Origin of the sequence: Kosakonia sp., assembly GCF_032052965.1 — a bacterium.
Classification (GTDB): Bacteria; Pseudomonadota; Gammaproteobacteria; order Enterobacterales; family Enterobacteriaceae; genus Kosakonia.
This window is the reverse complement of record NZ_DAMBVN010000002.1, coordinates 57672-173014: the sequence shown is the minus strand read 5'-3', so window position 1 is coordinate 173014 and position 115343 is coordinate 57672. Positions and strand designations below refer to the sequence as shown.

Below are 115343 nucleotides of genomic sequence, written 5' to 3'. Positions count from 1 at the left end.
CAAGATGATCCCATAACTTACCGGCAATCGTGGCCTGCACACTCAGATCCCACCACTGCTGATTAAAGGCGTAACGCGCCAGCTGTGCCTGCTCCTGCTGGTTACGGCTGGTCACCAGATTGGCCCATTCGCTGCGGGCAGTATTATCCAGCCCCCAGTACATTAGCTCCCGGACACGCGCCATTTCTGCACCCTGAACCAGCGCAGCATCAGGGTTGCCTGGCACTTTATCAATCTGCAACTGATACGCCTCACCCAGCCGCTGTGCTGCCGCCATCGGGTAGAAGCCACGCTGTTGCATCAACGCATGGAGGATCTCTTTCGCCTCGTTTTCACGCCCACGCTCCAGCAGCAAATCTGCCTGCCAGTAACGCCACTCATCTTTCTCTTTTGCTTCCATTGGCAAGCGGGAGAGCCACGTATTCAGACCGCGACGATCGCCATTGCCAATCGCCATACGCACCCGACGCTCCAGCAGCGAAATCGACTGCGAGCGCATGATTGCATCGTCGCGCCAGCGCGCCTGGTCGCTGGTGACATCGTTACCCATTAAACGCCAGGCGACAATATCGCGCAGCGTCTGGGTTTGTTCTTCATTTAATTGCTGTGCCTGCACCAGTGACGGGATCATCAGGCGGGCATTCTCTGCATCCTGGCGCGCCACGCTTTCAAAGGCTTCTGCCGCCATCTGCCGTGTAAAATCGGTTGCGCCCGTGCTGCGCGCAAAGTCCATGATCGTTGCAGGATCGTTAGCCAGCGAGATGATCGCCGCAGAGATAGTCTGATAATCCGATGGCATCTGCCCCGCCAGCAGCGTGACCAGTTTGGTATTGCCTGCTTTCATCGCCAGGCGAATACGTTCGAGAAACGCCAGCGGATCCTGTGTGCCAGACGCGCGCCAGGCCCCAAACAACTGATCGCAGGCATTTGGCTGACTTTTACCGGTCAACCATAATTCTTTGGCGCCAGCCCAGGCTTCTGTTGCCTGCCCGGTATTCCACTTTGCAAAGTAGTAGTTACACTGCGCTTCCGTGGTTGCCGGTTTTTCCGGGCTGAAGGCCAGCAGGCCGCGCCAATCCTGTCGGCGCGCCAGTTCATTCACAAAACGAGATTTCAAAGTGCGTGCTGGCGGTAAGGTGGGGTTTGCCTGCACAAAATTGCTAACAGTAAGCGCGGGCTGGTTCATGAGATCGTCGGTTATCTGACGGTACTCCAGATAGGGATAAAGCGGATAGGCTTTCAGGGTTGGCAGCAATTGCTGCACCACATCCATCTGGTTGTTGTCCCAGGCGGTTTTAATCTGCGCATAACGATTACGTTGTTCATCCAGTGAGTCTGCACGCGCCACATGATTGAGGGATAGCAAACAAACGCAGGCCGCCGTAAATCGCCAGGCGGCATGTTTAGCTTTCAGCACAGCTCTTTCCTCTTATTCTGTCTATTCTCTGCAGCGTCATGCCGCGTATCAGTTAATGCTAACCGGGCATCTCTTAACGCGCCATGTCCTGAACACTTTTTTACCTTTCTCAGGCGATTTAACACTCCGGGCGCTGCTGGCTGGGATTAAGCGTCGAAAACGGCTACACTCCGCTGTTGAATACTCCTTCTATTACGATAAAAGAGGCGAAGTCCAACGTGGCTCAATTCGTTTATACCATGCATCGTGTCGGCAAAGTTGTCCCGCCGAAACGTCATATTCTCAAAAATATCTCGCTAAGCTTCTTCCCGGGCGCAAAAATCGGCGTACTGGGTCTTAACGGTGCCGGTAAATCTACCCTGCTGCGCATCATGGCCGGCATCGATACAGATATCGAAGGTGAAGCCCGCCCGCAGCCTGGCATCAAGATTGGCTACCTGCCGCAGGAACCGCAACTGAACCCGGAACAGACCGTACGTGAGTCCGTAGAAGAAGCGGTGGCGGAAGTGGTTAACGCGCTGAAAGGTCTGGACGAAGTCTACGCGCAATATGCAGAGCCGGATGCCGATTTCGACAAGCTGGCGGCCCAGCAAGGTAAGTTTGAAGAGATTATCCAGGCGCACGACGGCCATAACCTGAATATGCAACTCGAACGCGCCGCAGATGCGCTCCGCCTGCCGGACTGGGATGCCAAAATCGCTAACCTCTCCGGGGGTGAACGTCGCCGTGTTGCACTGTGCCGCCTGCTGCTGGAAAAACCAGACATGCTGCTGCTCGACGAACCCACTAACCACCTGGATGCGGAATCCGTGGCCTGGCTGGAACGCTTCCTGCACGATTTCGAAGGCACCGTGGTGGCAATCACCCACGACCGTTACTTCCTCGACAACGTCGCCGGCTGGATCCTCGAACTGGACCGCGGCGAAGGTATCCCGTGGGAAGGCAACTACTCCTCCTGGCTGGAGCAGAAAGATCAGCGTCTGGCACAGGAAGCGTCTCAGGAAGCGGCACGTCGCAAGTCCATTGAGAAAGAGCTGGAATGGGTGCGTCAGGGTGCCAAAGGCCGTCAGTCGAAGGGCAAAGCCCGTCTGGCGCGCTTTGAAGAGCTTAACAACACTGAGTACCAGAAACGTAACGAAACCAACGAACTGTTTATTCCACCGGGACCTCGCCTGGGCGACAAAGTGGTGGAAGTCAGCAACCTCAGCAAATCCTATGGCGACCGCCAGTTGATTGATGGTCTGTCGTTCTCGGTGCCGAAAGGGGCGATTGTCGGCATTATCGGCCCTAACGGCGCGGGTAAATCAACCCTGTTCCGTATGATGTCGGGCCAGGAGCAGCCAGATGGCGGCACCATTACGCTGGGCGACACGGTGAAACTGGCGTCTGTGGATCAGTTCCGTGACGCGATGGACAACAGTAAAACCGTGTGGGAAGAAGTCTCCGGTGGGCTGGATATTATGCGTATCGGTAACACCGAAATGCCAAGCCGTGCTTATGTTGGCCGCTTCAACTTCAAAGGCACCGACCAGGGCAAACGCGTTGGCGAACTGTCCGGTGGTGAGCGCGGCCGTCTGCATCTGGCCAAACTGCTCCAGGTTGGCGGTAACATGTTGCTGCTCGATGAACCGACCAACGACCTGGATATCGAAACCCTGCGCGCGCTGGAAAACGCCCTGCTTGAGTTCCCGGGCTGTGCGATGGTTATCTCGCATGACCGTTGGTTCCTCGACCGCATCGCGACCCACATTCTGGATTACCAGGATGAAGGTAAAGTGGAATTCTTCGAAGGCAACTTTACCGAGTACGAAGAGTACAAGAAACGCACGCTCGGCGCGGACGCGCTGGAGCCGAAACGTATTAAGTACAAACGTATCGCTAAATAAACGCAAAAAGGCAACGCAAGTTGCCTTTTTTCATGTTTGCGCCTCTTCTTATGGAAGAGGGCAGCGTGACACCATCAGTGAATTACCCCTGCTCGCCCATCAACGCTTTCACCAGCTCAACACACTGAAGAAAACGCGAGTCGTAGTCCGCCTCTTCCACCCGCACAAACTCAATATTATTTTCCTGCAGCATCGATACCAGCATGTCCTGGAACTCTTTGCGATCCACCGAGCTCCCAAGGCTGCGTAAGCCATCGTTAACCCACGGCGTGTTATTCTCTAACAGGATCACCAGATCGAAGCGGTATTCGTCAATCAGCGCCTGCACAAAGGGGTGCTCGCGCCCTTCATACTTCTTACAGAACGCCTGCGTGGTCACGAAATCGGTGTCGATAAACGCCACTTTGTTAGCGTACTTCACGGCAAAATCGATGTATTGCGCATGGCCGAGCGCGATCTTGTCATAATCAGAATATTGCAGGGCTATCTCGTCGCCGCCGAGATGCGTAAACACATAATCGCGACCAAACTCCCAGGCGCTGGTCGTGTTGAAAATATTGGCGAGCTTATTCACCAGCGTCGATTTACCGCTGGATTCACCGCCAAGAATAGCCACCGTGCGCACAAAGAAAGGTTTTACTTCCGTAGGGATGTACTCCCAGTAACGGAAAGGGTTTTCTCGGATCAGCGAGCCGCTGATATTCATAAAGGTGCGTTTCGGGTCAACCAGCACCGCTTCGATGCCCAGATGCTGCAAATATTGCGGCGCATCCGCCTCTTCAGAGGTGTAGATCCAGTTTGGCGTAATGCCTTTTTCAGCCATAAACGCTTTAATGCCTTTACTCCAGACATCCCAGCCGTGCGGATACGGCTCCATACCTTCTTCATTAAAGGCGTGAATACGGATATTTTTCTGGTATTTAAAGGTTTGCAATAACCAGCGCAGGCGATCGCTTACTGTGGGCTGCTGCGACATTGCGCTGTCTTCAAACAGCGCACGATCGCGCGTTTCATCATAGCCGAGGATAATATGCAGCTCGTCAACCTGGCTGCATGCGCGCTGGATCAGGTAGATATGTCCGGTATGCAGTGGGTAAAACTTACCGAAAACCACGCCGATATTCTTTTCACGGCGGGGAAATTCGAGATCGAGGAAGCGGTGCAGCGCTTCAAGTTTTTGCGCGCTGGGGCTTTTGATCTTGGCATTAAGCAGCTGGCTCAAATAGCCCTTGGTCATGCCGCTGGCATCCGCCACCTGCTGTAAGGTGCAGCCTTTCTGACGGATCGCGGTTTTTAAGTAGTCAAATGACGACATTGTTGCCTCCTGCAAAAAATCACTAGCCAATTATAAGTCGTCAAAGACGTTTAGCGCATCCGCGAGCTTCTTCACACCGTATATCTGCATACCTTCCGGGACTTTTTTCGGCACATTCGCCGCCGGAACGATAGCGCGGCGGAAGCCATGCTTGGCAGCTTCTGAAATACGTTCCTGCCCACTGGGTACAGGGCGAATTTCACCGGCCAGTCCAACTTCGCCAAAGACCACCAGATCCTGCGGTAACGGCCTGTCACGCAGACTGGAAACCATCGCCAGCAACAGCGCGAGATCGGCGCTGGTTTCCGTGACTTTCACCCCACCGACAACGTTCACAAACACGTCCTGATCTGCCATCTGCAAACCGCCGTGGCGGTGCAACACTGCCAGGAGGATCGCCAGACGGTTTTGTTCCAGCCCCACAGCCACGCGGCGTGGATTTGCCATCATTGAGTGATCCACCAGCGCCTGAATTTCAACCAACAACGGGCGGGTACCTTCCCAGACCACCATCACCGAACTACCTGAAGTGATTTCATCGCCGCGACTGAGGAAAATTGCCGAGGGATTGCTGACTTCACGCAGCCCCTGCTCAGTCATGGCAAATACACCCAGTTCATTGACCGCGCCGAAACGGTTTTTATGGCTACGCAACGTGCGGAAACGCGAGTCGGCATCGCCATCTAATAGCACCGAGCAGTCAATACAGTGCTCCAGTACTTTCGGCCCGGCCAGCGAACCGTCTTTCGTGACATGCCCCACCATGACGATGGCCACACCTCGTGTTTTAGCAAACCTTGTCAGATAAGCGGCGGTTTCGCGCACCTGCGCCACGCTGCCAGGTGAAGACTGAATATCGGCCATATGCATCACCTGGATAGAGTCGATCACCATCAGCTTCGGCTGCTCTTCTTCCGCAATCATGCAGATCTGTTCGATACTGGTTTCCGACAACATGTTCAGATTCGCGGTCGGCAAACCAAGACGGTGCGCGCGCATCGCCACCTGTTGCAATGACTCTTCGCCGGTGACATACAGGGTTTTCATCTGCTCAGCCAGTTTACACAGCGTCTGCAGCAGTAGCGTTGATTTACCTGCGCCAGGGTTACCGCCGATAAGAATAGCGCTGCCCGGCACAACACCGCCGCCCAGCACACGGTCAAACTCTTTAAACCCGGTGGAGAACCGCGGCAGTTCTTCAAGACTGATGTCCGCCAGCTTCTGTACTTTCGAGACGCCCGCATTTCCGGCATAGCCAGAAAGACGCTCATTACGCGCGACGGTAGGCGAAGCGGCGACACGTATTTCAGTAATGGTGTTCCATGCGTGACAGGCGCTGCACTGCCCCTGCCAGCGCGGATAATCCGCGCCGCATTCATTACAAACAAACGCGCGTTTTGGAGCTTTCGCCACAATGACCTCTACTTCTTATTGATACTGCCGGAAAGAATACAAAATACGCCCATCAGATCGGCGTGGCGAATAGTGACTTCCGCCTTTTCATTCACTTTAGGTTTGGCATGAAACGCAATGCCCAGCCCTGCGGCTTTGATCATTGGTAAGTCGTTCGCGCCATCGCCAATTGCCACCGTCTGCGCAGCCGGGATTTCATGTTCCAGCGCCAGGCGTTGCAGCGTGTTGGCTTTATACTGCGCATCGACAATGTCACCCAGCACCTGGCCGGTAAACTTGCCGTCCATGATCTCGAGTTCATTTGCCACCGCGGCTGTCAGACGCAGTTTATCGCGCAGGTAGTCCGCAAAGAAGGTGAAACCGCCGGAGGCAATCGCCACCTTCCAGCCCAGCGTTTCCAGTTTCAGCACCAGTTGTACCAGGCCTGGCATTAACGGCAGGCTTTCCCGCACCTGCAGCAGGATATTCGCATCGGCACCTTTCAGTGTCGCCACGCGGCTACGCAGACTGGCGGTAAAATCCAGCTCGCCGCGCATGGCGCGCTCGGTGACTTCCGCCACCATCTCGCCGGTACCGGCAAGTTTAGCAATCTCATCAATGCACTCAATCTGGATCGCTGTAGAATCCATATCCATCACCAGCAGGCCTGGTGAGCGTAAGTGCGGGATTTTACCCAGCGGGGCGACGTCCATGCCTTCATCATGCGCCAGGCGTGAAGCACGCGGGGTTAATGACCCCGCCAGGCGGATCACCTGGTAGTCTTCTACGTCCCAGGCAGCAACAATCACCATCGCCGCCCCCAGCTTACGCTGATACGTAGTCAGACGCTGCTTATCGAGGTTACGCCCGTACAGGAGCCAGCCGCTGCGGCCGGCGTGGTAATCGAGAGGCATCACCTCATCGCCACTTAAAGAGAGCGGCAATCCTGGCCACTGAGAAACATCATCGGGCAGATCGCACCAGGTCAAACTGTTCGGCATTAAAGCTCCTGTAAAAACGTTCGCGCCAGAAAGCAGAGGAAGGGAAAATAACGCATGAGGCTACCTTGTAACCAGCGCTTCTGGCAACATTAAGCCTCAAATTTTCAACAGGTGGAATATGGCTCGCGCAAAACTTAAATTTCGGCTGCATCGCGCAGTGACCGTTCTCATCTGTCTGGCATTGCTGGTGGCGCTCATGCAGGGCGCGTCCTGGTTTAGTCAAAACCACCAGCGCCAGCGTAATCCGCAACTGGAAGAACTGGCACGAACGCTGGCGCGCCAGGTAACGTTGAACCTGGCACCGTTAATGCGTACCGAAACGCCGGATGAAAAACGCATCGACATTGTGCTGCGCCAGTTAACAGAAGAGAGCCGCATTCTTGATGCCGGCGTGTACGATGCGCAAGGCGATCTGATTGCCCGCTCAGGCGAAAGCATTGATGTGCGCGACCGTCTGGCGCTGGATGGCAAAAAAGCCGGTGGCTATTTTAATCAGCAAATCGTCGAACCCATTCAGGGCAAAAGCGGCCCGCTGGGATATTTGCGGCTAACGCTCGATACCCATACTCTGGCAACGGAAGCAAAGCAGGTGGATAACACCACCAATATTCTGCGCCTGATGTTGCTGTTATCGCTGGCGCTGGGTGTGATTCTGGCGCGCACCCTGTTGCAGGGTAAACGCACCCGCTGGCAGCAATCCCCTTTCCTGCTGACGGCCAATAAACCAGTGCCGGAAGAGGAAGAGCACGAAAAGAAAGAGTAACCCCGGCGCTCCCGGTAAGATAACTGAAGGTTACAGAAAGGAAATCTACTATGTCGACGCTTCGTCTGCTTATCTCTGACTCGTACGATCCCTGGTTTAATCTGGCGGTTGAGGAATGCATTTTCCGCCAGATGCCCGCCACCCAGCGCGTGCTGTTCTTGTGGCGTAATGCCGATACCGTTGTGATCGGGCGGGCACAGAATCCGTGGAAAGAGTGCAACACCCGGCGCATGGAGGAAGATAACGTGCGGCTGGCCCGCAGAAGCAGCGGCGGCGGCGCGGTATTCCACGATCTCGGTAATACCTGCTTTACCTTTATGGCCGGGAAACCGGAATACGACAAAACCATTTCGACGGCGATTGTCCTCAATGCGTTGAACGCACTGGGCGTGACCGCAGAAGCCTCCGGCCGTAATGATCTGGTGGTGAAAACAACGCAAGGCGATCGCAAAGTGTCCGGGTCGGCGTACCGCGAGACGAAAGATCGCGGTTTCCACCATGGCACACTGCTACTGAATGCCGATCTCAGCCGCCTGGCAGATTACCTCAATCCGGACCAGAAAAAACTGCAAGCCAAAGGCATTACCTCGGTGCGAGGGCGGGTCGCCAACCTGGTGGAGCTGCTGCCGGGAATGACTCACGAGCAGGTTTGCCAGGCTGTCACTGAGGCTTTTTTTGCTTACTACGGTGAGCGTGTCGACGCAGAGGTGATCTCGCCGGCCAACACACCGGATTTACCAAACTTCGCCGAAACCTTTGCCCGCCAGAGCAGTTGGGAGTGGAATTTTGGCCAGGCGCCTGCATTTAGCCACCTGCTGGATGAACGTTTTAGCTGGGGCGGCGTGGAGCTGCATTTCGATGTCGAGAAAGGGCATATCACCCGCACGCAAGTGTTTACCGATAGCCTGAACCCGGCACCGCTGGAAGCGCTGGCTGCTCGTTTACAGGGCTGTCTCTACCGGGCGGATATGCTGGCGCAGGCATGTGACGCGCTGCAGGTTGATTTTCCCGAACAAGAACAGGAGCTACGCCAGCTTTCCGCGTGGGTTGCCGGCGCGGTGCGTTAACGGTCTCAGACAGAGATGCCCTGCACGTAAACAGATCAATGAAGTGATAAAAAAGGGCAGAGAAACTGCCCTTTGAAGAGAGAATTACGCTTTGTCGCCCAGCAGGACAGATTCCAGCGCAATCTTGATCATGTCGTTGAACGTGGTCTGACGCTCCGCAGCGGTGGTCTGTTCATGGGTGCGGATATGGTCGGAAACGGTGCAAATAGTCAGCGCTTTCGCACCAAACTCTGCCGCCACGCCATAGATACCCGCCGCTTCCATTTCTACACCCAGCACGCCATATTTTTCCATCACGTCGAACATTTCACCGTCCGGGGAGTAGAACAGGTCGGCAGAGAACAGGTTGCCCACGCGCGCATCCACACCCAGCGCTTTTGCCGCGTCAACCGCGTTACGTACCATGTCAAAATCAGCAATCGCTGCAAAATCATGATCTTTGAAACGAATGCGATTCACTTTGGAATCGGTGCATGCGCCCATGCCAATCACGACATCACGCAGTTTCACATCCATACGCACAGCACCGCAGGAACCCACGCGGATGATTTTCTTCACGCCGAACTCGGTAATGAGCTCTTTGGTGTAAATAGAGCAGGACGGAATGCCCATACCGTGGCCCATTACAGAGATTTTGCGGCCTTTATAGGTACCGGTGTAACCCAGCATGCCGCGTACATTGTTTACTTCGCGGTAATCTTCGAGGAAAGTTTCAGCAATATGCTTCGCGCGCAGCGGGTCGCCGGGCATCAGCACTACGTCAGCGAAATCGCCCATTTCTGCATTAATGTGTGGGGTAGCCATCGTCTATTCCTTTATATCGTTGTCGTAAAACGGAAAGGGCGGGAAACTCCCGCCCAAAATCATCAGAACATGGCCTTGCCATATTCCATATCAGACACACCGAAGTATTTGGCGATTGTCTGGCCAATATCCGCGAACGTCTCACGGTGGCCCAACGAACCGGGTTTCACTTTTGGACCGTAAACCAGTACCGGAATATGCTCACGCGTATGGTCTGTGCCTTTCCAGGTCGGATCGCAGCCATGGTCAGCGGTGAGGATCAGAATGTCGTCTTCACCGACCAATTCCATCAACTCCGGCAGACGACGGTCAAACAGTTCCAGACCGCCCGCATAGCCCGCCACATCGCGGCGATGGCCCCATGATGAGTCAAAATCAACGAAGTTAGTAAAGACAATCGTCTTATCACCCGCTTCTTTCATCTCTTTCACGGTAGCGTCGAACAGTGCATCCAGCCCGGTGGCTTTCACCTTTTTGGTGATACCGCAGTTCGCATAGATATCGGCAATTTTACCGACAGAAACCACCTGCCCCGCTTTTTCATCCACCAGTTTTTGCAATACCGTGGCTGATGGCGGTTCAACGGCCAGATCATGGCGGTTGCCGGTACGCTGGAAGTTACCCGCTTTATCACCGACAAACGGGCGCGCAATGACACGACCGATGTTGTAACCCCCTTCGGTCAGCTCTTCACGGGCGATTTCGCACAACTCATACAGCTTATCCAGACCAAACGTCTCTTCATGGCAGGCAATCTGGAATACCGAATCCGCCGAGGTGTAGAAGATCGGCTTGCCGGTTTTCATATGCTCTTCGCCAAGCTGGTCGAGGATCACCGTACCAGAGGAGTGGCAGTTGCCGAGATAACCCGGCAGATTAGCGCGCGCCACCAGTTTATCCAACAGCGCCTGCGGGAAGCTGTTTTCGGTGTCGCTGAAGTAGCCCCAGTCAAATAACACCGGTACACCGGCAATTTCCCAGTGGCCTGACGGGGTATCTTTACCCGACGAGAGTTCATGCGCCCATGCGTAAGCGCCAATAATATCGGCGTTGGCGTCCATCCCGGCAGGGATGAAACCGGCCGCACCTTCATGCGCCTTCGCCAGACCCAGACGGGTCAGATTCGGTAAGTTCAGCGGACCGTGACGACCGGTATTTGCTTCACCTTTAGCACAGGCTTCTGCAATGTGGCCGAGGGTATCGGAACCCACGTCGCCAAAGCGCTCCGCGTCTTCCGTCGCGCCGATGCCGAACGAGTCGAGCACCATAATAAATGCACGTTTCATATGTTCTCCGTACCTTGTGCTTTGTAAAAAAGCGATCAGATCAGTATATCGCTATTCGGTGATGCGGCGATAGACTGTTGGTGTCTCTTTTGGTGCGTTGTCACCTACCACAATCGCGGCTTTTACCGCTTTTGCCGCATCCTGCCAGCTGGCTTCGTCTTTCGCATGGATCACCGCAAGCGGGCGTTGGCCATCAACACTGTCCCCCAGGCGCGCCATCCCGGTAAAACCGACGCTGTAATCAATGCTGTCTGTCGCCTGACGGCGGCCACCGCCCATTGATACCACCGCCATCCCCAGCGCACGGGTATCCATGGCGGTAATAAAGCCTTCCTGATCCGCATATACCGCTTTGCTCAGCGTCGCGGTCGGCAAATAGTGGTCGTAGTTTTCGACAAAATCCGTTGGGCCTTTTTGTGCCGCCACCATACGGCCAAAAATTTCCGCCGCCTTACCGTTATCCAGCACCGTCTGCAATTTTGCCCGCGCTTCATGGTCATCTTTCGCCAGCTTGCCGGAAATCAACATCTCAACACAGAGTGCCATGGTGACGTCCAACAAGCGCGGGTTACGGTATTCGCCCGTCAGGAATTGTACGGCTTCGCGCACTTCAACGGCGTTGCCCGCGCTGGATGCCAGCACCTGGTTCATATCTGTCAGCAATGCGGTGGTTCGTACACCTGCGCCATTGGCCACGCCAACGATCGCTTCAGCTAGCTGTTCAGAAAGGGCGTAGGTCGGCATAAATGCCCCGCTGCCCACTTTCACATCCATGACCAGCGCATCCAGCCCTTCCGCCAGTTTTTTGGCGAGGATCGATGCCGTTATCAGCGGGATGGAGTCCACCGTTGCGGTAATGTCGCGGGTGGCATAAAAACGTTTGTCTGCCGGTGCCAGCGAGTTGGTCTGGCCAATAATCGCCACACCCACCTCTTTAATAATCTCGCGGAAGCGACTGTCCTGCGGGAAAATGTCAAAACCAGGGATCGCTTCCAGTTTATCGAGCGTACCGCCTGTATGACCGAGTCCGCGCCCGGAAATCATAGGGATATAGCCACCGCAAGCCGCCACCATCGGGCCCAGCATTAACGAAGTCACATCGCCCACACCGCCAGTAGAGTGTTTATCGACTACCGGGCCGTTAAGATCGAGATGCTTCCAGTCCAGCACAGTGCCGGAATCCCGCATCGCCATGGTCAGCGAGACGCGCTCAGGCATGATCATATCGTGGAAGAAAATGGTCATTGCCAGCGCAGCTATTTGCCCTTCGGACACAGTGTTATCGCGAATTCCATTGATAAAAAAACGGATTTCTTCATCACTCAGTGCGAGACCATCGCGTTTTTTTCGAATAATTTCTTGAGCGAGAAACAAGGTAACCCCCTGAGGAAAGATACGGCCGGGCACCAGAACAGGCCCGGCGAAACATGGGTTAAGTCAGCCTGATAAGCAACACGCTATCAGACCATTATTAGTAGCTGCTCGCGCTCTTACCGTCGCCATGGCCCAGCGCTTTCAGCAGGCTCGCCAGCAGGCTGGACGCGCCAAAACGGTAGTGACGGGCATCGGCCCAGTCAGCACCTAATAATTCATCAGCAATAGCCAGGTACTGCTGTGCATCTTCCGCGCTGCGCACACCGCCTGCGGGTTTGAAGCCCACCGATTTTTCCACCCCCATATCACGGATCACTTCCAGCATGATGCGTGCGCTCTCTGGCGTCGCATTGACCGCCACTTTACCGGTCGAGGTTTTGATGAAATCCGCCCCTGCTTTGATGGCGATTTCAGACGCTTTACGGATCAGCGCCTCTTCTTTCAGTTCACCGGTTTCGATGATCACTTTCAGCAACACGCTGGCCGCAGCGCAGGCCTCTTTGCAGGCTTTTACCAGATCAAAACCTACCTGCTCGTTACCGGCAATCAGGGCGCGGTACGGGAAGACCACATCCACTTCATCGGCACCGTAAGCGATCGCCGCGCGGGTTTCCGCCAGCGCGATTTCAATGTCGTCGTTACCGTGCGGGAAGTTGGTTACCGTCGCAATACGTACATCCGGCGTACCCTGCGCGTTCAGCGTCTTACGTGCAATCGGAATAAAACGTGGATAAATACAGATTGCCGCCGTGTTGCCGACGGGCGTTTTCGCCTGATGGCACAGGGCGATGACTTTCTCGTTAGTGTCATCGTCGTTCAGGGTGGTCAGGTCCATCAGTTTTAATGCACGCAGGCTGCTTGCAGTTAAATCAGTCATAATCTCTCCGACGGCTCATTGCCGATTTCTTGTTCGGGTCTGTTACTATTCTAACATTAACCCACCGTTACACTTCGACACCCATCACAGTTAATGAAAACTTAATTCACGTTTGCAAAACCATAATGAGACATTTATCAAATTTTTAGCTTCAATCTGCCGGTAATCGCCCGGGGAGCCACGCGGATCAAAAAGGGAGGCGCCCCGTCCTGCATACACTCCTCTTCCCCGTAAGGAACAAGAGGAACAATGATGTCCATATCTGTTGATCCCTTTTTGCTGTCGCGCTGCCAGCAGATAGTCACCAGCCCGACGCTGACCCCGGAACAGAAGCGCCATTTTCTGGCGCTGGAGGCGGAAAACAGCCTGCCGTATCCGGCCCTGCCAGAAGCCGCGCGCGCCGCGCTTGATAAGGGCGCGGTCTGCGATATGTTCGAAGGCCATGCCCCGTACAAACCACGCTATGTCCTGCCGGATTACGCCAAATTTCTCGCGAATGGCTCCGCGTGGCTGGAGCTGGAAGGTGCCAGTGACCTGGATGATGCCTTGTCGATGCTGACCATCCTCTATCACCATGTGCCTTCCGTCACTGCAATGCCGGTCTACCTCGGACAACTGGATGCGTTGCTACAACCGTATGTTAGAATTTTAACACAAGAAGAAATCGATATCCGAATAAAACGTTTCTGGCGCTATCTCGACCGCACACTGCCCGATGCGTTTATGCATGCGAACATTGGCCCGTTTGATGGCCCTGTTACGCGTGCCATATTGCGAGCCGACGCAGAGTTGAAGCAGGTTGCGCCCAATCTCACCTTTATTTACGATCCGCAAATTACGCCAGATGATCTGCTGCTCGAAGTCGCGCGTAATATCTGCTCATGCAGTAAACCCCACATCGCTAACGGCCCGATGCATGATAATATTTTCACAAAAGGCGGCTATGGCATTGTCAGTTGTTACAACTCGCTGCCCCTCGGCGGGGGCGGCAGCACACTGGTGCGGCTTAATCTGAAAGTCATTGCTGAAGGCAGTGACTCGCTGGAGGATTTTTTCACGCACCAGTTACCGCATTACTGCCGCCAGCAAATGGCAGTTATCAATGCCCGCTGCGACTTCCTCTATCAAGAATCAGGTTTCTTTGAGCATAGCTTCCTGGTCCGGGAAGGTCTGATCGATGCCGATCGTTTTGTGCCCATGTTTGGCCTGTTCGGGCTGGCTGAAGCAGTAAATATTCTTTGTGATAAAGCCGGGTCCGGAGCACGCTACGGCAAAGATGAACAGGCAAATGCGATCGGCTACCGTATCAGCGAAGCCCTTGCAACATTCGTCGATAACACGCCAGTGAACTATGGCTGGCGGCAGCGCGCCATGCTGCATGCACAGTCGGGGATCAGTTCAGATATCGGCACAACGCCGGGCGCACGTCTGCCCTATGGCGATGAGCCGGATCCGATCACACATCTCCTTACCGTGGCACCGCATCACGCCTGGTACAGTGCCGGGATCAGCGATATTTTGACCCTCGACGAAACCATCAAACGCAACCCGCAGGCGCTGGTTCAGCTCTGCCTCGGGGCCTTTAAGGCTGGTATGCGAGAGTTTACCGCCAACATCGCGGGTAACGATCTTGTGCGGGTAACCGGTTATATGGTGCGTCTTTCGGATCTGGAGAAATTCCGTGCCGCGGGATCGCGCACCAATACCACCTGGCTCGGTGAAGAGGCAGCGCGCAACACCCACATTCTTGAGCGGCAACCCCGTGTGATAAGCCATGAACAGCAAATGCGCTTTCGTCAGTAAGCTCATTCCCTTTTCGTGCGTAGACGGTCCGGGAAGCAGACTGGCGCTGTTCTTACAGGGCTGCAATATGCGCTGCAAGAACTGCCATAACCCGTGGACCATTGGGCGTTGCAATCACTGTGGTGAATGTGTGCCCACTTGCCCGAATAAGGCATTAACGCTGACGGGCAGGCAGGTCATCTGGCAGGCGCATCATTGCCAGCAGTGTGATACCTGCCTGCATGTGTGCCCGCAACAAGCCACACCAATGGCACAGCCGATGTCAGTGGCAATGGTACTGGCACAGATCCGCAAAACAGCGCCCTTTATTGAAGGCATCACCGTCAGCGGCGGTGAAGCCACGCTGCAGTTACCCTTTTTGCACGCGCTGTTTACCGCCATACACGATGATCCACAACTTCGGCATCTGAGCTGCCTGGTGGACAGCAACGGTCTGCTCAGTGAAACCGGCTGGCGTAGATTGTTACCGGTTTGCCACGGCGCGATGATCGATCTGAAAGCCTGGACAAGTGAGCTGCATCGCTATCTTACCGGGCGGGACAACCGGCAGGTAAAAGAGAGCCTGCGTCTGCTGGCGGCGGAGCATAAACTGGCGGAGCTACGTTTATTGTTGATCCCTGAGCACAGCGATTATCTGGCACATATAGATGCGCTGGCGGCGTTCATTGGTGAGCTTGGGGAGGTGCCGGTGCGTCTGAATGCGTTCCATGCCCATGGCGTGTTCGGCGAGGCCCAAAACTGGCGTAGCGCCACGTCAGAAGACATTGAACCGCTGGCGGAGGCGCTGGAAGAGCGTGGAGTTAGAACCGTACTTCGACCAGCGCTATACCTGTAATGCAAACAACTGACGTGTGTTTGCCAGCAATGCCTCAGCAATGTCTTCTGCGGGTTCCGGGCGCAGTTCACACAGCGTTGTAAAGACGCGAGCGGCTTGTTCCGGCCGGTTGGGCTGACCCTGAAAACCGTTTAACGGCATATCCGGCGCGTCCGTTTCCAGTAACAGCGCGGAAAGCGGCAGCTGCGCCATTACATCACGGGTTTTACTCGCTCGGGGGTAAGTAATCGTGCCGCCCACGCCAATGCAGTAGCCCAGCTCAACAAAACGTTGTGCTTGCTGCAGGCTGCCGGCGAAACCGTGTACCACGCCTTTGCGCGGCAAATCATGCTTTTTCAGGTGCATCGCCAGTTTGTCGTGGGTTCGACGAGAGTGAAGGATGACCGGTAAGTCATAGCGCTTCGCCAGTTTCAGCTGCGCATCCAGTAACTGTTGCTGGCGTTCAAACTGCGGATCCTCACGGTAGAGATCGAGGCCGATCTCACCAATCGCGACCACGGCATCGGCTTGTGCGGCCAGGCACTCCTGGAGAATATCCAGACTTTCTCCGTTATGTTCCTCAATCACGATGGGATGCAAACCCAGCGCGGCATAAAGCGCAGCGTGCTGGCGGGCTAAATCACAAACGCGCTCAAAATAACGGGCCGCAATGGCCGGCACGATGATCTGCCCGACGCCCGCAGCAGCGGCACGGGCAATGCTGGCGGTTTCATCTCCGGAGAAGGGAGGGAAATCAAAATGACAATGGGTGTCGATAAAGCGAAAACTCACGCCGTATCCTCTTTATTGATTGGCAAATCGTTAGCCTGCGGCGCAATGACCAGCGGCGTATCCAGCGCATCGTTAGCCACCGGCGCAGGAGGCACAACCCGGGTTGCCAGAAGCGGCGGATGGCGTACCAGTGGCGGAGTTTGTGCCAGTAATTTACCCACTGTCGCCAGAAAATAACGCCCGCACAGTCGCCCAATTTTATAGTCATCACGCAGCGCGGGAACACGGCTCCCCAACGCCATACTGTTCAGTATCTTAGGAGGATAGATCTCAAAAATACGCAGCTTACCCGGCGGGGTTTCGATGAATTTTTGAATGGCTAAATAACTTTTTTCATGGTGCTGCACCAGGTTAACCAGCGGTTGCAGACTGCTCTCCCCCAGCCAGCGTTCCATGCGTTTAAACCACTGCGGCGTATAATACATTTGCGACGGTACCGTGCGGATCACCACAATGGTTTTTGCCCCGCGTTTAGCCGCTTCCTGCACCGGAATGGCATCGCTGACGCCGCCGTCCAGATAGTTGATACCCTCCAGTGAGACGCCCGGTCGGTAAAAACCGGGGATCGCACTCGAAGCCCGAATTAAGTCCAGCCAGGTTTGGTGCGTCGGCGCGAAATACTCTGCCGTGTAGTCATCCTGCCGGCAGGCGCACATGTAAAACGCTTTGCCGCCCTCAAAGGCGCGCGCAGCGGTGTCCATCGCCAGTGGCATTTTGCTTGCGGTTGATTCTACCAGCCAGTCAAGGTCTATCAGGTTGCCACCGCGGACAAACCGCACCGGGTCAAAAAAATCGCGCTGCGTCGTGTAACGCATAATCACTTTACGGGCATAACCGGGCTGGTTACAGACATAAGCTGACAGGTTTTGCGCGCCCGCAGAAGTTCCAAAATAGAGCTCGAAAGGGTTAAATTCTGCGCGCATAAATTCATCCAGCACCCCGGCGGTAAAAATGCCACGCTGGCCGCCACCTTCGCACACCAGCGCGAGGCGACCAGGCCGAAATGGTTTTAACGCCAGCGGCGCAATATTGCCGAGCGTTACGGGAATATACTGCCCCACGCTGCTTTCCTTTCAGAAACGTCATGCCTGACAAAGTAACGTAATTTATAGTCCGCTGAAACAGCAAAGCCAGTCACGAGGACTGGCTTTAATGTAACCGAAGTTTAAGCGTGTTATTCGCTATGGACGCCGACGACCCATAAACAGGCTCACCAGGAACAGGATAATACCGACGATGAAGACAATTTTCGCGGCGCCTGCTGCCGTGCCTGCCAGGCCACCAAAGCCCAGAGCGGCGGCAATTAACGCGATAACCAGAAATATAATGCCCCAACGAAACATAAGACTCTCCTTTACCATAGTTAATGTCGACCGCTTACGGTGAGCGCTCAGGATGCTCACCCGCGTGATTTTCCCGGTACGTGCTTGTCATATCCGGCAACAGCCGGGCAGTGACGTTTTCAGGATCTGTTACTTAACTTTGAGATCGTTTTTCACGCTCTTCACACCATCAATGGCTTTGGCGATGCTTTCAGCGCGTTCACTTTGAGCTTGTGAATCAACGGTACCCGACAACTGGACAACGCCGTCTGTGGTTTCCACTTTAACCTTACGGGAAGGGACCACATCGTCGGCCAGCAGTTTGGCTTTGATTTCACTGGTTGTGGCGGTGTCACCCGCGTAACCTTTTACTGACTGGGATTTTCCGTCACGTACATGCAGCTTGTCGCTGACGGACGCTACGCCCTCTACGCCTTTGGCGACAGAAACAGCCTGTTCAGCCTGCGCCTGGCTTTCTACAAAGCCGCTGAGCGTAACCACTTTCTTCTCGGTTTTGACGGAAATATCGGTGCTTTTAATGCTTTCATGATCCACCAGCGCCGCTTTTACCTTGGCGGTAATGGTGCTGTCATCCATGAAGCCACCGACTTTATTCATAGAACTATCGATTTTATCCCCTGCGCTGGACGCGGTGTTTTGCGCTTTGTCAGTGGTTGTCTCTGCTGCGAAAGCAGAACCACTCGCCAATACGGAACCCAACATTACAGCCAGCAGAGTTTTAGAAATCTTCAGTCTTGTCATAGTCATCGATGTCATTCCTATTGGTTTGCCCACAATTTGGGCTACAAGCAGCAACAATGGCTGCTCTACTGCGCGGTGATTGTCACCCAGTTCAGAAATCAATGGTTCCGGTCACAATACCGTCGCATCCCTTCTGATGCAGTTATTAATATCAACATGCAATGACAAAGGTGGATAAAAGACTATAAAACACGCAATGAACAGGACTTTTACCCACCCGATTTGTCATCACTTTGTTAAATATAGATCACAATCGCTAAAAAGCCTGGACAAGCGGTTAAAAAACGACCAATAAGCAGCAAAACGCGCGGTTTTAAGAACTTTCCGCAACAGGCTAATAAGACAGGAAAAGTGACGGAGCACGGCGTGTGCCGCGCTCCGGAGAAGGATTAATGCTCGCGGGTTTTGTGGAAGGTGACTTCAGGGTAACGTTCCTGGGTCAGGTTCAGGTTCACCATCGTCGGAGCGATATACGTCAGGTTGTCGCCGCCGTCGAGAGCCAGCTGAATTTCGTTCTTCCGCTTAAACTCTTCGAACTTTTTCACGTCTGTGCTCTCAACCCAACGCGCGGTAGCCACGTTTACGGATTCGTACACGGCTTCAACGTTGTACTCGCTTTTCAGACGCGCAACGACCACATCAAACTGCAGCACACCAACCGCCCCCACAATCAGATCGTTATTGGAGACAGGACGGAACACCTGTACGGCCCCCTCCTCTGAGAGCTGTACCAGACCTTTTAGCAGTTGCTTCTGCTTCAGCGGGTCGCGCAGACGAATGCGGCGGAACAGTTCCGGAGCAAAGTTGGGGATGCCGGTGAACTTCATCATTTCACCCTGAGTAAAGGTGTCGCCAATCTGGATAGTGCCGTGGTTGTGCAGACCGATGATATCGCCCGGATACGCTTCTTCAACGTGCGAACGGTCACCTGCCATAAACGTCAGCGCATCAGAAATCACCACGTCTTTACCGGTACGAACCTGGCGCAGTTTCATACCTTTTTCATAGCGGCCAGACACGACGCGCATAAATGCCACGCGGTCACGGTGCTTCGGATCCATGTTCGCCTGGATCTTAAACACAAAGCCGGTGAACTTCTCATCTGCGGCGGTCACTTCACGCGTATCGGTTTTCCGCGGCATCGGCGCAGGCGCCCACTCAACCAGGCCATCCAGCATATGATCGACACCAAAGTTACCCAATGCCGTACCAAAGAAGACTGGGGTGATTTCGCCGCTCAGAAACAACTCTTTGTCGAACTCATTGGACGCCCCCTGCACCAGCTCCAGCTCATCGCGTAACTGCTGCGCCAGGTCTTCACCAACAGCCTGGTCGAGCTCAGGGTTATTCAGCCCTTTAACGATACGCACGTCCTGAATGGTGTGACCTTTACCGGTCTGATAGAGGTAAGTTTCGTCTTTATAAAGGTGGTAAACGCCTTTAAAGAGTTTGCCGCAACCAATTGGCCAGGTGATCGGCGCGCAGGCGATTTTTAACTCATTTTCCACCTCATCCAGCAGCTCCATCGGATCGCGGATGTCACGGTCGAGTTTGTTCATAAAGGTGAGGATAGGCGTGTCGCGCAGGCGGGTCACTTCCATCAGTTTACGCGTCCTGTCTTCAACACCTTTTGCGGCATCAATCACCATCAGACAGCAGTCCACCGCCGTCAGGGTACGATAGGTATCTTCCGAGAAGTCTTCGTGCCCTGGGGTGTCCAGCAGGTTAACCAGACAGGTTTTATACGGAAACTGCATAACAGAGGTGGTAATGGAGATACCACGTTGCTTTTCCATCTCCATCCAGTCGGATTTGGCGTGCTGGTTGGAGCCACGGCCTTTTACGGTACCTGCGGTCTGGATCGCCTGTCCGAACAACAACACTTTCTCGGTGATGGTGGTTTTACCGGCATCGGGGTGCGAGATGATAGCGAACGTACGGCGCTTCGCCACCTCTTGATAATAAGGAGACAACGTCATAATGAAATCTTCTGTGTAATTGCGCGACCTGAGGCCGCGCGATGAAATACGAAAAATGCGGCTATTGTACTCAACGGCTGAGTGCAGACAATCAATGTTTACACAGGAGTAGCTCCAGTTCGTTTAGAGAGGCGACGGTCCAGGTTGGGGTGATCCCCGCCGGCAACGCACGTTGGTGCGCATTTAGCCAGCAGGTCGACAGCCCGGCGTTGATGCCGCCCAGAATGTCTGATTCCGCTGTATCGCCCACCATCAATACGCGCGCGCGATCCGGGTTTCCGGCTTGCTCAAGCGCATAATTAAAGATCCTCGGGTCCGGTTTGGCGACGCCAACCTGTTCAGAAATCACCAATAAATCAAAATAGTCGCGAAGCCCCGTACGTTCCAGACGGATTTGCTGCAAGGCGGTAAACCCGTTGGTAATAATGCCCAGTTTGGCTTTGCCTTTCAGGCTGTTCAATAATGAAACGGCCCCCGGTAACGGCGCGCAGATTTCCGCCATTGCGTTGAGAAAGGCCTCGTTCAGCGCGCCGGCAGGTACATTCAGGCGCTCGGACCAGCCCTGAAAACGCCGATGCTGCAACTGCAGCGCATTGATGGCACCGTTCTGGTAATCCACCCACAAAGGTTTGTTAACAGACTGATATTCTACAAAATCCTGATCGGTGAATGTTACGCTATAGTCAAGAAACATCCGTTGTAAGCCACCGAACGCGTCGAACGTAAACAGCGTTTCGTCAGCATCAAACAGTATCCAGTCCCATTTCATTACATCACCTTTCTTCAATTAGAGGGGGAGCGCCATGATGATCGCATCCTCACGCCCAGTAGCCGTGGGGTAATAATTGCGGCGGATCGTCGCCTCGTTAAAGCCCAGGCTTTCATACAATGCAATAGCTGCTGTGTTGGAGGCGCGTACTTCGAGCCACAGTGTCAACACGTTACGCGCTTCCAGTTCGCGGATCAGGTGTTCCAGCAATTGTCGGCCTAAACCTTTGCGTTGCCAGGCTGGATCTACAGCGATATTGAATAGCGTCGCCTCATCCATTACGACCTGGGTAATGGCAAACGCCGCCATTTCATCTCCGACCATCAGTCGATAGTTGAGGTAACGTTCACCCTGGTTGCTGGCCAGTGTTTTCTCGCTCCAGGGGAACGCGTGCGCACGGGTTTCAATATGATAGGCGCGATCTAAGTCAGTCGTGCTGAGGGAAGAAATCGTGTTCATGTTCGCAGATTTGTTGCCATAACGCGGCACGCGCCGCAGGATTGCCGCGTAATTCTTCATACGAGGCCGTTGAGACTTGCGCCCCTGCCAGCGTCAGCGGCTCATTAATGCCAAGCAGCCAGCTGTTACATTGACTCTCCGGAGGCAGCATGGCAACGCGATCCGGCGTTAACTGCAGAACCTGATCCGCCGTAACAGTCAACGCACGCAGTACGTCGCTCACCAGCGGCTCAGTAAGCGCGGGGAGCGTTGGCGCCACCATCACCAGCCGGATATGCGCAGGCAGCGAAATGGCAATCTCGCCCTGCAACACCGCCGGGCGGCGCAAAGTCCACTGGGTAATGCCCAGTTGCTGTAATTGCCAGTCGCGTCGGGAAGTCATAACAAAGCACTCCTGTATGTCAGGCGCGCAAATATAGCAAACTCGACGCCTGTTCGCCATTAAGACGCAGCCAACAAAGAGGCAGCGTGAAGGATAACGTGCTTATACACAAAATCATTCGCGCTGTATCGAGGCGGCAAGGATAAGGATCCCCGGGCGCTTACACCTGTAAGTGACCGGGGTCCGCAGACGCAGCCAACAAAGAGGCAGCGTGAAGGATAACGTGTATAATCGCCGCCAGTATTTAACGAGGAACTCCCCATGTCTGCTTTTACTCCGGCAAGTGAAGTCTTGCTGCGCCACAGTGACGATTTCGAACCCAGCCGCATTCTTTTTGCTGGCGACTTGCAGGATGACCTGCCTGCCCGTCTGGATACCGCTGAAAGCCGTGCCTGGACACAACAGTTTCACCAATGGCAAACCTTAAGCTCACTAATGGGTGAACACGCACGTTACAGCCTGGTGGCGGATAGCGACACTGTCGGTGACTGCGATACGCTGGTTTACTATTGGCCGAAAAACAAGCCGGAAGCGCTGTTTCAGTTAATGAATTTGCTTTCATTGCTGCCGACAGGCAGTGATATTTTTGTCGTGGGTGAAAACCGCAGTGGGGTTCGCAGCGCTGAACAGATGCTGGCGGAATATTGCACGTTGAATAAAGTCGACAGCGCCCGCCGCTGCGGTCTGTATCATGGCCGCCTGGATAAAAACCCCGCCTTCGATCCGAACGGTTTTTGGGGCGAGTATGCATTGGGCAATCTGACCATTAAAACTTTGCCGGGTGTTTTCAGCCGCGACGGTCTGGACGTTGGCAGCCAGTTGTTGCTGTCGACGTTAACGCCACACACTAAAGGTAAAGTGCTGGATGTCGGTTGCGGTGCAGGCGTGCTGGCAGCAGTACTGGCAAGCCATTCACCCAAAGTTCGCCTGACGCTGTGTGATGTTTCCGCCCCGGCGGTCGAAGCCAGTCGCGCAACGCTAGCCGCCAATGGTTTTGAAGGCGACGTGTTTGCCAGCAACGTCTTCTCTGAAGTGAGCGGCCGCTTCGATATGATTATTTCGAACCCGCCATTCCATGATGGTTTGCAGACCAGTATGGAAGCTGCGCAGACCCTGATCCGCGGTGCCGTGCGCCACCTGAACAGCGGTGGTGAACTGCGTATCGTTGCTAACGCCTTCCTGCCCTATCCGGATGTGCTGGATCAGACCTTTGGCTTCCACGAGGTGATCGCGCAAACGGGTCGCTTTAAAGTCTACCGTACGGTCATGACGCGTCAGGCGTTGAAATAACCGCCTTACCCGGCAGGCGTAGCTTGCCGGGTGCCCCTTCTCTCGCGTAGCGAGCGCCCATTTTTACAGCAATCAACTGCAGTTGCTGTAATTAACTGTTGACGAAAAGCGTAAAACATCTAGAATGCGCCTCCGTGGTAACGATACTTCAATAGTGTCGATGGTATGCGAAGGTGGCGGAATTGGTAGACGCGCTAGCTTCAGGTGTTAGTGTCCTTACGGACGTGGGGGTTCAAGTCCCCCCCCTCGCACCATAATCCACGCAGATATCGCTCGCACTGTGCGAAGGTGGCGGAATTGGTAGACGCGCTAGCTTCAGGTGTTAGTGTTCTTACGGACGTGGGGGTTCAAGTCCCCCCCCTCGCACCAACGAGGCGATATCTAAAAAGTAAGATGACTGTGCGAAGGTGGCGGAATTGGTAGACGCGCTAGCTTCAGGTGTTAGTGTCCTTACGGACGTGGGGGTTCAAGTCCCCCCCCTCGCACCAGATATCTTATAACCTTCCTGTATTAATCCTCCAGTTACATGATCATCTTCACGTTCAACAACATCAGCATCATTCCACCGACCAGTGCAACACCCGACGGCAACAGCACAAAGTGCCGTAAGCGATTGTGGTAGAGCATTACCGGCGTCAGCAGCAGCCCCAAAACGATCACTCCCCGCCAGGCATTAATCGACAGATCCGCAAGCGCCAAAACGGCAACAATAAAGCCAGGTAACACAATTCCCCATCCACTCCCCAGCGCGCGTTGCAACATGGTTTCATCTCTCATATCGATAATGATAACCAATATCATATGATATGTTTTCTCATTTGTCAGCCAGAGACCTTAAACCAGTATGAAGATTACTCATCTTCTGATGACAGACATTCAGTAAGGTGATAAATTAAGCGACACTTAAATGAAAATCCAAATCACTAATTTTTCGCGATAACTGTTTCATCGCGTTACCTTTTCCCTTTTAGACAATCAGCTCGCTGTTATATTGCGGATAAATAACGATTTTTAGGTATGACATTACAAACCTGGCAATCTCTCTGTAACAAGAAATATCGATTGTCCCTACGACTGTTTCTTTTACTCAACGCGATCTCAGCTCTGTTTTCTGCAGCTCTGCCGCTCAACAATGTGCGCACCTTTACGCTCCCGGTATGCCTTATTTTTGCGATCAGCGTCATTCTGCCGATGTGGCACCGACGTTATCCAAAAACGAAAATTAATATCACCTTCACATCACTGATATTCGGCAGCCTGTGGGCATGGCATGTGATCACTAAAGTAAGATTAATAAACGATAATGCTGACGCGTATCTGCTGATCGCGCTACTCAGTGTTCTGTTTATTGGCACTATTGCGTTTTCAAATAATGTCCTTGCGTTTATTGTTCACTCTTCACCCGTGTTCATCAGTTGCCTGTGGCTGAGCGGCAGCGAAACAGAGCTCCGCCTGATCTACTCCTTCGCTCTTCCCGTCTTAGGGATTTCTATTCAGCATGCCATTCAGAAACGTAACGATAATTTTGCCCAGGGGTTGATGAACCGTCTGGTGCAGGAACGGAAAACACTGAACGATCTGAGCATGCTGGATCCGCTGACCGGCGTTTATAACCGGCGTGGATTGCAGAATAAAATCGATAATTTGCTGGCGGTGGATGACAGCCCCCGCTATGTGCTGCTACTGGATATCGATCACTTCAAAGCTTATAACGATCACTACGGCCATATGATGGGCGATCAGGCCCTGATCCGTGTGTCCGCCGCTTTGCGTGATGCGGTGGGTTCGCGGGATATTGTCGCGCGTTTTGGCGGCGAAGAATTCATGATCCTGATTAACAATGTCGACCAGGAACAGGCTCGTCTTATCGCCGAGCGTATACGTCGCCAGGTCTATGATTTAAAAATTCCCCATATGTTTAATGAAAGCGTGGCGACCAATGTAACGGTCAGCATTGGTATTGCTCCTCTATTGGAAAATGACATTGAGGCCTCGCTCGCTCGCGCGGATAAGGCCTTGTACGAAGCAAAAAATTTGGGTCGCAATAACATCCTGGTGAGTAAAGAGTTACAGCCCGCCTGAGCGAACTTTACGATAAAAATGTTGCTATCGATTCTACCTCTGGATAGGATTGGCAATAATTATCATTTAGATTTCGCAATTAGCCGGCGCCATGACTTATCGTACCGCAACGCTTACAGAAAACATTATCTGGCGAGGTAGCCTCATTGATGAGCGCGATTCGCTGGCTAATGCCATGCGGGAAACGATTACCAGCACGCGTGCGCACCTGCTTGATTTTATTCGTCTGAATGAGTCCTCGCCGTATTCGGCGTTGACGCTCAGAGAGTGGTCTCGCCACAGCGAGCTGCAAACCCTTATCGCCACCTACTCTGATCATATCTACCGTAACCAGCCCACCCAGCCGCGCGAAAACAAACCGCTGCTTTCGTTATGGGCACAGTGGTATCTTGGGCTGATGGTACCGCCATTACTGCTGGCGCTACTGACGCAGAAAACGGCTATTGACCTCTCGCCTGAGCTGTTTCATGTTGAGTTTCATGAAACTGGCCGCGCCGCCTGTTTCTGGATTGATGTTCAGCCAGACCGTGCATTAACCTCGCAGAACGATGCCTGCCGCATTGGCGCGCTGACGACCCAGGCAATGCTTCCGGTGGTACAGGCGCTGGAAGCCACTGGCGAGATCAACGGTAAGCTTATCTGGAGCAATACGGGGTATCTGATCAACTGGTATTTAGGAGAGATGCTCCCCCTGTTGGGTGAAACGCGCGTAGCCGCGCTGCGCCAGATATGCTTCTTTGAAAAGCAGCTCGCCGACGGAAGCGACAACCCGCTTTGGCGCAGCGTGGTACTGCGCGACGGTGCACTGGTTCGCCGCACCTGTTGTCAGCGTTACCGCCTGCCTGATGTTCAGCAATGTGGTGACTGCACGCTAAAATAATCCGGGGCGCAACGTACGCCCCGGGGAATGGTGCTGATTGTTTTACGCGGTTTGTTTCTCTTCTTCTGCGCGCTGGGCCTCTTCTGCTTCCTGCTCCAGGAGTTGTTTTTCGTATACCTTGAAGAACGGGTAATAAATAATTGCGGAGATGCAGGCGAGAAGCACGACCAGGATAGCCGCACGGAAATCCCAGCCTAAAGCCCATGCACCGCCAATAGGTGCTGGCGCTGTCCACGGTACGACCGAAATGACCCGGCCAATTAAATCCAGTTTCATTGCCGCCCAGGCAATAATCGCATTAAGCGTGGGTGCAAGCAGGAAAGGAATAAAGAACACCGGATTCATGACAATGGGCGTCCCGAAGATCACCGGCTCGTTAATGTTGAACATACTGGGCACCACACTCAGACGACCAATCGATCGCAAGTGCACAGAGCGGCTACGCAAATAGCAAAGCACCAGCCCCATTGTCGCCCCGGATCCGCCAATTACAATAAAGAACGTCCAGAATGCTTCCATAAAGATATGAGGCAACGGTGCGCCCTGCGCCAGTGCGCTCTGGTTCAAGCCAAGGTTGGTTAACCAGAACATTTGCAGCATGCCAGAAACAATCGCAGCGCCGTGAATACCGGCAAACCACAGTAAGTGGCCGATAATCACTGCCAGCAGGATCGCAGGCAACGAATCCGCTGCGGACACCAGAGGCTTAAACAGTGCCATAATTGCCTGTGGGATCAACATGTTAAATTGCGTCTGGATAAACAGACTCAGTGGGTAAAGCGTTAACACCACCACTAACACAGGGATCAGTAAATCAAAAGAGTTCTTAATCATTGGCGGCACCTGATCGGGCAGGCGGATGCCAATGTTATGCGCCTTCAGAAAACGCATCATTTCCACGCAGTAAATCGCTACCAGAATCGCGGTGAAAATCCCCGTTCCGCCGAGGCTGTCGACCGGTAATGTGCCGCTGGTCTTTGGTGCAGCTACCAGCAAAAAAGCCATTAACGACAGCATGGCGCACATGAAAGGATCCAGTTGATGCGACTTCACGTAGTGCTTACCGAGGTTGTAAGCGATCGCCGCGCAAATATAGATAGACATAATGCCCATCGTCATGTCGAAAGGCGTAAGAATGCGGCCCTCGTACTGCTTCGCCAGATCTAACCACCCCCGGGCGAATCCCCAGGTGGTATCCGGCGAAAAAGGCGGATAAGCAAAAACCAGCAAGAACGAGCCTACGATCATGAACGGCATTGCCGAAATAAAACCGTCACGAATGGCCATAACATGGCGCTGAGATGAAATTCGCCCGGCAATCGGGCTGACATAGTTTTCTATAAACCGGAAAATAAGGTTAAACGCAGCATGGTTGGCAGACATAGCAGATCTCCTGTCAGACTAACAAATTAAGCGCACCAGCGAATGTTCTGCCGTGCAGCAATCCCTTTTTTCTGTTTGAAACCGCGCGGGTTTTTCAACCAGCTTTACAACGAAGCAGGATATGTTCATGGACGGCTCTTTTTTAATTATCTGGGCAGAGGAAAGTGACAAAATCAGTATTAACCCGGCATCGGGACACTGCAACCGGTTACTGTAACCGGTTTCCGCGATTGTGAAGGCGATCCAGGATCTGATTGTAAGTCGTTTGTTACATCAGAATATTTACAGCGATAACAGCCTTGTGACAGATTAATGGCGGTCTTATGCAGGAGAACATCATGAGTTTGCAGTCTGTGCGGCAATTCTTTGCCGACAATGCCCCCGATATCGACATTATTGAACTGAGTCAGAGTACAGCAACCGTCGCACTGGCAGCAGCCGCGCACCACGTCGAACCTGGGCAAATAGCCAAGACTCTGTCGCTGAAGGTAAAAAATGAAGTCATTCTGGTCGTTGCCAAAGGTGATGCGCGCCTCGACAACAAGAAACTGAAAACGACCTTTGGTGCAAAAGCACGGATGCTCAGCAGTGATGAAGTGGTCACTATTACTGGTCACCCTGTCGGCGGCGTCTGCCCGTTTGGCCTGGAGAACCCGCTGGCGGTCTATTGCGATGTGTCATTAAAACAGTACCCGGAAGTACTTCCGGCTGCAGGAGCCATTCATAGCGCCGTGCGGATTTCTCCGGAAAGAATGGCTCAGTTAACCCGGGCAAAATGGATAGATGTTTGCCAATAATCCTTCGCGCCAGGTGTAAAACCTGGCGCTGTTAACTCACCTACGTTAATTTGGATACTGCCCTGACAATGGCATCCAGGCCAGCATATCCGCTGCATGGAGCAGATTAAGGTCCGATGTTACACCCAGCTTATTCATCGCATTAAATTTATGCGCCCGGATAGTTTTAACGTTGCGATCCAACTGTGAAGCAATTTCCGCCAGGGAATAGCCACGTGTCATGTAACTCAGGATCTCACGCTCTGTCGGGCTAAGCATACGGGTCTGGCTAATAAACCAGTGATTTGTGACATCCTCATTTATCTCTTGCTTTTGCTCGAACAACCTCTCCATTTGTTGCAGTAACACAGGCAATGCGGACGATTTACTCCAAATACCGTGCAATTGCGAAGGTGAAAGCAAACCAACCAGCTGTGCTTCACTATCATCCTCTGCTAAAACAATGCGTTGCACTTTCGGATGAGAATGAGAAAGCCGATGCAACCCCATCAGGCACTCTCGCCGCTCTTCCCGACGCCCAAAAAGGGAATAGATCACCGCAAAGAAAGGCTTCTGCGTGAGAGCCTGGCGAAAAGACGCATAATTTTTAAAAAAATGAAAAGAGTATTGGCAGTTAATAGAATCATTAAATAAATGACGTAATCCTGCTTCACTCATTATGCACTTTTCGATGATGGCAACGTTGCTTCTTTTGCAATAATGTTCCATTCCTTCTGCTCTCCATATGCAGTGCCCAGGTTCAACTCTTTTATACCCCGCGCACTATTTATCCATGAGTACAGGTCCGCATTACTTCGCAGCGATAAACGCCGCATTGCGCTATTTTTTTGCGCGCTGATCGTCTTGTTGCTTTTTTTAAGCAGAGATGCAATTTGGTTGATTCCCCATCCTTTTCCAAGAAGGCGTAACACTTTCCGTTCAGAAAAGGTTAGCATTTCAGCATTATTGATATTTCTTTCATTTTCTTGCTGTTCAGAAATATTATGCACACAGTTAATATCTGGCAGCTTTTCATAACCTTCTCGTATTGTCCTGATGACCGTCTCAACCGGTTCCTCTTCCGCAAGAAGTGTCGTATGGGAGCGCAACAATAATTGCATCGCAACCGGATATAAACTGCGGGAAATCAGGAAGATCCAGTGCGTATTTTCACATTGCGGAAGCAAGGTAAAGTATTGCTGGCAGTGCCTGCGAGCATGCCGGAGTTCACCTGTCAAATCGACGACGATCAACCTGGCAGCAGCAAGTTGCCGAAGCGTAGTCTCTTCGACTGCGGAATAATACATTAATTGATATTCAGGGAAATGGCTTTCAAGAATGCCCCCGACCCCTGACCGTAGTACAGGCATCCTGCTAATGATAATCCCTTGTTTGTCGCTTAGCGATAGCATGAAAACCTCCGCTTCCATTCTTAACTGTTATCAATTGCCGCTATTAGCATTTAATCGGCCAATATAATTAACGTAACAAAACCGCCATTTCAGAATGAAACGGGTAATTAGATTTACGGAATTTATGATTAGCAATTAAATATAACGTTATAAAATTATAGTATTGCCCACTATCGTGTCAACATAACACAACGTCCATTCGAGCGTCCCGGTTAATATTAAAAATAAAATAAGAAAATAAAAACAATCGATGCGGATATAATTAAGATTAATAAATAAATTTCACGAATAATTAAGATGGTATTTTCCGCTAACTCTTTCAATATTGACGATTTTCAACATAACGGCATGGACATACCAGAAAAACTTACAACCTGGTTACCGGTAAAATAAGAACGTTTCACAATACTTCATCATCATGACTTACTGCGCAAATCTTGATCTACTTTAGCGCCATCCTACCTGTATATTGTGTTAAAAATAGCTTTTACATTTTCTTTTTGTGAGCGTCGTTACACCACTACCAGGGTCATCATGCAAACAGACCAGTCATCGCAGCGGGCCATCACACGCCTGTGTATTCAGTGCGGCCTTTATTTGTTACAGCACGGCGCAGAGAGCGCGCTGGTTGAGGAGTTATCCACGCGGCTTGGGTTGGCGCTGGGCATGGACAGCGTTGAAAGTTTGATTTCTTCAAATGCCATCGTACTTACCACTATCAAAGACGGCCAATGTCTGACCTCAACGCGCAAGAACAGCGACCGCGGTATCAATATGCATGTCGTGACTGAAGTACAGCATATCGTCATTCTTGCGGAACATAAGCTGCTGGATTTTAAAGGCGTCGAAAAACGCTTTTCTCAGGTAAAACCGCTGCGTTATCCACGCTGGCTGGTCACAGTGATGGTTGGCCTCTCCTGCGCCTGCTTCTGCAAGCTTAACAATGGTGGCTGGGACGGCGCATTTATTACCTTTTGCGCCAGCAGTGTCGCAATGTATGTGCGGCTGGTACTGGCGGGCCGGCATATGCATCCACAAATCAACTTCTGCATTACCGCTTTTGTTGCCACGACGGTATCCGGCCTGATGCTGACTCTACCAGGCTTCCTCCACTCTTCGACGGTTGCCATGGCCGCCAGCGTTTTGTTGTTGGTGCCGGGGTTTCCGCTGATCAACGCTGTGGCCGACATGTTTAAAGGCCATATCAATACCGGGCTGGCGCGCTGGGCAATCGCCAGTTTATTAACGCTTGCAACCTGCATTGGTGTGGTAATGGCAATGACATTATGGGGGCTCCGCGGATGGATGTGATCCGGTTTTTTCTGGCGCTGGCGCAGGACATGGCGCTGGCAGCCATTCCCGCCGTGGGATTTGCTATGGTGTTTAACGTTCCGCATCGCGCCCTGCGCTGGTGCGCGCTGCTTGGCGCTATTGGTCACGGTTCGCGCTTTGCCATGATGCACTGGGGTTTTAACATCGAATGGTCAACATTCGTGGCATCCATGCTGGTAGGAAGTATCGGTATTCGCTGGTCACGCTGGTATCTGGCGCACCCGAAAGTCTTTACCGTGGCGGCAGTAATCCCGATGTTCCCCGGTATTTCCGCATACACCGCAATGATTTCAGCGGTGAAGATTGGCCACTTCGGCTACAACGAAGAGCTCATGATCCTGCTGCTGACCAACTTTCTCAAAGCCTCATCTATTGTTGGCGCGCTGTCGATTGGTTTGTCGATCCCTGGATTATGGATCTACCGCAAACGGCCGCGCGTCTGAGTATTGATCTTCTGTCGGTGCGGTTTGAAGGGGTTCAGGATCCTGCCGCGCAGGGAGAGTTTCACCAGGTAATAACAGTGCCAATTGCGCTGCGTTATACCTGCCCATAAAAATAACTTGCAATTAAATAGTGCACTACCTATATTCACTGCATGAAGACGACACCGAACACCACCGAGCAGCTCGCATTAGATAACCAGTTTTGTTTTGCGCTCTACTCTACAAACCTGGCGCTGCATAAGCTTTATCGCCAGCTGTTGGCTCCCATGAACCTGACGTATCCGCAATATCTGGTGATGCTGGTGCTATGGGAGAGAGATGATATTACTGTGTCGGAGGTTGGCGAACGCCTTTTTCTCGACTCCGCCACTCTGACGCCGTTGTTAAAGCGTCTGGAAAGCGCCGGATTGATTCGTCGTCAGCGTTCACGCCAGGATGAGCGTCAGGTGATAATCACATTAAGTGAGAGTGGTCGTGCGTTGCAGCAGCAGGCAACGGCTATTCCGGCGTCGATCAGTTGCGCAATGGCCTGCGACAGCGCCACCATGCATGATATCAAGCAGCAACTGGAACAGCTTCGTCAGCGGTTTCAGCAGGCTTAAGCTCCCTTTGCAGGGAGTTTACTTCAGCAAATAAATAGCACGCTATTTTATAGCAAACACTTAAGATAATAAGGAACCTGTCATGTCTTTAGAAAAAGTCGTTTATACCGCCAAAGCAAAAGCCACCGGCGGCCGTGATGGCCGTGCCACATCTTCGGACGGCGTCCTGGACGTTAAACTGGGTGTCCCGAAAGAGATGGGCGGCGCAGGCGGTGAAGTGACCAACCCGGAACAACTCTTTGCTGCTGGTTACTCTGCCTGCTTCCTTGGCGCGATGAAATTCGTCGCAGGCCGCGACAAAATTGCGATGCCAAAAGAGGCCTTTATCGAAGGTGAAGTGGGTATTGGTCCGTTGCCGACCGGTTTTGGTATCGAAGCCAAACTGAATATCCATCTGCCAGGGATGGACGCAGCAGAAGCCAAAAAACTGGTTGATGCAGCGCACATTGTTTGCCCGTACTCCAACGCTACACGCGGCAATATTGACGTAACGCTGAACATTATCGCATGATCATGAAGAAAGCCGGGGAAACCCGGCTTTTCCTGCTGTACTGCCCTTTCCGTTCCCTGTGGTACTATGTGCTATTGAGCCTGTGTGAAAAACGCAGTACACCGTATCCGTAGTCATCCAGTTTGAGAACGCGTTATGTCTTCCAGAATCCTGACCTCAAATGTCATCGGCATTGATGAGTTTATGCGCGATCATGCCAGCATACTGGCCCGCATGGAAGGTGGCGCTATCGCCGTTTTTGCCAATAACACTCCCGCTTTTTACGCAATCACGCCGCAGCGCCTCGAGCAGCTGTTGGCGCTGGAAGCCCAGCTTGCACGTCCGGCGAGCGATATCGCTCTTGATGCGCAGTTCTATGAAGAACCCGGCAGCGCGCCGTTGAATGTACCCATGGGCAAATTCGCCATGTATCCGGGCTGGCAGCCAGATGCAGATTTTCAACGCCTGGCCGCGTTGTGGGGCATTGCACTTACCCAGCCGCATACCCCGGAAGAACTGGCTTCATTTGTTGCGTACTGGCAAGCGGAAGGCAAAGTTTTCCACCATGTACAATGGCAGCAGAAACTGGCGCGCAGCCTGCAAATCGGGCGCGCCAGCCAGAACGGTAATACGAAGCGTGATATCAACGCGCTTTCGGAACCAGACAATCAAATTCCACCCGGTTTTAGAGGATAACGATGAAAAACGTCGGCGAATTGATAAAACGTCTGCAAAAAATGATGCCCGCCAACATCCAGCCTGCGTTTAAAACGGGCGAAGAATTAATGGCATGGCAGAAACAACAGGGCGAAATCCGTTCGGCGGCGCTGGAGCGAGAAAACCGCGCCATGAAAATGCAGCGCACCTTCAACCGTTCCGGCATTCGTCCGTTACATCAAAACTGCTCGTTTGATAATTACCGCGTCGAAACCGAAGGCCAAATGCGCGCCCTCAGCCAGGCCCGGCAATATGTTGAAGAGTTTGACGGTAACATTGCCAGCTTCATCTTTTCGGGCAAGCCCGGCACCGGTAAAAACCACCTTGCCGCTGCTATCTGTAATGAACTGTTGTTACGCGGCAAGTCCGTGTTGATCATCACTGTTGCCGATATCATGTCGGCCATGAAAGAGACCTTTGGCAACCGCGAAAGCAGCGAAGAGCAGTTACTCAACGATTTAAGTTCGGTCGATCTGCTGGTGATCGATGAGATCGGTATGCAGACCGAATCACGCTACGAGAAAGTCATTATCAACCAGATTGTCGATCGCCGTTCCTCATCAAAACGCCCGACCGGCATGCTGACCAACAGCAATCTTGAGGAGATGAACAAACTTTTGGGCGAACGCGTGATGGACAGGATGCGTCTGGGTAACAGCCTGTGGGTGATCTTCAACTGGGACAGCTATCGCAGCCGCGTGACCGGCAAAGAGTATTGAGAGTTTTCCCCCCTTGCCCTTCTGCGCCCGCGTGTATACTGGGCGCTTTCGCCCGACATCAGGATCTCCACGACATGAAATTCGCTCAACGCCTGCTTTATTCCGCTGCCATCAGCAGTATTATGCTCACCGGTTTTGCTCATGCGGCGTCCTGGCAGGATACGCTCACCAGTGCCGCCAGCCAGCTCAACCAGAACAGCACCTCTTCGCAACAAGGCGGTCTGTCGCTCTCCTCGCTGACAGGCCTGCTTAATGGCGGCAACCAGGCGCTTAGCGCAGGAACCATGAATAACGCGGCGGGCGTGATGACCTGGTGCGCTAAAAATAAACTCGCTTCGCTGACTAACACCGAAAACGTCAAAAATCAGGTGCTGGATAAGTTGGGACTGGGAACCGCGGAGCAGAAGCAGGACACCAACTACCTGCAAGGCATCCAGGGCATGCTAAACACCAAAAACGGTGAACAGTTGAATCTGAGTAATATCGGCAACACGCCACTGGCCGAAAAGGTGAAATCAAAAGCCTGCGACATCGTACTCAAACAGGGCGTCAATTTCCTCTCCTGATCAGCCGCCGCGTTGCCCACAACGCGGCCTCCGCTTCCCTTTTCCTGCCGGCCCGTCACCACTGAGAGGGCGATCAATATTGTCGCTTTCTAAACCGATTCTGAATAAAACCTCATTAGAGTGACACTACAATTGCAGCTATGTGACAACGCCATTAAATTGTACCGCCTGTTACAAACTTTAATAACCAGCAATAACTGCTGGCATTGATGAGGAATCCTGGTTGTCCGAGCTGCTCTCTGTTGCCCTGTTTCTCGCTTCTGTGGCGATCTATGCCTGGAAAGCGGGTCGTAACACCTGGTGGTTTACCGCAACGTTGCTGGTTCTTGGCTTTTTTATTGTGTTAAACATCACGCTCTACGCCAGCAACTACTTCACCGGTGACGGCATTAACGATGCGGTGCTCTACACCCTGACCAACAGCCTTACCGGGGCAGGCGTCAGTAAGTATCTGCTGCCCGGCGCGGGCCTGATTTTGGCGCTGGTGGCTGTGTTTTGCGCCCTCGGCTGGGTGTTACGCCGGCGCCGCCACCGGCCGCATCACGTTGGATACAGCCTGCTGGCGCTTGCGCTGGCGCTCGGATCCGTCGATGCCAGCCCGGCGTTTCACCAAATCACCGAGCTGGTGAAATCGCAAACGCGAGAGGGCGACCCCGACTTTTTAACCTATTACAAAGAGCCCGCCAAAAAGATCCCTGCCCCGAAACTGAACCTGGTCTATATCTACGGCGAAAGCCTGGAGCGCACTTATTTTAACGATGCAGCTTTTCCAGGCCTCGCGTCTGAACTGGGCGCGCTGAAAGACGACGCCATGGATTTTAGCCACACCGAGCAACTACCCGGCACCGATTACACCATCGCAGGTATGGTCGCCTCCCAGTGTGGTATCCCACTATTTGCCCCGTTCGAAGGCAATGCATCGGCCTCGGTCTCGACCTTTTTCCCGCAGAATATCTGCCTCGGCGATATCCTGAAAAATTCCGGTTATGAGAACCACTTTATCCAGGGCGCCAACCTGCGCTTTGCCGGTAAAGACGTGTTCCTCAGGTCGCACGGTTTCGACTACCTGGTGGGGGCAGAAGAGTTAAAAAATCAGGTTGCTGATGCGAACTACCGCAATGACTGGGGCTTTTATGACGATACCGTACTGGACGCGGTGTGGAAGCAATACGAAGCGCTTTCGCGTTCCGGCAAGCGTTTTTCCCTGTTCGCGCTGACGGTCGATACCCATCACCCGGACGGCTTTATCTCACGAACCTGTGAACGTAAAAGCTACAGCATTGATGGGAAACTGAATCAATCCTTTAGTGCGGTGGCCTGTAGTCAGCAGCATATCGCAGCCCTGATCAACAAAATCAAAGCCTCGCCGTGGTTTAAAGATACGGTCATTGTGGTGTCGTCAGACCATCTGGCAATGAACAACACGGCATGGAAGTACCTGAATAAACAGGATCGCAGCAACCTCTTCTTTGTGATCCGTGGCGACGATCCCCAGCAGGATATTTCCGGCATCAAGCGTAGCACGATGGATAACGGCGCAACCGTGCTGGATATCCTCGGCGGGGATAACTTCCTCGGCCTTGGGCGAAGCAGCATTTCCGGCCAGTCGCTTTCCGGCGTGTTCCTGAACATGAAACAGAAAGTACTGGCATGGAAACCGGACATTATTCGTCTGTGGAACTTCCCGAAAGAGATGAAGGATTTCACCATCGACCAGGGCAAACAAACGATTGCTTTCTCTGGCAGCCAGTTCCGCCTGCCGCTGCTGGTACGCGTGTCGGAGGCGCGTATCGAGCCGCTGCCAGAAAGTGAATACTCTGCCCCGTTACGTTACCAACTGGCGGATTTTGCCCCGCGCGACAACTTTGTCTGGGTCGATCAATGCTACAAAATGGCGCGCCTCTGGTCACCCGAACTGGCGCTCTCAACCGACTGGTGTGTCTCACAGGGCAGCCTGGGCGGCGAGCAACGCGTTGAACATGTCGACAAGCCGCTGTGGAAAGGGAAAACGCAGTTTACCGAAACGGTGATCAGCGCCGCGCGCTACCAAAACAACGTCGATACGCTGAAGACCGTCGACAACGATATTCGCTATAAAGCCGACAGTTTTGTATTTAACGTTGCAGGCGCACCGGAAGAGGTAAAGCAATTTAGCGGTATTTCCCGCCCGGAAAGTTGGGGGCGCTGGTCGAATGCCAAACTCAGCAACGAAGTGAAAATTGAGTATAACCAGCCACTGCCAGCACACTTTGAACTGGTGATCACCGCCAAAGCCTTTGGCCCCAACGCCAACCGCCCGATTCCGGTACGGGTCGGCAACGAAGAACAGACGCTGACGCTGGGTAACGCGTTAAGCACCACAACGCTCAGCTTCCGCAACCCGTCGCGTAGCAACACACTGGTCATTGTGCCGCCGGACCCGCAATCCACTAACGAAGGGAATATTCTGGGTCACTCGCCGCGTAAACTGGGCATTGGCCTTGTCGAAATCAAAGTGGTGAACCACGAAGGCTGACCGTTAAAGGTCAGCTTTCATCTCATACTGGCTTAAGGCCAGCGTATGGTAGCCCGCGCCGAGGAATAACGCAGAAAACCGCTCAGGCACCGCGACAGGGGTGCTCACCTCTGGAAACGCCTGATTCAGCGCACGCAGGAATTCGCTGGCAAAGCCTTTGCCCCGATATTCGGGCTCGACATAGAGAAAACGTAACTGAGGTTTACCCCCCGGCGTGGCAACCACAGCATAAGCATGTTTACGGTATTCACAGGCCTGCGCAGGCAGCGACACCGCCGTGAGAGGGTCCACCTGCCATGGCAGTCTGGGATAGCTCTCGCCCACCGCTTTACGCACCACACTGAGTGGATCGAGGGCCACCAGCGGCGCCGTTTCTGCCGCACCCTGTTCGCCCCCCTGAAACCCCAATAGCGGCTGAACGGTGGCAAACCCCAGCGCGTGGTACAACGCCACACCGGCGTGGTTATCGCTAAGTACTTCCAGCCATAATTGCCGCACGCCTTTATCCGCCAACCCTGCCATTAACGGCGGCAGAATGCGCCTGCCGACGCCCTGCCCCCGATAGTCGGGACGAATGGCAAATGCCGCCAGACGCGCGCTTTCTCCGCGCCGTGTCACCAGGGCCGCCGCCGCTGGCGTGTCGCCCTCCAGCCAGACACAGGAATCGACAAAGCTTATGTCTTCGGCAATAAAACGTTGGGCAAACAGCGGGGAGGGCAATGAAAACGGCACGCTATAGCCTTCAAAGCAATCACTAAGGATCGCGGCAAGCTGATCACAGCTGTAATGCAGGGCGGGAACGGCAACAAGGTTCATAGAGCTTCTCCACAGGGCGCTAATGAGAGCATAGCAGGGAGAGAGCCGGAAGAAATGCGCCCTGCATGGCAGGGCGCGAATAAGGCTTAGAATGTTTCCCAGTTTTCGCCGGTATCAGCAGCGACTTTACGTGGCTGTGCAGAGACGGCGGCGCTTTTGACGAACGTCGGCGCGGCCGCTTTACGCTGCTCCTGCATGATACGGAACACCGCCACTGCTTCGGTCAGACGGCTCGCCTGCTCTTCCAGCGCAGCGGCAGCCGCGGCAGATTCTTCCACCAGCGAGGCGTTCTGCTGCGTCACGCGATCCATTTCGGCAACCGCCAGCCCCACCTGGTCGATACCACGGCTCTGCTCGTCAGATGCCGACGAGATTTCACCCATAATATCTGTCACGCGGGTGACCGCACTAACGATTTCATCCATGGTTTCACCGGCGCTTTCCACCAGGGTGGAGCCCAGTTCAACGCGGCCAACAGAGTCTTCGATCAGGCTCTTGATTTCCCGTGCAGCCTGAGCGCTACGCTGGGCAAGGTTACGAACCTCACCTGCCACGACGGCAAAACCACGCCCCTGTTCGCCTGCGCGTGCAGCTTCAACCGCCGCGTTAAGCGCCAGGATATTGGTCTGGAAGGCAATACCATCAATTACGCTGATAATATCGGCAATTTTCTGCGAACTTGCGGCGATATCACGCATGGTCTGAACCACGTTATCGACCACTTTACCGCCTTTCTGCGCGGTTTCAGACGCGCTCAGCGCCAGATGGCTGGCCTGACGGGCGTTTTCGGCGTTCTGTTTCACCGTTGCGGTCAACTCTTCCATGCTGGCGGCCGTTTCTTCCAGCGAAGCAGCCTGCTGTTCAGTACGGGAAGAGAGATCGTTGTTACCTACGGAAATCTCGCTGGCGCCGCTATAAATTGCGTTCGCGCCGTTGCGCACATCGCTCACGGTGCGCACCAGTTCGCTCTGCATATGACGCAGACTGTCTGCCAGCACGCCCATTTCGTTAGAACCCTGGACTTCAATACGCTGTACCAGATCGCCGCCGGCAATATGACGAATGTTGTCGATAAGGTGGTTCAACGGCGCGATGAGTGCGCGTTTGATCCCGACCCAAACACTCACGATCACCGCCAGCACCACGAGCAGGACAGTAATAATGATCCACACAGCAGAGCCATAAGAACTTTCACTGTCGTGAACGGCCGTTTCGTACAGCGCATCGTTCTGCTGCAGGTAGTGAACATACTCTTTCTCGAAACCATCCTGATAACGCTGCGTCGGCTGGTCAAAAAACTCATTGATCTTGCCTGCGCCCAGTAGTTGAATCAGCTCCGCCAGCGCGTTGTGGTAGATATCGTAATTGCGTTTGATCTCTGCGGCTGCATCGTCGCTCTGACGCGGATCGCGCGGCAGCGCCTGATAGGCATTCCAGCTCACTTCGGCCTGCTTCAGCGAAGTGCTGGCAATCTGCATCAGATCGTTAACGGTAGCACCGCTGCCGATGTTGTTCTGATCCATCATGTAGCGGATGCCGGCACGGTTAAGCGTGTTACGGGTTTGCAGCAGCGAAACCCAGCTGGCGTTCAGCGTAGACTGTTGCTGACGAATGGTTTGCAGAACGGTGAAGTTTTCTTTGTCTTGTTTTAGCGCGTTGAAGAACAGACCGCCGGACGTGAGTTGTAACAGGCCAAATAATGCTAAGACCAGCAGCAAGCTGGTTACAATTTTAATACGAGTTAACATGTTTTCTCTTTCCTTATAGACAGATGTAGGATTTTCGGCCTGGAATAAGAAAACTTTATGGGTCATCGTGCTAATATTCACCACAAAAATAATGGTCATTAAGCCCGTCTGAACTCTCTCGTACCCGCGCCCTCACCGGCTTTGCGTGATCAAACTCACATATTTTCCGCCACTTAGGGTGACGATAAACCGCTCAGCGCGATCCTTTTACCGCTTACCGCCTGTTTATAACCGCTTAATCAAATCGTTGCCGTTTCGCGCGCGTTATTTGTCATGATCGTCGCCAGCATACAGCCTTACACACATCTCACATCCCGTTCTTTTTTCTGTTAAAAGCCAGGTCTGATATGGATACGAAAAAACTCTTCAAGCACATACCCTGGGTGATCCTCGGGATTATCGGTGCTTTCTGTCTCTCCGTTGTCGCCTTACGGCGCGGCGAACACGTCAGTGCACTGTGGATCGTCGTCGCCTCTGTTTCCGTTTATCTGGTGGCGTATCGCTACTACAGCCTCTACATCGCTCAAAAGGTGATGAAACTCGATCCGACCCGCGCAACGCCGGCGGTGATCAATAACGATGGCCTTAACTATGTGCCAACCAACCGCTACGTGTTGTTTGGTCACCATTTTGCCGCTATTGCCGGAGCAGGCCCGCTGGTCGGGCCGGTACTGGCTGCGCAAATGGGCTACCTGCCGGGCACGCTGTGGTTACTGGCAGGTGTGGTGCTGGCCGGTGCAGTGCAGGACTTTATGGTGCTGTTTATCTCCTCTCGCCGTAACGGCGCCTCTCTCGGCGAGATGGTCAAAGAAGAGATGGGCCGCGTGCCGGGGACCATTGCGCTGTTCGGCTGCTTCCTGATTATGATCATCATCCTCGCGGTGCTGGCGTTGATCGTAGTGAAAGCGCTGGCAGAAAGCCCGTGGGGGGTATTTACCGTCTGCTCTACCGTACCGATTGCCCTGTTTATGGGAATTTACATGCGCTTCCTGCGCCCGGGCCGGGTAGGCGAAGTCTCGGTGATTGGTATCGTACTGCTGGTGGCGTCTATCTGGTTTGGCGGTATTATTGCGCACGATCCCTACTGGGGCCCGGCACTGACTTTTAAAGACACCACCATCACCTTCGCGCTGATCGGTTATGCCTTTATCTCAGCCCTGCTGCCGGTATGGCTGATCCTTGCACCGCGTGACTACCTGGCGACCTTCCTGAAAATCGGCGTGATCGTCGGTCTGGCGCTCGGCATCGTGATCCTCAACCCGGAACTGAAAATGCCTGCGGTAACGCAGTACATTGATGGTACCGGCCCGCTGTGGAAAGGTGCGCTGTTCCCGTTCCTGTTTATTACTATCGCCTGTGGCGCTGTGTCTGGCTTCCATGCGCTGATTGCTTCGGGTACAACGCCGAAACTGCTGGCGAACGAAACCGACGCCCGTTTTATCGGTTACGGTGCCATGCTGATGGAATCCTTTGTGGCCGTGATGGCGCTGGTTGCGGCGTCGATTATCGAGCCGGGCCTCTACTTCGCCATGAACACGCCACCGGCAGGTCTGGGCATTACTATGCCGAACCTGCATGAACTGGGCGGCGACAACGCGCCAATGATTCTGGCGCAGCTGAAAGATGTCACCGCGCATGCCGCTGCGACAGTCAGTTCCTGGGGCTTTGTGATTTCGCCGGAGCAGATCCTGCAAACCGCGAAAGACATTGGCGAACCGTCAGTGCTGAACCGTGCCGGTGGCGCGCCAACGCTGGCAGTCGGTATTGCGCACGTGTTCCACAAAATCATCCCAATGGCGGATATGGGCTTCTGGTACCACTTCGGTATTCTGTTCGAAGCATTATTTATCCTGACCGCGCTAGATGCAGGCACCCGTGCTGGCCGCTTTATGCTGCAGGATTTGCTGGGTAACTTCGTGCCATTCCTGAAGAAAACCGACTCACTGGTTGCCGGTATCATCGGTACGGCGGGCTGCGTCGGCCTGTGGGGCTACCTGCTTTATCAGGGTGTGGTCGATCCGCTGGGTGGCGTGAAAAGCCTGTGGCCGCTGTTCGGTATCTCTAACCAGATGCTGGCGGCCGTCGCGCTGATGCTGGGCACCGTGGTGCTGGTGAAAATGCAGCGCACCAAATACATCTGGGTCACCGTGGTTCCTGCCATGTGGCTGCTGTTGTGCACCACCTGGGCGCTGGGCCTGAAGCTGTTCAGCACCAACCCGCAACTGGAAGGCTTCCTGTTTATGGCTAACCAGTACAAAGCGAAGATTGCTGCGGGCGGCAGCGAACTGACCGCGCAGCAGATTGCCAACATGAACCATATTGTGGTGAACAACTACACTAACGCCGGTTTGAGTATTCTGTTCCTGGTGGTGGTTTACAGCATCATCTTCTATGGCATCAAAACCTGGCTGAACGTACGCAACAATAAAGTGCGTACTGACAAAGAGACACCGTATGTGCCGGTACCGGAAGGTGGCGTGAAAACCGCTTCACATCATTAATATCACCCGGCTGGATGGCTCCCCTAAAAGGGAGCCATCCAGCCTCCACAGATATCCGGGACAAATAATGTTTGGTAACTTAGGCGAAGCCAAAAAATACCTTGGTCAGGCGGCAAAAATGTTGATTGGCATTCCGGACTATGACAACTACGTTGAACATATGAAGACCAACCATCCGGACAAGCCGTACATGACTTACGAAGAATTTTTCCGCGAACGCCAGCAAGCGCGTTACGGCGGCGACGGCAAGGGCGGTGTCCGCTGTTGCTAAAGGAGAATTTATGACCCCCATTGCAGTCACGCTGTTGACCGGTTTTCTCGGCGCAGGCAAAACCACCCTCTTACGCCATATCCTTAATGAGCAGCACGGCTATAAAATCGCCGTTATCGAAAATGAGTTCGGCGAAGTCTCTGTCGACGATCAACTGATTGGCGATCGCGCTACACAAATCAAAACCCTGACCAACGGCTGTATCTGCTGTAGCCGCTCTAACGAGCTGGAAGATGCGCTACTGGATCTGGTCGACAGCCTGGATCGCGGCGATATCACGTTTGACCGGCTGGTCATTGAGTGCACGGGCATGGCGGATCCAGGGCCGATCATTCAGACCTTCTTCGCCCATGAGATCCTCTGCCAGCGCTATCTGCTGGACGGCGTCATTGCCCTGGTCGATGCCGTACATGCCGATGAGCAGATGAACCAGTTCACGCTGGCGCAATCGCAGGTCGGTTACGCAGATCGCATCCTGCTGACCAAAACCGACGTGGCCGGCGACAGTGAGAAACTGCGCGAACGCCTTGCCCGCATCAACGCCCGCGCGCCGATTTACACCGTCACGCACGGTGATATTGAACTGGCGCAGCTGTTTGATACCAACGGTTTTATGCTGGAAGAGAACGTGGTGGCAGCAAAACCGCGCTTCCACTTTATCGCTGACAAGCAAAACGACATCAGCTCGATTGTGGTGGAACTGGATTACCCGGTCGACATTAGCGAAGTTTCCCGCGTGATGGAGAACCTGCTGCTGAGCTTCGCGGAAAAACTCTTGCGCTACAAAGGGATGCTATGGATCGACAGCGAGCCAAACCGCTTGCTTTTCCAGGGTGTACAGCGCCTCTACAGCGCCGACTGGGATCGCCCGTGGGGTGATGAAACCCCGCACAGCACACTGGTATTTATTGGCGTGCAGCTGCCGGAAGAAGAGATAAGAGCAGCCTTTGCGGCTTTACGGAAATAAGCAAGCCAGAGGATGATACTGGCCCTCTCCCTCACGGGGAGAGGGCAAAAGGTGAGGGAAAGTTTACTTGTGCACAACCACCAGCTTCTGGTTCACAAACTCTTTAATACCCACATCAGAAAGCTCACGGCCAAAGCCTGAGCGCTTCACGCCGCCAAACGGCAGTTCCGCTGCGGTGTCGGTCAGCCAGTTGATCCACACCATGCCGGTTTCAATGCGCGACGCCATCTGTTTCGCACGCTGAATGTTGCGGCTGAAGATGGCGCCGCCAAGGCCGTAGTGTGAATCGTTCGCCAGGCGTACCGCTTCCTCGTCATTGTTAACCACATAAATTTGCGCCACCGGGCCGAAAAACTCTTCAAAGTACGCCGGGTTGTCGCGGGTGATGTGCGTCAAGATGGTGGGCTCAAAGAAGTTGCCTTCGCTATTGGCGGGTTTGCCGCCCAGGTGCAGTTTCGCCCCTTTGTGCACCGCATTACTCACCTGCTGGCTCAGCGTCTTAAGCGCATCTTTTGACGAGAGCGGGCCAAGGGTAGTGCTTTCGTCCAGCGGATCGCCCATTTTCACCTGCTGGAAAGCGTCGGTGAATTTACGCAGGAACTGATCGGCCACATCCTGATGAATAATAAAGCGTTTAGCGGCAGTACAGACCTGCCCGGCATTATTCAGACGAGCCTGAACGCCGACTTCCACGGCTTTCTCCAGATCCGCATCATCCAGCACAATAAAGACGTCGTTCCCGCCCAGTTCGAGAGTGGATTTTTTGATATGTTTTGCCGCTTGCGCCGCCACCACACTGCCTGCGCCTTCTGAACCCGTCAGCGCCGCCCCTTGCACTCGCGGGTCGGCAATGATTGCCGAAACCTGATCGGAAGAGATAAATAAATTAGTCCACGCACCGTCTGGTGCTCCCGCCTCGCGTACCAGATGGGCGAAAGATTCCGCACACTGCGGCACAATGCTGGCGTGTTTACAGACAACCGGATTACCGGCGGCAAGGTTCGGGGCCAGGACGCGCATCAACTGATAATACGGGAAGTTCCAGGGCTCCACCGCCATAATGACGCCAATTGGATGATGCTCAATCCACGCCTCGCCAAGTTCAGACGGGTACTTCACCGGGGCAAGGAAGCTTTTCGCGTTATCCGCATAGTAACGGGCAATCTGCGCGCAAAGTTGCACCTCGCCACGGCTCTGCCCAATAAGCTTGCCCATTTCGCGGCTGGCAATTTTCGCCAATTCTTCCTGCTGATTTTCCAGCAAATCGGCAAGCTTATGCAGCACCGGAAGACGCTGCTCAATACTCCCTTTCGACCAGGATGAGTGGTACAGCGCATCCGCTTGTCTCAGCGCGACCTCGATGTCGGCATCGTTGTGCGAAGGGAACTCTTTAATAAGCTGATTATTAAAAGGATTCACTGTTTTATAAGCCATATCACATGTCTCCTGTTATCGTCGTTAATTAAGCGAAAAACGCTGACATATCTAATAAGGCTAGTAGACGAGAGCGCCCATATAGAAAAAACAGGATAAAGAAACGTAAATATGACGTTTAACTGGCAGGATATTTCAACAATAAAGGTGGCAAAACCCTACGCTATGCTTACTCCATTACCACCAACAGGAGGATGCATGCAACACACCATTCGCGGTATCGATCATATTGGTATCACCGTTCCGGATATTGAAGACGCCACCCGCTTTCTGACGCAAGCGCTGGGAGCCGAACTGATTTATCAGTCCGTTGCGCCTGACGAAAAAGGCCCTGATAACGCGGCGCAGCAAAAAACGTTGCGCCTGGTGCCGGGCACGGTGATCAAATCCGTCAGGATGCTAAAACTTCAGCACGGCCCGGGTATTGAACTGTTTGAAATGCATGGACCAGAACAGCGCGAACCGCCGCGCGCCAGCGATTTTGGCCTGCAACACTTCGCGGTTTATAGCGATGATATCGACGCCGCCCTGCAACGCTTTAAAGCGGCGGGCGGCGAAGTGTTTACCGCACCGCAGCCGCTCGGTTTCCCGACAGAAAAAGGCGAAGGCAATCAATTTTGCTATGGGCGCACGCCATGGGGCAGCATCGTTGAGTTTATTGCTTACCCCTCGGCGATGCCCTACGAGCAAGAAACCACGCTGCGCCGCTGGAGGCCGTGATTCAGCCCAGCACATCCTTAACACAGGCTTTAAATACTTTTACGCCAAGCGCTAACGCCTCGCGGTCAAAGTGCATTTCCGGGTGATGCAGCCCGGGCGTCAGGTTCGCGCCCAACCCCCAGAAACCGCCTTTCACCTGCGGGCGCAGGCGCAGGTAGTGGAAGAAGTCTTCACTGCCCGGCGTCGATTTCGGCGCGGTCAACCCGGCATCACCAAACACGCTGCGGATAGCGCGGGAAACCACGTCGGTTGCTTCGTCATCAATGATCGCCGCCGGCATCTCTTTCAGAATGCGGATGTCAGCACGCGCACCGTAGGCGGCCGCACTGCTTTCGATGGCGCGAATGACCTGCGGTTTGAGTGCATCCATGGCGTCGTTTTCTGCCGCGCGCAGATCCCAGCACACCTGCGCCTTGTCGGGGATGGAGTTGGTCACGCCAGCATCGCAAAGAAACCGCGTAGCCTTCGCGCTCCAGGTGAGCGACGGCGCAAGATGAATGCCATTCACCGCCTGCACAGCGTGGGCGGCGGCATCCAGCGCGTTCACACCTAAATGCGGCCTGGCGGCGTGTGCCGCTTTACCGTGGAACATCACTTCAACGGTCGCGGACGCCGAGTAGTACATCGCCGGCACAGCCTGGCCCATCGGGCACTCTTCTATTGGCCGCAGGTGGAAACCGAGCAGCATCTCCACATCATCCAGCACGCCGCCTTCGGTCAGGGCAATTGCCCCGGTGCCCAGTTCCTCAGCAGGCTGGAAGATAAACTTCAGCTTGCCCTTTTTCACCACGCCTTCGGCCATGACTTCCTGCGCAGTAGTCAATACCACCGTGGAGTGTCCATCGTGCCCGCAGGTGTGGCGTGCCACATGTTCGCCGTCAATGATATGACCAAGCGCATCCATATCAGCACGAAGCGCCAGTACTGGCCCCGGCTTGCCGCTGTCCAGTACCGCAACAATACCGGTGGTGTTATTGACCTGGCGCGTGACCTGGTAGCCCGCCGCCTCCAGTACCCCGGCAATATAAGCGGAGGTTTTATACTCTTCGAATCCCAGCTCCGGGATCTGATGCAGGTAATTAAAGTGCTCTAGTGTACGTGACACGTCTTACTCCTTGGTGGGCTGCTCTCAGGCAATAACGCGCATTATCAGCATAGAAATAACCGCGTTGAGAATGCTGACGGCCATCAGTAGCGGCCAGTATTTTTTCGGCACATCGGCAACGCCCAACAGGCGGCCCATATACTGTAGCTGCGAACCCATTAAAAAGATGGCCGGTGCGAGAATGGTTATCTGGCCGACATCCAGCTGGCCTTTGCTCAACAAACTGACCGCCACGCCCGTTCCTGCGGAGGAGGAGAGCCAGGCGGTAAGCAACACGGTGATGGCCTCCCCCGGCAAACCGAACAGCCCCATTAGCGGCGCGCAAAGATGGCCGATTATCTGCATCACGCCGAGTAAATTAAGCATTTCGGCGATGACATAGGCCATTAAGACATTCGGCATCAGATTATTTATGGCAATATTAAAGCCTTTACGTGCGCCTATAACGAAAATATCGAACGGATTACCGGAGACTTTGGCGGTATTACTCATGGTTGAAATCCCTCTTATAGACAGTATTTAATGCCAGGCGAACCACGGCTGCGCCAACGAATTTAAGGACAAACATCAATACCAGCGGAATAATAATCGGGATAGTCAGCGAGGCGAACATCGCCGAGCCAATGGAAAAATAGTTATTAATTAACCCGGCACCGGAATATTGCCACGCGCCCATAATCACCACGTCTTTGCGGGTAATTTTTTCACTGTCGTACAACTCCTTTGTCAATGCCGCACCGGCATCGGTGCTTTGCAAATCGGTAATCAGCGCCAGACCGGTATAACCAGGAATGCCGAGCAGCGGTTTAAGCAGCGGGGTTAGCAATTTATGCGCTGCGCGGATCGCGCCATAGTGGGTAAAAATCTCCAGCAATCCCAGCGCCAGCATTACCGTTGGCACCAGCGACAGCGCAAAAAGGAACCCGGCTTTCGCGCTGATGCCGCCGCTGCCGATAAAGGTGTTGGTTTCCGGCGACTTCATGGTACCGAATGCGCCGCCCAGCGTAGTAAAGTCAAACGCTCCCAACCATGCCATGCCGTCAACTTTGAAAAAGAAACCGGAAAAGACCAGCAGAACAATGACCAGCGAAATCCAGGCTCCAGGGCCGACTTTCCACTCTTCCGCGTGCTCTTTCGCGGGTTGATCCAGCGTTTTCGATTCACTCATAACATCTCTCTTTGAAATAATCAGATGGCAATGTTCTATTACTAAGCAGGATCCATGCCTGAATAGCCCGAAGCTAAAATAAAAAACCTGCATCGCGACTTTTTATGCAATAAAAAACCACCCCGTAAAAAACGGGAGAAAATAAAGCAAAGTTACCGAAAAATTATTTAATTAAGCCCAAAAGCCGCCCTAATAAAATAACCTCTCACCATTATCGGGCACCTTTTTGGTGCGCCAGTGCATTTTTATTCTTTCATTTTTGTTTCTCCAGCGAACAGGACGGTTATTTTGATTATCACTATTCAATCAGGATGATAAATATCCGCTTAAGGATGTTATTGTTGCTCTCAGGTCAACAATTAAGAAGGAATGTGGCGGATGTTTCAGGATAAACAGGTCGGTTATCTGTATGAAGTGGGCAACCAGGGTGGCATCCGCCGCGCGGCGGACATTCTCGGTGTTAACCCGTCAGTAGTGAGCCGGCAAATCGCCCAACTGGAACGCGCCCTGCAGCTCCCCTTGCTGGAGCGGCGCGGGCGTAATGTGGTGCTCACCGAGGCCGGGCGACTGCTGGCAGAAGACTATTTTATTAGCCGCCAGCGGCGCGAGAAGCTGGAAAGCCAGCTTAAAGATTTGCGCCATATGCGTGGCGGCACGCTCTCGGTTCGCATAGGCGGCGGGCTGATTACCGCGTTTATCGAAGGTGTGATGCGTGAATTTGCCCGGACGTACCCGCAGGTATTTGTCGACATTGTGGTCGGTAGCATGCAGGAAATGCTCAACGACATTGTCAGTGGTGAAGCAGACATGGCGCTGGCCTTCGGCCCCATCGGCACCCCGGAATTGAAGCGCCACAGTTTTCACTGGGGGCCCATTTGCGCCGTCGTCTCACCGCAGCACCCTATCGCTCAGCGGCAAAGCATTACCATTGAAGAGCTGACTGAGCATGCGCTGATCGCGCTGACGGAAAACTTTGGTCTGCAACGCCATATGAATGCGATGTTTAAAAGCCAGGGTCTGCAATTCCATCCGGCATACCGTTGTAATCAGTTCTCGACCGCAATGGGGCTAAGCCAGGCTGGGCTGGGGATCTCTTTTATGACCGCGTACGCCGCCGCCGATCCGATTCGCCAGGGAACGCTGGTGGCGGTGCCTCTCGATCACCCGATTGCCAGCAGCGCACAATGCCATTTGCTACGCAACTCTGATCGGCGCTTTACGCCCGCAGCCCACCATATGTGGCGGCTGTTGCACAATGCGTTTAGCGATAAATAACGCACTGTGCTATACCAGAAAGCCGACTCAGCGAGGCTTTGTATGTCGATCACGCGCGATATCCAGCAATCTTTTTACCGCCCCGAAACCCTGCCAGGCGTTGAACTGCGCAGCACCTGGCGCAACGACCAGGCTTATAAACGCCACAGCCATGCTGAGCTGTCGATCGGCGCGGTGGTTGAGGGGCAAACGCACTGCGTCTGCAACGGGCAGGAGTACCTGCTGTCGCCTGGCGATATCATTGTCATTCCGCCGCTCACGCCGCACAGTTGTAATCCGCTCGCCGGGCAAGCGCGCAGCTACCATATGCTCTGGATCCCGCAGGTGAACGGCACACAGCAGCTGATACGCAACCCGCACCTGTTCCAGCAGTACCTGCACATTGTGTCACTGTTCGACAGCGGGCAAGCCCGCGCCTTGCCCGTTGCGATTAACCGGCTTCTCGCCGGGCTGTCTTGCGCCCCGTCGCCCTCGCCGCTGCGCCCCATTAGCCAGCAGATGCAAAGCGTGTTGCTGGAGAACCTGCAGCAGCCGCCGACGCTGGATGCGCTGGCGCACGCCTTCTCCCTTCGTAAAGAGACGCTGATCCGCACCTTTAAACAGGACACCGGTTTGACGCCCGGCAGCTTTTTAAATAGCGCCCGTGTGGAGTTTGCCAAAAGCCGCCTGCGCGCCGGTGATAATCTGGCCGATGTGGGCTATCAGAGCGGGTTTGCCGATCAGAGCCATTTTCACCGAACCTTTGTCAGCTACACCGCTGCCACGCCACGTCAGTACGCAACCGGGCGATCAATATCAGACAATAAATAGCGTCGCGTTGCCGCTAAGGTGACCGCAGTTTTTTGCTGCTGAGGTCACCATGGACATCTTTCCCCCTGCTTTTCCTGCGCTGGCGCTGTCGCATTTTGTTGCCCTGCTCAGTCCCGGCCCGGACTTCTTTTTACTGATGGGTTACGCCATTCGCTACCGTCTGCGCGGTAGCGCCGGGTTATGTGTCGGTATCGCTGCCGGAAACGGTGCCTATATTTTGCTGGCGATTGCGGGCTGGAGCGCGCTGCGCCAGTTCGACACGGTGTTTACGGCTATTGAATTACTCGGCGCGCTATGGCTGTTGTGGATTGGCTTACAGTTATTACGTAGTCGCCCACGCACCTTGTCAGCCAGCGAGGCGCTGCAACACTGCCCGACGTGGCGCAAACAGTTATTACTCGGGCTGGGTTCCGCCTTGCTCAACCCGAAGAATGCGCTGTTCTATCTGGCGCTGATGGCCGCCCTGCTCGGCCCGCATGTCTCGCTGTTGCAACAGGCGGTGAGCGGGGTCTGGATGACAATGGTGGTGCTTTTGTGGGATCTGGCTGTGGTGTTACTGATTGGCCTGCCCGTTGTACAGCAGCGCCTGAGTCACGCCGTGTGGTGGATTGAACGCGGTGCGGGCGCAATACTGATGGCGTTTGGCGGCGGGATTGTGTGGTCGACTCTCTAAAAAATGCTGTTCGGGAAGCCCGCCATGAGTACCCCGATCGGTCAAAACCACCAGATGTTGATTATCATCAACCCGGTACACCAACAAATCATCGCCTCCGAGGTGCAGTTCACGAAAACCGGGCATCTTTCCGGTTAGCGCACGATCGTTATATTGGCCGGGAGCGGGTCAACACCATCAAAGCGTCCATTCTGGTGTGCAGTCATATCTTCAGCTTCGCGCATGGCATTGCGTAACCGTGCTGTGGGGCTGCGGATAACGTTGAACGGAATACCGTCATTTTTAACAATTTGCTTAGCAAACAAACGTATCGCCACGCGCCCGTTGAGGCCGCAGCGCTCAGGCACCATTCCTGCGCGAGCGTTGCGTTCACTGTCGATGTGCTAAACCTCCGCTGCATTTGTAGCCACGAAATTGTTTCTTTGCACCCTCCCATCGTCTCGCTCTATGCTTATGTCATGGAAAAATTAGCTGAACTCAAGCGCGCCAAGCGTCTGGCGCTCTCGCTGTTGCTGGTTGCAGCAGCCACGTTTGTCACCACACTGTTCCTGCCGCCCAATTTCTGGGTGAGCGGGCTGAAGGCCATTGCCGAAGCGGCGATGGTCGGTGCGCTGGCGGACTGGTTCGCCGTGGTGGCGCTGTTTCGCCGCGTGCCCATTCCGTTCATATCTCGCCATACGGCGATCATTCCGCGCAATAAAGATCGAATTGGTGACAATCTTGGGCAATTCGTACAAGAGAAATTCCTTGATACCCAGTCGCTGGTAGCGTTGATCCATCGCCATCAGCCAGCACAACTGATCGGCGTCTGGTTCAGCCAGCCGGAAAATGCCCAGCGCGTCGGCCAGCATATCCTGCAAGTGATGAGCGGCTTTCTGGAAATGGCCGACGATGCCCATATTCAGCGGCTGCTGCGCCGCGCGGTGCACAAAGCCATCGACAAAGTCGATCTGACCGAAACCAGCGCACTATTACTGGAAAGTCTTACGCGCAATAACCGCCATCAGAAATTGCTGGACAGCCTTATCGCGCAGCTCATTGCCCTGTTGCAGCGAGAAAGCTCCCGCGCTTTTATCGCCCACCAGGTCGTGCACTGGTTGAAAACCGATCACCCGTTAAAAGCGAAGATCCTGCCAACAGAATGGTTAGGCGAGCAGAGTGCTGAGCTGGTGTCCGACGCGGTTAATTCGCTGCTGGATGATATCAATGCCGACAGCACGCACCAGATCCGCCAGGCGTTTGATCGCGCCACGCTGAAACTGATCGCCAACCTGAAAACCGATCCGGAAATGGCGCAACGGGCAGAGAACATCAAAGACTACCTGAAAAATGACGAGGCGTTTAACCGTTATCTGGGCGAGATGTGGGCCGACCTGCGCAACTGGATGAAAGCGGATGTACAGTCCGAGGATTCGCGGATGAAAAAGCGTATTACCGATGCCGGGCTATGGTTTGGCGAAACGCTGCTGGCCGATGGCGCGTTGCGGGCATCGCTGAATGAGCATCTGGAACAGGCCGCGCATCGTGTTGCGCCCGATTTTGCCGCTTTTCTGACGCGCCATATCAGCGATACGGTGAAAAGCTGGGATGCGCGAGATATGTCGCGCCAGGTGGAGCTGAATATTGGCAAAGACCTGCAATTTATTCGCATCAACGGTACGCTGGTTGGCGGAACGATTGGTTTAATCCTCTACCTGCTTTCGCAGTTACCCGCGCTGCTGCATATAGCCGTTTTTTAAGCCTTTTTGTAAGGAGACGCCTTCATGGCCGACATTGCCCTCACCCACAGCGAGCGCGAGCAGTTACGCGATAAATTACAAGCGTACTGCGAAACACATTTTGAACTGGAACTGGAGCAGTTTGACGCGGAGTTTTTTATCGATTTTATCGCTGAACAGATCGGCCCCGCCTTTTATAATGCCGGAATCGATGAAGCCATCCGGACGCACGCCCTCTACAGCGAGCGGATCCAGGAAGAGATGGATCTGAAAAAGATATTCTGAGCTTTTTTGCAGGCGGCGTTTTCAGCCTTAAGCCGCCGAAGATCAATATTCCCCTTTTCTTTGTATGCCTATAATGCGGCCACTTTTTTACATCTCCCGTGTCACGGGGAAGGAAAATCATGTCGCTTATTACCGCACTCCCGGACGTATTTGAACAATTCTCCGAAGCCCGCCAGAAAGGTTTTCTTACCGTGATGGATCTGAAAGAACAGGGCATTCCACTGGTAGGTACTTACTGCACCTTTATGCCGCAAGAAATCGCTATGGCCGCTGGCGCCGTGGTGGTTTCACTTTGTTCCACGAACGATGAAACCATCGAAGAAGCGGAAAAAGATCTGCCGCGCAACCTCTGCCCCCTGATCAAAAGCAGCTACGGCTTCGGCAAAACCGACAAATGCCCCTACTTCTATTTTTCCGATCTGGTGGTGGGCGAAACCACCTGCGACGGCAAAAAGAAAATGTACGAGTACATGGCGGAGTTTAAAGCCGTGCACGTTATGCAGTTGCCAAACAGCACGACGGATGCCGCGTCCCGCGCACTGTGGAAAGCCGAGATCCTGCGTTTGCAGCACGTTATTGAACACCAGTTTGGCCGGTCCATCAGCGAAGCTGCGTTACGCGATGCCATTGCGCTAAAAAACCGTGAACGCCAGGCGCTGGCCAATTTTTATCGCGTGGGCCAGCTTAACCCGCCCGCACTGAGCGGCGCGGATATCCTGAAAGTGGTGTACGGAGCGACCTTCCGCTTTGATAAAGAAACCCTGATCGACGAGCTCAATACCATGGCCGAACGGATCCGCTCCGAATGGCAGGCAGGGAAACGCCTGGATCCTCGCCCCCGCATTTTGATCACGGGTTGCCCGATTGGCGGCGCGGCGGAAAAAGTCGTGCGCGCCATTGAAGATAACGGCGGCTGGGTGGTGGGCTACGAAAACTGCACTGGCGCGAAAGCAACCGAGCGCTGTGTTGACGAGAACGGCGATGTTTATGATGCGTTGACGGACAAATACCTGGCGATCGGCTGCTCCTGCATCTCGCCAAATGATGAACGCCTGAAACTGCTCAGCCAGATGGTGGATGAGTACCAGGCCGATGGCGTCATTGATGTGATTTTACAGGCGTGCCACACCTATGCTGTGGAGTCACTGTCTATCAAACGCCATGTGCGCCAGCAGCACAACATTCCGTATATGGCGATAGAAACGGATTACTCCACGTCCGACATCGGCCAGCTCAGTACCCGTGTCGCGGCATTTATCGAGATGCTATAAGGAGTGTCCGTGACGTTTAGCGTAGGCATCGATTCCGGCTCGACCACCACCAAAGGCATCCTGCTGGAAGGTAACAGCGTGGTGCGGCGTTACCTCTGCCCAACTTCGTTTCGCCCCGCCGCCTCGATAGGTGAAGCATGGGAAACGCTGCGGGCAGGGCTTGCGGAACAACCGTTTCTGACGCTAACCGGTTACGGAAGGCAACTGGTTGATTTCGCCGACAAGCAGGTCACGGAGATCTCCTGCCATGGGCTGGGCGCGCGCCTTCTCTTGCCAGAAGCGCGCACGGTTATCGACATCGGCGGTCAGGACAGCAAAGTGATCCAGCTTGATGAACAGGGCAACCTCACCGACTTTTTGATGAATGACAAATGCGCCGCCGGGACCGGGCGTTTTCTTGATGTCATTTCCCGCACGCTGGGCACACAGGTGGAACACCTGGATACGATTACCGAAGGCGTCGAGCCGCATCCGATCACCAGCATGTGTACCGTCTTTGCCGAATCCGAAGTGATCAGCCTGCGTTCGGCAGGCATTGCACCAGAGGCAATCCTCGCCGGGGTGATCAATGCGATGGCTCGCCGCAGCGCGCATTTTATCGCCCGCCTTTCGACACAGGGGCCGTTACTGTTTACCGGCGGTGTAAGTCATTGCGCCACTTTTCGCCGCATGTTGTCAGCACACCTGAACAGTGAGGTATTTACCCATGATGATGCCCAGTATGCGGGCGCTGTGGGCGCTGCGCTGATTGGCCAGCGGCAGAGAAAGCGCCATGGCTGAGTATCTACTGCTGTTTCACAATACGCCTGGTGTCGTGCAAACCCGCAAAGCTATGCAGTCTGCCGGGGTCTCGTTCCGCGTGCTGGATATCCCCCGCAGTCTGCGCGGCGGCTGCGGTTTATGCATTCGCTTTCACTGCCCTCAAGGGGAGGAAAATCAGTGGGTTGTTCCGGGCGTTACCGAGGCGATTTATCGTTGTGAGGGTGAGGAATTCTTACCGGTTTCTGAATGCAGGATGTCGGCCCGATAAGCACAACGCCATCGGGCACATTCCGGCTTACTGCTCTTCAATCACAAACCGCGTGGCTTCAAAGCGGTTCAAAATTAAATGCACCAGCCAGACCATCGTTAACGTCGCCACCAGCGCGACAGTTACGGAGACTATCCGGTAGAGATCGCTGAATACCAGGTCGGTATCCGGATGCAGGTTCTGACCGAACATAATACCGATGGTCGTCACGCTGGAAAACCCGACGCCCGCCCCGACTTTCTCCATCACATGCAAGCGTGCGCTAAACGCGAGGCCAAGACCGATTAGCGGCATCATCAGCAGCATATGGCTGCTGTGGTTATAGAGGATCAGTTGCACCAGCAGGATATAGAGGCAGGCAATGACCACGCCCACCACGCGCCACAATGAACTGAGCACCGAGCCGCGATAATGCATCGGGAACAGGATCAGGATCCCCGCCATCAGCGCAGAGAGAGAGTCGCTCAGATCGCTTATCTGGAACACAACAAAAATCAGGGTGGCGACCGTCCCGGAGAGCAGCGACTCATGGCGAACGCGGGCGGCATTTTTCTCTATCATCGGCGGGCGGGTACGCGGCTCCACATCCGGGATCAAATAGTTCATCAACGCGCTCAGCGCCACGGCCATCACGCTGGCCTCAACATTAGAAAACAGCAGCGTATGCCAGTCGCTGGAGGGATAACTCATAAAATTGAGCATCGTGCTCTGACAAACGACGCCTGCGGAACCAAACAGAAACAACGCACCTTTGCTCATAAAGCGAAAACGCATTACGTACAGCGCGAACACGACCAGCGTCATGATCACTGGCCAGCGCGACAAATAACCGATGATGAATACCATTTCGATGCCGTTCAGCACCGCGCTGAAAATAAACTGCCTGGCCACGTGGCGATTAAACACCGGCACCAGTGACAACAGCATCACCGGATAGACCACATAAAATACGCCGTACTGTGTGTTGTAAGAGCTTGAAATACTGAGCGCAATCATCCCGGCAAACACAATACGCAGCGTCTGACGGAAGTCGTTCGGCGTGTAAACGATATTGCCGTGCGGCGTAAAAACGCGTGCCAGCGTATTAATAGACATAATGCAGCAGGCTCACCAGATGGATTTGCAGCCCGGAGAAAATACGGGCAAACACCCCTTCGCTGTTATACAACTGCACGGTGGCGCGCGCGCCGGTCGGCAGTGGTTTCGTTAACGGCTCATCCAGCGCCACATGAATGCGCATGCGCTGTGCGTCGCGCACCCAACGGTTGGAAGTTTCCGGTGCCGACAGCTCGCCATTTACTGCTTCCTGTCCGGCGAGCACACCGGCATCACTGCTGGTGACGTGAGCTTTGAACACTTTGCCTGGCAAGGCATCGAACACCACGGAAGCATCGGTGCCGGCATGTGTATGGCGCAGGCTTTTTTCGCGGAAATCCGCCACGATATCGGCCTTATCATGTACCAGCGCCAGCGAGGCGTTACCCGCAGAGGCATAGAAACCGGGGCTTAATTGCAGGTTACTTACGGTACCGTCCATTTCGGCGCGCACCTGCGTCCAGGCCAGGTTAAGTTGCGACTGTTGCAACGCATTGCGGTATTTTTGCAGCGTCACATTGCGGGCATCATCACGATCGCCCCGTTCGATGGTCAACTCATCAATGCTGGCGTTGAGATTGTTTACCGATTGCATACTGTTCTGCCATGTGGTGCGCGCTTTATCCAGATCGGACTGCGAAATGTTATGCATTGCGCTCAGGTTCTGATAGCGCTCAAAAGTAACGCGATCATTTTGCGCGGTCAGTTGCGCGCTCTTCAGGCTGGCTTGTGCGGCAAGGATTTGCGCATCCAGTTGCTGATTCGTCAGCTTTGCCTGCGCCAGCGCGATTTCGCTGGCCTCGACCTGATTTTTAAACGGAGTCGGATCCAATTCAAACAGCACGTCGCCCTTTTTCACCGTACTGTTATTTTGCACATGCACCTGGGCCACATAGCCGGAAACACGCGCGGAAACCGGGGTCACAATGCGCATCACAGTGGCGTCCGGGGTGAGCGGGATCCAGATATCGGCAAGGATGAAATAGACAAACATCAGCAGGAAAGAGGCAATACTGACCCTTACCCAGCGGGCAAATTTTTGTTCTGGCGTCATCATTTTCTTATTCGGTTTTATTTTCTTCTTCGCGCATCACACGCAAATTACAGGCGAGTTGGTTGAGCGTGGCGCTAAACGCATGCAATTCATCTGCCGGGATGTTCTCGGAAGCCCGCGCCTGGCAGGTTTCAATCACTTGCGAGATTTTATCCAGCAGACGGTTACCCTCTGCGGTGAGCGCCAGCAGGCGAATGCGCTTATCGTACGGCGATGTCGTACGCGCAATCAGCCCCTGGTTTTCCAGCTGTGTCAGGGTGCGCATCAGCGGCGGTAGTTCTATCCCATGCACTTCCGCCAGTTCACTGACTGAAACATTATCGCCCAACTGGCGCAGCTGCATGAGCACCGTCCAGCTCGACTGCGTCATTCCGGTGTCGCTCAGCGCATGGTCAATAGTGGCGCGCCACTGGCGTACCACCATGGCCATCCGCATGCCCAGCGGCCGGCGGGCAAACAATTCGTCTTCAGTCATGGGAACTCCCTCATTTCACTGGGGGAGCAAGATAATAGTTATCACGGTAAGCATCAAGAAACGAACAGACAAAGAGCATCGATTGCCAAAGCGGAAACGTTCGGCTTAATCAAAAAAAAACCATACCCTGGTAAGGCTTTTCACGGCATGCCGCAAGGCGCTGCGCCAGATTTCCGACGTGCGCTTCCAGTTTGTGCCCATCCGGATCGAGAAAATACCAGGAGTGACCTTCGCTTTTATTCACTTTCCAGTTCGCCACGCCAGCCTGCTCAAGACGGTCGACAAACGCGGTAAAATCGCTTTCATCCACACTGAACGCGTAGTGCGTATAGTCGCTGTGTTGGGGTGAAACTGGGGTACGCTGCACATCTACCGACAGGCATAACCACAGGCCGCCACAACTGAGATAAGCGCCATTATCCCAGCGTGCATGCAACTTCAGGCCCAATAATTGATGATAAAATTCGACGCTGCGGGCCAGTTCGCTGACCGCCAGCGTAAGGTGATTGAGACTGGTTAACATAGGTTGGCTCGTCGAAGTGGGTGGAAAGTGAGAATGAACACTATAGCAACCTGATGCGCTTTATGGGTCGCCATAGTGTTCTGCCCGGTGCGCAGTCTGAGCCACACCGCCGGGAAACATTACTTCGCGGCTTTCACTTCGGTCACAAACTCCGGCAAATCCCAGGTGCCGCCTGCGCGAATATAGCGGCACATCCCGGTGGTTGCCTCGCTGCTCTTACGGAAGGTTTCCCCGTCCCAGACCCACTCCGCCGATGCCCAGCAGTCACCAATACCGCGACCACGCTGGCCGAGGGAAATCACACCATCGCCATAATCGGAGGCCGAGTTAGTGATAAATTGCGGGTTGCCCTTCAAAGCCTTGTCGATAACCCAATAGCCGTAACCTTCGTTGTAGGCCCCGCGCCAGCAGAGTGTGGAAATTAACGCGTGCTTACTGTCCAGCGGCGTCAGCGTTATATCATTATCGCCTTCAATGACAGGTTCGGCGGGTGTCGACAGACGATCGCACGCATTTTCTTTCGACACGGCTGCCAGTAAACGCGGCGTTAGCGCCCTGGCTTCCGCCTCTGTCAGCGCGCGATCCTCGCCGCCTTCCACCGAAACGGCCTGAATCACCGGAGCCGCCACCGCAGGCGTCACCGTACTTTCAGCTTTATCACCCTTTTTGCTCAGCGCTCCCGGTGTACCGACGCGCCCCTGCACGTCGTCGAATTTCAACAGCACAGCGGAGGCCCCCTCGCCCGACAACACAAATGGCTTCGCGCCGCCCTTAAACTCAACCTTGCTACTGCCTTTCACGGCAGCAATAAGGTTACGGGCCTGTTCGTCTGATAAGCGCCAGGTATCGCTGTCTTCCGCGGTGACATCGCCTTGTGATTTGCCGTCGATCCATAGCGTCAGTTTTGCCTGCTGCGTTGAATCATCGGCTTCCATTTCTGCCAGCACCACATCCACCGTGACAGACGTGTCCGGCCCGGCTTTGCGAGTAATCAGCACAGATCCGCTGGCTTCTTCTTCCGCGCTATAGCCTGCTGCACGGCAGGTCAGGGTGTTATCGCACACGACTTCCCAATCTTTATGATCGAACGAGACGCCGCTGTGCCCTGCCAGCGCGGGAAGGGTAAGCGTCGCTGCTATCACCAGCGTCGCCTTAATACTGCTATTCATGCCATCACTCCGTAATGAGAAATGGGAACAGTGTGCAGAAATTATCTGTCAGGGAGAAGTGGATTTTTAGTCTGCATGTTAAGAGGATGATCGCGCCCACACGTCGCCTGCGAAAAAGGAAAACCTGCAACTTATGGTGGCTGGCTACCTGCTAACATCTGCCCTAAGATAAGCCTGATAACTCATTAAAAAACAATAAGAAAACGGAATAAAAAAGGACTTACACAGTGAAAAAAATCTCAAGAATATGCTGGAACGATAAGTACTGGCGTGCGCCATCCGGGCGTGAAGGCAAGTCAGTGAATAGCAGCAGCTACGAATATCAGCATGGATTTGGTCATGAGGAGTGGTTATTCGACACCGAAAAACTCATTGATGGCTATCATTACGCTTATTTGCAATCCGTAGCGGGAACAGACCGCACGGGTGACGCAATCGATATCAATTTATACACCATCAAAAACGAAAAAAAGAAAAATACACGTTATTGGCTGGGAGAAATTTTAGATGTTGAGCTGGTGTCACCGAAAGAATCTCGTCGGATATTAAAGCAATACAAAGAAAAAGGCTGGTACGATGAAATGCAATCCCAGCTTAATGAAGTTGACGTTGATGGCGATATATTAGGCTCAATCGACAAAGGCGATTTTTTTACCATTAAGTTTAAGCCGCAAAACTTACGACTATGTGAGCCGTATATTTTTGACCATCACGATGAGGCCGTAAAATCAAACTACTATAACCTCATTAATTTTGTTCAGCTTCCTCTTCAGACGCCTCGCGCGGCAACGTTCGATTTTAAAGCGGGCCATCGGTCTAAACCGGAGCGCGGTGAGCGCAGCGGCGGGGGTTATCGAACCGAGATCAGTTACATCCACAATGCAATACAGGACGCGTTATATACCGCGCTCTGCCAGCAAGTTGGCGAAGACCGCGTAAGCACAGAACAAAACACCGGGTATGGCACGCGCATCGATCTGGTCGTACAGGAAAATGAAAATACTTACTCGTTTTATGAAATAAAAACCCATGCGCATGTTTCATATTGTATTCGTGAGGCGATAGGCCAATTACTGGAATATGCCTACCGACACGATAACGCTGTAAATATCAGTAAAATGGTTGTGGTTGGAATCACCCCGGCGACAGCAGAAGATAATGCCTATATCGCACGGTTACGGGCGTTGCACCAGCTTCCGCTGGAGTATATGCATTTCGATATAGACAGCGAAGCGGTATTCGTTGCGGAATAATACAACGTCCAGCCGGCTGGTCACTGGCTGGACATCATTCATGGCAGCTGATTAATTAAGATTCAGTTCACCGTAAGATTTCACCACGCGGGAAACAATACCGTAGTCGATGGCTTCTTTGGTGTTCATCCAGAAGTTGCGATCCGTGTCCTGCTTCACTTTGTCTACCGGCTGACCTGTCGCTTCGGCGATCATACGGTTGACGCGCTCGAGGGTACGAATGATCTCTTTCGCTTCAATCTCAATATCGCTCGCCTGACCACGCACGCCACCCAGCGGCTGATGGATCATAAAGCGGGTATTCGGCAGTGAATAACGGTGCTCTTTTTTTGCTGCCAGCAGGATAGTGATCCCGGCACTGGCCACCCAGCCGGTACCAATAATGTGCACCTCTGGGGTGATAAATTTGATCATGTCGTGGATGGTATCCGCAGCTTCGACATGTCCGCCCTGGCTGTTTAAATAGATCTTGATCGGCGCATCGCTAATGCCCTGCAGCAGCAGGAGCTGTGTCACTACTTTTTCGGTAAGTGCCTGGTTAATTTCCCCGGAAATAATAATGGAGCGGGAATCCAGCAGTTTTTGCTGCATCAGTTGGGAAACATTGCCCGTTTCTTTCTCTTTTTGCTCGTCGTCGTTGTCATTCATAAAGTGCATGTGCTTTCTCCCCTTCAGGTTATGCAGCTAAGCATAGCCCAAGCCAGGATAAGCGGAAATAACAAGATGTTATCTCCGCACTTTCCGGACCATTAGCCAACCTCATCGCGGCGCAGCCCTAAATCTTTTAGCTGTTCGTCACTGAGCGCCCTCAGCAACCGGCGCGTTTGCCAGCGCTCCCGCAGACGCTGCATTTTGCGCCAGAGTAAAACAAAACCAATAAACGGACGATGTGGCCGATTCTCATTGAATTCCATACCTAAGCTCCTCACCAGAAAGAGCCTTATCATCGCTGTAAATGTCGCTTGCAATACAGATTCAGAAATTACTTTTCTTTAACATACAGATCGCTTAAAACAACTTCTGAATCGCAAAAATAGCGCCAATCTGTACTGGTTTCATAATCTGTATGGCGACAAGAAAGGATACAGCATGACACGCTACCAACATCTGGCTACGCTGCTGGGGGAACGTATTGAGCAAGGTTTATACCGTGCAGGTGAAAAACTGCCGTCGGTGCGCAGCCTGAGTCAGGAGCATGGCGTGAGCATCAGCACCGTGCAGCAGGCCTACCTGGTGCTGGAAAAGCTGCAGTTGATCACCCCCCAGCCACGCTCCGGTTATTTTGTCGCGCCGCGTAAAGCCCAGCCTCCGGTCCCGGCAATGTCGCGCCCGGTGCAAAGGCCGGTAGAAGTTACGCAGTGGGATGAGGTATTAACCCTCCTCGACGCCCGCACCGACAAAGAGATCATTGCCTTTGGCGGAGGCGCGCCAGATATTACGCAACCGACGTTAAAACCGCTGTGGCGTGAAATGAACCGCGTTATCCAACATCAGTTACATGACGCACTGAGCTACGACACGCTGCCAGGCCGCCACGAACTGCGTGAACAAATTGCCCGCCTGATGCTGGATGGCGGCACCTCGCTGAATGCCGATGAGATAATTATCGCCAGTGGCTGCCACGCGGCACTCACCCTGGCGCTGCTGGCCGTATGCCAGCCGGGCGATATTGTTGCTGTCGAGTCCCCTTCCTATTACGGCACCATGCAACTGCTGCGCGGGCTGGATATTAAAGCGATTGAAATCCCGACGGATCCCAATGTAGGGATCAGTCTTGAAGCGCTGGAGCTGGCGCTGGAACAGTGGCCGATTAAAGGCGTTATTCTGGTGCCTAACTGTAATAATCCGCTCGGTTTTATTATGCCGGAGGCGCGTAAAAAAGCCGTACTGTCGCTGGCGCAACGCCACGATATTGTGATTTTTGAGGATGATATTTACGGCGAGCTGGCGTGCGAATACCCCCGCCCTCGCACCATCAAATCGTATGATATCGACGGCCGCGTATTGCTCTGCAGCTCGGTGACTAAAACTGTTGCGCCGGGTCTGCGGGTTGGCTGGATTGCGCCGGGTCGCTATCACGACCGGGTATTACATAAAAAATATGCCGCTATTGGCACCAATGTACCGAGCACACAACTGGCGGTCGCAGCATTTATTCGCGACGGCCACTACCATCGGCATTTGCGGCGTATGCGCCAGATTTACCAGCACCAGCTGGAAACCTACACCTGCTGGGTACGTCAGTATTTCCCTTGTGGAATCTGCGTAACACGCCCACAGGGCGGGTACATGTTATGGGTGGAACTACCCGAAAGCGTGGATATGGTCTGTGTCTCCCGTGCGTTATGCCGTTTAAAAATCCAGGTCGCCCCAGGGTCGCTGTTTTCAGCCTCTGGCAAGTATCGTAACTGCCTGCGGCTTAACTGTGCCCTGCCGCTTAGCGACACCAACCGGGAAGCGATTAAACATCTGGGGACGGTGATCCACAATGCGATCGATGAGACTCCCTCTTGTAACGCGTGATGAGTATTTGCCTACCGGGTAATTACGCCCGGTAACTTTATTTATTGCAAATCAAAAGATTAATAAAAACGGAAAGTATATTTCCGCCGTTCAGCAAAGCGGAAATATATATACCGCAATCGTTTTTAGCACATCATTTAACATTATCACAGTGGAACAACATCGACTGAGACTGTAGAATAAAATGAATGAAATATCCTGTGCATCCATAGTTAGTTAAGCCATGCATAATTAACATTCTGGCCGGATCAAAATGAGAATTTTCATTAATAAAAGCTGGCATGAAATGTTATGAACAAAACGTACTACGCCGTTAACAACTGGCTCATTGATCTGCCTTCAGGTTCCGTTCTCCATTTAATCACCGGGGAGCGTAAACGGCTTGGCGCTTATCAACTTCGCCTGCTGGATTTACTGCAGCAAAATGCGGGGAAAATTTTCACCCGCGAAGAACTCACGGATTTGGTCTGGGAGCGTCGGGTCATTGGCAACAATAGCCTGCCCAACGCCATTCATGCGTTGCGCGCTGCGCTGGAAGATGACGGCAAACAGCAACGCATCATTCGTACCATCCCGAAACGGGGTTACGTGCTGGAGCCGGAATATTGCCGGAAAGTAGAACGGGAGGAAGAGGAGCTCAACCTCGGCAGCGAGCTGCCTGCACAGTATGAGACGGAGAGGGCTTTTCAGGTACCGCCTCCCGCCCCACCCCCACCGACTTTCGCGCCACCAACGCCTCCTGAAGCCCCAACGCCAACTGAAACACTGACGCTTCCACAGACGCTGACGCCTTCCGTGACGGCACTGCCTGCAAGCTTAAACCACTCCACGGTTCTGCTGTTTGCGGTGCTGGTTATCGCCTTTTTTCTTGGTGCCCTCGGTTATCAGGCTGCGCACCGCAACCCGCCCTCCGTCGCCCAGGAAATCGCGAAAAATGTTTACAGCCATATTCATCTTTTTGTCATTCTTGATACCCACGGTGATTTACCCGTTCAGGAAAAAACGTACCTGCAACTCAAAGAGAGTTTTTATATTTTAGACCAGCAGCTTAAATCCAAATCCACGCAGATGAGTGTTTTCTACCACAGCGTTAATCAAACCCTGAATTACACTTTTCGGTTACGCACGCCCTGTGAAGAAAAGATCCTGGCGATGCAGATAGATCACGCCCGGTCAAACCCGGCACTGCTGAATAATTTAATCCTGAGTGAAACCCGGAGAAAGCTCAATGAAATGGCATCCTGCAACACGCCTTAAATTGTCGTTTGTGCTGCTAACCGGTGGGATTATTGCCGCACTGGCGGGTTATATTTTGATTCCAACGCAAAACCCGCTGAAACAGAACGTCAGCGTCAGTATGCAGTTAGGTTTTTACGACCTGATGCTACGCCAGAAAGAGCTGTACGATACACGCATGATCACATCGGGCAACACCATCCAGAGCAATATAACCAGTCCGAACGATAATCAATTTGTGCTGAAAGGCAACTTTACGCGGATCCGCCAACAGGGAAACCAGCACTACTTTTCCTATCGGCCCGTCTATTTTATGCCTTCGCAAAACAGTCGCATCCTTGATGGCAACCTGGATTTACTGTCGCAGACCCCCTTCTGGATACAGCAAACAGAGGCCAGCGACACCCCACTGATGAGCATGCCCAACGGTATGATTTATCTCTACCCGTTGGAAGACCGCTAACAGACCCGCTTCAGAAAACATCACAGTGAAGTGCAATAAAATTAAATAAACAAGCCGTATGGTAAATTCTCAATACATATTTTTAAACTTTACCTGGAGTTATTTCCTTTCATCCCGTCATATGTGACAAAGATAACAATTCCTTGACGACAATACTCTCTATTCTTCTTCCCTGAACGGCTGGCCGAATGATTATTTTTGACGGAAATTAACAGGACAAAAAGATGTCTCAAGTAAAACGAGAAATTGAAGTATCCACCATCGGCGAATGCTGCGCCGGGTTTACCGTTGAATATGCGCTACTAGTTAAAGATAAATATTACGTTGCTTATTACAACGCAGAACATTGTATTACCGTTGCCAGCCGCCCACGCGATAAAGGCGCGTGGCAGGTGAGTCACCCCACCGGTGAATGGCTGGCAGATAAAAACAGATTTATGCACCAGACCGGGTACGACAGCCACAATTACCTGACGCTGGCTATGGATAATCAGGGGCACCTGCATCTGGCGGGTAATATGCATAAAGACAAAATGGTCTGGTTCCGGTCAACACGTCCTTACGATATTCACTCTCTGGTTCAGGGAACGATGACCGGTATAAGAGAAGAGAGTGCGACCTATCCGTTATTTTTTAACGGCCGCGATGGCGAGTTACTTTTCCGCTACCGCGATGGCGAAAGCGGCAACGGCGATGACATTTATAATCGCTGGAGCGATAGCGAACAACGCTGGCTCAGGCTGCTGGAAAGCCCGTTACTGAGTGGAAATGGCTTACGCAATGCTTACGCACGTCTCCCCCTTTTCGGCCCCGATAATCAGTGGCATATGATCTGGATGTGGCGCGACACACCTCACTGTGAAACCTGCCATGATCTTTCCTATGCCCGTAGCCCGGATATGATCCACTGGTTCACGCAGCGCGGCGAACCGCTGACGCTACCCATCACGCTGGAGAGCGGCGATGTTGTTGATCCTGCGCCAGTTGAACAGGGGCTGATCAATATGAGCCAGAATATCGGTTTCGATAGCCAGGGCCGGGTATTGATCACCTGGCATCGCTACGATGCTGATGGCTTTTCGCAGGCCTGGATCGCCCATGCACGTCAGGGGAACTGGGTGATTAAATTGCTAAGCCGCTGGGATTTTCGCTGGGATTTTCATGGCATGGGCTCAATTCCGCCGGAAGTGATTATCTCTGCGCCGCACATTGCCGACGGTGGCCTGTATGTGGAATTTCAGCAGCCTGACGGTACCAGCGGACGCTGGTATCTGGATGAGGAGACCCTGGCCGTAACGCAGACTGAATATGGTGCGATTACACCGCTCCCTGCGCATTTCTATCAGGTGGTCGATGACATTGCCCCCCAGGCACAAGTGCAAATAATACCTGAACTTTACCAGCCTCAGCCTGCGCATTTTTTACGCTGGGAAGCGCTGCCCATCCAGAGAGATGTTCCTTCTGACAACCCGGTACCCCCAGGAAAACTGACGCTGATTCGCCTTCACGCGTGAGCTTTATAACAAGAGGATACAATAATGATCTCCGCTGCCTCGAAAAGTGCCTACATCCGTATCAGCCTGTGCCTGTTTTTATTCTATTTTGCCTGGTCTACCAGTTGGTCATTTCTGGCTATCTGGCTGGGCGACAGCATTGGTTTTAGCAGTACACAAATTGGCTATACCCTGTCGATAAATGCCTTATTTGCACTGGCGATAAAACCGATTTTTGGTTTTATTATGGATAAGCTGGGTTTGAAAAAACCGCTGCTGATTGCCGTTGCTATCGCCTCTATTTTCGCCGCGCCGTTTTTTATTTTTGTCTATCAGACCTTGCTAACCACCCACATGATTGCGGGTATGATCATTGGCGGGCTTTATCTGGGTACGGCTTATCTGGCGGGCGTGCTGGTGTTCGAAACCTATGCGGACCGCTACAGCCGGGCATTCGGCTTTGAATTTGGCCGGGTAAGAATGTGGGGCTCGCTGGGCTGGGCCGTGGCGTCCATTTTTGCCGGCCAGCTCTTCAATATGAACCCGCATATTAATTTCATTATTACCTCCTGCGGTGGGCTGGCGGTGTTGATTATCCTGACCACACTTAAAACCGAAGGCGAAGGCATTGACTGGCAGGCCGTGAATGCATCACGAAAAGAAGTGGTGAATAAAAAAGATGTGCGGATGCTGTTTCGCCATGCCAGCTTTTGGGTACTGATGCTGTTTTACGGCGGTATTATCTGGATGATGCAGAGTGCAGAGCAGCAATTTCCCCGCTATTTCGTGACCTTTTTTGCCGATCATCAAACAGGCAACGCAGTACTGGGTTATATGGGCTTTGTACAGTCTGCCTGTGAGTTCGTGCTGATGTTTTCCGTGCCCTTTTTGATCAATCGAATTGGCGCGCGTAACGGGCTACTGCTGGCCGGTTTTGTGATCGGACTGCGGCTGGTGCTTTCGTCGCTGGCGACCCATCCGTGGATGATTATTGTTATTAAACCGATGTACGGCCTGGAGATGGCGCTGCTGTTGGTATCTATCTTTAAGTTCCTTGCCGATAACTTCGACAAACGCCTGACCGGAACCATTTATATGGTGCTGGGCTGTTTTAACTATCTTGGTATTACGGCCATCAATCCCATCGCCGGGCATTATTACGACAAGCATGGATTTGCGGCGACGTATATGGTGATGGGTTGCATCGCGTGGTTGATTACCCTTATCGGGATCAAGTTCCTTGGCAGGCAAACCAGAATACTTCCTGACAATGTTGACGAAATCACGGTCAATACGCTGCCGCAAAGTAAGTAGCAAACCGACTCAGGATTTGTCTCGCATGGACGCGAGGCGATAACGTAACGCCCGGGGTGTGATGCCCAAAAAAGCCGCCGTTTTGGTTTTATTACCGCCGTGGCGTTCCAGCAACCCAAGAATGTAATCGTGTTCGGCACGGCGCCCCTGCTGGCGGACATTAACGATTGCCGCTTGTTCTGTTGCCGTCGCCGGATAAGGTGAAGCGATCCCTAAATCGGCTGTCGTGATTTTATGCTCATCGCTTAAAATCAAACTACGCTGGACTGCATTTTCCAGTTCGCGAAGATTCCCCGGCCAGGCGTGGTTTAGCATCGCCAGACGCGCCTCTTCGCTCAGTGATTTGGTCTCTGGCTGGCATGCCCCATACTTGTGCATAAAGTGCATAAACAACGGCAAGATGTCCTGTTTACGGTCGCGCAAGGGCGAAACATGCAATGAAAGAACAGCAATACGATAAAACAGGTCGCCGTTAAAACGCCCGGCGCTCACTTCATCGTATAAATCTCTATTCGTGGTAACAATCAAATGAACAGGCGGTACAGTTCCAAAATTCGCAGATTCCTGTTCCTCAAGCATGCTCAGTAATTCATTCTGTCTGCCCAGCGGCAAATTACCAATATTTTTTATAACCAGCGTACCGCCACAGGCCTGTGAAAACTTTTCAGCAAACTGTGTCAGCGCATCACAATAAATTTCGACATAAGGTGCATTATTTTCGCGGGTGCACCGGTGAATATAACGGGCCAGAAACCCTTTACCACTCCCGGTTTCACCGGTGATAAGCACAGAGGCCGGAAATTGTGTCAATCGCTGGACGGAGGTAAAGAGATTAATACTTTCCGGCGCGTGAGCAATTAACTCATGATTATAAATGGCACTTCTATCATTTAAAATACACATATCCACCTCTGTTAAATTCCGAAAAAAAAGCCCTGAATGCCACATAAAAATTCTGCGGACATGGCAGGGCAAATAACTCAAGTATTCTCAGCACCACGAATTATACAGATAGCAAAATGAAAGTCTTAATAATTGCTGATATTAAAATATTAATAATTTAAAAACAGAGAGATACATAAAAACGCGTCCTGGGATGAAAAGATCAAATAATATATCAATAAATATCTCAACCTCGGGCTTAATGTCAGTTGAGAAATTTTGTATGCCTGCTGGCACTTTCTCGTCCTGGTGATCAAAGGGCGGAAGGGGATTTTATGAACGCCATCACAGTTAGTCCCTTTCGCTCTCACCATGAATAAATTATTCTTATTTTTATATTATCTAATAATATATTATTCCTTACAGAGTGCCGTAACACGCGGCAGAGAAGATACGCCAAAAAAGTGAAGCGAGACGCTGATGAATATTGATCTATCCAGACTGACGACTGAAGGCCGCAATCCGGCAAGTGCAGACATCGACATGCTTTCGACCGAAGAGATGCTACGGGTGATCAACACAGAAGATCAGAAAGTGGCCCTGGCGGTGGAAAAAACCATTCCTGCGATCACCCAGGCGGTAGATGCCATTGTCAGCGCGTTTCGCCGGGGCGGGCGCTTAATATATTCCGGCGCAGGGACATCCGGTCGTCTGGGGATCCTGGACGCCAGCGAATGTCCCCCTACCTATGGTACGCCACGGGAGCAAGTGGTCGGGCTGATTGCGGGCGGCCATCGCGCCATTTTACAGGCGGTGGAGAACGCAGAGGATAACCGGGCGCAGGGCGTTGACGATCTCAAGGCGCTTAACTTCAACGAAAATGATGTGCTGGTCGGCATTGCCGCCAGCGGTCGCACGCCATACGTCATTGCCGCGCTGGAATACGCCAATAGCCTCGGCGCAACAACAGTTGCCCTGACCTGTAACGAGGGCAGCGAAATGGCTCAGGTTGCGAAGATTGCGATTGTTCCAGTGGTGGGGCCAGAAGTGGTCACCGGCTCTTCACGAATGAAAGCAGGCACCGCGCAGAAACTGGTGCTGAATATGCTTACTACCGGCGCAATGATCCGTAGCGGCAAGGTCTACGGCAACCTGATGGTCGATGTGGAAGCCACCAACCAGAAGCTGGTGCAGCGGCAAATCAATATTGTGATGCAGGCCACCGACTGCGATAAGCAGACGGCAGCCCAGGCGCTTGAAGCGTGTAAGGGGCACTGCAAAACAGCCATTGTGATGGTGCTCGGCCAGCTTAGCGCCACACAGGCAGCGCAGCTGTTGCAGGACAACGGCGGGTTTATTCGTCAGGCATTGAATAACGCGGGAATGAAGTAATGGCAAAAATCACCGGGCAACTTATTGCCAGTATCGTGCAACATGTCGGCGGCAGGGAGAACATAAAAACCTGCGGCAACTGTATGACGCGCCTGCGCCTGACCTTACATAATGAAGCGCTGGTGGAGCAGGACGAGCTAAGAACACTGCCTGGCGTTCTGGGCGTGGTGAATAGCGATGATCAATTACAGATCATTGTAGGGCCAGGCAAAGCCCAGACCGCCGCTGACATGCTTAATGAGCAACTGGACCGTGAACATTCTCCCGCCGATGCAGCCTCGCTACAAAGCATTGCACGCGACACTAAACAGCAAATGAAGGCCCGGCAAACCAGCCAGCTTCACCAGTTTTTGTCAAAATTTGCCACGATTTTTACGCCGTTGATCCCGGGTTTTATCGCCGCCGGGATGCTGCTCGGCTTTGCGACCTTAATTGAACAAAGCCTGCTGACCAGCGCCACGTCAAAGAGTGGGACAGTGGCGCATATCGTTGGCTATATGAAAATTTTTGGCAAAGGGCTATTTACTTTCCTGCCAATTCTGATTGGTTATAACGCGCAAAAAGCCTTTGGCGGCAGCGGCGTAAATGGCGCCATTATCGCAGCGCTGTTTGTACTGGGTTACGATCCGAAAGCCACAGTTGGCTATTTCTCCGGTATCGATAATTTCTTTGGAATGGCGATTGATCCGCGCGGCAATATTATCGGCATCCTGATCGCCGCCATCCTTGGCGCATGGATCGAACGCCAGATCCGCAAAATCGTTCCGGATAATCTTGATATGATCCTCACGTCGCTGCTGACCCTGCTGGTCACTGGCGCGCTGGCCTTTACGGTGATCATGCCGCTCGGCGGTGCCTTATTTAAAGGTATGTCGTGGCTGTTTCTGCATCTGAACGGTAACCCGTTTGGCTGTGCGGTGCTGGCGGGACTGTTCCTGATTGCGGTGGTATTCGGCGTGCATCAGGGGTTTATTCCGGTCTATTTTGCGCTGATGGACGCCCAGGGCTTTAACTCGTTGTTTCCGATTCTGGCGATGGCGGGCGGCGGTCAGGTCGGTGCCGCTTTGGCACTCTACTTCCGCGCCGCGCCGAACGCCGTCATCCGCAACCAGATCCGCGGGGCGATTATTCCGGGCGTGTTGGGCGTCGGTGAACCACTGATTTACGCGGTTACGCTACCGCGTGTGAAACCCTTTGTGACTGCCTGCATTGGCGGTGCCTGTGGCGGTTTCTTTATTGGCACCGTCGCCTGGTTTGGTCTGCCGATTGGCCTCAACACGGTGTTCGGCCCTTCCGGGCTGGTGGCGCTACCGCTGATGACTTCCGGACAGGGGATCTTCGCGGGCATCGCGGTGTACGCGGCGGGTGTGGCCGTCTCCTGGTGCTGCGGCTTTATTGCCACCTGGTGGTTCGGGCACAAAGCGGTCGATCTCAGTTGAGCCGCACACAAAGAGCCCGCCCATTAATTACGGCTGAAACCGCGCTTTCCACATATCAAGAGTGCGCGGAATCTGCGTTTTATCATCGCGGGTGGTGAAGTAGCGCAGTTGAGACTTTCCATCGGCGAGGGGGTAAAGCCGTGCAGCCCAGATCTCTCCCTGCGGTGTGTACATTATGATCGCGGTCTGACGGTTGGCCGCCCCGCGCAGCCACATTGACACCACGGTTGCGCCCAAATTGTCTTTGTCGCCCTCATAGATAAAGACACTGGCGGTATCAACAAACTGCTGATAATCCTCCCCTGCCAGCGCGCGGAATTTATCGTCCAGCGCCTGGGTTGGTAACACGCCAAGAGAGAGTAAGGTGGCGGTCGGTCGGGGGTCGGTTTTTCCCTGCTGGTAACGTCCGTCAATAAATGCGCCGTCAGGCATGATCAGCCGACATCCCCAGTTCGCATTGCTGTGTACCTGTAAAGATCCATCCTGCTTTGGAATGATCAGGATTGAGCAGTCGCTAACATCATGAATATTCTCGACCAGCACCATACCATGCACTTTGCGGGCTTCTGCTGTAAATGCCAGACGGTTAATGCCAGCCCACAAGCGAATATCAGTGCCGATGCTCCACTCGCTGTTGTGGCTAAATTGCAATACGCTGCCGCTCATATGCGGTGCCTGCATATTCCACCAGGTTCCCTGCCAGTTAAAATCCTGGTTCACGTCCGACACCATATTGATGCCTTTATAATAAGCGCGACGAATACAATTATCTGTCGTGCACTGGCGAAAGGCGCTTTCCCACGCCTGGTATTGCTTACGGATCAGACGCGTGTCGTCCTGATCGAGACGCGCACGCCAGATTTCATCCAGAGTTTCATCAAGCCAGCGCAGATCGCTGTTATTACAAATGGTGTTTTCCAGCGGAGTTGCCGCGCGTCGGCAGTTTACTGCCCAGCTGCTCTCTGCATATAAGGCAAATAAAACCAGAATACCACCCAGAAAAAGGTGATGACGCATGGCAACGGTTCTCCCTAAAAGCGCATAAGCCGAACGTTTCTTTCACCGGTCTTGCTGGCTGCATGACCAATACGCCGGAAAAGAGAAAGGCCATTATCGACCAAACCGTCGCCATAAGAAAATGATAAAACGCAGGAAGCCCGGTGGTTTACCGGGCTTTTAGGCATTAGAAAGCGTAAGAAAGGCTGCCAACAATATTGCGCTCGGCACCAAAGTAGCAGTAAGTGAGTGAGTTACAGGCCGCAATATAACGTTTGTCTGTCAGGTTATTGACGGTGACCTGCGCGCTCAACCCTTTCAGACCGACGTGCGACAGATCGTAACCGACGGCCATATCTACCAGTGTGTAAGACGGTAGCGTATGTGTATTCTGGCGATCGGAGGTAATGCCATTCACATAGCGCACGCCGGAGCCGACAGTCAGGCCAGCCAGCGGCCCGGCTTTCACGTCGTAGCTAAGCCATGCACTGGCCTGGTTGCGCGGCGCATACACCGCACGTTTGCCCTGCTCTTCTGCGCTGCTTTTCTTATAACGAATATCGTTATAGGTGTACGCCGCCTGCAAACGGAAGTTGTCCGTCAACTGACCCACGGCTTCCAGTTCAATCCCTTCCGATTCGATCTCACCGATCGAACGGTACGGATCGGTGGGTTCCACTTTAGTGGCAATATTTTCCTGGTTGATGCGATACACCGACGCGCTATACATCGTCTGTGATCCTTCCGGCTGGAATTTCAGCCCTGCTTCCCACTGTTTACCTTTCATCGGCTTGAGGATCTTGCCATTCTCGTCGGTAAAACTGGTTGGCGTAAACGCCGTGGAGTAGCTGACATAAGGTGCAAAGCCGCTGTCAAACAGGTACATCAATGCGCCGCGGCTGCTGAAATGGTTTTGATCCAGCGTATCCTGGGTGTCATCGATCTTATTCACGTTAGTGATCTTCACCTGATCGTGGCGGCCGCCCAATGTCAGACGCCAGCGATCGAGCGACATCTGATCCTGCACATAGATCCCGGTCTGCTCCAGCTTATGCTTTTCCCGGCTATATACGGAAATTGACAGCGGATCGGCACCATATGTCGGGTTGAAGGCATCAATCGCCGGGAAACTGCCATACGAGGCGGTCACATTATTGCTGCGGCGCTGATAATCGATACCCACCAGTACGCGGTGATTAATCATGCCGGTATCCACACTGCCATCAATCTGGTTATCCAGCGTCACCGCCGACAACGACTCATCCGATCCGGAATAACCCCGATTCAGCTCGCTATCGTTCAGCCAGCCTGAAGCATACACCTGGTTAAGATCGACTTTGGTGCGCAGGTAACGCAGCTTCTGGCGCACTGACCAGCCGCTATCAAACGCATGCTCAAGGTTATAACCGACCATGTTTTCACGGCGGTCATATTTATCGTACTTATCTTCGCCTTCAAAAAAGGTGTTGGCGATTTTCTGCCCGGCGTGGGCAACGACCGTCCCTTCATAAGGCAGCCCGGAGTGACTGCCACCTTCCGGATCGCGGTGCAAATAAGCCATCACATCAAGCCGCGTTTTATCGGTGATACGCCATGTCAAACTCGGCGCAATGGCATAACGCTGCTCCTGCAAATGATCGAATTGCGAGTCTGCATAGCGGGTCATACCGGTTAACCTTACCGCCACGCGATCGTTGTCATCCACTGGCCCCGTCACATCAAACGCGGCGCCGCGTTGATTGTTGTTACCGGCAAATAATTTGACTTCACCGCCAGGATCGAACGACGGTTTACGGGAATTCAGCGCAACAATACCGCCCGGCGACGAGCGGCCATATAGCACCGATGCCGGGCCTCGTACCACTTCAATGCTGTCGAGGAACCAGGGATCAATGACCAGAGAACTGTGCGAATTGCTGTCGCCCATCATCTTCAGTCCGTCGAGATAAATGTTATCCAGACTGCCATCGGAAAAGCCGCGCAACACAATATAGTCAAAACGGTTCGACGCGCCGATCTGGTTGCTGTACACCCCCGGCGTATAGCTTACCGCCTGGCGCACGCTCACCGCCCCCTGCTCTTCATACTGCTGCCGGGTCACAATCGATACCGCCTGCGGCGTTTCGATATCCGGCGTTTCGAGTTTGGTCGCTCCGCTTTGCATTTGCGACGTAACCACCACCGTATCGTTGCTGGTTGTGTTTTCCTGAGCCAGAACCGATACGCTCATCCCGCCGGTGATGCAGCCAATCATTAACGCCAGTCGCGTTTTTGCGAACATGAAACTCTCCAGAAGCCGTTATTATTGTAAATAAGAATTATTACCCTTTTGGAATGCGCAATAGCTATGCGCAATGACGAGTCGCATATGCGTGATGACAAAACAGCACAAGCAGGGGGAACGAGAGTCTCCGGGGAATGTCAGGAGGCGCGAATTTCGCTGGGAGCCACACCGTAGCGACGACGAAACGCTGTAGAAAAATTGGTGGCGTGCTGATAACCCGACATCCATGCCGCCTGCTGCACACTGTACCCCTGCGCCAGATAACGCCTCGCCATCTCAAGACGGCAGTCGCGCAGGTAATCAAAAACGGATTGCCCGTAAGCCTGGCGAAATTTAACCCGTAGGCTGCTGGAACTCATCGCCGCAAGCTGCGCCAGCCCGCTCAGGCTGTACTCTTTCTCAGGTTGCTGCTCCAGTAAACGGCGCACGGTTTCCAGTCGGTGCCGCTCCCCGCAGGGAGCCGCGCTACGCTTATCATTGCCCTGCAAGCATTGCCCCAGCGCGTGCCCCAACAGTTGCAATATGACCCCTTCCAGAATCAACTGTTTGGATAAACCCGGCAGCGTCGTCTGCTGGGTCGATTGCAAACCGGCGAGTAAAAAAGGCGGCACCTGCCATAAAAACGTAGGAGCGCCTTGCGTTTCCCATTGCTGCAACAGCGCCGTTAATAATGGCGAGTGCCAGCACCGGTCAGGATCGACGCCCAGCGAAAGGGTGCGCAACTGGTAATCCGGCTGATGGCTGGCATTCATCACCTGATGTTCACTGAGGCGTGAAGTAAACGCCATCCCGGCGCGAACCACATATTCCTGCCCACCAAGACGGAGCATGACGCTTCCTTCAAGGACGACAAGCATATAAAGGGGGCAACTGTGCAACGAGGTGGTTTCATACGGCTGAAGCACACGCACATCCGAACTGGTCAGGTTAAGGCCGGAAGAGAGCGTCATCTCTTCAACATCCCCCTGAATCACAATGCGTTGCTCTTTATTAAGGGATCGATCGGTTGCCAACGCCGGGAAGCGATAATCGATCCCGTAGCGTTCGCCAAAAACGATAAAATCTTCAACCGAAAAGTGTTTTTTTTGCATAGCTGGCAGCCATCGCAATCCCGTCGAACCCTTTGCCCCGGGCGGGGCGAAACGGCTAACACCTTACCATTCACGTCTGTCAGCTTCAATAATATTGAGAACTATTCTCACATACAAACCGCTATCGGACACGCCAGCGGATTGCCAGGCATGAGGGTAAAACTCAATCCGGAACCTACCACCAACAAACTTTTTCTTCTTTATCAGTAGTAAGAGAATCATCTCCATAAAAATAGAGATGTTATTTACGCGTACCTGTTTAATAAATTTGCAATAAATCATAATCTCTACAAATTAGTTCCATCTCACCCCGCTATTATTCTTCCGCGCAATTTATTCATGCTTCTTCATTATTTCTTCATAACGTCAAGTTTTGTAAATTGCCAATATTTGTTCAGAAAATACTTACACGGAAAACATAATTTCGTTTACTCTTATCCGGCATGAGAACGATCGTTCTCAAAACTGATACAACCGAGGGCATGAGATGCAGACAAAAACATCGCAGGAACAGCGCCACCAGCAGCGTAAAGACGAGATCATCGCCGCTGCGCGTCGCCGTTTTCGCGTCAGCGGGTTTCATGCCGCCAGCATGTCGCAGATTGCCCTGGAAGCTCAGTTAAGCGTGGGGCAGATTTACCGCTACTTCGTCAGTAAAGACGCGATTATTGAAGAGATGATCCGCCGTATCATCGACTATCGCATTGCCGAAATGGAAGACAAAACTGAAACCACGCACCTGCCGGAAGTGCTCGCGTGGCGGCATACCTTAAGCCCGGATGACGATGCGCTGATGCTGGAAATGGCGGCAGAGGCCACGCGTAATCCGCAGGTGCAGGCCATGATGATCGAAGCCGATGCCCGTATGTTTGAAAATGCCTGTAACCATATGCAGAGCAGACACCCGCACCTCAACCCTGAGCGTGTTCGCTGCTGTGTGGAGTTATTGGCCGCGCTAATGGAAGGCACGACATTCCGCCGTTTAACCCCGCAAAAATGCGACCCGGCGCAATTACAACAGCTGTATCAGGAAATCACTACAATGCTATTTTCCGATATATAAAATAATTCAAAAAAATTAAGGGAATATAAACCTTAACCTACACATTGCTATATCCAAAATATATAGCACGTCCGCCTGCGCCTAACCCTGTTTAAATAAACGGGCAGGCTTCGCTCATGCCAGGAAAAGAAAATGAAGCTGATAAAAACGACCTTAGTGGCCGCATTCGCACTTGTTGGTTGCGACAACGCCACGCCACCTGCACAACAACCCACCCAGGAAGTCGGTATCGTCACGCTAAAAAGTCAGCCGCTTGCCGTAAGCAGCCAGTTGACCGGCCGGACTACCGCCTCCCTGTCGGCGGAAGTACGCCCGCAAGTCGGCGGCATTATTCAAAAACGCCTGTTCACAGAAGGCGATACGGTAAAAGCCGGACAGGCGCTTTACCAGATCGACCCTTCGAGTTACCGCGCCGCTTTTGACGAGGCCGATGCGGCCCTGAAACAAGCGCAGGCCCTGGTGGTTTCTGATTGCCAGAAAGCCAGCCGCTATGCGCAGCTGGTCAAAGAGGACGGCGTTTCTCGTCAGGATGCTGACGATGCGCAATCCACCTGCGCCCAGGATCGCGCCAGCGTGGCATCGAAAAAAGCCGCGCTGGAAACCGCGCGTATCAACCTGAACTGGACAACCGTCACTTCACCCATCGCGGGTCGTATTGGCATCTCATCAGTAACGCCTGGTGCCCTGGTGACAGCAGAGCAGACCACCGCACTGGCAACGGTACGTGGTCTGGACACGATGTACGTTGATCTCACCCGCTCCAGCGTCGACCTGCTGCGTCTTCGCCAGCAAGCGCTTGCCAGCGACAGTAATACGCTGGCTGTCACGCTGACGCTGGAAGATGGCAGCACCTACAGTGAAAAAGGCCGTCTGGCACTGACTGAAGTCTCCGTGGACGAATCCACAGGCTCCGTAACATTACGTGCCGTATTCCCGAACCCACACCAGCAACTGCTACCGGGTATGTTTGTGCGTGCCCGCGTTGAAGAAGGCACCATGGTGAATGCCATACTCGCGCCGCAACAAGGTATAACCCGAGATGCCAAAGGCAATGCCACCGCGCTGGTCGTTAACGCGCAGAACAAGGTTGAACAGCGCACACTGGAAACCGGCGACGCCTATGGCAACAAATGGCTGGTGTTAAAAGGTCTGCAAAGCGGTGACAAACTGATCGTCGAAGGCACAGATAAAGTTGCCGCCGGTTCGCCGGTGAAAGCCGTAGAGGTACAGGAAGCCAACGGAGGAAAAGCCTGATGTTCTCCAGCTTCTTTGTGCGTCGCCCGGTTTTTGCCTGGGTGATTGCCATTTTAATCATGATGGCCGGTGTTCTGGCGATCCGTACGCTGCCGGTTGCGCAGTATCCGGATGTTGCGCCGCCCGCAGTGAAAATCAGCGCGACCTACACGGGCGCCTCGGCGCAGACGCTCGAAAACAGTGTCACCCAGGTCATTGAACAGCAGCTCACCGGGCTGGATAACCTGCTCTACTTCTCATCGACCAGCAGCTCCGATGGCGAAGTGGACATTACTGTGACCTTCGAGCAAGGCACCGACCCGGATACCGCCCAGGTTCAGGTTCAGAACAAAGTGCAGCAAGCGGAATCCCGTTTGCCGACCGAAGTCACCCAGTCCGGTGTGACGGTGGTGAAATCTCAGAGCAACTTCCTGTTGATTATGGGCCTGTACGATAAAACGGACCGGGCAACCAGTTCCGATATCGCCGACTGGCTGGTGAGCAACATGCAGGATCCGCTGGCACGTGTAAACGGCGTGGGTAGCCTGCAGGTGTTCGGGGCGGAATACGCCATGCGCATCTGGATGGATCCGACCAAGCTGGCCTCCTACTCGCTGATGCCGTCGGATGTGGAATCTGCCATTGAAGCGCAGAACGTGCAGGTTTCCGCCGGTAAAATCGGTGCGCTGCCCTCGTCCAGCACGCAGCAGCTCACCGCCACGGTGCGCGCCCAGTCCCGCCTGCAAACCGTTGAACAGTTTCAGGACATCATCATCAAGAGCGAAAGCAGCGGCGCGGTAGTTAGGGTGAAAGACGTTGCGCGGGTGGAAATGGGCAGCGAAGACTATAACGCTATCGCCAAACTCAACGGTCACCCCGCGGCGGGTCTGGCTGTCATGCTGGCCCCGGGCGCGAATGCGCTGGATACCGCCACGCTGGTAAAAAATAAAATCGCCGAATACCGTCACAGCATGCCTCAGGGCTACGATGTGGCCTACCCGAAAGACAGTACGGAATTTATTAAGATCTCCATTGAGGACGTGGTGAAGACGCTGATCGAAGCCATCATTCTGGTGGTCTGCGTAATGTACCTGTTCTTGCAAAATATACGCGCCACGCTGATCCCGGCGCTGGCCGTGCCAGTAGTGCTGCTCGGTACGTTCGGAGTCCTGGCGCTGTTTGGTTACTCCATTAACACCCTGACGCTATTTGCCATGGTGCTGGCGATAGGTCTGCTGGTGGATGATGCCATCGTAGTGGTGGAAAACGTCGAGCGTATTATGCGCGACGAAGGCTTGCCCGCCCGTGAAGCCACCATTAAATCGATGGGCGAAATCTCCGGAGCGCTGATCGCCATCGCGCTGGTGCTCTCGGCGGTGTTCCTGCCGATGGCGTTCTTCGGAGGCTCGACCGGAGTAATTTATCGTCAGTTCTCGGTCACGATCATCTCCGCCATGGCGCTGTCGGTCGTGGTGGCCTTAACCCTGACCCCAGCGCTCTGCGGCGCGGTAATGCAGCACAGCGTGCCGCATAAAAAAGGCTTCTTCGGCGGCTTTAACCGCTTCTATAACAACACCGAGCATAAATACCAGCGCGGCGTGATGCATGTGCTGCGCCGTGCCGTGACGGTCATCGGCACCTACGCCGTGCTCTGCGCCGCCATGGCCTTTGTCATGTGGCGTTTGCCTGGCAGCTTCCTGCCAACGGAAGACCAGGGCGAAATTATGGTGCAGTTCACCTTGCCAGCCGGGGCAACAGCCAACCGTACCGAAGAAGTTGCCAACCAGGTCACCGACTGGTTCCTGAATAAAGAAAAAGCCAATACCGAGGCCATCTTTACCGTCACCGGCTTTAGCTTCAGCGGCAGTGGTCAAAACGCCGGTATGGCGTTCGTCTCGCTGAAAAACTGGTCGCAGCGTGCCGGGGAGGAGAATACCGCGCAGGCCATTGCCTTACGCGCCAGTCGCGAATTGAGCAGCGTTCGTGATGCCAGCATTTTCGCTATGACGCCGCCATCGGTGGACGGTCTGGGGCAAAGTAACGGCTTCACCTTCGAACTGCTGGCCAGCGGCGGCACCGATCGTGACCAGTTGCTGAAGTACCGTAATCAGTTGCTGGGCAGTGCCAACCAGAGCGCAGAACTGCACGCCGTGCGCGCTAATGACCTGCCGCAAATGCCGCAGTTGCAGGTAGATATCGACAACAACAAAGCCGTGGCGCTCGGCCTGTCGTTGAGCGACGTGACGTCGACGCTTTCCAGCGCCTGGGGCGGCACGTATGTGAACGACTTTACCGACCGTGGCCGTGTGAAAAAAGTATACATCCAGGGCGATAGCGACTCGCGCGCCGCGCCTGCCGATCTCAACAAATGGTTCGTCCGCGGCAGCAATGACGACATGACGCCCTTTTCGGCCTTCGCCACTACCCACTGGGAGTACGGCCCGGAACGTCTGGTGCGTTACAACGGTTCAGCGGCATATGAGATCCAGGGGGAAAACGCCACCGGCTTCAGCTCCGGCGTGGCGATGACCAAAATGGAAAACCTGGCCGACAATCTTCCCGCCGGAACAACCTGGGCGTGGAGCGGCCTGTCATTGCAGGAAAAACTCGCCAGTGGCCAGGCCATGAGTCTGTACGCCATCTCGATTATGGTGGTGTTCCTCTGTCTGGCGGCGCTGTATGAAAGCTGGTCGGTGCCACTCTCGGTCATTCTGGTGATCCCACTTGGCGTACTGGGTGCCGCGCTGGCGGCGTGGATGCGCGGGCTGAGTAACGATGTTTACTTCCAGGTCGCGCTGCTGACCACCATTGGCCTGTCGTCGAAAAACGCCATCCTGATTGTGGAGTTCGCCGAAGCGGCGGTACAGCAAGGTTCGTCGTTGTCCCGCGCGGCATTGCGTGCCGCACGGACTCGTCTGCGCCCCATTATGATGACCTCGCTGGCCTTTATCGCCGGGGTGATGCCGCTGGCGGTTGCCACGGGCGCCGGGGCAAACAGCCGTGTCGCCATCGGTACCGGGATTATCGGCGGGACGCTCACAGCAACACTGCTGGCGATCTTCTTTGTTCCCTTGTTCTTTGTGCTGGTGAAAAAACTCTTCGCCGGTAAACGCGCACGTCAGGAGTAATTATGTTGCGTATCAGTGTTCTTTTTCTGGCTCTGTTGAGCGCCGGTTGTGTCTCGTTAGACCCGACCTTTGAGCGCCCGCAAGCCCCTATCCCTGCAACACTTCCGGGGACCAGCGGCCAGGCGCAAGCTGTGGCCGCCGACTGGCAGGAGATCATTAACGATCAGCGCCTGAAACAGGTGGTCAGCAACTCGCTGACGAAAAACCGTGATGTGCAAAAAGCGATTGCGGATATTGACGCGGCGCGCGCATTGTATGCAGAAGACCGCTCCGCGTTATTTCCGACCGTTAACGCTGAACTGAGCAATACCCGCAGCCGCACCGTCTCCAGCGGTTTGACCAACAGCGCCGAAGCCAATGGCGCCGTCTCCAGCTTTGAACTGGATCTGTTTGGACGCAATCAAAGCCTGACACGTGCAGAGCGTGAAACCTGGCTTGCCAGTGAATATACCGCGCAAAATACCCGCCTGAGCCTGGTCGCGGAAATCACCACCGCCTGGGTCACACTGGCAGCGGATAACAGTAATCTGGCGTTAGCCAGACAGACAATGGAAAGCGCGCAAAACTCGCTGAATATCGCCAAACGCAAACAGCAGATTGGCGTAGCCGCCGCTGCAGATACCGCCGAAGCGATGGCCGTGTTCCAGCAGGCGCGCGCTAGCGTCGCCAGCTACCAGACACAAGTCGTGCAGGATAAAAACGCCCTCAACCTGCTGGCGGGCGATACCGTACCCGATTCATTGCTACCAGGCACGCTGGAAAGTCTTGCCGACAACAGCATCACGCTGACGCCGGCCGGGGTTTCCTCGTCTGTGCTGCTACGCCGCCCCGATATTCAGGAAGCGGAGCATAACCTGAAGAGCGCCAATGCCAATATTGGCGCTGCGCGGGCAAATTTCTTCCCGACCATTTCGCTGACTGCCAGCGCTGGCGTGGGCAGCGACTCGCTCTCTTCGCTGTTTAGCCATGGTATGAAGGTATGGTCATTCGCTCCCTCCATCTCTCTGCCGCTGTTTACCGGGGGCAAGAATATGGCGGAATTGCGCTACGCCGAAGCCGAGAAAAAAGGGCTGATTGCCACCTATGAGAAGACGATTCAGAGTGCGTTTAAAGATGTTGCCGACGCACTGGCTCGTCGCGAAACGCTGAATGAGCAACTGGATGCACAACGCCAGTACGTCGCGGCAGAGCAAAAAGCGCTGGATATTTCTCAACGTCAGTACCGCGCAGGGACGGGGGATTATCTCTCCGTGCTAACGGCGCAACGCACGCTGTGGTCGGCGCAAGAGTCGCTGATCTCCCTGCAACAGACGGACCTGGAAAACCGGGTCACGCTCTGGCAATCACTCGGCGGCGGTGTGCGTTAATTATTGGCGCCGGTTTTTCCGGCGCTCTCTTTTCGGAGTTTGTTATGTCACGGATTTCCCCTGCGTATGCCATCGTACTCGGCATGCTGACGGCCATCGGGCCCATTTGCACTGACCTCTACCTTCCCGCTTTGCCAGACATTACGCGGCAAATGGATACCACCAACACCTTAACCCAGCTCTCACTCACAGCGTCATTGATTGGCTTAGGCCTTGGGCAGCTCTTTTTTGGGCCGCTGAGTGACAGGATGGGGCGTAAACGTCCGCTGCTACTGTCGCTACTGTTGTTTATTGTGTCGTCGGTACTGTGCGCCAGTACGCACAATATCCACTGGCTGATCTTCTGGCGCTTTGTGCAGGGGATCGCGGGTGCCGGTGGGTCGGTACTGTCCCGCGCTATCGCCCGTGACAAATATCAGGGGACTCAGCTGACGCAATTTTTTGCTCTGTTGATGACGATTACCGGCATCGCGCCCATTGTGTCCCCTCTACTCGGCGGTTATATCACGGCATTGCTGCACTGGCGCGCGCTGTTCTGGACCATGGCTATTATCGGCGTGGTGCTGATGCTTTGCGCTGCGCTGTTGCTAAAAGAGACATTGCAGGTGAAAAGCAGCGGTGAAAGTTTGCTTAAAACATCGCTGATAGTGTTGAAAAACCGGCAATTTTCCACCTTCTGCTTTATTCAAGCGTTTATGCTAGCCGGACTGTTTTCGTATATCGGTTCTTCGTCGTTTGTTCTGCAAAACGAATACGGTCTGACGCCCATAAAGTTCAGCCTGGTGTTTGGTATTAACGGCGTGGGCATGATCATTTCCGCGTTGATTTTCGCTCGCCTGGCACGCCACATTCGCGGTGCTGCGCTGTTAAAAAATGGTCTGGCACTGGCGGTGCTGCTGGCGTTGATGACCGCCGTTTTTGCCTGGTTCAACATGCCCATACTGTCGCTGGTGGGGTTGTTTTTCACTATCGCTATCAACAGCGGTATTTCGACCATTGCCGGTTCGGCGGCGATGAACAGCGTCGACGCACACCATTCGGGTACTGCCTCGGCACTGCTGGGTATGCTGATGTTTGTTTTTGGCGGCATTGCTGCACCGCTGTCCGGGCTCGGTGGCGAAGCAATGTGGAAGATGAGCTTCGCCATAGTGCTGGCCTACAGTGCCGCCACGGTGATTCATTTTTGTGGGCGAGGCGCAAAGAGTTAACATTTTTGTTTTATTTAATAACTAATATGTTGTATTTTCCGCGATGTGACAGGAAGACATAGGGCAGGATGCCAGATGAAATACAGTGAATTCAGAAAGTGGCTGTTATCTCAGGGAGCGGAACTCATTAGAGCGCCAGGCGGGGGAAGTCATTTTAAAGTAAGGTTGAACGGGAAGGCCTCCGTTTTCCCTTTTCATGGTTCAAAGGAAATTCCCGAACCCCTTAGAAAAAAAATTTTGAAAGATCTGGGCCTGCAGTAAATACGAGCTTAGCTAGAACGAGGTTTTGTATGTTTAATTATCCAGTCAGCGTTGAGCAAGACGATGCAACGGGGCAGTTTGTTGTATCGTGCCGAGATCTGCCATTAATGAATTCTGTCGGCGACACGCTTGAAGATGCACTCCACCAGTCAGTTGATGCAATTGTCGTTGCGATTGCCATCGAAGTGGATGAACGCCGTCCAATTCCGCCAGCAAGCGCGGCACTCGAAGGAGAATATACGGTTTCCCTACCGGTACTGGTGGCGATGAAAGCAGCGTTGCATAACGCCATGATCGAAACGGGTACCCGCAAAGCAGAACTGGCCAGAAAGCTGGGGCAGAAAGGCCCGCAGATCGACCGTCTGCTCGATGTTGAGCATTCTTCAAAAGTTGAAACAGTAGAACTGGCACTGCATCATTTGAACCGACAGATAGATTTAACGGTAACCCACCAATACCGGAGTTAACCCTTTTTCCCGCCCGGTTTTAACCCACGGTGAAACTCATTAATGCGTTTCACCGTTTTTATTGCCCGCTGCGAAGTGGCGGAGGCAACGGACAAAACAATCATCTCAAGGCACAGTAATACCGTGCCATGCAGCGGAATTTTGCCTTTTTCGCCGCCGCGCGGCACATTGATCACCACATCCGCTTCCTGACTAAAACGCGACGCGACAGCATTGGTCAGCAAAATGACCGGAATACCCAACCGTCGCGCCTCTTTCAGGGTGGTCAGCCCTTCTCTGTGCGCCGATTTTTGCGCCATCATTATCAACACATCGCCACGCTGGAGCGCGATTAACTGCTCCGATAACGCAATCCCGGTACGGTTGAGCGGCGTGGCAGGCAGGCCAATACGGCTGAATAACCGCGCGGTGTATTCCGCCAGAATACCCGATGCACCAATGCCGAAAATGGCGACCTGACGGGCATCAACCAGTAAAGCGACAGCCTGCGCGATAGCATAGCGATTATCCGGTGCGGAGAGGACTTCACAGGTGTGCTGATGCCCTTCCAGCACAAAATCGATCCCTGAATTGACGTCACAAGAGAGCGCATTAACCGTCGTAGTCATCTTTTCTGCCGAGGAAACTGCCGGGCCGAACCAGTGCTCCAGCGTTTGTTTCAGATCGCGCAGCCCGGCAAAACCCAGCGCCTGGATGGCTCGCACTACCGTGGCATCGGAGGTCTGCGTGGCATTGGCGATCTCAAGGGCCGTTTGCTCCAGCACCCCTTCACGGTTGTCATTGATATAGCGTGCAACGGACTGTAACCGCGGCGACAGGGCATGCCCCCGTGCACGAAAACGCTCGCCGTACACATCCACGCGGCTCTTCGCTTTTTTCATGTTCAACATAGCCGATCCTTACTTCGCCTGCGGCAGAGGCCGCCCGGCGATTTGCGACTGCACCTGCGCCACCATGAGGCCAAGAGAGGCAAAAGAGTTGGCGATAGCCTCTTCGCGTGAAATCAGCACATAGCGACCGTTGCGGCAGGCGGTCAGAAAATCGCACCAGCCTGGCATGACCGCATCCATTGCCGCCATCTCATCCTGTGGCTTCCCCCCGGTATCACCGCGCCAGGTAGCAAAGACAAAATCCGCATCCAGCTCCGGCAACCGCTCAGCGCTGACATCGATTCGCCCGCCATCGGGAATGGAATCAATCAATTTGGGGAAACGAAAACCGGCGTCACGCAACACCCGTCCTAGCGAATGATAGCTGTGCATGGCATTGATTTTGCCGTTATTTGCCTGGATCACTGACACGGTAATATTGTGGGTATCAATGGTCTTTTTCAGTACCGCAATTTGCTCCTGATAGCGGCGCTCAAGGAGGGCCAGCCGCGGTTGTGTGCCGGTGAGCTGCGCCAGCTTGCGGTAAATTTCCGGCGCGCCTCCCTGCAGATGATCGATGCTCACCGTCGGCGCGATCTTTGCCAGTTGCTCTACCGGCGTGTTGCGGCTGGGTTCCGTGATGATCAAATCCGGCTTCACCGCCGCAATCGCCTCAAGATCGATATCCGCAGAACCAATAAATTGGATATCCGCGTTGTCGAAATCGATCCCGGTGAGCAAGGCGCTGGAGCGCAACACGTGGCTGCCGTCCTGGCGCGTACGCCCGTGGCTGGCCACCGGCGGTACACCCAGTTCGATAAGCGGAATAGTGATATCGAGATCGTGCAACGAAACAATGCGTTTAGGGTGTAACGGCACCGTAACCACCCGCCCCAGATCGTCGGTAAAAGCCTGGGTTGGCTCAGCAGCGCTGACGCTCAGCCCCACCAGCACCAACAGTGAAAGAAAAAAGCGCATACGGCTCCTTAAACTTTATAAACGATCCCGCCGCTGCCACAGCAGCAACAGGAAAAATGGCCCGCCAATCAGCGAAATCACGATCCCTGCCGGGATCTGTAGCGGCGCAAAGGCCAGACGGCCCAGCGAGTCTGCCAGTAACACCAGTAAACTTCCCAGTATGGCGCTCCCCCACAGTAACGCGCTCTGGCCGCCACGCAGCAGAAAGCGCGCCATATGCGGTGCCATCAATCCAACAAAACCGATGCTGCCCACACAAGAGACGCTGGCGGCGGTCAGCAATACCGGCGCAATAAACCGCAACGGTTCCAGCCGCGCAAGGTTGACACCCAGCCCGGTTGCCACAGGCTTGCCCAACAACGCCAGTTCTGCGGCACGCCCCGTTATCAACAGCAGCGCCGTCGCCGGTAACGCCCAGCCCAGCGCCACCATCAGTAAAGGCCAGGTGGCGGCATGCAGGCTACCCGCCAGCCACATCATCGCCGTTTGTACATCCCGCACATCGGCGGTGGTCATAAAAACGCCGATCCCGGCGGCGAACGTCCAGGAAACGCCAATGCCCAACAGCACAAAACGCGGGCGTGAAACATCACGCGCCAGCCCCGTTACCAGCCCCGCAGCCAACAGGCCGCCCGCCATCCCTGCCAGCGGTCGCCACACCAGCCCAAGCGCAGGGAAATACAGCACCAGCGTTAACACCACCACGCTGGCCCCCTCTTTCACACCAATCAGGCCAGGGTCTGCCAGCCCATTGCGGGTGATCGACTGCATAGCGGCTCCGGCCAGGCCGAGCATCGCCCCGCATAACAGCGCCATTAGCACACGCGGCAGGCGAATATCCCACAGCACATACTGTTGCCCGGCGCTGAGTGCAGAAGGGTGCAGTAATGCGTGCCCCATCGCCGAAACCGGTATGGGCAATGAACCTTGTGTGACGCCGTAAAGCAGCAAAAGCAGCGCGAGCAACGCAAGGCCCGCAATCCTGCGAAGCGTTTGCGGGCGTAACAGCCGGGAAAAACGCCCCCAACGCAGTCCATGCAACCCGGCGCGATGCTGCGCATCGCTCATTTAAAGAACCTCGCCGCCAGCACAATAAATACCGGTGCGCCCACCAGCGCCGTCATCACCCCGGTTGCCAGCTCCTGGGGCGACAACAACGTGCGGGCGGCTATATCCGCCAGTAACAGTAGCAGCGCACCAGCCAGAGCGGATAACGGCACGACCACACGTAAGTCCTCACCCGCCAGGCGCCGTACCCCATGCGGTACCACCAGGCCGATAAACCCCATCGGCCCGGCAACCGCGACCGCCGCACCGCACAATAAGGCGATCGCCAGTAACGACAGCCCGCGGATGCGCCCCAGCGATACGCCAAGCCCGCGCGCCATGCTATCGCCCAGCGCCAGCATATTCAGCGAAGGTGACAGCCACACCGCCAGCGCAAATCCGGCCGCCGCCGCCAGTGCGGCATGCAGCAACAATGCCCAGCTCAGGCCCGCAAGATCGCCCGCCAGCCAGGTACGCATGCTCAGCAAGGTTTGTTCATCAAGGATCAGGATGGCGGCCGTAATGGCCGAGGCAAATGACGACAGCGCCACCCCGCAAAGTGTCACTTTCAGGGGTGTAAAACCGGCCCGCCCGGAGGAAGAGAGCGCCATCACCAGCGAAAAAAGCACAGCCGCGCCCCCGGCTGCAATCAACGGGCGGCTGAGCAAAGGATCGCCGAGGCCAACGCCCAGCGCCGTGGTCGCCACGACAGCCAGCGCGGCACCGGCATTCAGGCCCAGGATATGCGGCTCGCCGAGGGGGTTGCGGATCACCGACTGTAACAGCGCCCCGGCAACACCGAGCGCTGCGCCAGTGAACAAAGCCGTCGTCATGCGCAAGAGGCGCAAACTGACGATCACGCGATGTTCGAAGTTACGCGGGTCAAAATCAGTCAGCGCCTGAATGACTGTTGAGGGAGTAATGTACCGCGCGCCAATAGCAAGGTGTGCCACAGCCGCCATCAGCAATGCAATCAGTAGCCCAAGCGTCGCCAGGCCTGCGCGCCCGTTACGGCGGCACGCCGCCAGCATAATGAGGCTCATTCACTGTGCCCATATGGCTTGCGAAAAGGCATAAAGAATGGTTTCCCTGTCAACGGGTTAACAGACATTTGCACATCCACATCAAACACGCGTTTTATCAGTTCCGGCGTACAGATTTCGCCTTCCTCAAGTACCGCCTGGAGATGCCCCTGTTTCAGGAAAACCAGCGTATCGCCGTAGTTGACCGCAAAATTCAGATCGTGCAACACCACCACCACCGTGCGCCCATGATGGCGCGTTAAACCGTGTAGCAGTTCAAGGATCTCTACCTGATAACGCAAATCAAGGAAGGTAGTAGGTTCATCCAGCAGGATCACCGGCGTTTGCTGAGCCAGCGCCATGGCGATCCAGCAACGCTGGCGCTGACCGCCGGAGAGGCTGTCGACCGTCTGGTGAGCGAAGTCAGCCGTGCCCGTCAGATTGAGCGCTTCCAGCACCGCCAGTTCATCCTCTTCGGACCACTGGCGCATAAAGCTCTGCCATGGAAAACGCCCCCGAGAGACCAGTTCAAATACGGTCAGACCTTCCGGCACAATCGGCGACTGCGGCAAAATACCTAACTGGCGAGAAACCGCTTTGGTGGGCTGCTGATGAATCGCTTTACCATCGAGCAGAACGCTGCCCCCCAGCGGTTTCAGCATGCGGGCGATGGTGCTAAGCAGCGTGGATTTGCCGGAACCATTGGCGCCAATCAGTACGGTCATTTTACCGTCAGGGATCGCCAGACTGATGTCATTAACGATGATCTTTTGCTGATAACCCGCAGAGAGGTTTTCCAGCACAACGCCCTCTCCTTTGGCCTGATGTTCCCCTTGCTGTGACATGGTGCGCGCTACCCTGACAAATAAAAATAAATATCATTCTCTTTTCGATATTGCCGTTTGCTAATGTAGTAGTCAAGCCTGGTGGCGAGATAAAACCGCAACACTTTTTAAGCTGTCACTACAACAGAAACCGCGTCTGTCATTTTGATATTTAAAGTTAAAATACAATAATTTAATCATTTTCAGGACAGGGTATAACCGCCTTGTTTCGTCTTAAGGCGCACTGTAGCAAAATTCTTTCTTTTTCCATTTACTACTACAAAACGCCATGGTTGAATGATTCTCAATTACATATCCGATGTGGAAATTACCGCTAACGGATAGCGCTGTGCAAAAGAGCAATTACTAAAAAAACGTTCACTCCTGCGTGGCTCGCAGGATCCTTTCGGGAAAAGAGATTACATGGCTGAGTTAACTCGTTGTATTACCGGGCGGAAAGGTCGCGCGCTGTTCTCCGCGATCGTTGTCGGATCGGTTTTCACCTCCTTCACGCACGCGGCAACCCCTTCAGAGAAGAAGCAAGACGGTGATACCTTAACCGTTCTCGCAGACGCCTCTTCTGCAGACAAACAAGCAACATCCGGCTACCAGCCACTGAATACGTCCGCTGCCACGCTGACCACCATGCCAATGCTGGATATTCCGCAGGTCGTTAACACGGTGAGCGATGAAGTGCTGGCAGATCAGCACGCCACCAGCCTTGACGAAGCGTTGTATAACGTCAGTAACGTGGTGCAAACCAACACACTGGGCGGCACGCAGGATGCGTTTGTGCGCCGTGGTTTTGGTGCTAACCGCGATGGTTCTATCATGACCAACGGCCTGCGCACCGTGGTGCCACGTAGCTTTAATGCGGCAACATCGCGGGTAGAAGTACTGAAAGGCCCGGCCTCCACGCTGTACGGCATTCTTGATCCTGGCGGGCTTATCAATGTAGTCACGAAGCGCCCGGAAACCACCTTCGGTGGCTCCATTTCGGCAACCTCGTCCAGTTTTGGTGGCGGTACCGGGCAGTTTGATGTCACCGGCCCGATTGAAGGAACACGCCTGGCGTATCGTCTGATTGGCGAGTACCAGCATGAAGATTACTGGCGCAGTTTCGGTAAAGAAAAGAGCACATTTATCGCCCCATCGCTGACGTGGTTTGGCGATAACGCCACCGTCAACGTGATGTATTCACACCGTGATTATCAGACCCCCTTCGATCGTGGCACTCTCTTCGATCTCACCACCAAACAGGCGGTAAATGTTGACCGTAAAACCCGTTTTGATGAGCCGTTTAACATTACCGATGGCGAATCTGACATCGCACAGCTGAATGCGGAGTACCGTTTTAACAGCGCCTGGACCGGGAAAATTGAATACGGCTACAGCCAGGATAAGTACAGTGATAATCAGTCGCGTGTGATGGCCTATGATGCGAAAACCGGCAACCTGACGCGCCGTGTCGACGCCACCCAGGGATCGACCCAACGCATGCACAGCACCCGCGCCGATCTGCAGGGTAATGTCGACATCGGCGGTTTCTACAACGAGATCCTGACCGGTGTATCGTATGAGTATTACGATCTGCTGCGCACCGACATGATCCGTTGTAAAAACGTGAAAGATTTCAATATCTATCACCCCACCTACGGCAACGCCAGCAAATGTACTTCAGTATCAGCGTCTGACAGCGATCAGACCATCCAGCAGGAAAGCTACTCCGCCTACGTGCAAGATGCGCTGTACCTGACAGACAAATGGATCGCCGTGGCCGGTATGCGATATCAGTACTACACGCAATATGCAGGCAAAGGCCGCCCGTTTAACGTGAATACCGACAGCAGCGACGAGAAATGGACGCCGAAATTTGGCCTGGTCTATAAGCTGACGCCTTCGGTTTCGCTGTTCGGCAACGTAGCAAAAGCGTTTATGCCGCAGTCGTCTATCGCCAGTTATATTGGCTCTCTGCCACCGGAAACCTCAACTTCATACGAAGTGGGCGCTAAGTTCGATCTGTTCAATGGTGTTACCGCCAATATCACCGCATTTGATATCCATAAACGCAACGTGTTATACAGCGAGATCGTCGGCAATGAAACGGTAGCTAAAACCGCCGGACGGGTACGTTCGCAGGGAATAGAAATGGATCTGGCCGGTTCGCTGACGCCGAATATGAACGTTATCGCCAGTTACAGCTATACCGCGGCAAAAGTGCTGGAAGACCCGGACTACGCGGGTAAACCACTACCGAATGTACCGCGCCACACCGGTTCGCTGTTCCTGACGTACGACATCAATAATGTGTTTGCCGGGAATACACTGACACTGGGTGGCGGCGGACATGGCGTAAGCCGCCGTTCAGCCACTAACGGTGCAGATTATTATCTGCCGGGCTACGTTGTCGCCGATGCGTTCGCGGCCTACAAAATGAAACTGCAATATCCGGTAACGTTACAGGTAAACCTGAAAAACCTCTTCGACAAGACTTATTACACCTCGTCCATTGCCACTAACAACCTGGGCAATCAGGTTGGCGATCCGCGCGAAGTGCAGTTTACCGTGAAGATGGATTTCTGAGGAAAGACAGGGCACCCAGCAGGTTCGGGTGCCACAGCCACAGCAAAATCACTTAGCCACTTTAATCACCAGCGGCTGATAAAACTGCGGATCAAACGTGGTTAACGGTAAGGCCATCGGCTGGCCGTTAACCTCTTCCGTTGCCTGGACAATCTCAATCTGGCTGGCGTCCTCCTGGCATTCGCTTTCCAGAAAGGCGTTTTGTGAGCGTGTTGCGTCGCTGTCGCCAAAAGGCTCAACCTGCATGACGCCTTCGCTCACCGTTTTACCGGTTTTATCTTTCAAGCGCAGCGTGATCGCCAGATGATTAAATGCCTCGCCGTTGCCGCCGTTATCCAGCCGGAACTGTAACGCACAAATATTTCCCGGCACCCAGACACTGTCCGTATTGCGAATGCTGATATAGCGCTGGTTTTCCGCCTGGCTTGCGGCAATCTGCCCCGCCAGCCCCAGCGTAAGCGCCATCACCACCGCGCGCTGTAGCGTCAACTTAGTCACCACATCCTCCCGGCTTACTCAGCATAGCCGTAGGTGCCATCATCACCGGTGTCGGCATCGTTCACCAGGTTCTCGCCCTGGTACGGATTCGACAGAAAACCACCTTGCTGGCAGGCTTTCTTCATGATCAATTTTTGCCCCTGGTAGACTTTTAAACCTGTAAATTCCCAGCCTTTCCCGATACCGCTATACACTACATAGCTGTAGCGCCCATTAATAAAACGGTACCAGCTCGCACCGCCGCCGGAAAATGCCGTTTTACCTGCACGCACCTGCGTTTTATCGCCGGTGATTTTCGGCAAGGCCATTTCCAGCTTTTCAATGGAGCCATAAGAATAGGCAGGAACGCCATTGTCCACGCGAACCGTAACAGATTTGCCGTTCGTCAAATCGCAATTAAAAAGTAACTCGGGTTCCGGCGGCGCAGCATGCGCGCAACTCAGCCCGGCCATCAGTACCATCGCCCCGGCTGCAACAGGGAATCGTTTCATTGCAATCACTCCGATAAATCCCCCACCCGCCAGCGCGCGTGGGGGAAAAGATTATTGACTATCAAGCGTTTGCTGGAGCTGCGTGACCTGATCCTGCAATTTTTGCAGTTCCATCTGCTTTTGCATTACAGAGGTCGAAGGCTGGTTCTGCGCCTCTTTCATGCTTTTTTCCAGTTTCGCCAGCTCTGTCTGCGCGGCAGCTTTACCCTGCGTCTTTGACTTTAACTGCGCCACAAGGTTATTCAACGAACGCTCCAGCGCCTGCTGAGACTTACGCTTACTGGCGACGCTGGCGTTGCTTTGTGCTTTTTCCTGCTCAATGGCGTCATACACCGCCTTAAACTCTTTATTCAGCGCCTGCTCGTGCTGGAGCGTATTTTTCTTCTCCTCCACGCGCTTATCCCAGGTACCGGAATAGTTGCAGTTAAATTTGGTGACAATGCTGACATCGCCTGTCGTCGGATCGCAATCGCGCGCATTGGTCGCGCAACCCGCTAATAAGGCCGAAGCCACCACCAGCAATACATAACGCATTCTGTTCTCCTTAACTGACTTTCAGCGCAGTACGTTGAGTGTAAAGGCTGTCCAGATCCTGTTGCAGCGAGTTGATTTTGGCGTGCATTTCGGCAATTTCGCCGTCCAGTTTTTTCGTTTCGGCACCGCTTTTGCCAATCCCGCTGGACACGTCCTGCCACTGCTTCTCATGTTTTTTCATGTCGGCAATGGTGTTACGCAGGTAAGCAATGTTGGCATCCACGCTTTTAACCTGTTTTTGCACGTCTTCTTTTTTGGCGGTTTTGGCCGCGATGTCTTTATTCAGCTTATCCAGCGTCTGTTTGTCACTGGCGATCACGCTTTTCGCCACGTTGGTCGCATTCTGGATTTTCTGGTTCTCAGTCTGAATATCTTTAATGGCCGCATTCAGCTGCTGTTCCTGGGACGCATACTTTTTACGCTGATTATCCAGATAGGCGTTAGCGCCCACGCCCACACCGCAGCCAGCGATCGCCGCCGCTGCAATACAGAGTGCTTTATTACTGGAGTTGCTCACTGCACACGCCAGCGCGCCTAAAGCGGCACCGCCTGCGCAAGCCTGCCAGCCCGATTTATTAAAAAACTCAACGTCCTGGTTATTCGCCAGGCGGGGATCGACAGAACCATTGCTGCTGCCCGTACCACCGGTGCTCTGACAACCGGCCAGCGCCACAATTAAACCTGCCACCATCGCTGTACGTAATGCTTTTAACATAATCATTCCAATGACTCCTGCTTGCTTTAGTTATTTTGCTTACATGCGGCAAGCCAGGCGTCACGCGTGACTTTGCCATTCTTCAAATACCCTTGAAGATTGTCCCACCAGGTATTCAGGTAGCCGTTCAGATTGGTTTTTCCACGCGCGGCCAGTTGCTGCTGCACGACCGTTATCTGCGGCGCAATGATCTCTTTACTGTACGTGGTGCCCATATCCACCACCGTATCGGCGTAGTAGCTGGTAATAAAATCGAGGGCTTTTTTATGCTGATCCAGTTGTTCCTGACGGCGAGAGCAGTTCGCATCGACCGCGCTCCCGGCGGCGCAGGTTTTTTCATATAACTGGGTCAGGCGATCATAAAACTCGCCATCATCTTTCATCTTGGTACACAGAAACGCCCCCAATTGCAGCGAGGTACGCACCGCCTGATCGCGCTGTTCATCACGCAGTTGGTTATTCGCCCGCAGTTCGCTGCGCAGTTGTTCGAGCTGCTTTTTCAGCCCGTCATCCTGCACTTTTTCAGAAATGGCATTCAGGTTTTGCAGCGAATCGGTCGGTGTTTTTTGCGCGGCGTTTTTTTTCTCACTGCCCAGCGACTGCCACTCTTTCTCGATTTCTTTAATGCGATCGCGGGATGTTAAAGTTGGCGAAACCAGAACGAAACGCATGCCAATGGTTTTATTGGCATTCTCGTCTTTGCCAGCATAGTAAGGCTCCTCGCCACGCAACGAGGTGCGAATATCGCCCTGCGGCGTTAAGAAACTGCCGCCGCGCACCACATAGCCGCCCGCTTTACCGTGTTGACGGTCCAGCTTATTCAGGCGGAAGGGTTCAAACATCATTTCAGCGGCGTTGCCTAACATGTCGTACAGCCCAAGCGGGTTGGGTTTCAATAAGCCGCTAAGCTGCAATTTGCCGTTCGCGGACTGCGCACCAGCAAACCACACATAGCCATTTAGCCCTTCTGGCATGGGGAAGCGCTGATCGCGAAATTCCGACGGCGAGACAGCAAGCCCGCCACGGGCGGCAAATTCCCATTCGGTTTCCGTTGGCAGGCGCACAAACCCTGGTTGCCCGTCATCTTTTGGCAGCGCCTCTGGTTTCTCTTTACGTAACCAAAGGTTGTATTTGTTGGCCAGCTCCATTGCTCCCATCCAACCGACGCTGACTTTCGGCAGCCGACCTTTCATATCCGGCGCGGCACATTCGCCATTAATGGCATGTGCCTGTAAGTCGCTTAGCTCATATTTTGCGATCAGGTAGTAACGGCCTTTTTCTTTGCCCTCCCCCGCGAAACTCCCGGCGATATGTTCCTGGCGGGACTGCTCCAGATATCCCCATTCATCGCCCTCCTGGCCCAGCGTCACGTTGTAATCTTCCAGCGGTTTATTCAGCGGAATAGCCACCTTACGAAACGCCATTGCGCCTTCACACGGCAGGGGCAGGATCACATCGTCAGGCAACGGTTTGGGGTTCCAGTATTTTTCATCCCAGCTCGCCTGCGCCGTGCAGGCATACCCGAGCGTGGCCAGCACCAGGCCAGCAAGACAATTAGATTTCACGTAGACTCTCCGCAGGATCGATCTTTAATGCGCGCAACGCGCCAATGGCCGCCACACCCAGGGCAACCACCAGCACGCTCACTAAAGCGGTAATAAAATGCATCGGCGCCAGATGGCAGACAAAAGCCTGATCGGGTAATGACGCCCCCAAAAGGTGGTTAAAAACAGTGCTGCCGAGGAAATAGAGCACCAGCCCGGCGCAGAACGCGACCCCGGTCAGGCACAACGCCTGGATGACGATAAAGATCGTTACCGCATGTCGCCGGAACCCCAGCAGCCGTAGCACGGCCATATCTTTTCGTTTGCGATCGATATTGGCGATAAACGCCCCAACCAGCGAAGCAATACAGCCCGTTGCCGAGATCCACGCAATCACCGCGAAAATCACCCCCAGCACGCGATCAATCGCACGCACGGCTTCGATTTGCGCAGACTGCGTGACGGTCTCAATGTGCTGCTGCTCCAGCCAGTTCGCCAGCGGCGCAACATCATCAATGGTGCGGGCATAGACTCTGGCGCGAGAGAAACGACTGCGTTCACGCGGCAACTCGCCGTCATTCACACCCAGCGAAACAACCTGAAAGCCATCGCGATAATCTTCCAGCGCAACCAGCAACGGTAATGAAATAAACGCCGCGGCCCGGCTGAACCTGGACTCTGCCAGCACGCTGGTGACCCGCACCACTTTATTCACCCGCTGGTTAACGCCCGCCAGTTTGCGCGACACCACCAGCCGTATTTCGTCCCCCGCCTGCACGTTGAGGCGGCTGGCTGCGCTGGCGCTCAGCACAATGTCATCCTCGTGGGTGGGCAGGATCGCACCCGCCAGCAGCGGATCGCCGGCCGCAGTGGGGATCACTTCAGCACCCGCCGCAAAATGCTGGCTATCGCGAACCAGATCCGCCTGCGTATTGAGTGAACGGGTCAGAGGAATTGAGAAGCCCACTTCCGGGCGCTGCGCCAGTTGCGCGAGCCACGGCAGATCGTAACTGCCGTTTCCGGTCATACGCACTTCGCGGGTGCGGGGATCCTCCAGCAGATCGTGGCGCAACTGGCTGACAATGCCATTTTTCAGCCCAAACAGCAGCAGCAGCGGCGCGATCACCGCGATCAGCGAAAAAATAATACACAGGGCGACTTTGCGATCGTGGATCAGATCGCGCAGCGCCATCTGCAACAGTAACCCGCGCGAGGCGGTATCAGACGGGTGAGAAGACACTGTGCCCCTCCGTGGTCGTGGCGCGGTAACAGCGCAGCCCAAAATCCGCCACCCGCTGCCAGTCATGGCTGACAACAATGGCGGCCATATCCAGCGATCGCACCCTCTCTACCATCAATGAAAACAGGCGCGAAGCATTGTCCGGATCCAGCGCCGCGGTCGGCTCATCCGCCAGCAGCAAACGCGGCTGGTGCGCAATCGCCCGCACAAAGGCCACGCGCTGGCGTTCGCCAATAGAGAGCTGCGCAGGCATTTTGTTGAGCAGTGGCGTCACGCCAAGCTGGCTAATCGCTTTTTCAAGCCACGCCGAGTGCGCCGTCATGCCAACCAGACGACGCGCCAGCATGATATTGTGCGACACCGATAACCATGGCAATAAGCCGCCATTTTGCAGTACAAACCCCAGTTCGCGGGCGCGGATATCTGCCAGTAGCGCCTCATTATCGGCCAGTAATGGCCCGGCAATATCGCGCGGAGGGTTACCCAGCCGATATTCGCCCAGCCGATCAGGCCGCAAAATCGCGCCGATTACTTCAAGCAGCGTGCTTTTACCGCAGCCGCTGGGGCCGGTAAGCGCCACCATGTCGCCGTTCTCCAGCGTCATGTCCGGCAGCGTCACCTTATAGCCGCTCTCCCCGCCGCGCTGAATGGACAGATCCCGGATGACCAACATCAGGGGAGGTTTTCCAGCGGTACCGGGTAGACGTTGTCGCGCGGGTCGCTGTCCGGTGCGAGGGCAATCCAGCGATCCACATCCTGGTTATAGCGCTGGTAGTAATTAAGCTTGGTGTTCAGGCGGCGAATAAACCGTTCCTGCTCCAGGCCATCCCAGCTTTTCCATGTTTCTTCATCCAGACTCAGTACTTCACTGAGATAAGGCAGGCCGTCGATGTACTCGCCCAGCAATCCCATTTCGCCAAGGCGGGTGGCGCTTTTGCCTTTGGCCTGGGTCGGATCGTTGCCCATCGTGGCAGCCAGCGAGCGCAGGCTGGCAAACATATCATCCGGCGAGATCATCCCTTCATTAGCGGCATCGACGATTTTCTTCAGCACATCGCTCAAGTCGCTCAGTTCGCTTTTGGTCAGCAGAACGCGCACTTCCGTGGCGGGCACATTCTGATTAACCAGATCGCGATCGCTGATCCATGACTTGAATACCGGTGGCGCTTGCGTGCCTTGTTTCTCGCCAAGGTACGCCAGGCGCATTGCCTTGCTGAGTTTTTCCGCGTCACTTAACAATGGCGCGGCGTTACTCTTGCCGTAATCGGCGCTGGCGCCCAGCGCACTACCGGCCGTCTCTTCACCGCTCCAGGCCGTCTTGATCTGCCCGGTAATCGCATCCGCCAGGCTATCGACCATCTGGCCAAAGTTATTCACGTCACCGGAATCAATCGGGTAGTACAGCGGTTTATGCAGAAAGGGGTTCAGCGTTAAATCACGGTACTGGGCTTCCGCCGAGGCGTGATTCTTCGCACCGGACGGGGTTTTTAAATGCATGGCATACAGCGCCACGCCGCGATAAGCCGCTTCCTGGCGGATTTGTGCGGCATCAAGGTGGGTCGAGGAGAGTTTATCGGTGCCATCCAGTGCCCCCGCATCGGTGATTAACACCACATAGCGCGCGCCAAATTGCGTCCAGTCGACTTTATCCAGCGCCATCATGACGCCGCCGTAGGCGTCTTCATCGACTTTGCTGCTGGAAACAGTCGCCTGCTTCAAATCATGCACTTTCGCCAGAAAATCTTTGCCGTCTTTCACCTTGTTAGGATCGACAAACATTTTGCTCTCATATTCCAGCCCCGGCGCGGCCTTCACGTTGGAGCGGTAAGCCACAAGACCGAACTTCACCTTGTCCTGCAGATTTTCCTTTTCAATGCGCTGGTAAACCTTATCGATCGCCTCTTTGGTACGGTCGATGTAAGGCCCCATCGAGATGGTGGAATCGATCACAAAGACGACAGAAGCGGTAAAGCCAGTCATCATGTTTTTCTCATCACTGGCGTTGGCTTTCGCCGCGCTACCCGCTTTCGCCTTTTCGCTGACCGAGGCTACGTTCAACAAACGCACCTGAAAACCGGTATCGGTAAAGACATCGTCAGAGCCCAACACCGGCAGCAAATAAAAGTTCTTCTGCTGATCCACCATATATTCCGGCTCGCGTGCCAGTACCTGGGGCACCGGTTTTTGGCTCTTCAGGCTGCTAAGAATAGGATCGAGTACCGCTGCGGGCTTTTCATTATTGAGGATCTTTTCGATGTCGGTTTTATCACGGAAAAACAGCATCGGATTGCGACCCGCCGGGTTGGTAAAAGCCAGCGTCAGCTGCATTTTCCACTCAACCGTGCAGGCCGATTTCAGCCAGCCCGACACGTGGCCAAAGCTGTCCGGCCCGACTTCCAGCCACTCGTCATTGGCCTGCTGGCTTCGCTGGTAAACGTAAAAGCGGCTAAAAGCAGGCTGCTCTTTGCCTGCCTCACCCGGTTTACTTGCCAGCTCACAACCAGGATAAGTCAACACGCGCTGGTACAACGCGTGCTTTCCTTCTTGCAGGAGCGGTTTTTGATCGGCGGCAACGACAGGCAAACTCAACGCTGCGGCACATAACGCCGCGCAGAACCCGTGCATGTTTTTCATTCTGAAATCCTATTTTTTCAGCTCGGCTAAACGCGCTTTGGCCTCATTATTTTGTGGATCCTGAGTCACCACACTCTCGTACCAGTAGATCGCGGTTTGCGGATCGGCACTAAAGCAACCGCCCTGTGTCGCCGTTTTCGGGTCGTATTCCTGGGCATAACGCAGCGCGATCTGCGTATCGCCGGACTGCGCTTTATAGGCATATAAACGCTGCGCGATATCACAACGTTTTGCCGTCTTCGCTTTGTCAATAATGCTCAGCACTTGCGCGCCGCTTGGCTGGCTACGCAGGCACCCTTTCACAAAATCGAGATCGTTCTGGCTGCTCATTGTTCCATCGCTGCACGGGCCGCTGGCCTGCACGGCAGGTGCCGGTGTTGCCGCAGGTGCAGGCGTTGCCGCCGCTGGCGGCTCGGCTGGTGCCCGCAGGAACCACCACGCAGCAGCCCCGGCAATAATCAGCAGTAGCAGGGCAACAGCGATGATCAGCGGCAGCAGGTTTTTCTTCGGCGTAACAGAAGGGGGCGGTTCTGGCGTGTTCACCGGTTCCGGCGTCGGCGCAGGCGCTTCAACCACCTCGGCAACCACCGGCGCGGGTGCCGCCTCCGCCAGGGAGTGGACACTGACCGGCAACTGGTTTTCGCCCCCGGCCTGCGAGCTTAAAAGCCCGTCCGGGATCATTAACACGCCCATATCACGTGTGCTGTCGTCTTTGGCAATCAAGCGATAGGCCGCCTGACGGTTCGCCAGTAGCGAATCAATCAGCAGCGGGCCAATCTGCACTTCGGGGTTACCGTCGACCTGGCTTAAAGCCGGAAGAGCAAGGAATACCTCGCCACTGACCCACTGGCCGTTATTGTCGAGATACAACTGGTCCTGGTTACGCTGAACTGAAATCAGCACGCCGTTCAGCTCGCCCTGCCAGGCTTTTAACAGCAGACGGGCATGGCCCGGCAACACGGGCTGGAGTGGTTTTAATTCGGGTTTAATCACAACGGCTTACTCCTGCCCGGTCTTAATAAGGTGAATAATCGCGCCCAGTTGTTCGTTCTGCGCCACGCTAATTTCACGCCCGGCGGAATGCCCGGCGTTCTCTTTGATCAGCTCTTCCAGGCCCACCAGCCAGTCGACAATAAAAATGACGCTGTAGTTAAGCTGCTGCGGCGTGAGGCGGGCGAGGCGATCATTTTCCGCCCACGCGACCGTGCTGCACTGCGTCGGACGCGAGAAAATCGGCTGCTCCGGGGCATTGGGTCGTGCTGGCCGTTTGGCTTCCGGCACGGCCTGGTAACCCAGCCAGGTGATAAAATCCCCCATCACATGCAGCACGCGCGAAACCTGACGATCCACCATCCGTTCACGGCGCACACCCGCCTGTTCGGTATTGGCCAGCGTCGACTCAAGCACGGTTTCCACCCGCAAACGCAGGATGCCGCTGATCAGTTCATCCACCAGCGACTCGATCACCGGGCGCGGTAACTTGATGTAGTTGAGCAGGGTGGGATCTTCAGGCAGGCTGCGCAAATGGTTAACCCAGTGCTGCAACGCCTGTCGGGCAAATGCCCGTTCGTGGCTGTGAGTGGTGGCAGCAGGCGCATCGCTGATAAAGGCATCTTCAACGCCAATATCAAACGGCGAGGAAGCCTGTTCCTCCTCAGGCGTGGTTTCGACTATCGTTTGCTGCATATAGAGTTCACGCAGCGCCTGACGTGAAGGCACCAGTTGCGCCAGCAGCTCGCCATGCATACCGCTGCGTTTTTTCAGCGTGCTGAGGATCTCATCTGCAATGCGCGCTTTTTTGGCGACTTCTTCTTCGCCATCCGGCTGATACCACTTACCCAGACCGCCGCCAGCCAGCTCGTCACGTATCTCTTCTAGCTGTTCGCCAATACGTTCCAGCTTCACTTCAGGGCGGGCAGCACGTCCAAGATAGTCGGCCATCCGACGCATACCGCCATCATTGAGGCTCATCATGGCGCGCCAGGCCTCTTCCGGCTGTGCGATATAACGGGCTATCGCCTCATCTTCCAGGAAGGTTTTGCGCATCAGTTCAAGTTGCGGCGTGCACTCTTCATCAAACGCGGCTTCATCCCCACCGCTTATACGAATAAACGGCGTTGGCTGGCGGGGTTTACGCACCAGGAAGGTGTTATTAAACGCCTGCCCAGGCTGCCACTCTTGCAGCCACTCGCAATGGCCGAAACGTTCGGTAATCGCCATTTTGATCATGCCGCCCAGCCCCCATGACTGGCGGAGCAGGGCTTCATCGAGGTTTAAATTCTGCGTGATACGAATATCAAACATGGTTAAGGCCCATACCAGGCCCGGCAAACGGCGGCTGCGCGCTGCTGCATCGTTCCCCTGAGTGTGTTTGATCCATTCACTCAGGACGCCGCTCACCTCTTTCACGTCGGACTGCTTATTCGACGCGGTACACACCACCAGCACGTTCATCTCCTGGTTATCGGTGTAGCGTTCGAACAGATAGGCCACTTTGCCGCGCAGGATCAGCTGCGCCAGCGGGTTATCACTGTCGCCAGGATCGGCCCGGCGGCTGTCGGCCATGGATTGAATGCTCATACGCCCGCGATAACCCGGAAAATCGAGTAAGTCGACCTCTTCAAACAGTTGCTCACGCGTGGCGGCCAGCAGAGGAATATTCAACTCAACGGTGAGCGCCGTCAGCTCGGCCAGCGAAATGCTCACCGCCGCGCCAGCCACCCCAGCCTGCACCGGACGCACGTCGACACGCTTATCCGTATCGCGGTTGAGACGCCCCAGCATGTCAACGTTCATGATGCTGTCTTTCTGCACCAGCACGCCGTTTTCTTCATGCACCAGCGTGCTGAGTGGCGCCCAGACCTCGCGTGCCCCGCCGAGGCTTTGCAATGTGCGCGCAAAGCGGATATAGGCTTCGGTCAGCTCACTGATTTGCCCCCACAATACTGAGAACAGCAGACCACGATCGTCCAGCGACAACCACGGTGCCAGCAAAACAGCCTGCGGCCAGTAGCGCAGGGCCAGATGCCCCTGGCTGCGCGCGGCATGGCGAGTGGTGTAATCCCACAGCGAAACCACATCATCTTCGCTAATGCCGGAAACGCGTTGTGGCAAACGGCGCTTGTTGAGCGTGCTGAGCAGTTCGGCGATCTGCCCTTCGCTGAATTGCCAGTTCAGTTTTTCCTGGTCGAAATCGTGAATAAACGCATTGGCGAGGATTTTCCCCATTTCGCATTCACTGAACAGTTGCAAGGTGACCGGCGACTGCGCATCACCGCCGCAAGGCTGGCGGCTAAAGCGCGTGACCAGCCCGGTGGCTTCTTTTCCGCCGCCGGGTGGGTTGATATGGCTGATAAAATCCAGTTGCTGCCCGCCAAGCTGCGTCTCCAGCTTGCCGTTTTCGCCCGCTGCAAGCGCAGATATCAGGTAGGATTTTCCGGCCTGCGACAACCCAAAGAAACCAATGGTCATTGGCCGGGCAGCGGCGTGTGCCAGACGACGCGCTTTGTTGCGGCTGCGGCGTAAGTTAAGGGTCAGATTGTCCGCTTCGGTGTTCAGGCGCGGCGCATCCTGGCGTACTGCAGCAATCCAGTCGATAGCCTGAGTGGCACCGGCTTCAACGCCCTGCCACCCTTGAATAATCTGTTCGGTTTTATTGGTGCTCATCAGCTTTTAATACTCCCGCTGTCCAGCCAGTAATGCGTTTCACCCAACCCATTGCCGACCAGCGTATTCAATTGGAATGTCACATCGCCGCGCCCGTAATTGCGCTGGGCATTCACCATTTCCAGCGATTCAAGTTTGAATTTTTCCGGGCTGACAGCAGGCTCGCCGCTACGCGCACGACCAGACTCCGCCATCAGGCGGATATGCATCACCGCATCGCCAGCCAGTTCGCTGGCCAGCGCGGGCTTAGTGATTTTCAGGGTATACAGTGCCGAGGCAGGCCAGCGTTCGTTGTCCAGTTGACGGAAGCCAATACGCAACTCGCCGCGCGCCTCCAGCACCTGCTCCTGGCTGAGCTGGAAACCGTCTTCATCCAGGTTGATATCGCGCCAGACCACGTTGCTGTCCTTGATGACGTTGTTACTGTCAAGAATGCCCATGTAGCGGATGGTCGAGTACGGTTTGAAATTCGCCGTGCGGAAATAGAAGTTATTAAGACGCGAATTTTCCGCCAGCAGGCACAGCATCGCGCCAACCACCGCCGTCGATTTCGGATCGTCAATGCGCCCTTTCTTATTGAACGGGTACCAGCCGCCGGTTTCATAACCGTGTAAAGGCAATACGCGTGAAGGGGGAACGGGCTGAAGCTGGCGGATCAGCGCCTGGATACCCGGCAGGCGTGACGGGCGGCCAGTCAGCAGCAGGACGTCGCAGTTGTAGTGCCACAGCACTTCGCACAGCGCGCGCAGGCTATGGCAAATGTTCATGCGTCCACTGCGCGGATCAATAAATTCGTTGTGTAAACGGGAAAGATCCACTTCCAGCGGCACATCCAGGATCGAGAACGGGACATCGCCAGCGGATTGCCCGGCGCGCACGACATCATTGATATAGTCCTGCACTTTTTGCGTCGGCACATTGTCGGCCAGCAAGGCGCGGAAGCTGTCGTTGAGCAGCTGACGCCCGGTATGCGGTTCATACTCTTCATAGCGATGCAGGATCGCCAGGGCCAGCGGCGCGAAGACTTGCAGTGTCAGTTGCTGGCGCAAGACCTGTTTACCGGCGTCGATCGCTTCACTGCCGAAAAGCTGCGACATCATCGATTCTGCCGACCCTTCACTGTGCCCGGCATTGATCATCGCGGCTTTCACCGCCGGTTGCAGGTAAAGCTGAATCACATCCAGCAGGATGTCGTCCCCCGCCACTTTAAAGCCTTCACGGAACAGCTGTTGCGGCTCAATACGCACGTTAACGCCTTTACCGTCGTCGAGCGTATAACGCGAAATAACCAGATCGGTGGTGCCGCCGCCAATATCAATAGAGGCCACTTTCAGGCTGCGTTTGTCGCCTTCGGACGGCTGGTTGTCCGGGCGTCGGGTTGCGGCGAAAAACTCGTCGGTACGGCCACCAAAACAGGTTTGCGTTTCGTTGTACAAATAGACCAGTTGCCCACAGGTGGCTTCATCCCATTTGACGTGGACGCCAGGGTGCGGATACTTCAGGGCGCTGTCGTCATCGCCGCTGTAGTCAATGTCTTCCCAACCCAGTGATTTCCACACCAGACGAATGGCGTCGCGCATGCTCTCTTCAAAGATTGAGCGCTCGGGTTTGGGCATGGCGGGCGGTACCGTCATGATGATGTTGCGAAGCCGCCGCGGCGTGCTGGCGTGGTTCATTTTCAAACGCTGTGCCGGGCTGTTGATCTGCATCAGCGCCTGGCTAAGCACCTCGGCCAGCATCATCGTCATCAGTGAGCTGCGGCTGTAAATCGGCGAGAACACGGGCATCCGCTCATCTTCAGACAGGCGGATCAACAACTTACCCTGATCGTTGAGCATGTAAAGCAGCGGCGCGGCGGTCGCCAACGGTTCACGTTCTGATTTGACAAATGCCTGGCTGAAACGCCAACCCGGCGAATAAGGTTGATCATCCCACAAGTAGCGTTTGGGGCTGGAGATCCCGGTGGATCCTTCCGTTCCCAGGCGGCGGGCCGCCATGCGAAACGCCTCTTCCCCCACGCGACCAATGGTTGGCCAGGTAAACGCATCGCTGCGCCCGCTTTTCAGCGAGAAATCCTGTTTGCCAAATTCCGCCTGCGCGAACTCAAGTCGGCTATCAAAAGGCTCGTTATAAACATTCTGCGGATGGCTGAGATCGCGTAACTGCAACTGATAAAGCTGCGATAACCCTTTGTTATCATCGCGATGTTCTTCAATCAGGATGCCGCAGCTGCGCGAGTTACCAATATCCAGCACCAGATCGACCGGAATGGCGGTATCGCGAATTTTGACATCGTTGACCTGCACTTCCGGCATCGTCATATAGTCGCTTAACGCACTCAGCAGGTTCAGGTAGTGCGCCTGGTGCTCTTTCAGCGCCAGTTTCTCTTCGTTATCTTCGTAATGCTGGCGCAGGCGCGACGTCGCCTGGGTGGTGTAAACATCGCGTAGCCACTCTTCAACCCACGGCAGTTCAAGGAAGGTTCCCATTTCATGATTGTGCCTCGCCAGCGCAAAGCCAGACCCGGCCCGGACGTCATCCTCGCCTGGCGCAAGGTATTGCGTGTGTTCACGATCGGGGAAGATTTTGGTATCAAAAATCAGGATTGCACGCCAGGTGTTCCCTTTCTCGTCTGGTTCGTCCAGCGCATGAAACTGCACGCGTGACCAGTTGGTCGGCCCCTGCGCAAAGGCGCGCGGTGGATTAAAACGGAAAAAGGGCAGCGGCAACCAGACGCCTTCGTACAGGCGCAGCGACTCTTCGATCGCCAGAGAATACTCCGCCTCGGCGTAGCGCGCGGCTTCATTATCGGGCGCGGGAATGCGGAACTTGTCTTCCCGTTCGTTATAAATTAAGCGCAATACTGCCGCATCACCGGGCTGACGGAGAAACTCGCCATACGCTTTGCGTGCGGGTAAAGAGAAGGCGAAATCAAGAAACTGGATCCCGCTGTCGCGAATGAGCTTTACTTGTTTTTTAAAATCAGTGGGTTCGGCCAGCATTAGTTACCTGCCTCCTGCTTCATCGAAATGGGGAAAAGGGTACTGGCGTCATAACGCCCTTTGCAGTCTGCAATGCTCTTCGCGCCTGGCGCGCACAGCACTTCCGGCATACGGTAGGCAGAACCGTCTGAGCACTGCGCCTCACCTGCGTTGTTCAGCACCAGTTGCCCGGCCTGAATGGCGGCATTCACCTCACCGCGACAGGAGACGCCGTCGCCGCGCGTCATCTGCACTTCGCCTTTGCCATCTTTAATCTGGTAGTTGAGACTCAGCGGCTTGCCGGTGCGCTGATCCTGGATGCCGGCGCCGGCATGCCAGCGCCCGTTGAGAAACGTCGTATTGCCTTGCGCAAGCGCTTCAGGAGGGAGCATGAGTGGCGTTTTTCCGCTGGCAGAGGGCGCATCGCCGGGCGTTGCAGGATCAACGGCGGGTGCCATTGCGGGATCAACGGGAGCGGCCTCTGGCGCAGTAGCGGGTTCGGTGGCGGCATCATCCGTTGTTGCCGGAAATGTCCCCTCTCCCTGGCCCCCCGTGCTGTCGTCAACAGTGGGCAGCGCGGCACCGGCACCGGCATCGGCATCAGCATCAGCATCAGCAGGTGCCCCATCAACAGCGGCCACGGGTGCATGAGCAACAGGCTCACCAGAAAGAGCAACACCGTTCTCCCCCGCCGGGTGCAGCGTGACGTTGTCTGTCTGATGTGCCGGGTCAGGTGTGATGTGTGCATCCGGCAGTGTCGGCAGCGACGGGCTGATACCGGGAATATGTACACCTGGCACACAGCTGCGTAAAAAGAACAACACCAGTAATAACAGCAGAAGTAACGGCAGCAGCCAGCGCAGCCAGCCAGGAATACGCCACCACCAGCCGCGCCGGATCGGTTGCGGAGCGACAGGCGTTGTCACGGGTTCAACAGCGGGTTGCGCGACGGCTGACGGGGCAGCAGAGACGGCCGGACGCAGGCAATCCAGTGGATCGAGACGGGCCTGGTGACGGGCATTGACGAATCCCCAGAAACTGATCACCGGCTTGCCGCCAACGAGCCAGACATGCTGGTTATCCGGAAACTGCAACGCTTTTTCGAGGAGTTGCCCGAACAGGCGCTGTTCTGGTTTATCGTGCTGACGTAATTCGTCACTGAATTTGCGCAGGGCGTGCTGGTTCATTTCCAGCTGGCTGAGCGCCGCCTGGCGCTCGCTCTCTGTCGCTGCTGACCACGGTACAACATCGCCCGCGAAGGGGGCATACCAGTCAATGCGATCGCCATGTTCGTTGATTTGGGGAATGGCAAGGGTATCGGCCACATCGGCATAACGGCGCAGGCGCAATGTTTCGCGCAGCTGCAGGGCAGACAAATGAACAGCCTGGCCGTTTTCACCCATCGACTGGTATTTGTCCAGCCTGTCACTACACAAAAACATTTCTTTCACGTTTGCATGCCCTTGCTAATTAATAACGAGTAAAGAGGTGCTTTATTTTTATCAAGAGCTGGTAGCTGCACGACCTGTGCGGCTATTTTCAGGGGATGTTTTTTTGCCAGACTCTCTCTCACTTCTTATCGGCACGCTGATATGAAGGTTTAGCCATAAATTAAATTTTTTACGACTCTGTCTTTCATAAAAAAAATCACCTAAGAAAGAGACTATCTCACCCTGAAACTATTTACAGGTTAACGAAAAAGCACCTCTGCAATTATTCGCAATGCTCCGGGATATACTCCTGCATTGCTTTATTCACCACTGCGCTAAAATCTTTGGCTGTATTGGCCGCATAAACCTTGCCGCCGGTGGCACTGGCGATACAATTTCCGGCTCCGGTGTTCATAATATCCACCACATTAATTTGCAGACGGGGTTTGCTGCGTTTTAGCTGCTGCGCGACGGCGCAAGGATCACCGCCGCAGGTTTCGTCCCCGTCGGTGATCAATAAAATTATCGCGTCGCGATTCACCCCATCCACGCGTTTGCCCGCCAGTTGCAGCGCCTTCGCCAGCGCGGTTTTGCCATCAGGCTGGATGCTGCTGATCTGCTTTTTCAGCGCCTCGCGCTGAGAAAATGAAAACGGGCTGGAGGATGTCACTCGCTGGCAGTCCGAGGCAACCACCAGACTGATACCCATATCTTTCGGCAATCTGTCGATGATTTGCCGGGCGGATGTGCGGGCCAGCGTGATACGTTGCGGCTCGCGGAAAATATCCCTGCTGCTGCGATCCTGCGCCCAGCGTTCAATCTCTTGCGGGGTCGCTTCCATGCTCACTTCCATGGAGCCAGTCGCATCAAGAACTATTACGACTTCAGGCGCTTGCGATTGCTTGCGCTGCGCCGGGCAGAGCGCTTTCACCGGCGCTGGCGGTGTCTCGGGTTTGGCTGGCGTCACCGGTGTGTCAGGTTTGACGGGCGCAACCGGCGTGACGGCGTCGGCAGGCGGTTTAACCGGCACGGCGCTTTCGACCGGGGGTTTGACCGGTTCAGCAACGTCACGGCAGCCGCGTAACAACAATAACGCCAGCAAAAGCAGAAGCGCCAGTAGCAGCAATAACCACGGCCACAGCAGACGTTTTGGCGGTACCACGGGCGCAGCAACCGGTGTCTGCGTTGCGGGCCACCAGGTGATCACCGGTTGACCGTCGATGACCCACACGGCTGAGGGATCTGGCTGCCTGGCGGCTATCGCCACAATGCCAAGGCTGTTCTCGTCGAGGGTGCCGGTCTGTAATAATTGCTGATGCAGCTGTGTAATGGCGGCCAGCTTCTGGCTTAAAAGCGTATTAACCCGCGCCTGTTCATTATCAGATAACGCCTGAAAGGGCGTCGGCTTTCCATTAATTTCGCTGTACCATTCGACAGCGCCATCGCTGGCAATAACAGGCTGGGCAAAAAGGGGCGGTGCGCCGGAAGGCAAATATTGCCGGAGTAAATCAGCCAGAAGGGGGTAATTATTTAATGTCTGCTGGATCTGTAAAGTTTGCTCAGTTGTTCGTGTAATTCTTATCATTCGAATAAACCGCAATCCGTGCAAAATCTTCACAGAAAAAGTGAAAACAAATAATCGAGCCTACGACATTATCGTCGCAAAAGATAAAATCAATACAGCCAGGCGAAAACTACTAAATATGGCGGGAATAAAATTGCCTGCGCGAAATAATCTGTAGAATATATCCTCATTTTTCTGTAATGCGATTTACCTTAAAGTCAGCGCCCGAAAAAAATAACCCTTCATGCTGAGAGCGACGGTTTTAACCTGTTTGCTTTCCGGTTTGCGGTAGCCAGACGGGCACGCGCCCAGCCCTACCACGATGAACACCTGTTCATTAAAAAGTCACCTTTACGCCATGCTTTTGCAGCATAACTTTCACAGACTCTCTGGCTTTCCAACCCCGTAAATTCGCGTTGCAAGGCTTATGAGAAAATACTGGCTTCCGTGGCTGATCCTGTCGCCGTCGCTGTTGTTCCTGGGGCTGTTCACCTGGTTTCCGCTGTTGCGCTCGGTGTACGACAGCCTGTTCGATACCCGCATGGCCAGCAACAATGCCCCCTATGTTGGGTTGGGTAATTTTGCCCGCCTGCTGGACGATGCCGTATTCTGGCAATCGTTAGGCAATAACCTTCTCTATATTCTGCTGACGGTGATCCCTGGCGTTACGCTGGCGCTACTGCTGGCCGTCGCGTTATGGGAAAACCACCGCATTAACCGCTGGCTGCGTACCGCCTTTTTCTTCCCGATGATCATCCCAATGGTCAGCGCCGCCGCACTGTGGCTGTTTATCTTTATGCCTGGCCTTGGCATGCTCGATCACTACCTGGCACAACTTTTCGGCCCGATGAATAACAACTGGCTCGGGCGCAGCAACAGCGCCCTGTTTGCGCTGGCGCTGATTGGCGTCTGGAAGTTTGCCGGTTACTACATGTTGTTCTTCCTGGCCGGGTTACAGAGTATTCCGGCGTCCACCCGCGAAGCGGCGGTGATGGAAGGAGCCACCGCCACCCAAGTGTTCTTCACTGTTACTTTGCCACTGCTGCGCCCGACCCTCAGCTTTGTAGTGACGACCGCGCTTATTTACTCCATTACCCAGATTGACCACGTCGCAGTGATGACACGCGGCGGGCCGGATAACGCCACCACCGTGTTGCTTTACTACATCCAGAATCTGGCGTGGGACACCCACGATCTGGGCAAAGCCTCGGCGGCCACCTTCCTGACGCTGGTAGGGTTGTTTGTCTTTTCGCTGGTGAACCTGAAACTGCTTGAAAGAGGAGCGCATTATGAGCGTTGAGATCACGCCTGCCATCAACCGTGCCTCCGCCGTGCCGCGCCCGTTGTGGCTGCGCCTGCGTCACGCGCGCCCCGTGACACTGGCCGTACTGATGGCATGCCTGGCCCTGCTGTGGGTCAGCCCGTTTATCTGGATGCTTTCGTCTGCTTTCAGCGCCACGACCTTTGGCGAAGGGATGGCGTCAATCCTGCCGCGCTTCCCGTTAACGCTGGATAACTTCCGCGATGCCTGGCAGAGCGCAAACTGGCTCAGCCTGTATGCCAATACGCTCATTTTCGCCTTCGGCACCTTCTTTGTGCAGTTGTTCACTATCACAACTGCAGGCTATGTCTTCGCCTGCCATGAATTTCGCGGCAAGCAAACGTTGTTCGTCCTGTTTCTGGTGCAACTGATGATCATGCCGGTAGTGATGATGATCCCTAACATGCTGACGCTTAAAACCTTCGGCCTGCTCAATACCCTGACGGGCGTGATGATGCCCTATTTCACCTCGGCATTTGGTGTGTTTCTGATGCGCCAGGCGTTTCTCGCCATCCCGAAAGAGATCGAAGAAGCCGCGCTTATGGAGGGTTGTCGCTGGTGGCAGGTGCTGTTCCGCGTGATGTTGCCCATGTCATGGCCGTCGGTACTGGCTTTTGCCACCGTCAGCATTACCTACCACTGGAACGAATATTTATGGCCGCTAATGATGCTCAACGATCCGGACAAACAAGTACTGACGGTTGGGCTGGTCTCTTTTGCGATGGGTGCCGAATCCGGCGGTCAGTGGGGGATGATCAGCGCCGGGACGCTGATGGTCTGCCTGCCGTTGATGGTCGCGTTTATCGCTTTCCAGAAGCAATTTCTCCGAAGCTTTGGCTTCTCCGGCATTAAATAAGGAGTTGAGTGATGTTTTTAGCGCAGATTTCCGATACCCATTTTCGCAGCCAGAATGAGAAGTTGTATGGCTTTATTGACGTCAACGCCGGGAATGCCGACGTGGTGTGCCAGCTTAACGCTCTGCGTGAGCGCCCGGATGCCGTGGTCGTCAGCGGCGATATTGTTAACTGCGGCCGTCCGGAGGAGTACCGCGTGGCGCGCCAGGTCCTGGGCAGTCTGGATTACCCACTGTTTGTGATACCGGGCAACCACGATGACAAAGCGCACTTTCTTGAATATCTGCACCCGCTCTGCCCGCAACTGGGCAACGATCCCCACAACATGCGTTATGCGATTGACGATTTTGCCACGCGCCTGCTGTTTATCGACTCCAGCCTGGCCGGTGAGTCTAAGGGCTGGCTGACCAGCGAGACGCTGAACTGGCTGGAGGCGCAGTTAATCGCGGGCGGCGACCAGCCCACCGCCGTGTTTATGCACCACCCGCCCCTGCCGCTGGGTAACGCGCAAATGGATCGTATCGCCTGCGAAAACGGCCATCAGTTGCTGGCGCTGGTCGACCGCTTCCCGGCGCTGACGCGTATTTTCTGCGGACATAACCATAGCCTGACCATGACACAGTATCGCCAGGCCACTATCGCCACTATCCCGGCAACGGTGCACCAGGTGCCGTACTGCCATGAAGATACCCGCCCGTACTACGACATGTCGCCGCCGTCATGCCTGATGCACCGCCAGGTGGGAGAACAGTGGGTCAGCTACCTGCATCCATTGTCGCACTATGCCGGGCCGTGGCTGTATAACGAGCGCGTCAGTTGCCCGGTGGAAGAGCGCTAATCCCATGTTAAGACTGCAAAACATCAGTAAACAGTTTGACGGAAAAGCTGCGCTCAGTGCCCTGTCGCTGGATATTCACGACGGGGAGTTCGTGGTGCTGGTTGGCCCCTCCGGCTGCGGTAAAAGTACTCTGCTGCGTCTGATTGCCGGGCTGGAGAACGTCAGCGAGGGCGCAATCTGGCTGGGCGAAGAAGAGATAACCTTCCGTTCCCCGCGCGATCGCAACTTTGCGATGATCTTCCAGAACTATGCCCTGTTTCCGCACCTGTCCGTGCGCGACAACATCACGTTCGGCATGAAGATCCGCAACGAGGAGAAAGCCAGCTGGCAGCCCCGAATGGCACGGGTTGCGCAGATGCTCCAGCTCGACACATTGCTGGATCGCAAACCGGCGAAACTGTCCGGCGGCCAGCGTCAGCGCGTGGCCATGGCGCGCGCCATTGTGCGAAATCCGTCGCTGTTTTTGATGGATGAGCCGCTCTCCAATCTGGATGCCCGCCTGCGCACCGAAGTGCGTGACAGCATTATGGCGATGCACCAGCAGCTCAAGACCAGCACCATTTACGTAACGCACGATCAGACCGAAGCAATGTCGATGGCTGACCGCATCGTAGTGATGAATGGCGGCCATGTGCAGCAGGTTGGCCGCCCGGAGTACCTGTATGCCCACCCGGCGAACCTCTTTGTTGCCGGGTTTATTGGCTCCCCGGCTATGAACCTGCTTTCGCTGCCATGTGATGAGGGCAACGTGCTGTTGGGCGAAAATCGCCTGCCGCTGCCTGCGCATGCACGCCACGAAAACACCGTCTGGCTGGGTATCCGTCCGGAACACATTACCGACTCGCCACACGCTGACCAGTTGGTGCTGCCCGCGACCGTCACCCAGCGCGAATTGATGGGGGCCGACTACCAGCTTCACCTCAGCACGCCCGTCGGCCCCCTGCGTTATATCCGCCGCCACCGGGGCGATGTTCCCAACAAAGGGGACACTCTCAGTGTCGGTTTTTCACCCCTTGATTGCCACCTTTTTAGCGTGCAAACGCGCCTTAACTTACTCCAGGAGAAAGACCATGCCTAAGCCTCTGACAAAGACGTTGCGAGTGCTTACTTACAGCATCACCCTTGCGATAAGCGGTACAGCGCTGGCGCAGGAGAAAATCGATTTTATGTTTCCCGCGCCGGTGGACGGCAAACTGACCATGGAGATGACGCGCGTTATTAAGGCGTTTAACGACTCGCAAAAAGAGGTGGAGGTGCGCGGGATTTTTACCGGCAATTACGATACCACCAAGATGAAAGCGGAGTCCGCACAGAAAGCAGGCCAGCCGCCTGCACTGGTGATCATGTCGGCCAACTTCACCACCGATCTGGCGTTAAAAGATGAAATCCTGCCGATGGATGAGCTGTTTAAATATGGCGACAAAAAAGCGGGAGATTTCCTGCAAAACGATTTCTGGCCAGCAATGCACAAAAATGCGCAGGTGATGGGCGTAACCTACGCCATTCCATTCCATAACTCCACGCCTATTCTGTACTACAACAAAACCCTGTTCGATCAGGCGGGCATTAAACAGCCACCGCAGAACTGGAAAGAACTGCTTGAGGACGCAAAAAAACTGACCGACCAGAGCAAAGGACAGTGGGGCATTATGCTGCCTTCCACTAACGACGATTACGGCGGCTGGATCTTCTCTTCACTGGTGCGCGCCAACGGTGGCAACTACTTCAACGAGAACTACCCTGGCGAAGTCTATTACAACGCGCCCACTACCATCGGCGCACTGCGTTTCTGGCAGGACATGATCTACAAAGATAAAGTGATGCCCTCCGGCGTACTGAACTCCAAACAGATCAGCGCCGCGTTCTTCTCCGGCAAGTTGGGGATGGCAATGCTGAGTACGGGCGCGCTCGGGTTTATGCGTGAAAACACCAAAGATTTTGAGCTGGGCGTGGCGATGATGCCCGCCCAGGCGCAGCGCGCCGTGCCGATTGGCGGAGCCAGTCTGGTGAGCTTTAAGGGCATTTCCGATGCGCAGAAAAAAGCAGCGTATCAGTTTTTGACCTACCTCGTCAGCCCGGACGTCAACGGATCGTGGAGCCGCTTTACCGGTTACTTCTCGCCACGCAAAGCCGCCTACGATACGCCGGAGATGAAGGCCTATCTGCAGCAGGATCCACGCGCTGCCATCGCACTGGAGCAATTGCAATATGCGCACCCGTGGTATTCGACCTGGGAAACGGTAGCGGTACGTAAAGCGATGGAAAACCAGTTAGCCGCAGTGGTGAATGACGAGAAAGTCAGCCCGCAAGCCGCCGCCGAAGCCGCGCAGAAAGAAGCCGATACGCTGATGAAGCCGTACGTCGAAAAAACGGCGCTGCAGTCCGTGAAATAACCCCTTCTGCCCCGCAGGGATGCGGGAATTCAGTAAGCGCTTACCAACTCAGCGTTTGTGTGAGGGTGATCTGCTTGTTTTGCACATCCTCGGAAATCGCAAACATATCAGATTGCGGCACGTCAGGTTTGCTCCATCTTTCCCCGTCCCACGCCGGGCGCGTGTCCTGCTGGTAGCCCATGCTGCGCAAATAGTCGCGTAGCGCCCCGGCATTGCTGGCATGCTCAAAGATGATGCTATTAGAGGACGGGTAGCCATCGCCATTGTGGAATTCGAAGTGATACGTCGGACTGATGCGCGGAGCCTGTGCAATGGCGTCCTGGGTTAAGGTGTGGTAATCCCAGAGATTGCGCTCGCTGTACACGGTCGTTTCGCCCACGCCCGACAGCATCAACCAGAGGAAAAAGAACAGCACTAACCCCAGCGCAACAATAAACAGCGCCACCCACTTCAGGCTACGCAACACAACGCAGAAAACCGGATTGCCCGTCATGGTTACTCCTCCCATCCGTTGGCGATGTGCAACACGCCTTTGTCGTCATACGAAGTGGTAAAGACCGCGCTGACAAACCGGTAAGGCACTTGCGGGTTACTCACACCGTAGTGCAGCGCATACGCCTGGGCGGGGCGCAGATCCTGGCCGTA

At 54.2% G+C, this 115343-nt stretch carries 109 protein-coding genes and 3 tRNA genes (2 of these 112 cut by a window edge); 53 read left to right on the top strand and 59 right to left on the bottom strand.

The genetic code is table 11. From position 1 onward, the window contains the following. On the bottom strand, positions 1-1417 hold the 5' portion of the coding sequence (gene sltY, locus RTX30_RS04175; RefSeq protein WP_312687119.1) for a murein transglycosylase. 524 nt of this gene lie to the left of the window's left edge; the window shows 1417 of its 1941 coding nt (coding positions 1-1417); the start codon lies at positions 1415-1417; the stop codon falls past the left edge of the window. 218 nt (positions 1418-1635) lie between these two features. Between sltY and ettA the strand changes: the two genes are divergently transcribed. Next, complete coding sequence (gene ettA, locus RTX30_RS04170) at positions 1636-3303, top strand: energy-dependent translational throttle protein EttA (protein WP_312687118.1); 1668 nt, start codon at positions 1636-1638, stop codon at positions 3301-3303. Positions 3304-3385: 82 nt separating this feature from the next. Here the strand turns inward: ettA and nadR are convergent, their stop codons facing one another. From nadR to serB, 3 genes are read right to left on the bottom strand one after another with little or no spacing between them, the layout of a single operon-like run. Continuing rightward, the gene (nadR, locus tag RTX30_RS04165) at positions 3386-4618 is read right to left on the bottom strand and encodes a multifunctional transcriptional regulator/nicotinamide-nucleotide adenylyltransferase/ribosylnicotinamide kinase NadR (protein ID WP_312687117.1); all 1233 of its coding nucleotides are present in this window, start codon (positions 4616-4618) and stop codon (positions 3386-3388) included. 30 nt (positions 4619-4648) lie between these two features. Further along, positions 4649-6031, bottom strand: a complete 1383-nt coding sequence (gene radA, locus RTX30_RS04160; RefSeq protein WP_312687116.1) for a DNA repair protein RadA — start codon at positions 6029-6031, stop codon at positions 4649-4651. 8 nt (positions 6032-6039) lie between these two features. Further along, a complete protein-coding gene (gene serB, locus RTX30_RS04155) occupies positions 6040-7011 on the bottom strand; it encodes a phosphoserine phosphatase (protein WP_312687112.1) in 972 nt (323 codons plus the stop codon). Positions 7012-7129: 118 nt separating this feature from the next. Here serB and RTX30_RS04150 point away from each other — a divergent pair, with 118 nt between their 5' ends. Together RTX30_RS04150 and lplA are read left to right on the top strand one after the other, a co-directional pair. Continuing rightward, entirely contained in the window at positions 7130-7774 is a 645-nt protein-coding gene (locus RTX30_RS04150) for a YtjB family periplasmic protein (RefSeq protein ID WP_312687109.1), read from the top strand. A gap of 50 nt (positions 7775-7824) precedes the next feature. Further along, the gene (gene lplA, locus RTX30_RS04145; protein WP_312687107.1) at positions 7825-8841 is read left to right on the top strand and encodes a lipoate--protein ligase LplA; all 1017 of its coding nucleotides are present in this window, start codon (positions 7825-7827) and stop codon (positions 8839-8841) included. A gap of 84 nt (positions 8842-8925) precedes the next feature. Here lplA and deoD read toward each other — a convergent pair whose 3' ends face one another. The 4 genes from deoD to deoC form a co-directional block, all read right to left on the bottom strand. Then, positions 8926-9645, bottom strand: a complete 720-nt coding sequence (gene deoD, locus RTX30_RS04140; RefSeq protein WP_312687105.1) for a purine-nucleoside phosphorylase — start codon at positions 9643-9645, stop codon at positions 8926-8928. 62 nt (positions 9646-9707) lie between these two features. Beyond that, the gene (gene deoB / locus RTX30_RS04135) at positions 9708-10931 is read right to left on the bottom strand and encodes a phosphopentomutase (RefSeq protein WP_312687103.1); all 1224 of its coding nucleotides are present in this window, start codon (positions 10929-10931) and stop codon (positions 9708-9710) included. Between the two features lie 51 nt (positions 10932-10982). Beyond that, positions 10983-12305, bottom strand: a complete 1323-nt coding sequence (gene deoA, locus RTX30_RS04130) for a thymidine phosphorylase (protein WP_312687101.1) — start codon at positions 12303-12305, stop codon at positions 10983-10985. A 97-nt stretch (positions 12306-12402) separates the two neighbouring features. After that, positions 12403-13182, bottom strand: coding sequence for a deoxyribose-phosphate aldolase (gene deoC / locus RTX30_RS04125; protein ID WP_312687099.1), 780 nt, complete (start codon positions 13180-13182; stop codon positions 12403-12405). A gap of 252 nt (positions 13183-13434) precedes the next feature. Here deoC and RTX30_RS04120 point away from each other — a divergent pair, with 252 nt between their 5' ends. Next, the gene (locus RTX30_RS04120) at positions 13435-14985 is read left to right on the top strand and encodes a YjjI family glycine radical enzyme (RefSeq protein ID WP_312687468.1); all 1551 of its coding nucleotides are present in this window, start codon (positions 13435-13437) and stop codon (positions 14983-14985) included. Then, a complete protein-coding gene (locus RTX30_RS04115) occupies positions 14957-15820 on the top strand; it encodes a YjjW family glycine radical enzyme activase (protein ID WP_312687097.1) in 864 nt (287 codons plus the stop codon). Before RTX30_RS04120 ends, RTX30_RS04115 begins: the two co-directional genes overlap by 29 nt. Here RTX30_RS04115 and RTX30_RS04110 read toward each other — a convergent pair. The 8 genes from RTX30_RS04110 to RTX30_RS04075 form a co-directional block, all read right to left on the bottom strand. Continuing rightward, positions 15809-16591 carry a metal-dependent hydrolase gene (locus RTX30_RS04110; RefSeq protein ID WP_312687095.1) on the bottom strand — a complete coding sequence of 261 codons (783 nt, stop codon included), beginning with the start codon at positions 16589-16591 and terminating at the stop codon, positions 15809-15811. The two genes, RTX30_RS04115 and RTX30_RS04110, sit on opposite strands and share 12 nt — an antisense overlap. Beyond that, positions 16588-17652: a patatin family protein gene (locus tag RTX30_RS04105; RefSeq protein WP_312687094.1), complete on the bottom strand. Its 1065-nt coding sequence runs from the start codon at positions 17650-17652 to the stop codon at positions 16588-16590. Before RTX30_RS04105 ends, RTX30_RS04110 begins: the two co-directional genes overlap by 4 nt. Positions 17653-17772: 120 nt before the next feature. Beyond that, positions 17773-17934 (bottom strand): DUF1328 domain-containing protein, encoded by a 162-nt coding sequence (locus RTX30_RS04100; RefSeq protein ID WP_007373037.1) that lies wholly within the window; start codon positions 17932-17934, stop codon positions 17773-17775. Between the two features lie 129 nt (positions 17935-18063). After that, on the bottom strand, positions 18064-18681 hold the full coding sequence (gene osmY / locus RTX30_RS04095; RefSeq protein WP_312687092.1) for a molecular chaperone OsmY: 618 nt from the start codon (positions 18679-18681) through the stop codon (positions 18064-18066). Between the two features lie 383 nt (positions 18682-19064). Next, positions 19065-20654 (bottom strand): peptide chain release factor 3, encoded by a 1590-nt coding sequence (gene prfC, locus RTX30_RS04090; protein WP_312687089.1) that lies wholly within the window; start codon positions 20652-20654, stop codon positions 19065-19067. A gap of 91 nt (positions 20655-20745) precedes the next feature. Beyond that, complete coding sequence (gene yjjG, locus RTX30_RS04085; protein WP_312687087.1) at positions 20746-21423, bottom strand: pyrimidine 5'-nucleotidase; 678 nt, start codon at positions 21421-21423, stop codon at positions 20746-20748. Between the two features lie 18 nt (positions 21424-21441). Continuing rightward, on the bottom strand, positions 21442-21882 hold the full coding sequence (gene rimI, locus RTX30_RS04080) for a ribosomal protein S18-alanine N-acetyltransferase (RefSeq protein WP_312687084.1): 441 nt from the start codon (positions 21880-21882) through the stop codon (positions 21442-21444). Then, the gene (locus tag RTX30_RS04075; RefSeq protein ID WP_312687082.1) at positions 21851-22264 is read right to left on the bottom strand and encodes a DNA polymerase III subunit psi; all 414 of its coding nucleotides are present in this window, start codon (positions 22262-22264) and stop codon (positions 21851-21853) included. Before RTX30_RS04075 ends, rimI begins: the two co-directional genes overlap by 32 nt. Positions 22265-22525: 261 nt before the next feature. On the opposite strand from RTX30_RS04075, the gene rsmC reads away from it, so the two are divergent. From rsmC to RTX30_RS04055, 4 genes are all read left to right on the top strand, one after another. Beyond that, positions 22526-23554 (top strand): 16S rRNA (guanine(1207)-N(2))-methyltransferase RsmC, encoded by a 1029-nt coding sequence (gene rsmC, locus RTX30_RS04070; protein WP_312687081.1) that lies wholly within the window; start codon positions 22526-22528, stop codon positions 23552-23554. 167 nt (positions 23555-23721) lie between these two features. Then, positions 23722-23808: transfer RNA gene (locus RTX30_RS04065), tRNA-Leu, on the top strand. A gap of 28 nt (positions 23809-23836) precedes the next feature. Beyond that, positions 23837-23923 (top strand) — tRNA-Leu (locus tag RTX30_RS04060). A 32-nt stretch (positions 23924-23955) separates the two neighbouring features. Then, positions 23956-24042 (top strand) — tRNA-Leu (locus RTX30_RS04055). Between the two features lie 34 nt (positions 24043-24076). Here the strand turns inward: RTX30_RS04055 and RTX30_RS04050 are convergent. Beyond that, positions 24077-24355, bottom strand: a complete 279-nt coding sequence (locus tag RTX30_RS04050) for a DUF1435 domain-containing protein (RefSeq protein ID WP_312687080.1) — start codon at positions 24353-24355, stop codon at positions 24077-24079. A 216-nt stretch (positions 24356-24571) separates the two neighbouring features. Here RTX30_RS04050 and RTX30_RS04045 point away from each other — a divergent pair, with 216 nt between their 5' ends. Together RTX30_RS04045 and fhuF are read left to right on the top strand one after the other, a co-directional pair. Beyond that, positions 24572-25636 (top strand): GGDEF domain-containing protein, encoded by a 1065-nt coding sequence (locus RTX30_RS04045; RefSeq protein ID WP_312687079.1) that lies wholly within the window; start codon positions 24572-24574, stop codon positions 25634-25636. A gap of 91 nt (positions 25637-25727) precedes the next feature. Then, on the top strand, positions 25728-26516 hold the full coding sequence (gene fhuF / locus RTX30_RS04040) for a siderophore-iron reductase FhuF (protein WP_312687077.1): 789 nt from the start codon (positions 25728-25730) through the stop codon (positions 26514-26516). A gap of 42 nt (positions 26517-26558) precedes the next feature. Here the strand turns inward: fhuF and RTX30_RS04035 are convergent, their stop codons facing one another. Continuing rightward, a complete protein-coding gene (locus RTX30_RS04035; protein WP_312687075.1) occupies positions 26559-27899 on the bottom strand; it encodes a PTS sugar transporter subunit IIC in 1341 nt (446 codons plus the stop codon). A gap of 338 nt (positions 27900-28237) precedes the next feature. On the opposite strand from RTX30_RS04035, the gene RTX30_RS04030 reads away from it, so the two are divergent. Beyond that, positions 28238-28696, top strand: a complete 459-nt coding sequence (locus RTX30_RS04030) for a YbaK/EbsC family protein (RefSeq protein WP_312687074.1) — start codon at positions 28238-28240, stop codon at positions 28694-28696. A gap of 45 nt (positions 28697-28741) precedes the next feature. On the opposite strand, the gene bglJ is transcribed toward RTX30_RS04030, so the two are convergent. Together bglJ and RTX30_RS04020 are read right to left on the bottom strand one after the other, a co-directional pair. After that, positions 28742-29353: a DNA-binding transcriptional activator BglJ gene (bglJ, locus tag RTX30_RS04025; RefSeq protein WP_312687073.1), complete on the bottom strand. Its 612-nt coding sequence runs from the start codon at positions 29351-29353 to the stop codon at positions 28742-28744. Beyond that, positions 29353-30087 (bottom strand): LuxR C-terminal-related transcriptional regulator, encoded by a 735-nt coding sequence (locus RTX30_RS04020; protein ID WP_312687071.1) that lies wholly within the window; start codon positions 30085-30087, stop codon positions 29353-29355. The genes bglJ and RTX30_RS04020 overlap by 1 nt, the downstream gene beginning before the upstream one ends. Positions 30088-30621: 534 nt before the next feature. Here RTX30_RS04020 and RTX30_RS04015 point away from each other — a divergent pair. From RTX30_RS04015 to opgB, 8 genes are all read left to right on the top strand, one after another. Further along, positions 30622-31398: a threonine/serine exporter ThrE family protein gene (locus tag RTX30_RS04015; protein ID WP_312687068.1), complete on the top strand. Its 777-nt coding sequence runs from the start codon at positions 30622-30624 to the stop codon at positions 31396-31398. Then, positions 31389-31862, top strand: a complete 474-nt coding sequence (locus RTX30_RS04010) for a threonine/serine exporter (RefSeq protein ID WP_312687066.1) — start codon at positions 31389-31391, stop codon at positions 31860-31862. The genes RTX30_RS04015 and RTX30_RS04010 overlap by 10 nt, the downstream gene beginning before the upstream one ends. A gap of 152 nt (positions 31863-32014) precedes the next feature. After that, positions 32015-32464, top strand: coding sequence for a MarR family transcriptional regulator (locus tag RTX30_RS04005; protein ID WP_312687064.1), 450 nt, complete (start codon positions 32015-32017; stop codon positions 32462-32464). Positions 32465-32546: 82 nt separating this feature from the next. After that, complete coding sequence (locus RTX30_RS04000) at positions 32547-32975, top strand: organic hydroperoxide resistance protein (RefSeq protein ID WP_312687062.1); 429 nt, start codon at positions 32547-32549, stop codon at positions 32973-32975. A gap of 135 nt (positions 32976-33110) precedes the next feature. Next, a complete protein-coding gene (dnaT, locus tag RTX30_RS03995) occupies positions 33111-33650 on the top strand; it encodes a primosomal protein DnaT (protein WP_312687060.1) in 540 nt (179 codons plus the stop codon). A 2-nt stretch (positions 33651-33652) separates the two neighbouring features. Continuing rightward, on the top strand, positions 33653-34390 hold the full coding sequence (gene dnaC / locus RTX30_RS03990) for a DNA replication protein DnaC (RefSeq protein WP_312687058.1): 738 nt from the start codon (positions 33653-33655) through the stop codon (positions 34388-34390). 74 nt (positions 34391-34464) lie between these two features. Further along, the gene (locus RTX30_RS03985; protein ID WP_312687056.1) at positions 34465-34956 is read left to right on the top strand and encodes a DUF2501 domain-containing protein; all 492 of its coding nucleotides are present in this window, start codon (positions 34465-34467) and stop codon (positions 34954-34956) included. A 223-nt stretch (positions 34957-35179) separates the two neighbouring features. Continuing rightward, a complete protein-coding gene (gene opgB, locus RTX30_RS03980; RefSeq protein WP_312687053.1) occupies positions 35180-37471 on the top strand; it encodes a phosphatidylglycerol--membrane-oligosaccharide glycerophosphotransferase in 2292 nt (763 codons plus the stop codon). A gap of 3 nt (positions 37472-37474) precedes the next feature. On the opposite strand, the gene RTX30_RS03975 is transcribed toward opgB, so the two are convergent. Both RTX30_RS03975 and tsr read right to left on the bottom strand, forming a co-directional pair. Further along, on the bottom strand, positions 37475-38287 hold the full coding sequence (locus tag RTX30_RS03975; protein ID WP_312687052.1) for a GNAT family N-acetyltransferase: 813 nt from the start codon (positions 38285-38287) through the stop codon (positions 37475-37477). A gap of 86 nt (positions 38288-38373) precedes the next feature. Continuing rightward, a complete protein-coding gene (gene tsr / locus RTX30_RS03970; RefSeq protein ID WP_312687051.1) occupies positions 38374-40035 on the bottom strand; it encodes a methyl-accepting chemotaxis protein in 1662 nt (553 codons plus the stop codon). A 347-nt stretch (positions 40036-40382) separates the two neighbouring features. On the opposite strand from tsr, the gene RTX30_RS03965 reads away from it, so the two are divergent. From RTX30_RS03965 to yjiA, 3 genes are all read left to right on the top strand, one after another. Further along, a complete protein-coding gene (locus tag RTX30_RS03965; RefSeq protein WP_312687049.1) occupies positions 40383-42536 on the top strand; it encodes a carbon starvation CstA family protein in 2154 nt (717 codons plus the stop codon). Between the two features lie 67 nt (positions 42537-42603). Then, on the top strand, positions 42604-42807 hold the full coding sequence (locus tag RTX30_RS03960) for a YbdD/YjiX family protein (protein WP_312687047.1): 204 nt from the start codon (positions 42604-42606) through the stop codon (positions 42805-42807). A gap of 10 nt (positions 42808-42817) precedes the next feature. Then, complete coding sequence (gene yjiA / locus RTX30_RS03955; protein ID WP_312687045.1) at positions 42818-43774, top strand: GTPase; 957 nt, start codon at positions 42818-42820, stop codon at positions 43772-43774. A gap of 63 nt (positions 43775-43837) precedes the next feature. Here the strand turns inward: yjiA and RTX30_RS03950 are convergent, their stop codons facing one another. After that, on the bottom strand, positions 43838-45208 hold the full coding sequence (locus tag RTX30_RS03950; RefSeq protein WP_312687043.1) for an NAD-dependent succinate-semialdehyde dehydrogenase: 1371 nt from the start codon (positions 45206-45208) through the stop codon (positions 43838-43840). 198 nt (positions 45209-45406) lie between these two features. Here RTX30_RS03950 and RTX30_RS03945 point away from each other — a divergent pair, with 198 nt between their 5' ends. Beyond that, complete coding sequence (locus RTX30_RS03945; protein ID WP_312687041.1) at positions 45407-45928, top strand: VOC family protein; 522 nt, start codon at positions 45407-45409, stop codon at positions 45926-45928. 1 nt (position 45929) lies between these two features. Here RTX30_RS03945 and RTX30_RS03940 read toward each other — a convergent pair whose 3' ends face one another. The 3 genes from RTX30_RS03940 to RTX30_RS03930 are packed head-to-tail and all read right to left on the bottom strand — an operon-like array spanning position 45930 to position 48201. Beyond that, a complete protein-coding gene (locus RTX30_RS03940) occupies positions 45930-47033 on the bottom strand; it encodes a M20 peptidase aminoacylase family protein (protein WP_312687040.1) in 1104 nt (367 codons plus the stop codon). Between the two features lie 24 nt (positions 47034-47057). Continuing rightward, the gene (locus tag RTX30_RS03935) at positions 47058-47525 is read right to left on the bottom strand and encodes a YjiG family protein (RefSeq protein ID WP_312687039.1); all 468 of its coding nucleotides are present in this window, start codon (positions 47523-47525) and stop codon (positions 47058-47060) included. Continuing rightward, positions 47518-48201, bottom strand: coding sequence for a nucleoside recognition domain-containing protein (locus RTX30_RS03930; protein ID WP_312687037.1), 684 nt, complete (start codon positions 48199-48201; stop codon positions 47518-47520). Before RTX30_RS03930 ends, RTX30_RS03935 begins: the two co-directional genes overlap by 8 nt. A 378-nt stretch (positions 48202-48579) precedes the next feature. On the opposite strand from RTX30_RS03930, the gene RTX30_RS03925 reads away from it, so the two are divergent. The 3 genes from RTX30_RS03925 to RTX30_RS03915 are packed head-to-tail and all read left to right on the top strand — an operon-like array spanning position 48580 to position 50959. After that, positions 48580-49476, top strand: coding sequence for a LysR family transcriptional regulator (locus tag RTX30_RS03925; RefSeq protein WP_312687035.1), 897 nt, complete (start codon positions 48580-48582; stop codon positions 49474-49476). Between the two features lie 42 nt (positions 49477-49518). Then, entirely contained in the window at positions 49519-50286 is a 768-nt protein-coding gene (locus RTX30_RS03920; protein ID WP_312687033.1) for an AraC family transcriptional regulator, read from the top strand. A 49-nt stretch (positions 50287-50335) separates the two neighbouring features. Next, positions 50336-50959, top strand: coding sequence for a LysE family translocator (locus tag RTX30_RS03915; protein ID WP_312687030.1), 624 nt, complete (start codon positions 50336-50338; stop codon positions 50957-50959). Here RTX30_RS03915 and RTX30_RS22355 read toward each other — a convergent pair. Continuing rightward, positions 50840-51085, bottom strand: a complete 246-nt coding sequence (locus tag RTX30_RS22355) for a hypothetical protein (protein ID WP_409429796.1) — start codon at positions 51083-51085, stop codon at positions 50840-50842. The two genes, RTX30_RS03915 and RTX30_RS22355, sit on opposite strands and share 120 nt — an antisense overlap. 8 nt (positions 51086-51093) lie before the next feature. Continuing rightward, complete coding sequence (locus RTX30_RS03910; RefSeq protein WP_312687466.1) at positions 51094-51339, bottom strand: type II toxin-antitoxin system RelB/DinJ family antitoxin; 246 nt, start codon at positions 51337-51339, stop codon at positions 51094-51096. A 78-nt stretch (positions 51340-51417) separates the two neighbouring features. Here RTX30_RS03910 and RTX30_RS03905 point away from each other — a divergent pair, with 78 nt between their 5' ends. From RTX30_RS03905 to RTX30_RS03885, 5 genes are all read left to right on the top strand, one after another. Beyond that, the gene (locus RTX30_RS03905; protein ID WP_312687027.1) at positions 51418-52698 is read left to right on the top strand and encodes a DUF445 domain-containing protein; all 1281 of its coding nucleotides are present in this window, start codon (positions 51418-51420) and stop codon (positions 52696-52698) included. 24 nt (positions 52699-52722) lie between these two features. Next, positions 52723-52962, top strand: coding sequence for a DUF2164 domain-containing protein (locus RTX30_RS03900; RefSeq protein WP_312687024.1), 240 nt, complete (start codon positions 52723-52725; stop codon positions 52960-52962). Between the two features lie 119 nt (positions 52963-53081). Continuing rightward, positions 53082-54233: a double-cubane-cluster-containing anaerobic reductase gene (locus RTX30_RS03895; RefSeq protein WP_312687022.1), complete on the top strand. Its 1152-nt coding sequence runs from the start codon at positions 53082-53084 to the stop codon at positions 54231-54233. Positions 54234-54242: 9 nt separating this feature from the next. Then, on the top strand, positions 54243-55013 hold the full coding sequence (yjiL, locus tag RTX30_RS03890; protein WP_312687020.1) for a putative 2-hydroxyacyl-CoA dehydratase activator YjiL: 771 nt from the start codon (positions 54243-54245) through the stop codon (positions 55011-55013). Further along, the gene (locus tag RTX30_RS03885; protein WP_312687018.1) at positions 55006-55263 is read left to right on the top strand and encodes a DUF3343 domain-containing protein; all 258 of its coding nucleotides are present in this window, start codon (positions 55006-55008) and stop codon (positions 55261-55263) included. Before yjiL ends, RTX30_RS03885 begins: the two co-directional genes overlap by 8 nt. A gap of 27 nt (positions 55264-55290) precedes the next feature. Here the strand turns inward: RTX30_RS03885 and RTX30_RS03880 are convergent, their stop codons facing one another. The 5 genes from RTX30_RS03880 to RTX30_RS03860 form a co-directional block, all read right to left on the bottom strand. After that, positions 55291-56358, bottom strand: coding sequence for a DUF2955 domain-containing protein (locus RTX30_RS03880; RefSeq protein ID WP_312687017.1), 1068 nt, complete (start codon positions 56356-56358; stop codon positions 55291-55293). After that, positions 56348-57415, bottom strand: coding sequence for an HlyD family secretion protein (locus RTX30_RS03875; RefSeq protein WP_312687015.1), 1068 nt, complete (start codon positions 57413-57415; stop codon positions 56348-56350). The genes RTX30_RS03880 and RTX30_RS03875 overlap by 11 nt, the downstream gene beginning before the upstream one ends. 4 nt (positions 57416-57419) lie before the next feature. Further along, positions 57420-57887, bottom strand: coding sequence for a MarR family transcriptional regulator (locus RTX30_RS03870; RefSeq protein ID WP_312687013.1), 468 nt, complete (start codon positions 57885-57887; stop codon positions 57420-57422). A 109-nt stretch (positions 57888-57996) separates the two neighbouring features. Next, positions 57997-58410, bottom strand: a complete 414-nt coding sequence (locus RTX30_RS03865; protein WP_312687012.1) for a FosA family fosfomycin resistance glutathione transferase — start codon at positions 58408-58410, stop codon at positions 57997-57999. A gap of 119 nt (positions 58411-58529) precedes the next feature. Further along, complete coding sequence (locus RTX30_RS03860) at positions 58530-59579, bottom strand: DUF1176 domain-containing protein (RefSeq protein ID WP_312687010.1); 1050 nt, start codon at positions 59577-59579, stop codon at positions 58530-58532. Positions 59580-59806: 227 nt separating this feature from the next. Between RTX30_RS03860 and RTX30_RS03855 the strand changes: the two genes are divergently transcribed. Further along, positions 59807-60832, top strand: a complete 1026-nt coding sequence (locus tag RTX30_RS03855) for a hypothetical protein (RefSeq protein WP_312687008.1) — start codon at positions 59807-59809, stop codon at positions 60830-60832. A gap of 51 nt (positions 60833-60883) precedes the next feature. Here the strand turns inward: RTX30_RS03855 and RTX30_RS03850 are convergent, their stop codons facing one another. Together RTX30_RS03850 and RTX30_RS03845 are read right to left on the bottom strand one after the other, a co-directional pair. Then, positions 60884-61480: an ATP-dependent Clp protease proteolytic subunit gene (locus tag RTX30_RS03850; protein WP_409429799.1), complete on the bottom strand. Its 597-nt coding sequence runs from the start codon at positions 61478-61480 to the stop codon at positions 60884-60886. Positions 61481-61581: 101 nt separating this feature from the next. After that, the gene (locus tag RTX30_RS03845; RefSeq protein ID WP_312687004.1) at positions 61582-61746 is read right to left on the bottom strand and encodes a DUF1127 domain-containing protein; all 165 of its coding nucleotides are present in this window, start codon (positions 61744-61746) and stop codon (positions 61582-61584) included. A gap of 175 nt (positions 61747-61921) precedes the next feature. Between RTX30_RS03845 and RTX30_RS03840 the strand changes: the two genes are divergently transcribed. The 5 genes from RTX30_RS03840 to RTX30_RS03820 all read left to right on the top strand — a co-directional run bounded on the left by RTX30_RS03840 (position 61922) and on the right by RTX30_RS03820 (position 67861). After that, a complete protein-coding gene (locus RTX30_RS03840; protein ID WP_312687002.1) occupies positions 61922-63355 on the top strand; it encodes a PLP-dependent aminotransferase family protein in 1434 nt (477 codons plus the stop codon). A 291-nt stretch (positions 63356-63646) separates the two neighbouring features. Next, a complete protein-coding gene (locus RTX30_RS03835) occupies positions 63647-64612 on the top strand; it encodes a winged helix-turn-helix domain-containing protein (RefSeq protein ID WP_312687000.1) in 966 nt (321 codons plus the stop codon). Next, positions 64584-65054, top strand: coding sequence for a hypothetical protein (locus RTX30_RS03830; RefSeq protein WP_312686999.1), 471 nt, complete (start codon positions 64584-64586; stop codon positions 65052-65054). The genes RTX30_RS03835 and RTX30_RS03830 overlap by 29 nt, the downstream gene beginning before the upstream one ends. 224 nt (positions 65055-65278) lie before the next feature. Further along, positions 65279-66568 (top strand): BNR repeat-containing protein, encoded by a 1290-nt coding sequence (locus tag RTX30_RS03825; protein WP_312686998.1) that lies wholly within the window; start codon positions 65279-65281, stop codon positions 66566-66568. 24 nt (positions 66569-66592) lie between these two features. Further along, complete coding sequence (locus tag RTX30_RS03820; RefSeq protein WP_312686996.1) at positions 66593-67861, top strand: oligosaccharide MFS transporter; 1269 nt, start codon at positions 66593-66595, stop codon at positions 67859-67861. Positions 67862-67870: 9 nt separating this feature from the next. Here the strand turns inward: RTX30_RS03820 and RTX30_RS03815 are convergent, their stop codons facing one another. Then, positions 67871-68809 (bottom strand): sigma 54-interacting transcriptional regulator, encoded by a 939-nt coding sequence (locus tag RTX30_RS03815; RefSeq protein WP_312686994.1) that lies wholly within the window; start codon positions 68807-68809, stop codon positions 67871-67873. Positions 68810-69223: 414 nt separating this feature from the next. Here RTX30_RS03815 and murQ point away from each other — a divergent pair, with 414 nt between their 5' ends. Continuing rightward, on the top strand, positions 69224-70135 hold the full coding sequence (gene murQ, locus RTX30_RS03810; protein WP_312686992.1) for an N-acetylmuramic acid 6-phosphate etherase: 912 nt from the start codon (positions 69224-69226) through the stop codon (positions 70133-70135). Then, the gene (murP, locus tag RTX30_RS03805; protein WP_312686990.1) at positions 70135-71574 is read left to right on the top strand and encodes a PTS N-acetylmuramic acid transporter subunit IIBC; all 1440 of its coding nucleotides are present in this window, start codon (positions 70135-70137) and stop codon (positions 71572-71574) included. Before murQ ends, murP begins: the two co-directional genes overlap by 1 nt. Positions 71575-71601: 27 nt before the next feature. Here murP and RTX30_RS03800 read toward each other — a convergent pair whose 3' ends face one another. From RTX30_RS03800 to RTX30_RS03790, 3 genes are all read right to left on the bottom strand, one after another. After that, a complete protein-coding gene (locus tag RTX30_RS03800; protein WP_312686988.1) occupies positions 71602-72591 on the bottom strand; it encodes a hypothetical protein in 990 nt (329 codons plus the stop codon). Between the two features lie 166 nt (positions 72592-72757). Next, positions 72758-74851: a TonB-dependent siderophore receptor gene (locus RTX30_RS03795; protein ID WP_312686986.1), complete on the bottom strand. Its 2094-nt coding sequence runs from the start codon at positions 74849-74851 to the stop codon at positions 72758-72760. A gap of 140 nt (positions 74852-74991) precedes the next feature. After that, positions 74992-75945, bottom strand: coding sequence for an AraC family transcriptional regulator (locus RTX30_RS03790; protein WP_312686984.1), 954 nt, complete (start codon positions 75943-75945; stop codon positions 74992-74994). Positions 75946-76432: 487 nt separating this feature from the next. Here RTX30_RS03790 and RTX30_RS03785 point away from each other — a divergent pair, with 487 nt between their 5' ends. The 7 genes from RTX30_RS03785 to RTX30_RS03755 all read left to right on the top strand — a co-directional run bounded on the left by RTX30_RS03785 (position 76433) and on the right by RTX30_RS03755 (position 84672). Further along, positions 76433-77008: a helix-turn-helix domain-containing protein gene (locus tag RTX30_RS03785; RefSeq protein ID WP_312686982.1), complete on the top strand. Its 576-nt coding sequence runs from the start codon at positions 76433-76435 to the stop codon at positions 77006-77008. A 132-nt stretch (positions 77009-77140) separates the two neighbouring features. Beyond that, entirely contained in the window at positions 77141-78262 is a 1122-nt protein-coding gene (locus RTX30_RS03780; protein ID WP_312686980.1) for an efflux RND transporter periplasmic adaptor subunit, read from the top strand. After that, complete coding sequence (locus tag RTX30_RS03775; RefSeq protein WP_312686978.1) at positions 78262-81369, top strand: efflux RND transporter permease subunit; 3108 nt, start codon at positions 78262-78264, stop codon at positions 81367-81369. The genes RTX30_RS03780 and RTX30_RS03775 overlap by 1 nt, the downstream gene beginning before the upstream one ends. A gap of 2 nt (positions 81370-81371) precedes the next feature. After that, the gene (locus RTX30_RS03770; protein ID WP_312686976.1) at positions 81372-82736 is read left to right on the top strand and encodes a TolC family protein; all 1365 of its coding nucleotides are present in this window, start codon (positions 81372-81374) and stop codon (positions 82734-82736) included. Positions 82737-82780: 44 nt separating this feature from the next. Further along, complete coding sequence (locus RTX30_RS03765) at positions 82781-83944, top strand: multidrug effflux MFS transporter (RefSeq protein ID WP_312686974.1); 1164 nt, start codon at positions 82781-82783, stop codon at positions 83942-83944. A 75-nt stretch (positions 83945-84019) separates the two neighbouring features. Continuing rightward, positions 84020-84205, top strand: a complete 186-nt coding sequence (locus RTX30_RS03760; protein WP_312686973.1) for a type II toxin-antitoxin system HicA family toxin — start codon at positions 84020-84022, stop codon at positions 84203-84205. 29 nt (positions 84206-84234) lie between these two features. Beyond that, entirely contained in the window at positions 84235-84672 is a 438-nt protein-coding gene (locus RTX30_RS03755; protein WP_312686972.1) for a type II toxin-antitoxin system HicB family antitoxin, read from the top strand. On the opposite strand, the gene RTX30_RS03750 is transcribed toward RTX30_RS03755, so the two are convergent. Genes RTX30_RS03750 through RTX30_RS03730 form a run of 5 tightly spaced genes read right to left on the bottom strand, consistent with a single transcriptional unit; the run spans position 84669 to position 89433 of the window. Beyond that, a complete protein-coding gene (locus RTX30_RS03750) occupies positions 84669-85562 on the bottom strand; it encodes a MurR/RpiR family transcriptional regulator (protein ID WP_312686970.1) in 894 nt (297 codons plus the stop codon). The two genes, RTX30_RS03755 and RTX30_RS03750, sit on opposite strands and share 4 nt — an antisense overlap. A gap of 9 nt (positions 85563-85571) precedes the next feature. Continuing rightward, complete coding sequence (locus tag RTX30_RS03745) at positions 85572-86519, bottom strand: iron-siderophore ABC transporter substrate-binding protein (protein ID WP_312686969.1); 948 nt, start codon at positions 86517-86519, stop codon at positions 85572-85574. A 15-nt stretch (positions 86520-86534) separates the two neighbouring features. Beyond that, complete coding sequence (locus RTX30_RS03740; RefSeq protein ID WP_312686968.1) at positions 86535-87587, bottom strand: iron ABC transporter permease; 1053 nt, start codon at positions 87585-87587, stop codon at positions 86535-86537. Further along, a complete protein-coding gene (locus RTX30_RS03735) occupies positions 87584-88609 on the bottom strand; it encodes an iron ABC transporter permease (RefSeq protein ID WP_312686967.1) in 1026 nt (341 codons plus the stop codon). Before RTX30_RS03735 ends, RTX30_RS03740 begins: the two co-directional genes overlap by 4 nt. Continuing rightward, on the bottom strand, positions 88606-89433 hold the full coding sequence (locus RTX30_RS03730; RefSeq protein WP_312686966.1) for an ABC transporter ATP-binding protein: 828 nt from the start codon (positions 89431-89433) through the stop codon (positions 88606-88608). Before RTX30_RS03730 ends, RTX30_RS03735 begins: the two co-directional genes overlap by 4 nt. 402 nt (positions 89434-89835) lie before the next feature. On the opposite strand from RTX30_RS03730, the gene RTX30_RS03725 reads away from it, so the two are divergent. Continuing rightward, complete coding sequence (locus RTX30_RS03725) at positions 89836-91995, top strand: TonB-dependent siderophore receptor (protein ID WP_312686964.1); 2160 nt, start codon at positions 89836-89838, stop codon at positions 91993-91995. 48 nt (positions 91996-92043) lie between these two features. Here RTX30_RS03725 and RTX30_RS03720 read toward each other — a convergent pair whose 3' ends face one another. The 13 genes from RTX30_RS03720 to RTX30_RS03660 all read right to left on the bottom strand — a co-directional run bounded on the left by RTX30_RS03720 (position 92044) and on the right by RTX30_RS03660 (position 109313). Continuing rightward, positions 92044-92460, bottom strand: coding sequence for an IrmA family protein (locus tag RTX30_RS03720; protein WP_312687464.1), 417 nt, complete (start codon positions 92458-92460; stop codon positions 92044-92046). A 47-nt stretch (positions 92461-92507) separates the two neighbouring features. Continuing rightward, the gene (locus RTX30_RS03715; RefSeq protein ID WP_312686963.1) at positions 92508-92984 is read right to left on the bottom strand and encodes a hypothetical protein; all 477 of its coding nucleotides are present in this window, start codon (positions 92982-92984) and stop codon (positions 92508-92510) included. A 51-nt stretch (positions 92985-93035) separates the two neighbouring features. Further along, complete coding sequence (locus tag RTX30_RS03710; protein ID WP_312686962.1) at positions 93036-93518, bottom strand: hypothetical protein; 483 nt, start codon at positions 93516-93518, stop codon at positions 93036-93038. 10 nt (positions 93519-93528) lie between these two features. Further along, positions 93529-94239: a hypothetical protein gene (locus tag RTX30_RS03705; RefSeq protein ID WP_312686960.1), complete on the bottom strand. Its 711-nt coding sequence runs from the start codon at positions 94237-94239 to the stop codon at positions 93529-93531. 20 nt (positions 94240-94259) lie between these two features. Next, positions 94260-95798 carry an SUMF1/EgtB/PvdO family nonheme iron enzyme gene (locus tag RTX30_RS03700; RefSeq protein WP_312686958.1) on the bottom strand — a complete coding sequence of 513 codons (1539 nt, stop codon included), beginning with the start codon at positions 95796-95798 and terminating at the stop codon, positions 94260-94262. Next, positions 95788-97017, bottom strand: a complete 1230-nt coding sequence (locus tag RTX30_RS03695; RefSeq protein WP_312686956.1) for an FtsX-like permease family protein — start codon at positions 97015-97017, stop codon at positions 95788-95790. The genes RTX30_RS03700 and RTX30_RS03695 overlap by 11 nt, the downstream gene beginning before the upstream one ends. Continuing rightward, complete coding sequence (locus RTX30_RS03690; protein WP_312686954.1) at positions 96998-97690, bottom strand: ABC transporter ATP-binding protein; 693 nt, start codon at positions 97688-97690, stop codon at positions 96998-97000. Before RTX30_RS03690 ends, RTX30_RS03695 begins: the two co-directional genes overlap by 20 nt. Further along, a complete protein-coding gene (locus RTX30_RS03685) occupies positions 97690-99642 on the bottom strand; it encodes a vWA domain-containing protein (protein ID WP_409429798.1) in 1953 nt (650 codons plus the stop codon). Before RTX30_RS03685 ends, RTX30_RS03690 begins: the two co-directional genes overlap by 1 nt. Positions 99643-99660: 18 nt before the next feature. Then, entirely contained in the window at positions 99661-100644 is a 984-nt protein-coding gene (locus RTX30_RS03680; RefSeq protein ID WP_312686950.1) for a hypothetical protein, read from the bottom strand. 6 nt (positions 100645-100650) lie between these two features. Next, positions 100651-103317, bottom strand: coding sequence for a virulence factor SrfC family protein (locus RTX30_RS03675; protein WP_312686948.1), 2667 nt, complete (start codon positions 103315-103317; stop codon positions 100651-100653). Beyond that, positions 103317-106319: a virulence factor SrfB gene (locus RTX30_RS03670; RefSeq protein WP_312686946.1), complete on the bottom strand. Its 3003-nt coding sequence runs from the start codon at positions 106317-106319 to the stop codon at positions 103317-103319. Before RTX30_RS03670 ends, RTX30_RS03675 begins: the two co-directional genes overlap by 1 nt. After that, positions 106319-107749 (bottom strand): SrfA family protein, encoded by a 1431-nt coding sequence (locus tag RTX30_RS03665; protein ID WP_409429795.1) that lies wholly within the window; start codon positions 107747-107749, stop codon positions 106319-106321. The genes RTX30_RS03670 and RTX30_RS03665 overlap by 1 nt, the downstream gene beginning before the upstream one ends. Before the next feature lie 262 nt (positions 107750-108011). Next, complete coding sequence (locus RTX30_RS03660; RefSeq protein ID WP_312686945.1) at positions 108012-109313, bottom strand: VWA domain-containing protein; 1302 nt, start codon at positions 109311-109313, stop codon at positions 108012-108014. Positions 109314-109719: 406 nt separating this feature from the next. On the opposite strand from RTX30_RS03660, the gene RTX30_RS03655 reads away from it, so the two are divergent. From RTX30_RS03655 to RTX30_RS03635, 5 genes are read left to right on the top strand one after another with little or no spacing between them, the layout of a single operon-like run. Next, entirely contained in the window at positions 109720-110592 is an 873-nt protein-coding gene (locus tag RTX30_RS03655; RefSeq protein ID WP_409429794.1) for a carbohydrate ABC transporter permease, read from the top strand. Beyond that, positions 110582-111469, top strand: a complete 888-nt coding sequence (locus tag RTX30_RS03650) for a carbohydrate ABC transporter permease (RefSeq protein ID WP_312686944.1) — start codon at positions 110582-110584, stop codon at positions 111467-111469. The genes RTX30_RS03655 and RTX30_RS03650 overlap by 11 nt, the downstream gene beginning before the upstream one ends. Before the next feature lie 11 nt (positions 111470-111480). Beyond that, on the top strand, positions 111481-112305 hold the full coding sequence (locus tag RTX30_RS03645) for a phosphodiesterase (protein WP_312686943.1): 825 nt from the start codon (positions 111481-111483) through the stop codon (positions 112303-112305). A 4-nt stretch (positions 112306-112309) separates the two neighbouring features. Next, positions 112310-113383, top strand: coding sequence for an ABC transporter ATP-binding protein (locus RTX30_RS03640; RefSeq protein WP_312686942.1), 1074 nt, complete (start codon positions 112310-112312; stop codon positions 113381-113383). Continuing rightward, positions 113376-114698 (top strand): ABC transporter substrate-binding protein, encoded by a 1323-nt coding sequence (locus RTX30_RS03635; protein WP_312686941.1) that lies wholly within the window; start codon positions 113376-113378, stop codon positions 114696-114698. The genes RTX30_RS03640 and RTX30_RS03635 overlap by 8 nt, the downstream gene beginning before the upstream one ends. Before the next feature lie 40 nt (positions 114699-114738). Here RTX30_RS03635 and RTX30_RS03630 read toward each other — a convergent pair whose 3' ends face one another. Both RTX30_RS03630 and RTX30_RS03625 read right to left on the bottom strand, forming a co-directional pair. Next, positions 114739-115191, bottom strand: a complete 453-nt coding sequence (locus RTX30_RS03630; RefSeq protein ID WP_312686939.1) for a hypothetical protein — start codon at positions 115189-115191, stop codon at positions 114739-114741. A gap of 2 nt (positions 115192-115193) precedes the next feature. Beyond that, positions 115194-115343, bottom strand: the final stretch of a protein-coding gene (locus tag RTX30_RS03625; protein ID WP_312686937.1) for a putative T6SS immunity periplasmic lipoprotein. The gene runs 261 nt beyond the window's last position; only the last 150 of its 411 coding nucleotides appear in the window; its start codon lies off the right edge, out of view; its stop codon occupies positions 115194-115196.

Bases quoted from the DNA above. Each gene is read 5' to 3' on its own strand.
- nadR (WP_312687117.1), bottom strand. From the start codon at position 4,618: ATGTCGTCATTTGACTACTTAAAAACCGCGATCCGTCAGAAAGGCTGC.
- serB (WP_312687112.1), bottom strand. From the start codon at position 7,011: ATGCCGAACAGTTTGACCTGGTGCGATCTGCCCGATGATGTTTCTCAG.
- RTX30_RS04150 (WP_312687109.1), top strand. From the start codon at position 7,130: ATGGCTCGCGCAAAACTTAAATTTCGGCTGCATCGCGCAGTGACCGTT.
- lplA (WP_312687107.1), top strand. From the start codon at position 7,825: ATGTCGACGCTTCGTCTGCTTATCTCTGACTCGTACGATCCCTGGTTT.
- deoD (WP_312687105.1), bottom strand. From the start codon at position 9,645: ATGGCTACCCCACACATTAATGCAGAAATGGGCGATTTCGCTGACGTA.
- deoB (WP_312687103.1), bottom strand. From the start codon at position 10,931: ATGAAACGTGCATTTATTATGGTGCTCGACTCGTTCGGCATCGGCGCG.
- deoC (WP_312687099.1), bottom strand. From the start codon at position 13,182: ATGACTGATTTAACTGCAAGCAGCCTGCGTGCATTAAAACTGATGGAC.
- RTX30_RS04120 (WP_312687468.1), top strand. From the start codon at position 13,435: ATGTCCATATCTGTTGATCCCTTTTTGCTGTCGCGCTGCCAGCAGATA.
- RTX30_RS04115 (WP_312687097.1), top strand. From the start codon at position 14,957: ATGAACAGCAAATGCGCTTTCGTCAGTAAGCTCATTCCCTTTTCGTGC.
- RTX30_RS04100 (WP_007373037.1), bottom strand. From the start codon at position 17,934: ATGTTTCGTTGGGGCATTATATTTCTGGTTATCGCGTTAATTGCCGCC.
- osmY (WP_312687092.1), bottom strand. From the start codon at position 18,681: ATGACTATGACAAGACTGAAGATTTCTAAAACTCTGCTGGCTGTAATG.
- prfC (WP_312687089.1), bottom strand. From the start codon at position 20,654: ATGACGTTGTCTCCTTATTATCAAGAGGTGGCGAAGCGCCGTACGTTC.
- yjjG (WP_312687087.1), bottom strand. From the start codon at position 21,423: ATGAAATGGGACTGGATACTGTTTGATGCTGACGAAACGCTGTTTACG.
- rimI (WP_312687084.1), bottom strand. From the start codon at position 21,882: ATGAACACGATTTCTTCCCTCAGCACGACTGACTTAGATCGCGCCTAT.
- RTX30_RS04075 (WP_312687082.1), bottom strand. From the start codon at position 22,264: ATGACTTCCCGACGCGACTGGCAATTACAGCAACTGGGCATTACCCAG.
- rsmC (WP_312687081.1), top strand. From the start codon at position 22,526: ATGTCTGCTTTTACTCCGGCAAGTGAAGTCTTGCTGCGCCACAGTGAC.
- RTX30_RS04050 (WP_312687080.1), bottom strand. From the start codon at position 24,355: ATGATATTGGTTATCATTATCGATATGAGAGATGAAACCATGTTGCAA.
- RTX30_RS04045 (WP_312687079.1), top strand. From the start codon at position 24,572: ATGACATTACAAACCTGGCAATCTCTCTGTAACAAGAAATATCGATTG.
- fhuF (WP_312687077.1), top strand. From the start codon at position 25,728: ATGACTTATCGTACCGCAACGCTTACAGAAAACATTATCTGGCGAGGT.
- RTX30_RS04035 (WP_312687075.1), bottom strand. From the start codon at position 27,899: ATGTCTGCCAACCATGCTGCGTTTAACCTTATTTTCCGGTTTATAGAA.
- RTX30_RS04030 (WP_312687074.1), top strand. From the start codon at position 28,238: ATGAGTTTGCAGTCTGTGCGGCAATTCTTTGCCGACAATGCCCCCGAT.
- bglJ (WP_312687073.1), bottom strand. From the start codon at position 29,353: ATGAGTGAAGCAGGATTACGTCATTTATTTAATGATTCTATTAACTGC.
- RTX30_RS04020 (WP_312687071.1), bottom strand. From the start codon at position 30,087: ATGCTATCGCTAAGCGACAAACAAGGGATTATCATTAGCAGGATGCCT.
- RTX30_RS04015 (WP_312687068.1), top strand. From the start codon at position 30,622: ATGCAAACAGACCAGTCATCGCAGCGGGCCATCACACGCCTGTGTATT.
- RTX30_RS04010 (WP_312687066.1), top strand. From the start codon at position 31,389: ATGGATGTGATCCGGTTTTTTCTGGCGCTGGCGCAGGACATGGCGCTG.
- RTX30_RS04005 (WP_312687064.1), top strand. From the start codon at position 32,015: ATGAAGACGACACCGAACACCACCGAGCAGCTCGCATTAGATAACCAG.
- RTX30_RS04000 (WP_312687062.1), top strand. From the start codon at position 32,547: ATGTCTTTAGAAAAAGTCGTTTATACCGCCAAAGCAAAAGCCACCGGC.
- dnaT (WP_312687060.1), top strand. From the start codon at position 33,111: ATGTCTTCCAGAATCCTGACCTCAAATGTCATCGGCATTGATGAGTTT.
- dnaC (WP_312687058.1), top strand. From the start codon at position 33,653: ATGAAAAACGTCGGCGAATTGATAAAACGTCTGCAAAAAATGATGCCC.
- RTX30_RS03985 (WP_312687056.1), top strand. From the start codon at position 34,465: ATGAAATTCGCTCAACGCCTGCTTTATTCCGCTGCCATCAGCAGTATT.
- RTX30_RS03975 (WP_312687052.1), bottom strand. From the start codon at position 38,287: ATGAACCTTGTTGCCGTTCCCGCCCTGCATTACAGCTGTGATCAGCTT.
- tsr (WP_312687051.1), bottom strand. From the start codon at position 40,035: ATGTTAACTCGTATTAAAATTGTAACCAGCTTGCTGCTGGTCTTAGCA.
- RTX30_RS03965 (WP_312687049.1), top strand. From the start codon at position 40,383: ATGGATACGAAAAAACTCTTCAAGCACATACCCTGGGTGATCCTCGGG.
- RTX30_RS03960 (WP_312687047.1), top strand. From the start codon at position 42,604: ATGTTTGGTAACTTAGGCGAAGCCAAAAAATACCTTGGTCAGGCGGCA.
- yjiA (WP_312687045.1), top strand. From the start codon at position 42,818: ATGACCCCCATTGCAGTCACGCTGTTGACCGGTTTTCTCGGCGCAGGC.
- RTX30_RS03950 (WP_312687043.1), bottom strand. From the start codon at position 45,208: ATGGCTTATAAAACAGTGAATCCTTTTAATAATCAGCTTATTAAAGAG.
- RTX30_RS03945 (WP_312687041.1), top strand. From the start codon at position 45,407: ATGCAACACACCATTCGCGGTATCGATCATATTGGTATCACCGTTCCG.
- RTX30_RS03935 (WP_312687039.1), bottom strand. From the start codon at position 47,525: ATGAGTAATACCGCCAAAGTCTCCGGTAATCCGTTCGATATTTTCGTT.
- RTX30_RS03930 (WP_312687037.1), bottom strand. From the start codon at position 48,201: ATGAGTGAATCGAAAACGCTGGATCAACCCGCGAAAGAGCACGCGGAA.
- RTX30_RS03925 (WP_312687035.1), top strand. From the start codon at position 48,580: ATGTTTCAGGATAAACAGGTCGGTTATCTGTATGAAGTGGGCAACCAG.
- RTX30_RS03920 (WP_312687033.1), top strand. From the start codon at position 49,519: ATGTCGATCACGCGCGATATCCAGCAATCTTTTTACCGCCCCGAAACC.
- RTX30_RS03915 (WP_312687030.1), top strand. From the start codon at position 50,336: ATGGACATCTTTCCCCCTGCTTTTCCTGCGCTGGCGCTGTCGCATTTT.
- RTX30_RS22355 (WP_409429796.1), bottom strand. From the start codon at position 51,085: ATGCCCGGTTTTCGTGAACTGCACCTCGGAGGCGATGATTTGTTGGTG.
- RTX30_RS03905 (WP_312687027.1), top strand. From the start codon at position 51,418: ATGGAAAAATTAGCTGAACTCAAGCGCGCCAAGCGTCTGGCGCTCTCG.
- RTX30_RS03900 (WP_312687024.1), top strand. From the start codon at position 52,723: ATGGCCGACATTGCCCTCACCCACAGCGAGCGCGAGCAGTTACGCGAT.
- RTX30_RS03895 (WP_312687022.1), top strand. From the start codon at position 53,082: ATGTCGCTTATTACCGCACTCCCGGACGTATTTGAACAATTCTCCGAA.
- RTX30_RS03885 (WP_312687018.1), top strand. From the start codon at position 55,006: ATGGCTGAGTATCTACTGCTGTTTCACAATACGCCTGGTGTCGTGCAA.
- RTX30_RS03880 (WP_312687017.1), bottom strand. From the start codon at position 56,358: ATGTCTATTAATACGCTGGCACGCGTTTTTACGCCGCACGGCAATATC.
- RTX30_RS03875 (WP_312687015.1), bottom strand. From the start codon at position 57,415: ATGATGACGCCAGAACAAAAATTTGCCCGCTGGGTAAGGGTCAGTATT.
- RTX30_RS03870 (WP_312687013.1), bottom strand. From the start codon at position 57,887: ATGACTGAAGACGAATTGTTTGCCCGCCGGCCGCTGGGCATGCGGATG.
- RTX30_RS03865 (WP_312687012.1), bottom strand. From the start codon at position 58,410: ATGTTAACCAGTCTCAATCACCTTACGCTGGCGGTCAGCGAACTGGCC.
- RTX30_RS03860 (WP_312687010.1), bottom strand. From the start codon at position 59,579: ATGAATAGCAGTATTAAGGCGACGCTGGTGATAGCAGCGACGCTTACC.
- RTX30_RS03850 (WP_409429799.1), bottom strand. From the start codon at position 61,480: ATGAATGACAACGACGACGAGCAAAAAGAGAAAGAAACGGGCAATGTT.
- RTX30_RS03845 (WP_312687004.1), bottom strand. From the start codon at position 61,746: ATGGAATTCAATGAGAATCGGCCACATCGTCCGTTTATTGGTTTTGTT.
- RTX30_RS03840 (WP_312687002.1), top strand. From the start codon at position 61,922: ATGACACGCTACCAACATCTGGCTACGCTGCTGGGGGAACGTATTGAG.
- RTX30_RS03835 (WP_312687000.1), top strand. From the start codon at position 63,647: ATGAACAAAACGTACTACGCCGTTAACAACTGGCTCATTGATCTGCCT.
- RTX30_RS03830 (WP_312686999.1), top strand. From the start codon at position 64,584: ATGAAATGGCATCCTGCAACACGCCTTAAATTGTCGTTTGTGCTGCTA.
- RTX30_RS03825 (WP_312686998.1), top strand. From the start codon at position 65,279: ATGTCTCAAGTAAAACGAGAAATTGAAGTATCCACCATCGGCGAATGC.
- RTX30_RS03820 (WP_312686996.1), top strand. From the start codon at position 66,593: ATGATCTCCGCTGCCTCGAAAAGTGCCTACATCCGTATCAGCCTGTGC.
- RTX30_RS03815 (WP_312686994.1), bottom strand. From the start codon at position 68,809: ATGTGGCATTCAGGGCTTTTTTTTCGGAATTTAACAGAGGTGGATATG.
- murQ (WP_312686992.1), top strand. From the start codon at position 69,224: ATGAATATTGATCTATCCAGACTGACGACTGAAGGCCGCAATCCGGCA.
- murP (WP_312686990.1), top strand. From the start codon at position 70,135: ATGGCAAAAATCACCGGGCAACTTATTGCCAGTATCGTGCAACATGTC.
- RTX30_RS03800 (WP_312686988.1), bottom strand. From the start codon at position 72,591: ATGCGTCATCACCTTTTTCTGGGTGGTATTCTGGTTTTATTTGCCTTA.
- RTX30_RS03795 (WP_312686986.1), bottom strand. From the start codon at position 74,851: ATGTTCGCAAAAACGCGACTGGCGTTAATGATTGGCTGCATCACCGGC.
- RTX30_RS03790 (WP_312686984.1), bottom strand. From the start codon at position 75,945: ATGCAAAAAAAACACTTTTCGGTTGAAGATTTTATCGTTTTTGGCGAA.
- RTX30_RS03785 (WP_312686982.1), top strand. From the start codon at position 76,433: ATGCAGACAAAAACATCGCAGGAACAGCGCCACCAGCAGCGTAAAGAC.
- RTX30_RS03780 (WP_312686980.1), top strand. From the start codon at position 77,141: ATGAAGCTGATAAAAACGACCTTAGTGGCCGCATTCGCACTTGTTGGT.
- RTX30_RS03775 (WP_312686978.1), top strand. From the start codon at position 78,262: ATGTTCTCCAGCTTCTTTGTGCGTCGCCCGGTTTTTGCCTGGGTGATT.
- RTX30_RS03770 (WP_312686976.1), top strand. From the start codon at position 81,372: ATGTTGCGTATCAGTGTTCTTTTTCTGGCTCTGTTGAGCGCCGGTTGT.
- RTX30_RS03765 (WP_312686974.1), top strand. From the start codon at position 82,781: ATGTCACGGATTTCCCCTGCGTATGCCATCGTACTCGGCATGCTGACG.
- RTX30_RS03760 (WP_312686973.1), top strand. From the start codon at position 84,020: ATGAAATACAGTGAATTCAGAAAGTGGCTGTTATCTCAGGGAGCGGAA.
- RTX30_RS03755 (WP_312686972.1), top strand. From the start codon at position 84,235: ATGTTTAATTATCCAGTCAGCGTTGAGCAAGACGATGCAACGGGGCAG.
- RTX30_RS03750 (WP_312686970.1), bottom strand. From the start codon at position 85,562: ATGTTGAACATGAAAAAAGCGAAGAGCCGCGTGGATGTGTACGGCGAG.
- RTX30_RS03745 (WP_312686969.1), bottom strand. From the start codon at position 86,519: ATGCGCTTTTTTCTTTCACTGTTGGTGCTGGTGGGGCTGAGCGTCAGC.
- RTX30_RS03740 (WP_312686968.1), bottom strand. From the start codon at position 87,587: ATGAGCGATGCGCAGCATCGCGCCGGGTTGCATGGACTGCGTTGGGGG.
- RTX30_RS03735 (WP_312686967.1), bottom strand. From the start codon at position 88,609: ATGAGCCTCATTATGCTGGCGGCGTGCCGCCGTAACGGGCGCGCAGGC.
- RTX30_RS03730 (WP_312686966.1), bottom strand. From the start codon at position 89,433: ATGTCACAGCAAGGGGAACATCAGGCCAAAGGAGAGGGCGTTGTGCTG.
- RTX30_RS03725 (WP_312686964.1), top strand. From the start codon at position 89,836: ATGGCTGAGTTAACTCGTTGTATTACCGGGCGGAAAGGTCGCGCGCTG.
- RTX30_RS03720 (WP_312687464.1), bottom strand. From the start codon at position 92,460: ATGGCGCTTACGCTGGGGCTGGCGGGGCAGATTGCCGCAAGCCAGGCG.
- RTX30_RS03715 (WP_312686963.1), bottom strand. From the start codon at position 92,984: ATGAAACGATTCCCTGTTGCAGCCGGGGCGATGGTACTGATGGCCGGG.
- RTX30_RS03710 (WP_312686962.1), bottom strand. From the start codon at position 93,518: ATGCGTTATGTATTGCTGGTGGTGGCTTCGGCCTTATTAGCGGGTTGC.
- RTX30_RS03705 (WP_312686960.1), bottom strand. From the start codon at position 94,239: ATGATTATGTTAAAAGCATTACGTACAGCGATGGTGGCAGGTTTAATT.
- RTX30_RS03690 (WP_312686954.1), bottom strand. From the start codon at position 97,690: ATGTTGGTCATCCGGGATCTGTCCATTCAGCGCGGCGGGGAGAGCGGC.
- RTX30_RS03685 (WP_409429798.1), bottom strand. From the start codon at position 99,642: ATGCACGGGTTCTGCGCGGCGTTATGTGCCGCAGCGTTGAGTTTGCCT.
- RTX30_RS03675 (WP_312686948.1), bottom strand. From the start codon at position 103,317: ATGAGCACCAATAAAACCGAACAGATTATTCAAGGGTGGCAGGGCGTT.
- RTX30_RS03670 (WP_312686946.1), bottom strand. From the start codon at position 106,319: ATGCTGGCCGAACCCACTGATTTTAAAAAACAAGTAAAGCTCATTCGC.
- RTX30_RS03660 (WP_312686945.1), bottom strand. From the start codon at position 109,313: ATGATAAGAATTACACGAACAACTGAGCAAACTTTACAGATCCAGCAG.
- RTX30_RS03655 (WP_409429794.1), top strand. From the start codon at position 109,720: ATGAGAAAATACTGGCTTCCGTGGCTGATCCTGTCGCCGTCGCTGTTG.
- RTX30_RS03650 (WP_312686944.1), top strand. From the start codon at position 110,582: ATGAGCGTTGAGATCACGCCTGCCATCAACCGTGCCTCCGCCGTGCCG.
- RTX30_RS03645 (WP_312686943.1), top strand. From the start codon at position 111,481: ATGTTTTTAGCGCAGATTTCCGATACCCATTTTCGCAGCCAGAATGAG.
- RTX30_RS03640 (WP_312686942.1), top strand. From the start codon at position 112,310: ATGTTAAGACTGCAAAACATCAGTAAACAGTTTGACGGAAAAGCTGCG.
- RTX30_RS03635 (WP_312686941.1), top strand. From the start codon at position 113,376: ATGCCTAAGCCTCTGACAAAGACGTTGCGAGTGCTTACTTACAGCATC.
- RTX30_RS03630 (WP_312686939.1), bottom strand. From the start codon at position 115,191: ATGACGGGCAATCCGGTTTTCTGCGTTGTGTTGCGTAGCCTGAAGTGG.